This window comes from Clostridioides sp. ES-S-0005-03 (assembly GCF_020658455.1).
In the GTDB taxonomy this organism is placed as follows: domain Bacteria; phylum Bacillota; class Clostridia; order Peptostreptococcales; family Peptostreptococcaceae; genus Clostridioides.
In genome coordinates, this window is record NZ_JACVWI010000001.1 from 1,614,800 (window position 1) to 1,730,142 (window position 115,343).

The 115,343-nt window shown below is 28.3% G+C and carries 96 protein-coding genes, 1 pseudogene and 1 riboswitch (2 of these 98 running past the window's edge); of the genes and pseudogenes, 18 read left to right on the forward strand and 79 right to left on the reverse strand.

The window, feature by feature from the left end; all coding sequences use genetic code 11:
* Nucleotides 1-254 carry the 3' portion of an alpha-hydroxy-acid oxidizing protein gene (locus tag IC218_RS07460; RefSeq protein WP_227824148.1) on the forward strand. 763 nt of this gene lie to the left of the window's left edge, so the window shows 254 of its 1,017 coding nt (coding positions 764-1,017); its start codon lies off the left edge, out of view; the stop codon is at nucleotides 252-254.
* 187 nt (nucleotides 255-441) lie between these two features.
* On the opposite strand, the gene IC218_RS07465 is transcribed toward IC218_RS07460, so the two are convergent.
* From IC218_RS07465 to IC218_RS07475, 3 genes are read right to left on the reverse strand one after another with little or no spacing between them, the layout of a single operon-like run.
* Entirely contained in the window at nucleotides 442-1,047 is a 606-nt protein-coding gene (locus tag IC218_RS07465; protein ID WP_227824149.1) for a peptidoglycan-binding domain-containing protein, read from the reverse strand.
* 53 nt (nucleotides 1,048-1,100) lie between these two features.
* Nucleotides 1,101-2,141 (reverse strand): M56 family metallopeptidase, encoded by a 1,041-nt coding sequence (locus IC218_RS07470; protein WP_227824150.1) that lies wholly within the window; start codon nucleotides 2,139-2,141, stop codon nucleotides 1,101-1,103.
* The gene (locus IC218_RS07475; RefSeq protein ID WP_255612849.1) at nucleotides 2,134-2,508 is read right to left on the reverse strand and encodes a BlaI/MecI/CopY family transcriptional regulator; all 375 of its coding nucleotides are present in this window, start codon (nucleotides 2,506-2,508) and stop codon (nucleotides 2,134-2,136) included. The genes IC218_RS07470 and IC218_RS07475 overlap by 8 nt, the downstream gene beginning before the upstream one ends.
* A 716-nt stretch (nucleotides 2,509-3,224) precedes the next feature.
* Nucleotides 3,225-3,321, forward strand: a riboswitch (cyclic di-GMP riboswitch).
* A 48-nt stretch (nucleotides 3,322-3,369) separates the two neighbouring features.
* Here IC218_RS07475 and IC218_RS07480 point away from each other — a divergent pair.
* On the forward strand, nucleotides 3,370-3,546 hold the full coding sequence (locus IC218_RS07480; protein ID WP_227824151.1) for a hypothetical protein: 177 nt from the start codon (nucleotides 3,370-3,372) through the stop codon (nucleotides 3,544-3,546).
* Between the two features lie 418 nt (nucleotides 3,547-3,964).
* Here IC218_RS07480 and IC218_RS07485 read toward each other — a convergent pair whose 3' ends face one another.
* Entirely contained in the window at nucleotides 3,965-4,189 is a 225-nt protein-coding gene (locus IC218_RS07485) for a hypothetical protein (protein WP_227824152.1), read from the reverse strand.
* A 440-nt stretch (nucleotides 4,190-4,629) separates the two neighbouring features.
* Here IC218_RS07485 and IC218_RS07490 point away from each other — a divergent pair, with 440 nt between their 5' ends.
* The 5 genes and pseudogenes from IC218_RS07490 to IC218_RS07505 all read left to right on the forward strand — a co-directional run bounded on the left by IC218_RS07490 (nucleotide 4,630) and on the right by IC218_RS07505 (nucleotide 7,292).
* Nucleotides 4,630-5,952 (forward strand): sensor histidine kinase, encoded by a 1,323-nt coding sequence (locus tag IC218_RS07490; RefSeq protein ID WP_227824153.1) that lies wholly within the window; start codon nucleotides 4,630-4,632, stop codon nucleotides 5,950-5,952.
* 42 nt (nucleotides 5,953-5,994) lie between these two features.
* Nucleotides 5,995-6,582, forward strand: a complete 588-nt coding sequence (locus IC218_RS07495; protein ID WP_227824154.1) for an accessory gene regulator ArgB-like protein — start codon at nucleotides 5,995-5,997, stop codon at nucleotides 6,580-6,582.
* Between the two features lie 12 nt (nucleotides 6,583-6,594).
* The gene (locus IC218_RS07500; RefSeq protein ID WP_227824155.1) at nucleotides 6,595-6,738 is read left to right on the forward strand and encodes a cyclic lactone autoinducer peptide; all 144 of its coding nucleotides are present in this window, start codon (nucleotides 6,595-6,597) and stop codon (nucleotides 6,736-6,738) included.
* A gap of 83 nt (nucleotides 6,739-6,821) precedes the next feature.
* Nucleotides 6,822-7,022, forward strand: a pseudogene (locus IC218_RS22180) (IS3 family transposase); the annotation flags it as partial.
* A gap of 36 nt (nucleotides 7,023-7,058) precedes the next feature.
* Nucleotides 7,059-7,292, forward strand: a complete 234-nt coding sequence (locus IC218_RS07505) for an IS3 family transposase (protein ID WP_255613168.1) — start codon at nucleotides 7,059-7,061, stop codon at nucleotides 7,290-7,292.
* A 112-nt stretch (nucleotides 7,293-7,404) separates the two neighbouring features.
* On the opposite strand, the gene IC218_RS07510 is transcribed toward IC218_RS07505, so the two are convergent.
* Nucleotides 7,405-7,800 (reverse strand): hypothetical protein, encoded by a 396-nt coding sequence (locus tag IC218_RS07510; RefSeq protein ID WP_227824157.1) that lies wholly within the window; start codon nucleotides 7,798-7,800, stop codon nucleotides 7,405-7,407.
* Between the two features lie 775 nt (nucleotides 7,801-8,575).
* Nucleotides 8,576-9,949 carry a cell wall-binding repeat-containing protein gene (locus tag IC218_RS07515; RefSeq protein WP_227824158.1) on the reverse strand — a complete coding sequence of 458 codons (1,374 nt, stop codon included), beginning with the start codon at nucleotides 9,947-9,949 and terminating at the stop codon, nucleotides 8,576-8,578.
* Nucleotides 9,950-10,171: 222 nt separating this feature from the next.
* On the opposite strand from IC218_RS07515, the gene IC218_RS07520 reads away from it, so the two are divergent.
* Nucleotides 10,172-10,948 (forward strand): tyrosine-type recombinase/integrase, encoded by a 777-nt coding sequence (locus IC218_RS07520; protein ID WP_227824159.1) that lies wholly within the window; start codon nucleotides 10,172-10,174, stop codon nucleotides 10,946-10,948.
* A 104-nt stretch (nucleotides 10,949-11,052) separates the two neighbouring features.
* On the opposite strand, the gene IC218_RS07525 is transcribed toward IC218_RS07520, so the two are convergent.
* The 6 genes from IC218_RS07525 to IC218_RS07550 form a co-directional block, all read right to left on the reverse strand.
* Entirely contained in the window at nucleotides 11,053-12,063 is a 1,011-nt protein-coding gene (locus IC218_RS07525; protein WP_227432644.1) for a biosynthetic peptidoglycan transglycosylase, read from the reverse strand.
* 127 nt (nucleotides 12,064-12,190) lie between these two features.
* Nucleotides 12,191-12,697: a PolC-type DNA polymerase III gene (locus tag IC218_RS07530; RefSeq protein WP_227432643.1), complete on the reverse strand. Its 507-nt coding sequence runs from the start codon at nucleotides 12,695-12,697 to the stop codon at nucleotides 12,191-12,193.
* A 158-nt stretch (nucleotides 12,698-12,855) separates the two neighbouring features.
* Entirely contained in the window at nucleotides 12,856-13,527 is a 672-nt protein-coding gene (locus IC218_RS07535; protein ID WP_227824160.1) for an MORN repeat-containing protein, read from the reverse strand.
* A 304-nt stretch (nucleotides 13,528-13,831) separates the two neighbouring features.
* Entirely contained in the window at nucleotides 13,832-14,338 is a 507-nt protein-coding gene (locus IC218_RS07540) for a flavin reductase (RefSeq protein ID WP_227824161.1), read from the reverse strand.
* Nucleotides 14,339-14,711: 373 nt separating this feature from the next.
* Nucleotides 14,712-15,749 (reverse strand): 3'-5' exonuclease, encoded by a 1,038-nt coding sequence (locus IC218_RS07545; protein ID WP_227824162.1) that lies wholly within the window; start codon nucleotides 15,747-15,749, stop codon nucleotides 14,712-14,714.
* A 37-nt stretch (nucleotides 15,750-15,786) separates the two neighbouring features.
* Nucleotides 15,787-16,647 carry a tRNA 2-thiocytidine biosynthesis TtcA family protein gene (locus IC218_RS07550; protein WP_227432639.1) on the reverse strand — a complete coding sequence of 287 codons (861 nt, stop codon included), beginning with the start codon at nucleotides 16,645-16,647 and terminating at the stop codon, nucleotides 15,787-15,789.
* Between the two features lie 267 nt (nucleotides 16,648-16,914).
* On the opposite strand from IC218_RS07550, the gene IC218_RS07555 reads away from it, so the two are divergent.
* Genes IC218_RS07555 through IC218_RS07565 form a run of 3 tightly spaced genes read left to right on the forward strand, consistent with a single transcriptional unit; the run spans nucleotide 16,915 to nucleotide 17,991 of the window.
* Nucleotides 16,915-17,124, forward strand: coding sequence for a spore coat associated protein CotJA (locus IC218_RS07555; protein WP_227432638.1), 210 nt, complete (start codon nucleotides 16,915-16,917; stop codon nucleotides 17,122-17,124).
* Nucleotides 17,124-17,390 (forward strand): spore coat protein CotJB, encoded by a 267-nt coding sequence (locus tag IC218_RS07560; protein WP_021385274.1) that lies wholly within the window; start codon nucleotides 17,124-17,126, stop codon nucleotides 17,388-17,390. Before IC218_RS07555 ends, IC218_RS07560 begins: the two co-directional genes overlap by 1 nt.
* Before the next feature lie 28 nt (nucleotides 17,391-17,418).
* On the forward strand, nucleotides 17,419-17,991 hold the full coding sequence (locus IC218_RS07565; RefSeq protein WP_227432637.1) for a manganese catalase family protein: 573 nt from the start codon (nucleotides 17,419-17,421) through the stop codon (nucleotides 17,989-17,991).
* A 264-nt stretch (nucleotides 17,992-18,255) separates the two neighbouring features.
* Here IC218_RS07565 and IC218_RS07570 read toward each other — a convergent pair whose 3' ends face one another.
* Both IC218_RS07570 and dut read right to left on the reverse strand, forming a co-directional pair.
* The gene (locus IC218_RS07570) at nucleotides 18,256-19,446 is read right to left on the reverse strand and encodes a C40 family peptidase (protein ID WP_227824163.1); all 1,191 of its coding nucleotides are present in this window, start codon (nucleotides 19,444-19,446) and stop codon (nucleotides 18,256-18,258) included.
* Between the two features lie 260 nt (nucleotides 19,447-19,706).
* Entirely contained in the window at nucleotides 19,707-20,138 is a 432-nt protein-coding gene (dut, locus tag IC218_RS07575) for a dUTP diphosphatase (protein ID WP_227432635.1), read from the reverse strand.
* 112 nt (nucleotides 20,139-20,250) lie between these two features.
* Between dut and IC218_RS07580 the strand changes: the two genes are divergently transcribed.
* A complete protein-coding gene (locus IC218_RS07580) occupies nucleotides 20,251-22,491 on the forward strand; it encodes a type IA DNA topoisomerase (RefSeq protein ID WP_227824164.1) in 2,241 nt (746 codons plus the stop codon).
* 114 nt (nucleotides 22,492-22,605) lie between these two features.
* On the opposite strand, the gene IC218_RS07585 is transcribed toward IC218_RS07580, so the two are convergent.
* Entirely contained in the window at nucleotides 22,606-23,091 is a 486-nt protein-coding gene (locus IC218_RS07585) for a MarR family winged helix-turn-helix transcriptional regulator (protein WP_227432633.1), read from the reverse strand.
* A gap of 250 nt (nucleotides 23,092-23,341) precedes the next feature.
* Here IC218_RS07585 and IC218_RS07590 point away from each other — a divergent pair, with 250 nt between their 5' ends.
* Genes IC218_RS07590 through IC218_RS07600 form a run of 3 tightly spaced genes read left to right on the forward strand, consistent with a single transcriptional unit; the run spans nucleotide 23,342 to nucleotide 29,040 of the window.
* On the forward strand, nucleotides 23,342-24,565 hold the full coding sequence (locus IC218_RS07590) for an efflux RND transporter periplasmic adaptor subunit (RefSeq protein ID WP_227432632.1): 1,224 nt from the start codon (nucleotides 23,342-23,344) through the stop codon (nucleotides 24,563-24,565).
* A 4-nt stretch (nucleotides 24,566-24,569) separates the two neighbouring features.
* Nucleotides 24,570-27,701 (forward strand): efflux RND transporter permease subunit, encoded by a 3,132-nt coding sequence (locus tag IC218_RS07595; RefSeq protein ID WP_227432631.1) that lies wholly within the window; start codon nucleotides 24,570-24,572, stop codon nucleotides 27,699-27,701.
* A gap of 22 nt (nucleotides 27,702-27,723) precedes the next feature.
* Nucleotides 27,724-29,040 (forward strand): TolC family protein, encoded by a 1,317-nt coding sequence (locus IC218_RS07600; RefSeq protein WP_227824165.1) that lies wholly within the window; start codon nucleotides 27,724-27,726, stop codon nucleotides 29,038-29,040.
* 165 nt (nucleotides 29,041-29,205) lie between these two features.
* On the opposite strand, the gene IC218_RS07605 is transcribed toward IC218_RS07600, so the two are convergent.
* The 26 genes from IC218_RS07605 to IC218_RS07730 all read right to left on the reverse strand — a co-directional run bounded on the left by IC218_RS07605 (nucleotide 29,206) and on the right by IC218_RS07730 (nucleotide 57,583).
* The gene (locus tag IC218_RS07605; protein ID WP_227432629.1) at nucleotides 29,206-29,451 is read right to left on the reverse strand and encodes a hypothetical protein; all 246 of its coding nucleotides are present in this window, start codon (nucleotides 29,449-29,451) and stop codon (nucleotides 29,206-29,208) included.
* 228 nt (nucleotides 29,452-29,679) lie between these two features.
* A complete protein-coding gene (gene ppdK / locus IC218_RS07610; RefSeq protein ID WP_227824166.1) occupies nucleotides 29,680-32,307 on the reverse strand; it encodes a pyruvate, phosphate dikinase in 2,628 nt (875 codons plus the stop codon).
* A gap of 63 nt (nucleotides 32,308-32,370) precedes the next feature.
* Entirely contained in the window at nucleotides 32,371-33,213 is an 843-nt protein-coding gene (locus IC218_RS07615; RefSeq protein WP_227432627.1) for a pyruvate, water dikinase regulatory protein, read from the reverse strand.
* A gap of 6 nt (nucleotides 33,214-33,219) precedes the next feature.
* Complete coding sequence (locus IC218_RS07620; RefSeq protein ID WP_227432626.1) at nucleotides 33,220-33,858, reverse strand: helix-turn-helix transcriptional regulator; 639 nt, start codon at nucleotides 33,856-33,858, stop codon at nucleotides 33,220-33,222.
* Between the two features lie 456 nt (nucleotides 33,859-34,314).
* A complete protein-coding gene (locus IC218_RS07625) occupies nucleotides 34,315-35,607 on the reverse strand; it encodes an NAD(P)H-dependent oxidoreductase (protein ID WP_227432625.1) in 1,293 nt (430 codons plus the stop codon).
* Nucleotides 35,608-35,644: 37 nt separating this feature from the next.
* Nucleotides 35,645-36,001, reverse strand: a complete 357-nt coding sequence (locus IC218_RS07630; RefSeq protein ID WP_227432624.1) for a PTS glucitol/sorbitol transporter subunit IIA — start codon at nucleotides 35,999-36,001, stop codon at nucleotides 35,645-35,647.
* Between the two features lie 28 nt (nucleotides 36,002-36,029).
* Nucleotides 36,030-36,389, reverse strand: a complete 360-nt coding sequence (locus IC218_RS07635) for a transcriptional regulator GutM (protein WP_227432623.1) — start codon at nucleotides 36,387-36,389, stop codon at nucleotides 36,030-36,032.
* Between the two features lie 50 nt (nucleotides 36,390-36,439).
* Nucleotides 36,440-38,413: a BglG family transcription antiterminator gene (locus IC218_RS07640; protein WP_227482827.1), complete on the reverse strand. Its 1,974-nt coding sequence runs from the start codon at nucleotides 38,411-38,413 to the stop codon at nucleotides 36,440-36,442.
* A gap of 220 nt (nucleotides 38,414-38,633) precedes the next feature.
* A complete protein-coding gene (locus IC218_RS07645; RefSeq protein ID WP_227482828.1) occupies nucleotides 38,634-39,647 on the reverse strand; it encodes a PTS glucitol/sorbitol transporter subunit IIB in 1,014 nt (337 codons plus the stop codon).
* Nucleotides 39,648-39,659: 12 nt separating this feature from the next.
* The gene (locus tag IC218_RS07650; RefSeq protein WP_227432620.1) at nucleotides 39,660-40,205 is read right to left on the reverse strand and encodes a PTS glucitol/sorbitol transporter subunit IIC; all 546 of its coding nucleotides are present in this window, start codon (nucleotides 40,203-40,205) and stop codon (nucleotides 39,660-39,662) included.
* Nucleotides 40,206-40,584: 379 nt separating this feature from the next.
* The gene (locus IC218_RS07655) at nucleotides 40,585-41,454 is read right to left on the reverse strand and encodes an AraC family transcriptional regulator (RefSeq protein ID WP_227824167.1); all 870 of its coding nucleotides are present in this window, start codon (nucleotides 41,452-41,454) and stop codon (nucleotides 40,585-40,587) included.
* 157 nt (nucleotides 41,455-41,611) lie between these two features.
* The gene (locus IC218_RS07660) at nucleotides 41,612-42,730 is read right to left on the reverse strand and encodes a C45 family autoproteolytic acyltransferase/hydolase (RefSeq protein WP_227824168.1); all 1,119 of its coding nucleotides are present in this window, start codon (nucleotides 42,728-42,730) and stop codon (nucleotides 41,612-41,614) included.
* A 229-nt stretch (nucleotides 42,731-42,959) separates the two neighbouring features.
* Nucleotides 42,960-43,514: a flavin reductase family protein gene (locus tag IC218_RS07665; RefSeq protein WP_227824169.1), complete on the reverse strand. Its 555-nt coding sequence runs from the start codon at nucleotides 43,512-43,514 to the stop codon at nucleotides 42,960-42,962.
* Nucleotides 43,515-43,579: 65 nt separating this feature from the next.
* The gene (locus tag IC218_RS07670) at nucleotides 43,580-43,987 is read right to left on the reverse strand and encodes a MerR family transcriptional regulator (protein WP_227824170.1); all 408 of its coding nucleotides are present in this window, start codon (nucleotides 43,985-43,987) and stop codon (nucleotides 43,580-43,582) included.
* Nucleotides 43,988-44,234: 247 nt separating this feature from the next.
* Nucleotides 44,235-45,653 (reverse strand): YfcC family protein, encoded by a 1,419-nt coding sequence (locus IC218_RS07675; RefSeq protein ID WP_227824171.1) that lies wholly within the window; start codon nucleotides 45,651-45,653, stop codon nucleotides 44,235-44,237.
* 23 nt (nucleotides 45,654-45,676) lie between these two features.
* Complete coding sequence (locus IC218_RS07680) at nucleotides 45,677-46,816, reverse strand: M20 family metallopeptidase (protein WP_227824172.1); 1,140 nt, start codon at nucleotides 46,814-46,816, stop codon at nucleotides 45,677-45,679.
* A gap of 371 nt (nucleotides 46,817-47,187) precedes the next feature.
* Complete coding sequence (locus tag IC218_RS07685; RefSeq protein ID WP_227432613.1) at nucleotides 47,188-48,651, reverse strand: alanine/glycine:cation symporter family protein; 1,464 nt, start codon at nucleotides 48,649-48,651, stop codon at nucleotides 47,188-47,190.
* Nucleotides 48,652-49,292: 641 nt separating this feature from the next.
* On the reverse strand, nucleotides 49,293-50,555 hold the full coding sequence (locus IC218_RS07690; RefSeq protein ID WP_227432612.1) for an MFS transporter: 1,263 nt from the start codon (nucleotides 50,553-50,555) through the stop codon (nucleotides 49,293-49,295).
* A 23-nt stretch (nucleotides 50,556-50,578) separates the two neighbouring features.
* A complete protein-coding gene (locus IC218_RS07695) occupies nucleotides 50,579-51,787 on the reverse strand; it encodes a PLP-dependent aminotransferase family protein (protein ID WP_227432611.1) in 1,209 nt (402 codons plus the stop codon).
* A 28-nt stretch (nucleotides 51,788-51,815) separates the two neighbouring features.
* Entirely contained in the window at nucleotides 51,816-52,709 is an 894-nt protein-coding gene (locus tag IC218_RS07700) for a bifunctional enoyl-CoA hydratase/phosphate acetyltransferase (protein WP_227432610.1), read from the reverse strand.
* A 17-nt stretch (nucleotides 52,710-52,726) separates the two neighbouring features.
* Entirely contained in the window at nucleotides 52,727-53,785 is a 1,059-nt protein-coding gene (gene buk, locus IC218_RS07705) for a butyrate kinase (protein WP_227482834.1), read from the reverse strand.
* Nucleotides 53,786-53,944: 159 nt separating this feature from the next.
* Nucleotides 53,945-54,484, reverse strand: coding sequence for a 2-oxoacid:acceptor oxidoreductase family protein (locus IC218_RS07710; protein WP_227432608.1), 540 nt, complete (start codon nucleotides 54,482-54,484; stop codon nucleotides 53,945-53,947).
* 12 nt (nucleotides 54,485-54,496) lie between these two features.
* Nucleotides 54,497-55,216, reverse strand: coding sequence for a thiamine pyrophosphate-dependent enzyme (locus IC218_RS07715; RefSeq protein WP_227432607.1), 720 nt, complete (start codon nucleotides 55,214-55,216; stop codon nucleotides 54,497-54,499).
* Nucleotides 55,217-55,218: 2 nt separating this feature from the next.
* Complete coding sequence (gene vorB / locus IC218_RS07720; RefSeq protein ID WP_227432606.1) at nucleotides 55,219-56,295, reverse strand: 3-methyl-2-oxobutanoate dehydrogenase subunit VorB; 1,077 nt, start codon at nucleotides 56,293-56,295, stop codon at nucleotides 55,219-55,221.
* A 29-nt stretch (nucleotides 56,296-56,324) separates the two neighbouring features.
* The gene (locus IC218_RS07725) at nucleotides 56,325-56,522 is read right to left on the reverse strand and encodes a 4Fe-4S dicluster domain-containing protein (protein ID WP_227432605.1); all 198 of its coding nucleotides are present in this window, start codon (nucleotides 56,520-56,522) and stop codon (nucleotides 56,325-56,327) included.
* 293 nt (nucleotides 56,523-56,815) lie between these two features.
* Nucleotides 56,816-57,583, reverse strand: coding sequence for an IclR family transcriptional regulator (locus IC218_RS07730; RefSeq protein WP_227432604.1), 768 nt, complete (start codon nucleotides 57,581-57,583; stop codon nucleotides 56,816-56,818).
* 277 nt (nucleotides 57,584-57,860) lie between these two features.
* Here IC218_RS07730 and IC218_RS07735 point away from each other — a divergent pair, with 277 nt between their 5' ends.
* Nucleotides 57,861-59,408, forward strand: coding sequence for a nitrite/sulfite reductase (locus IC218_RS07735; protein WP_227432603.1), 1,548 nt, complete (start codon nucleotides 57,861-57,863; stop codon nucleotides 59,406-59,408).
* A 74-nt stretch (nucleotides 59,409-59,482) separates the two neighbouring features.
* On the opposite strand, the gene glyS is transcribed toward IC218_RS07735, so the two are convergent.
* The 21 genes from glyS to prmA all read right to left on the reverse strand — a co-directional run bounded on the left by glyS (nucleotide 59,483) and on the right by prmA (nucleotide 76,718).
* Nucleotides 59,483-61,549, reverse strand: coding sequence for a glycine--tRNA ligase subunit beta (glyS, locus tag IC218_RS07740; RefSeq protein WP_227824173.1), 2,067 nt, complete (start codon nucleotides 61,547-61,549; stop codon nucleotides 59,483-59,485).
* Entirely contained in the window at nucleotides 61,549-62,427 is an 879-nt protein-coding gene (gene glyQ, locus IC218_RS07745; protein ID WP_227432601.1) for a glycine--tRNA ligase subunit alpha, read from the reverse strand. The genes glyS and glyQ overlap by 1 nt, the downstream gene beginning before the upstream one ends.
* Before the next feature lie 159 nt (nucleotides 62,428-62,586).
* Nucleotides 62,587-63,186, reverse strand: a complete 600-nt coding sequence (locus tag IC218_RS07750; RefSeq protein WP_227432600.1) for a DUF4342 domain-containing protein — start codon at nucleotides 63,184-63,186, stop codon at nucleotides 62,587-62,589.
* The gene (recO, locus tag IC218_RS07755; protein ID WP_227432599.1) at nucleotides 63,179-63,952 is read right to left on the reverse strand and encodes a DNA repair protein RecO; all 774 of its coding nucleotides are present in this window, start codon (nucleotides 63,950-63,952) and stop codon (nucleotides 63,179-63,181) included. Before recO ends, IC218_RS07750 begins: the two co-directional genes overlap by 8 nt.
* Nucleotides 63,918-64,073 carry a YqzL family protein gene (locus IC218_RS07760; protein WP_227432598.1) on the reverse strand — a complete coding sequence of 52 codons (156 nt, stop codon included), beginning with the start codon at nucleotides 64,071-64,073 and terminating at the stop codon, nucleotides 63,918-63,920. The genes recO and IC218_RS07760 overlap by 35 nt, the downstream gene beginning before the upstream one ends.
* 72 nt (nucleotides 64,074-64,145) lie before the next feature.
* Nucleotides 64,146-65,525, reverse strand: a complete 1,380-nt coding sequence (mgtE, locus tag IC218_RS07765) for a magnesium transporter (protein ID WP_227432597.1) — start codon at nucleotides 65,523-65,525, stop codon at nucleotides 64,146-64,148.
* Nucleotides 65,526-65,536: 11 nt separating this feature from the next.
* Nucleotides 65,537-66,430, reverse strand: coding sequence for a GTPase Era (gene era, locus IC218_RS07770; protein ID WP_227432596.1), 894 nt, complete (start codon nucleotides 66,428-66,430; stop codon nucleotides 65,537-65,539).
* A gap of 64 nt (nucleotides 66,431-66,494) precedes the next feature.
* Nucleotides 66,495-66,896: a cytidine deaminase gene (locus tag IC218_RS07775; protein WP_227432595.1), complete on the reverse strand. Its 402-nt coding sequence runs from the start codon at nucleotides 66,894-66,896 to the stop codon at nucleotides 66,495-66,497.
* A 119-nt stretch (nucleotides 66,897-67,015) separates the two neighbouring features.
* Nucleotides 67,016-67,735, reverse strand: coding sequence for a diacylglycerol kinase (locus IC218_RS07780; protein ID WP_227432594.1), 720 nt, complete (start codon nucleotides 67,733-67,735; stop codon nucleotides 67,016-67,018).
* Between the two features lie 5 nt (nucleotides 67,736-67,740).
* Nucleotides 67,741-68,202: an rRNA maturation RNase YbeY gene (ybeY, locus tag IC218_RS07785; protein WP_227432593.1), complete on the reverse strand. Its 462-nt coding sequence runs from the start codon at nucleotides 68,200-68,202 to the stop codon at nucleotides 67,741-67,743.
* A gap of 56 nt (nucleotides 68,203-68,258) precedes the next feature.
* Nucleotides 68,259-69,275 carry a PhoH family protein gene (locus tag IC218_RS07790; RefSeq protein ID WP_227482837.1) on the reverse strand — a complete coding sequence of 339 codons (1,017 nt, stop codon included), beginning with the start codon at nucleotides 69,273-69,275 and terminating at the stop codon, nucleotides 68,259-68,261.
* A 37-nt stretch (nucleotides 69,276-69,312) separates the two neighbouring features.
* Nucleotides 69,313-70,656 carry a sporulation protein YqfD gene (gene yqfD, locus IC218_RS07795; protein ID WP_227432591.1) on the reverse strand — a complete coding sequence of 448 codons (1,344 nt, stop codon included), beginning with the start codon at nucleotides 70,654-70,656 and terminating at the stop codon, nucleotides 69,313-69,315.
* A gap of 12 nt (nucleotides 70,657-70,668) precedes the next feature.
* Nucleotides 70,669-70,905, reverse strand: a complete 237-nt coding sequence (locus IC218_RS07800; RefSeq protein WP_227432590.1) for a YabP/YqfC family sporulation protein — start codon at nucleotides 70,903-70,905, stop codon at nucleotides 70,669-70,671.
* 215 nt (nucleotides 70,906-71,120) lie between these two features.
* Entirely contained in the window at nucleotides 71,121-71,684 is a 564-nt protein-coding gene (gene hpf, locus IC218_RS07805; RefSeq protein WP_227432589.1) for a ribosome hibernation-promoting factor, HPF/YfiA family, read from the reverse strand.
* Between the two features lie 192 nt (nucleotides 71,685-71,876).
* A complete protein-coding gene (locus tag IC218_RS07810) occupies nucleotides 71,877-72,374 on the reverse strand; it encodes a TspO/MBR family protein (RefSeq protein ID WP_227432588.1) in 498 nt (165 codons plus the stop codon).
* 110 nt (nucleotides 72,375-72,484) lie between these two features.
* Complete coding sequence (locus tag IC218_RS07815; protein WP_227432587.1) at nucleotides 72,485-72,928, reverse strand: GatB/YqeY domain-containing protein; 444 nt, start codon at nucleotides 72,926-72,928, stop codon at nucleotides 72,485-72,487.
* Between the two features lie 29 nt (nucleotides 72,929-72,957).
* Entirely contained in the window at nucleotides 72,958-73,137 is a 180-nt protein-coding gene (gene rpsU, locus IC218_RS07820) for a 30S ribosomal protein S21 (RefSeq protein WP_003416618.1), read from the reverse strand.
* 162 nt (nucleotides 73,138-73,299) lie between these two features.
* Entirely contained in the window at nucleotides 73,300-73,650 is a 351-nt protein-coding gene (locus IC218_RS07825) for a histidine triad nucleotide-binding protein (RefSeq protein ID WP_227432586.1), read from the reverse strand.
* A 43-nt stretch (nucleotides 73,651-73,693) separates the two neighbouring features.
* A complete protein-coding gene (gene mtaB, locus IC218_RS07830; protein ID WP_227824174.1) occupies nucleotides 73,694-74,992 on the reverse strand; it encodes a tRNA (N(6)-L-threonylcarbamoyladenosine(37)-C(2))-methylthiotransferase MtaB in 1,299 nt (432 codons plus the stop codon).
* Nucleotides 74,993-74,996: 4 nt separating this feature from the next.
* On the reverse strand, nucleotides 74,997-75,752 hold the full coding sequence (locus IC218_RS07835; RefSeq protein ID WP_227824175.1) for an RsmE family RNA methyltransferase: 756 nt from the start codon (nucleotides 75,750-75,752) through the stop codon (nucleotides 74,997-74,999).
* Nucleotides 75,753-75,770: 18 nt separating this feature from the next.
* Nucleotides 75,771-76,718, reverse strand: coding sequence for a 50S ribosomal protein L11 methyltransferase (prmA, locus tag IC218_RS07840; RefSeq protein WP_227432583.1), 948 nt, complete (start codon nucleotides 76,716-76,718; stop codon nucleotides 75,771-75,773).
* A 338-nt stretch (nucleotides 76,719-77,056) separates the two neighbouring features.
* Between prmA and IC218_RS07845 the strand changes: the two genes are divergently transcribed.
* Both IC218_RS07845 and IC218_RS07850 read left to right on the forward strand, forming a co-directional pair.
* Nucleotides 77,057-78,166: an ABC transporter ATP-binding protein gene (locus tag IC218_RS07845; protein WP_227824176.1), complete on the forward strand. Its 1,110-nt coding sequence runs from the start codon at nucleotides 77,057-77,059 to the stop codon at nucleotides 78,164-78,166.
* Nucleotides 78,167-78,195: 29 nt separating this feature from the next.
* Nucleotides 78,196-78,963 (forward strand): PucR family transcriptional regulator, encoded by a 768-nt coding sequence (locus tag IC218_RS07850; protein ID WP_227824177.1) that lies wholly within the window; start codon nucleotides 78,196-78,198, stop codon nucleotides 78,961-78,963.
* A 182-nt stretch (nucleotides 78,964-79,145) separates the two neighbouring features.
* On the opposite strand, the gene IC218_RS07855 is transcribed toward IC218_RS07850, so the two are convergent.
* The 17 genes from IC218_RS07855 to gpr form a co-directional block, all read right to left on the reverse strand.
* Nucleotides 79,146-80,519 (reverse strand): MFS transporter, encoded by a 1,374-nt coding sequence (locus IC218_RS07855; RefSeq protein WP_227482842.1) that lies wholly within the window; start codon nucleotides 80,517-80,519, stop codon nucleotides 79,146-79,148.
* 34 nt (nucleotides 80,520-80,553) lie between these two features.
* A complete protein-coding gene (locus IC218_RS07860; RefSeq protein ID WP_227824178.1) occupies nucleotides 80,554-81,489 on the reverse strand; it encodes an ROK family protein in 936 nt (311 codons plus the stop codon).
* 909 nt (nucleotides 81,490-82,398) lie between these two features.
* A complete protein-coding gene (locus IC218_RS07865; protein WP_227824179.1) occupies nucleotides 82,399-84,252 on the reverse strand; it encodes a hypothetical protein in 1,854 nt (617 codons plus the stop codon).
* A 21-nt stretch (nucleotides 84,253-84,273) separates the two neighbouring features.
* Nucleotides 84,274-85,851: a cysteine desulfurase family protein gene (locus IC218_RS07870; protein ID WP_227824180.1), complete on the reverse strand. Its 1,578-nt coding sequence runs from the start codon at nucleotides 85,849-85,851 to the stop codon at nucleotides 84,274-84,276.
* Nucleotides 85,852-85,920: 69 nt separating this feature from the next.
* Entirely contained in the window at nucleotides 85,921-94,215 is an 8,295-nt protein-coding gene (locus IC218_RS07875) for a neuraminidase-like domain-containing protein (protein ID WP_227824181.1), read from the reverse strand.
* A gap of 24 nt (nucleotides 94,216-94,239) precedes the next feature.
* Nucleotides 94,240-101,673: a SpvB/TcaC N-terminal domain-containing protein gene (locus IC218_RS07880; RefSeq protein WP_227824182.1), complete on the reverse strand. Its 7,434-nt coding sequence runs from the start codon at nucleotides 101,671-101,673 to the stop codon at nucleotides 94,240-94,242.
* Nucleotides 101,674-102,072: 399 nt separating this feature from the next.
* A complete protein-coding gene (dnaJ, locus tag IC218_RS07885; RefSeq protein WP_227824183.1) occupies nucleotides 102,073-103,227 on the reverse strand; it encodes a molecular chaperone DnaJ in 1,155 nt (384 codons plus the stop codon).
* 208 nt (nucleotides 103,228-103,435) lie between these two features.
* Nucleotides 103,436-105,283 carry a molecular chaperone DnaK gene (gene dnaK / locus IC218_RS07890; RefSeq protein WP_227432573.1) on the reverse strand — a complete coding sequence of 616 codons (1,848 nt, stop codon included), beginning with the start codon at nucleotides 105,281-105,283 and terminating at the stop codon, nucleotides 103,436-103,438.
* 93 nt (nucleotides 105,284-105,376) lie between these two features.
* Nucleotides 105,377-105,997, reverse strand: a complete 621-nt coding sequence (grpE, locus tag IC218_RS07895; protein WP_227432572.1) for a nucleotide exchange factor GrpE — start codon at nucleotides 105,995-105,997, stop codon at nucleotides 105,377-105,379.
* A 29-nt stretch (nucleotides 105,998-106,026) separates the two neighbouring features.
* A complete protein-coding gene (gene hrcA, locus IC218_RS07900; protein WP_227432571.1) occupies nucleotides 106,027-107,046 on the reverse strand; it encodes a heat-inducible transcriptional repressor HrcA in 1,020 nt (339 codons plus the stop codon).
* Nucleotides 107,047-107,148: 102 nt separating this feature from the next.
* On the reverse strand, nucleotides 107,149-108,324 hold the full coding sequence (hemW, locus tag IC218_RS07905; protein ID WP_227482846.1) for a radical SAM family heme chaperone HemW: 1,176 nt from the start codon (nucleotides 108,322-108,324) through the stop codon (nucleotides 107,149-107,151).
* Nucleotides 108,325-108,497: 173 nt separating this feature from the next.
* Nucleotides 108,498-109,811: an APC family permease gene (locus tag IC218_RS07910; RefSeq protein ID WP_227482847.1), complete on the reverse strand. Its 1,314-nt coding sequence runs from the start codon at nucleotides 109,809-109,811 to the stop codon at nucleotides 108,498-108,500.
* A gap of 237 nt (nucleotides 109,812-110,048) precedes the next feature.
* A complete protein-coding gene (locus tag IC218_RS07915; protein WP_227824184.1) occupies nucleotides 110,049-111,386 on the reverse strand; it encodes a CCA tRNA nucleotidyltransferase in 1,338 nt (445 codons plus the stop codon).
* Between the two features lie 160 nt (nucleotides 111,387-111,546).
* Nucleotides 111,547-113,352, reverse strand: coding sequence for a translation elongation factor 4 (lepA, locus tag IC218_RS07920; RefSeq protein ID WP_227482848.1), 1,806 nt, complete (start codon nucleotides 113,350-113,352; stop codon nucleotides 111,547-111,549).
* Between the two features lie 282 nt (nucleotides 113,353-113,634).
* Nucleotides 113,635-113,883 (reverse strand): hypothetical protein, encoded by a 249-nt coding sequence (locus IC218_RS07925; protein WP_227432566.1) that lies wholly within the window; start codon nucleotides 113,881-113,883, stop codon nucleotides 113,635-113,637.
* A 29-nt stretch (nucleotides 113,884-113,912) separates the two neighbouring features.
* Nucleotides 113,913-114,920: a stage II sporulation protein P gene (gene spoIIP / locus IC218_RS07930; protein ID WP_227432565.1), complete on the reverse strand. Its 1,008-nt coding sequence runs from the start codon at nucleotides 114,918-114,920 to the stop codon at nucleotides 113,913-113,915.
* Between the two features lie 17 nt (nucleotides 114,921-114,937).
* Nucleotides 114,938-115,343: the 3' end of a GPR endopeptidase gene (gpr, locus tag IC218_RS07935; RefSeq protein ID WP_227432564.1), read on the reverse strand. The gene runs 545 nt beyond the window's last position; 406 of the gene's 951 nt are visible here — the last part of the coding sequence; its start codon lies off the right edge, out of view — the gene reads right to left on this strand; it ends in the stop codon at nucleotides 114,938-114,940.

Genomic DNA, 115,343 nt, shown 5'->3' on the forward strand with positions numbered 1-115,343 from the left:
CTAAGGCTGTAAAAGGAAAGATAACTATACTTGCTGATGGTGGTGTTAGAACTGGTGTTGATGTGGTTAAGATGCTAGGTTTGGGTGCTGATGCTGTTTTGATGGGAAGACCTTTTGTTACTGCTTCTTTTGGTGGAGGTCTTGATGGTGTTGAGTTTTTTATAGATAAGGTTAGGAATGAGTTATGTGAAACTATGATTTTGACTGGTTGTCAAGAGGTTAAGGATATTGATGGTATAGTTATATGGAAGTGATTGTAACATACACAAAACAACTTATAAATAAGACCTTAATTTATACTTGTTTTCTATCCAAAAACTTAAAAATAGTTTTTAGGTAGAATATATAATATTGTGTCTATATAAAAGAGAGTATTTCTTATTGCATGATTTCTAGAAAATCATCTTAGAACACTCTCTTTTATGTAGAAATTATTTCTTATTAAAGAGCATACCCTGCTGCTTCCCAAGTACTTTTTCCAACAATACCATCTTTTGTTACACCTAGTCTGCCTTGCAATGATTTTACAGCATTATATGTATTAGTACCAAATTGTCCATCAGCCTTGATGCCAGCACCATTGATTTGATTACATAAAATCTGTGCTAGATGGACTGGATTACCTGATGTAGTATGATTATATCCTACAATAGATGATGAAGCTGCTATATCTACTCTATAACTTCTACTTCCTGTAACCAAGAAGTATGTTTTTTTAAATTCAATAAAAAATGACTCTCTTGTAGCACCACTATATTCATCCAAATTATACATATTTATAACCTTATCTGGAATAAATATTTTGTGATTTTTATCTGGTACTATATTTAATTCCTTACAACTTTTTTCATATTCATCTTTTGCAAATTCTGGTGCATTCTCATAAGTAAATTCATAGCCTGTTATAGTAAATGAACTTATAGTCTCTTCTCCATCAGATACAGACATAGTAGATTTTTCCATTGCATTTACATCTGCAAATACAATACTAGTAGGTACTAAAATTAAACAACTTACAAGTAATATAACTTTTTTAATTTTTTTCAATGCAAAACTCCTCCTCAAATAATTATATTTATTTTTATCACATATAGTCATCTTTACTCTACATAAAGATTATTTGAAACTACACCCTCATCCTTAAGATCTGCTCCTGTTTTTTCTAAAATCCCTATATTCCTTAAAGAATTTGAATTATCAAAACTAATACTTTCAAAATCAAAATATGTAACTGAAAATAATATAAACAAAATTAATGATATCATTATACCGCTTTTGCCTTTCTTTCTAACAATACTCTCAAGTCTCTTTTCTAAATTTGTCTTATTAAATTCTGTAGTTAAAATCCCACTTTGATAATTTTTACTTAACTTAATTGACTTTATAAGTGCTAATGCATATTCTTTCTTATCTTTTAAAGAACAATCATTCAAGACACTTTCATCACAACACAATTCACAATCGATATTTACTCTATTGCTCATGATATAAACAAGTGGATTAAACCAATATATTATTTTCACAAATAATACTGCAAACTTTATTAAAAGATCTTTGTTTTTAAAGTGCATCAATTCATGTCTTAAAATCCAATTTAACTCATCCTTACTATAAGGATAATCTGGTAAAAATATGTACGATTTGAACAATCCCATACCTGCTGGACTTATCAGTTCATCGGAACCTCTTAATTCAATTTTCTTTCTTATTTTTAACTCTTTCAGTAAATCCTTATACATACAGTTAACATCATCATCTTCTATCTCATAAGATACATCGACAACAAGATTTTTAAATTTTGTATATTTTACAAAAGTATATACTGCAATAACTATAGCTACAAATATCCATAAATAAGCTAAATACAACATAAAATTATTATCTGTAGGAACAGTGATTTCTGTAATATTATTTCCTACTACATTATTACTTTTTGATTCTTTTACTTCATACACTATTGTATAATTAAAAAGAAAAAGCAACATTCTAAAGACTATTACTAACCAAATATAATAATTGAACTTTTTACTAAAATTCTTAAATAAATATCTTTTCAAAAATAATAATAGACAAATACCAAGACTACATACAATAGTTGTCTGTATAAGATTTTCAAAAACTTGTATCATATAACTATTCATCCTTTAAATTATCAAAGTAATTTTCTAGAAAATCCAGCTTATTTTTATCTATAGCTTCATCCTCATGTAAAGCTGAAATTAAACTTACCAAAGAATCATTATGTATATTACTTAGGAAATCCTTTGTCTCAAAGTTTAAGTATTCCTGTTGCTTAACCACTATTGTGTAATGTGTATATCTATCTATTTTTTGAGCATATAAGAATTCTTTTTTTACTAGTCTTGATAAAAGTGTCAGTGTTGTGGTTTGTTTCCATCCATATTCTTGCTCCATTGCTTCAATAACATCTTTTGATGTCACTGTAGCATCTACTCTCCAAATAAATTTCATTACTTTTAGTTCTGCTTGTGGTATTTTTTTTATCATGATTTACACCTCCCCCAAAACTCTTTCTAACATAATTCTACAACAAGAGAATTTTTTAGTCAAATACTTTATGAAAAAATTGTGAATTTTTACATTTTATGTTAATTTTCTAATCTTTTTTAAAATATTATAAGTTAGATTTAATAATACAATTCATTAAATTTTTTATTATATTATTAATAACGACAATATATTAATATTTTTTATCTTGAGTAGTACCTAATTATGAATATTCTTTTTTACATGCAAAGAACATTATAATACTTTTTGGGGAAATAAACTAGACTAATCTTTAAATCACTTTTGATATTAAATTTTTATGTATATTTTTTAAAAAGCTTTTGTTTCAAAGCTAAAATACTTTCTTTGTTTTATTACCACACTATAGTGTAAGTCAATTTATGCATAAATAAATTCTATCTCAATAGAGTCTTATATGCAAGAGAATTAAAGCAAACCTTTTCATCCAATTTTTACCATATAAGCTTTTTAAAATTCTTCTTTTTTCATATCCTATCATTTCCTAAAGCTTTTTCTAGCCTAAATTAATAATAGGCACTTTTTAACACACAACCATATAGAAGTATTTCCATATAATTTATCCATTCATTTTATTTTTTTGAGCAAAATTTATTTCACAATTTAAAATATTTTTTATTTTCTCATAATAATATTGAATAATGGATTATATTCTAGTATTATATAGGTGTAGAATAAAACTAAATCGGCAAAACTAGAGAAATTTAGTGACGCAAAGCTATAGGGACTAAGACTTATAAAGTATCTTATGAGTTATGTCAGCCAGTTGCCAAAAAGATATTTTCTTTTTGTTTTTATGAAAGTTTTTTAGGGGGATGTAAAATGTTTATGGAGAAAATAGATACGTGTACACATGTATTAGCTGCTTATATTAGTAGTTCACATGATTATTGTAATTTTATAGATACACAGTTAGATGATTTTATGCTAGAGTACGGAGAAAATGTAGTAGAATCATATTTATACCAAGTGATGTTCTTAATAAATAAGTACAATTAGATAGATTTTATTTTCTAGAAAATCCTTTTTAGTTTTATCTACTTTTAAATAGTCTTACAATAAATGATACAAATTTAATTCAAATATATTTATTTTTTATAAAATTCGATATAATGAAGATGTAAAATAACATCAAAAACAAAAAAAGAAACTACAATCTATTGCTCTAGAGTGAAGTTTCATAACCAATCATAGTAAGTTATTTTTTTTATAACACTCAATTTTTATATCAAGCTAAAAATCGCTCTTTCACTAAGAATGACTTTTTACTTTTTGAGAAATAATATATATTTCTTAAGAAAAAATAGATGTATATAAATCTAGCTGTTAAAATAACACTCTAAATAAAAATTTCCTCATTTCTCCAACTAATTTCTTATTAATAGATTGACTGTAGAATATAAAACTATAAATATTTTCAAGAATATATAAAATAATTTGCCACCAAATTACAACTTATAGTAGCAATATGGTGACAAATCAAACTTTTGTTATATTCTATATTTTTAGCTTTCAATAACTCTTCCTTTATAAAATTCGCATCTAAACCACATAAATCTGAATATTCAGATTTAAAGTATGGTATAGAATTTATTAAATCACTTGGCTCTAAATTCAACTCAATTTCTTCTTTTAACAACATCAGCTTTATCCCCTGAATTTTTTATAAATTCTAAATATTCAAAACATTAATTTTTAATATAAAAACACTTCTCTAAACTTATTTTATCATAAAGTCTTATTCATAATATATTCATACGACAAAAATCATTCGACAAAGTAAAAAAATATACACTAAAAGCACTCATATAAAAAGAGTACTTTTAGTGTATGTTAATGTATATATCTAATACAATTATAACTTGTCTTATGTTTTAGTATGATAATTTTTGTTCGTTTTAATATTACAATATGTATTATAGTTTTACTCATTTAGATTAATAATCACATATATATATAATATTTAGCGACTTTATCCAATGATAATTTATTTTATGATATAATTATTATAAAATTTCAAATCATTTTCGTATTGTTAAATGAAATTTATTCAAAATTACTTAAGTTATGGAGAGTTTTATTATGTTAGATATGTTTATAACAATTATTTCTTCTGTTATAGAAATTTGGGTGTGCAAAAAAGTGTTTGATTACACAAGTAAAGTAAAAACTAGTTTAATAAATTTATATTTTTTAATTTCAACCTTTATTATTATTTCTACTTTCTATACTAATGTTGGTGCTGATAATAGAATATTAATATGCATTTTTGTAATGTTTATTTTTTATAAATTAAATTATGAGGTTAATATATCCAAATGTTTAATAGTTTTGTTTTCTTACTGGGCAATATTGGTGTGCATAAATGCATTAAGTATGATAGTGATAGTTTCAATAAATAATTTGAGTTCTATGAATATTTTATTAAATGATAATTTTTATAGATATGAAACTATAGTTTTAGGAAATATAGTTCTTATTGCTCTATTGTACATTTATAAATTCATATCTAACGATTTGCAAGTGACTAAAAGAGAAATTTATATGTGCATACCAATAGTAGCAAATATGATATCATTTTTTATATTTTATAAATATATCTTAAAACTTCTAGATATTTCTTCTACTACCAGATTAGATATCTTAATTATGGTACTATTATTAACATTTTCTAATATAGCATTGATTTCTAGCCTAGTTAAAATATTAAAAAGTAATAAAAAATATATTGAATTAACTAAACTACAGGAAAAAATAAATGCTGAAAATAAATATTATAGTAATATAAAAAAATATTACATTAAAACAAAAGAACTAAACCATGATATGAAAAATCATCTTATTTGTATTAAGGAAATGAATAAAAAGAATATTGATACTAGTAATTACATAAATAACATAGAAAAAAAGCTTGATGAATATAGTACTGTATTTGATACAGGAAATATTACTTTAAACATTATATTATCAGAAAAAAAAGAACTTTGTATAGAAAAAGGAATTGATTTTAGAATTAATATAAACTTTAGTGATTGTAATTTTATTAAAGAAGAAGATATATGTTCTATATTTGCAAATGCATTAGATAACGCAATCGAAGCTTGTGAAAAGATTAAAAATGGTGATAAAAAAATCAAATTGCAGGGAATGATAGTAAATAGATTCTTTGTAATAAAAATTACTAATACAAAATCAAATGATATTTTATTGAAAAAGAATACTTTTTTAACTACAAAAGAAGATAAAGAATTTCATGGATTAGGAATAAAAAGTATAAAAAATTCTTTAGAAAAATATGGTGGTGCAATTTCTATAAATTTCTCTGAAAATTTATTTTATTTAAATATGATGATACCAATTGGAAAATCACAAAAAGATTCAAATATTGCATATGAGAATAGTTGATATCCATAATTTATTAATAAAATTATTTAAGGAGAAAGTTAAATGATAAAATCTTGTGCTGATAAAATAGCTTTTTTGTTTGTTTTAAATCAAGTAATAGAAAAAGATGATTTAGAAATCTGTTCATATGGGTTAGAGATTTTACTATCTTCTATAATAAATACTTTAGCTTCATTAATGATAGGTTTGGTATTAGGTAAATTGATTTATTCTATAGTATTCTTAATATCTTTTTGCATAATAAGACAATTTTCAGGTGGCTATCATGCAAATAGCAATAAAAACTGTATCCTAATTTTCAATAGTATTTTTTTTATCTCTATGGTTTTGGGAATAATTTTAAACAATTCTAATCCTATTCCATTATTTTTAGTGATATTGTCTAGTTTTAACTTTATAGGCATTTTTATTTTTGCTCCAGTATGCCATGCTAACAATCCACTGAATGAAATAAAATATAAAAAAAATAAGTTAATGTCAAGAATTATATCTATAACTTTATTCTTGACTATTCTTCTAGGATGCAGATACTTATCTATTTACAATTATGTTGTATACACTTTTTTAGCTCTATTTTGGATAAATTTATTGCTAATTATTCAAATCGTTATAAATAAAAAAATAATATAAGGAGATGTTAACATGAAAAAAATTCTATATCATTTTATGAAAGTATGTGGTGTATTAGCTATGTTTGTAGCATTTTTATCTGCAAACACAACTTCTCTGTGGCATGTATATCAACCAAAAACACCAGAAAAACTAAAAAATTCTAAAAATCACTAAAAAGAAGGTAGCAGCTATCTTGAACAGCACCCTATTTAGTAGACACAGTAAACAATATACTGTAAAATTCTACTAAATGGGTCACAGATATAACATATTTGTACTATGGAAAATCTCTTCAGAGAATTTATTTATCTGCTATAAAAGATTTATACAATAATGAACTCATTTCATATGAAATGAGTTCTACTTTAGATGTTAAATTTATACTAGATACAGTTACTAAGGCTATAAATAACCTTTCTGATTCAGATAAGAAGTCACTATTAATTCATAGTGATTAAGGGTTTCACTACACTTGCTGGGATTATAAAAATATCTTGAAAATAAATAATATTACTCAAAGTATGTCTAGAAGAGGAAATTGTTATGATAATGCCTATATGGAAAATTTCTTTGGTCATCTTAAAAGTGAAGAGATCTACTTAAATTCGTATACTTCAAGAGATGATCTAGAAACTGCTGTTCATAGCTATATACGTTGGTATAACTATGATAGATTACAATCTAAATTAAATAGCAACACACCTATAGAATATAAGCGTGCTGCTTAAAAATAACTATCTTATTAAAAACTGTCTACTAAGTAGGGTTCAGTTCAACTACTCTTCTATCCACTTAGTTAATATGAAGCATATTAATATTATTTTTTTAGAATACATTAAATCAACAAAATGACTTTAATATATTTATTAGATATTTTTCGCTCTCAATGCTTAAAGCTTTCAAATATACACAATAAGAGTTTTCATTCGTAAAAATTTCGATAATATTATCTTGTTTATTTACACTTACTATATCTTTAAATTTGATATGATTTTTAGTATTTTTACTTCTAAAAATATATTTATCATCAATCAAAATATCATCATCTGTAATTGAAATATAAAGTTTATTTTTATACTTTATTAAAAACTTATATGTTTGTTCAATATAAAAACCTGCAAGAAATAAGAATAGAAAAGTTACTTTGAATGCACATATTATTGAAAATATTATTACAAGAATACTTATAATATATATTTGTTTAAAATAACCTCTATCAAGATAATTTATCAGCATTGAAAACCACTCCTATTATTATCTTATTTACATTTCACTTAGTTAATGTAAAAGCTCAAAATAAATTCAAAAAATATTACTTATAACTTAGTATTTACAATCCTTACAGTATTTATTTTCAAAATATCAGTCACTGCACATTTATATATTTATTATATCATAGTTTCTATAATCAGAATTTTAGTTCGCTGATTAAATTACTCATAGAAAACAAATTTTTTAACATTATTAATAATTTATTTTTAAATTTTAATTGTAGGAAACATAGTAGTTTAAACTACTATGCTATCTACTTAGTTAATATAAAACGCAGGATGATTGTCGTATTTTTATAACAATAAATACAAATTTACATACCACATAGTTAATATAAAACCCCAAAATAGATTGAGCACTTTCAAAACTTTAAGTCACATAATCCTTTTAAAATTGCAGTGAGCGAGTAATAGTGTTTTTTGACACTTCACAAAAAACCTATATAGTACAGTAAATTCAACGACTGCGAACAAACCATCAAAAAAAACGAACACTGCAAAATCTCTATATATTTATTGTACCATAAAAGAAGTTCTATTAAATACAAGAATTACATAATAAATTAGATTAAATATATTCAAACAAAAAGAACTTGTGCGAACAATCTTTTTGTTTGAATTCTTGAATTAAATTGTAACAAGTTAATTTATTCCATCTACGCCATTATAAAAAGTCCTCTTCTATGATGGCACAAATAATATTGACATCCTCAACATCTATTAATTTGTATACCAAATAGTTATTTATATTCAAAATAATCTTCTCCATCTTGGTTATAAAATAATATTCTACTTGCCAATCCTTGTTCATATTTATAGTTTTCTTTATCACCTACATAAGAAAACGTCAATGACATACTTCTTGATGGGTCTAATGAAATTATATCTAAATAAATAGTACATTTTTCTCCTGGTTTTAATATACTAAAACTATTAAAATCCATTTTTATTTTAGCATATTGCTCCATATATAATGTTGAATTAGCTTCTCCATAAACCTTTAATTTTGTTATATCTAAATTTTGTGTACTTGTATTTTCTACATTTATAGGAACAGTTGGGTCTTTATATTCTTCAGTATAATATTCAAGGTTTTCATCGTAACATTCAAGATAGCTTCCTTTATCTTTCCAAATTATGTGATTCGAATCAAAATCAATCTTTAATCCACATATTATATTCTTATTTGAGGCTGGAAGGCTAATGTTATTAATTGTATTTTCACACTCTAACATAATTTTATCACTTAGATTTCCTATCCCTGTTACTTTTGTAGCGTTTTTAAGCATATCTTTATTACTTCCAATATCAACTAACGCTATTGGAGTATTTTGAGCTATTGTAGAACCAACAAGCGCATACACTAAATCGGTTCCACTTGCTATGTAAAATTCTTTTGTCCCATTATAGAACTTATTTACTATCTTCTTATTAGTATCATATCTATCTACTCCACCCAATCTAGTTGAATTAGTATCATTTACTAAGTTATCATTCATTGATGAAGTACCACCTATCGCATAACTTTCTATTCCAGTAGTATTAAATGGTACACTTTTCCCATCAGTCAATACTATGGGTGCTTTATCTCTAACAGCCGCAGAAGCAATACTCATAGCATCTGGTTCACCTTTGAAAGCATTAGTTAATATTACCTCACTTACTTTATTAATAGAATTTATTTCTTTTGCTACATTGTAACTTGTCTTAATCCTATTGCTTCCTTGAAGTCTTTTAGTCTCTATTCCTTTATCTTTTAGAAAGGTTTCTGTTGCCTTATCAATAGAACTTTCTCCACCAATTATATACACCTTGTTAGCTTTCTCTACTCTCTTAAGAGTTGCATTTGGTATGTTATTCTTTTTAGTTAAAAGAATTGGCGCATTTGTAGCTCCTGCAAGTCCACTTGCACTTAGACCATCAGCCATAGTACTATCTGCATTTACAAGTATTGCAGTAGTATAACTTTGTTTATCTGCAATAATCCCAGCAGTTTCATATTTATCTGCTCCTTGAATTTTATCAATTTTATCAAGTGCATTTGCAGATACAGGACAACCAGCAACAAACATTGACATAGCTAACCCTAATGATAATAATTTCTTTGATTTCAAAATATCTCCCCCTTTTTTCATGTCTCTCAATCAAATTGTATAACAAACATATATTATATGTTGTCGAAAGTACAAACTATTTCTACTCAATTAACCACATTAAATAACATTAGAATAAATTATTTTCTTATAATCTTATTCTTTATAATATATATAATTATTATAATATAATTGAAGTATTTTACTTTAACCATATTATTTAATTTTGAGAGGAAAAACTTTATGAAAGGTGGCGTAAGAAAACGTGGTAATAAATGGTATTGTTACTTTAAATTAGCCATTGTAGAAGGAAAAAGAAAGAAAATAGAACGTGTAGGTGGAGATACTAAAAAAGAGGCTCAGCCAGCTCTTAGAATAGCTTTAAATGAATATGAAGATTGTGGAAATGTTTTTGACGAGAATAATATTAGCGTATCCGATTTTTTAGATTTTTGGTACAAAGAATATGTAATGCTTAATTGTAAATTTCAGACTCAAAATAATTATAAACGTGCAATAGAAAATCATATAAAACCAAATTTAGGAAAGTACCGATTAAAACTTATAGCACCCATGATTATTCAAAAATTTTTGAACGATAAATCTAAAGAAAATTATTCTAGTGGCACTATAAGAGTAATCAAGGGTGTTTTAAATAATTCTTTTAAGATGGCTGTCCATCCATACAGATTTATAAAGGAAAATCCTATGCTTTATGTCAAAATTCCTAGGTACTTTGATTCAGATTGGGTTTGTACCAAAAAAAATGGTTCTCAAATAACATTACATAACTTAAAAAACATGTCACGAACTATAAATAGAGAATTAGGAATAGATTTTAATTTTCATAGTTTAAGACATACCCATGCCACTATGCTTCTTGAAGCAGGAGCAAATATAAAAGATATACAAAAAAGACTAGGTCATAATAAAATTTCCACTACTATGGACACTTATTCTCATGTAACTGATAAAATGAAGACTGAAACAGTGAATATTTTTGAAGGAATTATAAAGTAATTTGCCACCGGATTGTAATTACGGTGGCAAATGGGTGGCAAATCACCTATTTTGTTACATTTTTAGTTATTCAAGACCTTGAAAACGCTACATTCTTTATATTTTTAATCAATTTCTGACTTAAATGGAGTGTCATCAGCTTTTGCTATTCTGTATTCTTTATCAGTTATATAACCAAGTTCATGCATTTTATACAACACAGTCAACTGTCTCTTCTTAGCCTCTCCATGGTCAATATACCTAGCAGGATTATTGGTCATCCCCGCAAGCATAGCACACTCAGCTAGGTTTAACTCTCCAACTTTTTTACCAAAATACACTTCAGCTCCTTTTGCAGCTCCATATGCATTTTTTCCTAGGTACATATTATTTAGATACGCTTCAAGGATTTCATCTTTACTCATAATCTTATTCATCTGCTTTGCATTATACATATCCCTTATTTTTCTCTTCATAGTTTTATCATCACTTGTAAGCAGATTTTTTGAAACTTGCATATCTATAGTACTTCCACCTTGTGTTGTGTCTGTAAACACATTATTAAGTACTGACCTAGCTAAGGAAATAACATCTACTCCTTTATGCTTATAAAATCTCTCATCTTCTATTGAAACTATAGCCTGTTTTAAGTCCTTTGGCATTTGTTTTATACTGACAACCTCACTACTTATATATTTAGACTTAATTAATTTTTTAGTGACTTCAGGTGAACCTTTTATAGCTGAAACTGTAAAAATTGCACCTGCCACTGAAAATATAATAAGTGCCACTAACATAACAGATAATAATGCTCTAGCTATTTTAATTCTCTTTTGCTTTCTTCTTTTTTTGCTTTTTAATTTTCTATCTCTTTGCTTGTACTCAACTCTTCGTCTATCTCTCTGACTATAATCTGTATTTAAAGGTCTTACATTATCTCTTGTAAAACTATCTCTTTTTATAATATTTTGTGAATCTACCTTTTCACTCATTCTTTTACTAGAGGCTGTCTGAGAATTTTTATTTTTTTTACTTGTTGAAGTATAAGAATGTTTAGATTTTTTATTACTATCTTTATTATTACTAACTTTTTTACGTCTTATTTTATTATTATCATCATCATTGTAATAACCCATTTTAGTCTCCCTTCTTTATATAAGGTACATTATACATTGTTCCACAAAATAAATCAAAGAACAAAATTGTAAGTTTAAGGGTCAATTTTATAAAGGATATTTTCACTAATTTTCTCTATATTTGCGATTAATATTCATCTTTTATTTTTAAAAATAGCTTTGCAGTTGCTAAAGTGTCACTATCAGCTCTATGAGCATTTATATTCTCTATATTGTAATAAGCACAAGCTGTTTCAAGCTTCTTATTTTTTCCTTTATAACTTTTACATTTTTTTAATAATTCTAGTGTACATATATAATTATTTATTGGCTCTAAATCCAACTTTCTAAGATAGTAATTTAAAAACTTTAAATCAAATTTTGCATTATGTGCAATTATAGTTCTATCACCTATGTATTTTCTAAATCTAGGTAAAACCAACTCTAAAGACTCCTCTTTTTCTACCATTTCATTACTTATGTGTGTCAATTCCGTTATAAATGAAGAAATTATACCCTTAGGTTTTATTAACCTTGAATAGTTTTTTACAATTTCGTCATTTTTTATTTCTGTTACACCTATCTCTATTATTTCACAACCTTTATATGGATCTAATCCTGTAGTTTCTAAATCTACAACTACATATTCTCTCATATCTCTTCTCCTTATTATCAAATGGATATATTTATATTCTATATTTATGCAATATACTAATCAATACTTAATTTTATATGATATATGAAATTTTTACAAATTTTACTAAATATACAGCAGATATTCCATTATAAATAAAGATTATTTTACTATAATAATTAAACTTTTATCTTATTATCATTTAATCTATTTTGATAAACATTATTATTTAATTCTTTATTGCTTAATTCTTTAAAATCTAAACTTTTACATTGTTCATCATTTTCCCATATTCCTGCCTGCTTATTTCCATCACTTTTATATAATACACCTTTGCCATTTTTCTTATTATCTAAGAAATAACCTTTATATATATCATTATTTGGATAAGTTAATTTTCCTAGACCATTTTTAAAACCATCTTTAAATTCCCCTGTATATATTGAACCATCTTTATAAGTATATTTACCTATTCCATGCATCTTATCATCTTTCCATAACCCTTCATACCTTTCCTTACTTGAAAAAATATATGTTCCAAATCCATTTTTCTTCCCATCAATAAATTCACCTTTATATAAGTCTCCATTATCATATTTGAATACTTTTTCTCCCTTTAATTTCTTATCAATATTCTTATTTTTATCGCTATTTCTATCTTGTGTATATGTTTTTTCTCTCCTTGTCTCAATTAAATCTCTATCATAACGAAAACCTTTTTTTGACTTATTTTTTATACTAGTTTTTTTCTTATTAATAAAAACTCTAGCTAATTGAATAAATATAAATGCAGATGATAAACATATAAACACACATACTATTGTTCTAAAATAACTAGTTATATTTTCCATAAAAATCACCCTTTTACTATAAAAATTTATTTAAAATACCTAATATAATATATATTTTTATTAGTTGGCATTTATACTTTTAGGACTATATATTAAGTAAATCTCATTTTAAAAGAATCTCTCTTAAAATAAACTAAGTACAATAAACACAGATAATTAATAGATACGTATGAAATATCCTTGAATACTTCATATAAATATTTCTATACAAAGAAATAAAAAAGATGAACCCCAGAAAACAGAGTTCATCTTTTAATAAAAAAATATCTATTTACTATTAAAAATATTTTTTAATTTATTTTATCTATTCTTTTATAAGAACTTTTACAACTTCTGATATATACATAGTATGATAATCTTTCTTTGGATACCACTTTTCATCATTTTCTTTAGCATCAAAGTTTTCTGGTGGCATTGTATCATGATATAATTTTTTACAAACCATAATCATATTAGCTTCTTCAAAGGCTACTGTATCATCTATAAAATATGGTGTAAGTCCTGCTTTTTCTACTTTATTTGTATCTCTACCAGAAATAGTACCACAAATATTTAAAGCTTCTCTGTATTTTTCATCAAAAAATGCAATTGTAAATGTGTCATTATTATCTACAAACTCTTTTGTATATCTCTGTGGTCTTATGTAAGTTGTTACAACATTTTTACTCCAATACACTCCAACACCACCCCAGCTTGCAGTCATTGTGTTAAATTTATCTGAGTTCCCTGCTGTTATAAGTAACCACTCTTTACCAATTTTAGTGAATGGATTAAACTGTAGTTCTTCAATTTTTACTTCTTTAAATCCCATAACATCATCCTACCCTTCATCTTTTAATAAATAAGTCATTTGTTAAAAATTTAAATATATGCACTTTTATAATACAGCTTTCAAGATTATTTTCCATATTCATGTAAATTATAATACAACAAATCAATTACTTTCGCAAGAAGTAGTTTTTATATTTTTTAATCATAAAATGTCAATAAAATATATTAATTATAAAATATATAATACATTTATTAAATTTAGAATACTATAATATTAAAAAGGTAGAAAGTATATACACTTTCTACACTTATTACTATTTTATATATTTTTATAGTAGTTTAGTTCCATTTAAATATAGTTTTGTTCAAAAACTATCATAATCACCAAATTTTGTTCTATTAATTGTAAATTTTTATACTTTATTAATAACATTTAAGTTATTATTCTTATCAATATATATTTTCTCACTATCTAAATCTTCATCAAACATCTTTATTATATTTTCTATTTCGTTTTTGTATTCATCTTCATGTACTCTATAAAGCATTAAATCTTCTAATAAATCTTTTATATCAAAATACACATCTTCCAATAAATAAAAATATCCATCTTCTATATTCTTTAATTTATCTATAGTATCCAATTTTTTATCTATATCTTTTATAACTTCTATGTTTTGTATGTTTATATTTATAATTGTCAATAAGTACATTCTCACAGTTTTTATTATCTCAATAGAAAAATCTACAATATCATAATTTCCTTCTTTTTTATAAAGTGATTCTTTAAATTTATCAAAACAATCATTTAAATCTGGATTTATGTTATTAAATGGAGGTCTTATTATATCTAGCATTATTAAAATATTTTGTATATCTACATTATTTGTAATGGCCTCATCCAAAACAAATAAATTATATGCATCATTTAATGGGTCATGTGCATCTCCACTAAACTCTAAGTTGGCAAATTCAAGTAAATTTTTTAGTGATATATAGTTCATACATTTTATACCACACTCTATATATTTCTCTTTTATATCCACAAATAACTCTCTAATGTTGTTTACGAACCTTGGATGATTGTTTTTTTTAGAACTTCTCATATCAGTGTTATTGAAACATGTTAAATCTAAATTACCAAAAGTATATATTCCTTCAATCTCAGAAAATATGCCTAACCACTTTTTAAACTTTCTCATGACCTCTTCATAGCTTGGTGCATACTTTAATTCTTCTGAAGATATATGAGTCAACTCTTGTATATGAGGATACAACTGGGCATTACTTACTGGCTTTATTAAAGATTTAAACTTATCAATATTTTTTGTCTTTTCATCATACATAACTGCTCCAATTGCAATTATATCTGAATTTAATATATCTCTCTTTGATTTAGAATTTGGCATATTCATCTCAAAATCTATATATACTCTCTTCAATATAAACACCCTTTCCAATTGTTTATAGTGATTCTTTTAATTACTTTTATTCATAATTTTCTAAGAAAGAATGTTTCTCCCCATCTTTTTGCCACCCTAGTACCGAATCAAGATTTACGTTTTCTGCTGCTTTAAATATGGATTTTTCTACATTTTTAAAATTTGGCTCTAAACTTTTTATTAAATCTTTTATTTCATATCTTTTATTTCCAGTTTTTTTAGCAGCAACCATGCACGCACAATTTAAAGGCCATATACCACTATTTTGGATAAATCTTATAATGTGTTCTTCTCTTATATAGTAAAGTGGTCTTATAATTTTTATTCCTTCAAAATTAGTGGAATTAAGCTTAGGAAGCATAGTTTTAAAATTTCCTGCACACAACAAATTAAGCATAGTTGTTTCTATTACATCATCATAATGATGACCTAATGCAAGTTTATTACACCCTAATTCTTCTGCCTTTGAATATAATGCTCCTCTTCTCATTCTTGCACACATATAACATGGATAATCTTTTGCAATTTCATCAGCTATTTCAAATATTCTTGAATCAAATAAATGTATTGGAATATTTAAATACTCACAATTATCTATAAGTAATTGCCTTATATTTGCATGATATCCAGGGTCCATAGCAATAAATTCAACATCAAAATTAACTTGTCCATGTCTCTTTAATTCTTGAAACATTTTAGCCATAAGAATACTATCTTTTCCTCCAGATATTGCTACAGCTATTTTATCCCCTTCTTCAACTAGTTTATAATCTCTTATTGCCTTTATAAACTTAGACCATAAATGTTTTCTATATTTTTTTATAATACTTTTTTCTATATCCCTTAGTGAAAGTCTTTCCTCAAAAGGAACTATAATTTCACAGCCTTTTCCTGATAGCTCACTCATTTAATCACCTCGTATATTTATGTTAATAATATTTTACAAAAAAGTCTACCTACTTCTATAAAATACTATAGTTTTACTTTAATTTTAATAAATACTTTATAGTTTACAATAACACATAAACTTATAATAACATAAATAAAGCCTTTCTTTTATTATCTTTTTTATTTTTCTCATTTAATATTTTATTATGAGTAACGATTTTTAAATGTATGAATATTATACACTAGATAGACTTACCTATCTATTTACAACAAGGAGGTTTTCATCTTGGAAAATAAAACTAGAGATATTAAAAAAAATTGTGGTTCATCTTTGGCTAGACCATATATTAATAATCAAATTTTCACAGAAATGTACTGCCTTTCTGATGCATTAAAATTTGGAACTATATTTCCAGAACTAAATTTATTAGAATCTGAAATGTACAACAAAGAATTATATGCTAAGCCAAAAAAATTAAGAGGAGGTAGAAGATAATGAAAGATTCATCTAGAGCTGAACTTATGAGAAAAATTCAGGAAACATCTTTTGCATGTGTTGATATGAACTTATATTTAGACACTCATCCTGATGATAAAAATGCTATCAACACTTACAATTCATTATGTAACCAATTTGCACAGGCTAGATACGCTTACGAAAATAAATATGGTCCTTTAACTAACTTTGGGTATGCTCCAAGTAGATGCCCTTGGCAATGGGCTGAGCAACCTTGGCCTTGGGACAGAGAATTTAATTATTAGACATCAAGTATTGGAGGATTGAAAATTCATGTGGATATATCAAAAAACTTTACAACACCCAGTTAATATAAAAACTTGTGACCCAAGAATGGCTAAGTTTCTTATAACTCAATTTGGCGGACCAAATGGAGAGCTTGCTGCATCTTTAAGATATTTAAGTCAAAGATATACAATGCCTACTGGTAATATGCGTGCACTTTTAACAGATATTGGTACAGAAGAACTAGCTCACGTTGAGCTTATATGTACTATGGTTTATCAGTTAACTTCTGATGTAAGCCCAGAAGAATTAAAAGCTGCTGGTCTTGGCTCAAACTATGCACAAAATGGATATGGAATTTATCCAACAGATTCAAATGGGGTTCCATTTGATGTAAGACCTATCGCAGTTATGTCAAATCCTGTAACTGATTTACATGAAGATATGGCTGCTGAACAAAAAGCACTTGCAACATATTATCAACTTATAAACTTAACAGATGATGTTGATGTTATAAACGTACTAAAATTCTTAGGTCAAAGAGAAATAATTCACTATCAAAGATTTGGTGAAGCTTTAATGGATGCTTATGAATTAGAGGAATGTCAAAAAATATTCTAAAATTCTTCTTTATATATAAAACTACAATTATTTACTAATTTACTAACTTACTTTTTCGCTTAAATTAGCTTAAAAATATAAAAAACTATAAAGAACTGTCCATTTTCTATACGCAGATAGAATAAATAAACAACAAAAAGCAGGTACTGAATCAACAGTAATAATAGATAGTAATCTACAATACTATTGACACCATACCTGCTTTTATTTTATAAGCAATAAAGAAATATCTATTTATAAAGTTTTATCATTAAATTTAAATGATTATAAAACTCTTCTTGCATTTACATATCTACTTGAATAGTAACTACTATTTATATTAGATATTGTTACCTTTTTTGATGAACCTGAAGATGCGTGTATCATCTCTCCATTTCCCATATATATTCCAACATGACTTACAGAGCCATTATTTGAACCTTGTGTATCAAAGAATATTAAATCTCCGCTTCTAAGGTCTCCTCTATTTACATATGTTCCATACTTACTTTGGTCTCTAGATACTCTTGGTATACTAACCCCAGCAGATTTTTTCATAACGTATTGTGTGAATCCAGAACAGTCAAAACTATTTGGACCTTCTGCTCCCCATACATATGGTTTTCCAAGTAGTGTCTTTGCAAAGCCTATTACACTATCAGCTCCCTGACTTGGAGAATTAGTTGAATCGGATGGAGTTGAAGTATCAACAGAACCTTTTTCTGCAAGATATTGACTTGATACATATCCTGTTTGGTCATCATGATTTACTTTTGTCCATCCACCATCTTCTGAGATACTTCCAACTTCAGTACCATAACTTAACGTAGCCACTTTAGAGTGTCCTGTTCCTGGTCCTGTTCTAAGGTTTAATGATTTTGCTGTTACAACTTTTGTATCCTTTACAATATCACTTGAACTGCTTCCATCATTTCCATTTGCAGAATCACTTAAGTTAGTTCCTAAGTATTTACTTGAAACATAACCGACTCTACCATTAGAACTTATTTTTGACCATCCATTTGACTCAGATATGTATCCAACTTCAGTACCATATCCCAAAGTAGATATTTTAGAACTTCCTGTACTTGGACCTGTTCTAAAATTTAATCCCTTTGCTGTAACAACTTTTGTTGATTTTACTGAAGCATCATTACTTTCATTACTATTTCCTAGGCTATTTATTGATAAATATTTTTCATGCACATAACCTGTATTCCCATTATATTTAACTTTTACCCAAGAACCATCTTTTCCTATGTACTCAACTTTATCACCTTTGTAGAACTTTCCTATAGATGCATTATTTGTACCTGGTCCTTTTCTAAAATTTACTGCATTCCCTGTTATTGTTCTACTTTCTACAGTTGAACTTTCTATTTCAGACTCATTAGCATATGCTAAATTCCCCATTGTAGGCATTATTATCGCTGTGGCCATTATACTGGCTGCTACTCTCTTTTGATTAAAATTCATAACTTTCCACTCATCTCCTCTTTTCTAGTAGATTTATTTTTTATTTCTAACATAAAAGAAATAATTGACACTATTTTTAAATATCAATTATTTCTTTTATATTAATATTATTACAAATTTGTAACTATTTGTCTATAGTAATAATTCTATACCATAAATTACCATAAATATTTTTTAATCGTAGAGAGGTTAAAACTCAGTTATATAGCCAAACTATATCTTATTAAACAATTTTATATTTTTTAACTTTTTTGTAACTTTTATAACCCTGTTGAACCAAATCCACCTTTTCCTCTTTCAGAATCACTTAATTCTTTAACTTCTTCTATATTAATCTCATATATAGGTTTTACTACCATTTGAGCAATCTTCATATGTTTTTCAACTTTAAAATCATTTTTTCCATGATTTATTAATATGATTTTAAGCTCTCCTCTATATCCCTCATCAATAGTTCCTGGTGTATTTAACACAGTAATTGAATGTTTTAAAGCAAGTCCACTTCTAGGTCTTACTTGCGCTTCTGTCATAACAGGAAGTTCTATACATATTCCAGTTTTAATAAGTTTAGTCTCTCCAGAAGGTATTACAACCTCCTCTATAGAATACAAATCCATACCAGCATCACCTTTGTGAGCAAAATTAGGTATTATAGCGTCGTCATTTAATTTTTTTACTTTTAAATTGTACATTTTATATCTCCTTTCAATTTCCTATAAATATTATAACTTAAATTTCAGCCTCTTGAAGTTTTTTATTTTTTTGTGGTAATATAATTATTAGTGTTTTAAAGGAGGATTTTTTATGAAACTTGTACTTGCTGAGAAACCATCTGTTGCAAAAACTATAGCATCGTTTTTAGGTGCAAAGACTAGACAAGATGGTTACTTTGAAGGAAATGACTATATAATTACTTATGCAGTTGGACACTTAGTATCATTATATGATATGAAAGATTATGATAAAGATAAGTATTCTGGCTCTTGGAAAATGAATAACTTTCCATTTGTGCCTGAAAATAAGTTTAAATTCAAAATTGATAGTTCTAAAACCAAACAATTCAATACTGTAAAAAAACTTTTAAACAGAAAAGATGTGGAATATGTAATAAATGCCACTGATAATGACAGAGAGGGAGAACTTATAGCATTTTTAATATTTTTACTTGCAAAAAATAAGAAACCAGTAAAAAGAATTTTGGTAAATGAATGGACTCCAGAAGACATTACGAGAGGTATAAAAAACTTAAAAGATGAAGATGAAATGAGAAATCTTCAAGCTGCTGGATATACAAGACTTATTACTGATTGGTTAATTGGAATAAACTTCACTTCCGTTGCTACATTAAAATATGGAAATGGAAAATTATTAAATATAGGTAGAGTAATTCTTCCAACAGTCAAATTAGTCTATGATAGGGATATGGAAATACTGAATTTTGTTCCCAAAACTTATTATGAAGTAGAAGGTCATTTTAAAGCTGAAAATGGTGAATATAAAGGTAAATATATTAAAGGTAAAGAAAGTAAATTTGACACACTTGAAGATGCAAATAAAATCATAGCTTCAATTACATCTCAAACTGGTAAAATACTAGATAAAAAAGTTACTATGTCAAAAGAGTATGCACCAAAACTTTTTAGTTTAACATCACTTCAAGGATATATAACTTCTAAGTACTCTAATTTTACCTCTGATAAAGTTTTAAATGTATGTCAATCTCTTTATGAGGGTAATGGTAAAGGTGGGTATATAACTTATCCAAGAACCGATTCTATTTTTTTAGAAGAAAGTTTAGCTTCAAAGGCTTCTCAAACTTTAGAAAAATTAAAAGTCGGTCTTGAATATGAAAATAAAATTAAATTCTCCAAAACAAAAAGGGTCTTTGATTCATCTAAAGTAGATTCACATAGTGCTATAATTCCTACTTACATAATACCCAAAAATTTATCTAAAGATGAACAATTGGTTTATGATGCTATAAAAGATAGATTTGTAGCAAATTTTATGCCTCCTGCTGAATATGAGAATACAGAAATTAAAACTAAAGTAGATGATTGCACTTTTTTAACAAAAGGAAAAGTACTTAAATCAAAGGGATACCTTGAGGTGTATAATAAGGAAGAAAAAAACGATTTACTTCCATTTGTAAACAAGGATGATATTGTTGATGTCTTAGAGATAAAGCCATTAACCAAACAAACAACACCGCCTAAATCGTATACTGAAGATACACTTTTAAAAGCTATGAAAAATTGTGGTAAAAATGTACCTGAAGAAGATACAACTGTACTTTCAGGGTATTCAATAGGAACATCAGCCACACGTGCTGATGTACTAAAAAAAATAAGTCAAGTGGGCTATGTAAAGAAAAAAGGCAAATCTTACTTTATAACAGACCTTGGAAAAAATTTAGTTGAAATTTTTCCTGTTAAGGACTTATTTGATGTAGATTACACTGGTAAACTTGAAAAAAGTTTAAGTGATATTCAAAAAGGTAAATACACTAGAAAAGAATATCTTACTCATATTATTAGTTTTATATATCAAAATGTCAATATTATAAAACAGGATGCTTCAAAAAATATAAATACAGAGGCTTATACTTTTGATTCAAAAACTAAAAAATTTACTAAAGTAAAAGCAAAGGATTCAAAAAATAGTTCAAAAAAAAGTTTAACTGATTCTGAAAAGGAAATTGCTGTATCAAAAGATACAGATATTAAAAAAGAAAATAAAACCAATAATGAAAATACGTCTCTTGGTAAATGTCCTATTTGTCAAGGTGATGTCCTTGAGTTTGATAAAGGATTTGCTTGTAAAAATCATAAAGAGTGTAAGTTCGTTATTTGGAAAAATGACAAATACTTAAGCCTCTACAAAAAGAAAGTTAATAAAACTATGGTCAAAAATATTTTAAAAAAAGGTGAGACAAAAGTAAAATCTTTAACTTCTAAAAATGGAAACAAGTTTGATGCTACATTAAAATATAATAAAAATCCAGATACTGGCTACTTCAACTGGAAAATAGAATTTGAGAATTAAATAATATTCATAAAAGCAGAAATAGCAGTAGTATAATATTAAATATATTATACTACTGCTATTTCTGCTTTGTGTAAAAATTTAACTTTATATAATAACTTCTCATATGTACATTTAAACTAATTTTTTTACTATTTCTGATAGTTTAAGTGTATGTTCATCTAATAAAGTTAGTTCCTCATCAGAAAGATTTGATAGTTTCTTTACTATAGACTCTTTAAGAATAGATTGTACAATATCAAATAATTCAAATGCTTTATCTGTCAATTCAACTCTAAGAACTCTTCTGTCTTTTGGGTCAGGAAATTTATTTACTAAATTATGCTCTACCAATCTATCAATAATTGGTGTCATATTTGATTTTAGTATTCCTAAATTAGAAGCTATTTGAGAAATTGATGATGAGTTTGATGTCATAAGATAAAGAATTACCTTTGCATGTGATGGAGCCATTGGACACTCTCCAAAATACTCTTTCATCATATCTGAGTTGTTTTGAAATTTTTTTAACAAATCGTTTTCTTTGAATATATTATTTTGAAGTACAAATAAAAAGTCTAAAAAAGAGTCTGCTATTTTAAGTATATTATCGTTATCCATATTTGTAACATCCCTTCAATAAATACTGTAATAAAATATTCATTACTTATTATAGTATAAATTATAAACTATTAATAAATTTAAAACAAGAAAAAGTTATTGACTCATAATAATTATAAATTTATAATCAAATTAGAGAATTATAAAATGCCAAAAAAGGGAAGTTTTTTAATTAGCCTAAAACTAAACTTAAATTATAAGACACTTTAAATTCTACAACAAGCTAGTGTAAAATATAATAGGAGGAGATATGAAAAGATATTTAGTAGTTTTTTTAATGTGTAGTTCACTGTTCTTAGTTGGATGTGGAAAAACAGATGAACCTGAACCAGAAAAACCTATAGCAGTCTCTGTTCAAAAGGCAGTAGGTGGAGAAATAGAAAATACAAATGCTTTCTCAGGAACTACAAAAGTTAAAGATGAGACATCAGTTACTGCTCAAACTGCTGGCACAGTTCAAGAAGTTTATGTGAAACTTGGCCAAAATGTAAGAAAAGGTGATGATTTATTGAGTATAACTAGTGAAGATTTAGAAAACAGTGTAAAACAGTCTAAAGCATCACTAGATTTAGCAAAAGCAAGTTATGCAAGTGCTACTGGGGGTGCATTAGAAGCTCAAGTGAATCAAGCAAAAACAGCTCTTGATAGCGCAAAACTTCAATATGATGAATCCCAAAGAAATTATGACAATAACAAGGTTCTTTATGAGCAGGAAGTAATTAGTTTAGACCAATTTAAAAAAATAGAAGTTGCTTTAGAACAATCAAAACAACAACTAGATTCTGCACAAAGAGCATACAATACAGCAACTTCAAAAAGTATACCTCAAGCTAAATCACTTGCTAAAAAACAACTTGACCAAGCTCAAGTATCATATAACTTAGCAATGAGTAACTTAGATAAGCTGACATTAAAAGCTCCAGTGGATGGAACAATCACAGCCAAAAACTTTGACTCAAAAGAGATGATAACACAATCACAACCAGCTTTTGTTATTTCTAATCCTAATATATTAGAAGTAGGCTTAAATGTAGCAGAAGCAGATATAGCTAAATTTAAAAAGGATGGTAATGTAGATGTTGTTATTGAAGACCAAAGAGTTTTAGGAAAGATAGATTATGTTCCTTCAGTAGTTGACCCTCAGACATCTTTATATCCTGTTAAAATACTTGTTACTAATACTAACAACAAATTTAAAGCAGGAATGTCTGCACAAGTAAACTTAAGCGTTGAAAAAGAAAATGGAGCTGTTACAGTACCTAAAAAAGCAATATTTGAAGAAAATGGAAAAAAATATGTATACATAGCAACTAAAGATAACATAGCAAAGAAAACATTAGTTCAAACTGGAATTGTAACAGAGGATAAAATAGCAATCAAAAGTGGTGTAAGTGAAAAAGATACAGTGGTTATTGGGGGGATAAGTCTTATTTCTGATGGAACTAAGATATTTCCTGTAGAAAAGGAGAAATAGTATTATGAATTTAACACATACTTCCGTTAAGCGTCCTCTCACAATCATAATGGTCTTCTTAGTATTAATAGTTTTTGGTGGTATTGGATATAAAAAAATGTCAATAAATCTAATGCCTGATATAGAAATACCTGTTGTAATGGTTATGACTACTTGGACAGGTGCAGGTCCTCAAGACGTTGACGAACAAGTTAGCCAAAAAGTTGATGAAAGTTTATCATCTGTTTCAAATGTAAGCTCAACTATATCAAGTTCACAAGAAAGTGTTTCTATGGTCGTAGCTCAATTTGAATTTGGAACCAACCTAGATGAAATAATGAACGATGTTAGATCTAAAGTAGATGCATTACAAACTAGTTTACCAGATGATGCAGCTAAGCCAACAGTACTAAAATTAGATATGAATGCACAAGCTATAGGTCAGCTTGTTATATCTGGTGGAAATAATAATGCACAAGCACTAAGAAAATACGCTGAAGATGTAATTCAGCCTAAAATAGAATCTATAGATGGTACTACATCAGCAGACATTAAAGGTGGAGAAAAAGCTCAAGTTAATGTAATAGCTGACCCATCAGTTCTTTCAAATTATGGAGTTAGTTTATCAACTATAAAAGGTATTTTATCATCTAGTAATAAAACATTCCCTTATGGTTCAATTACTCAAGGTGAAGATAAGATAGTCTTAAGATCAATTGATAAATTAGAATCTTTGGATGATATAAAACAGATTCAAATTCCTGTAAAAGGAGGAAACACTGTTAACTTAGATACTCTTTGTAGTGTAGATTATGGATTTGCAGACAAAGATAGTATTTATAGATACAATGGAAAAAGCAGTTTAGTAATAGATATTTCTAAGCAACAAGATGCAAATACTGTAAAAGTTATGCAAGATGCATATAAATATGTAGATGAATTGAATAAAGAAAATCCACAATTTAAAATTAAAATTGCCAATGATACAAGTGCTTACATAAGCGAATCAATAAACAGCGTAATGAGCAATTTACTTATAAGTGCAGTTATTGCATTTGTAGTAATATTTGCTTTCTTAAAAAGTGTAAGAGCTTCATTAGTTGTTGCAGTGGCAATACCAATTTCTATAATAGGAGCAATAGCTGTTCTCTATTTTACAGGCGAAAGTTTAAACCTTATCACTGCAAGTTCATTGGTAATTTCAGTTGGTATGGTCGTTGATAATGCTACAGTTGTAATTGAAAACATATTTAAATACAGGAAAAGTGGTCGTTTGAGCATTGATGATTGTGCTATTGAAGGTACAAGAACTGTCACCAATGCAATACTAGCATCAACATTGACTACTATAGCTATATTCTTACCTATTATGTTTACAGAAGGTATAGCCAAAATAACATTTGGGGCTTTAGGTAAAACACTTATAGCTTCTCTAGCCTTCTCTTTTATAGGTGCAATTACTCTTGTTCCTAGTGTATTTGCAAAACTAAGTAGAGGTAAAAGTAGTGAAAAAATGAAGGAAAAAGATAGCCCTATATTTGATAAGGTAAGTGAAGGATATAAAAGATTACTAAGTGTATGCTTAAGACATCAGAAATTAGTAGTAATATCAAGTTTACTTATATTTGTAGCTTCTCTATTCGGAATGAGCTTTATAGGTATGGACTTTATGCCTGCAGCAGATAAAGGAGAATTGGCTATTTCTATAGAACTTCCAAAGGGTCTTAGCTTAGAAGCTAATGATTATTATGTTTCTATGACAGAGAAAAAAGTTTCAGATATTCCAGAAATCAAGACATTGATAACAAGTTTGACATCAGACTCAAATAATAATAGTGCAAGTATAGCAATTGAATTGGAATCTCAAAAAAATAGAAAAAGAACTACCGATGAAATAGAAAAAGAAATAATTGATAGAGTTGCTACTGTTCCAGATTGTAAAATAAATGTAAGTCAAAATAGTAGTGTTATGGGTGGAACTTCAGGAGCAGACTTCACATTAGAGATGAAGGGGCCTGATTTGGATGTATTAAAGATATTAGGAAAAGAAGTTGAAAAAGAATTCAGTTCTATAAAAGGATTTAGAAATGTAGAGACTTCCCTTACAGATACAACACAAGAAGCTCAATTTACAATAGACAAACATAGAGCGCAAGAATACGGTGTAAATACAGCAGAAATTGCAGGATTATTGCGTACTGCAATAAATGGTGATTCAGTTACTACTGCTACTATTGATGACTACAAAGTCGATGTAAATCTAAAGTTTAAAGCAGATAGTATTGATAATCTAGAAGATATAAAACAGTTAAAAGTAAATTCTACAACTGGAAATGAAGTACCTCTTGGAGCTTTCTCGGATATAAAAATGGTAGATGGTTTACAGTCCATATCAAGAACTGATGGTGATTTTTCTGTAAATATAACTGCAACACTTGATAATTTAGATGCTGGTACAGCTACAAAATTAGCATTAGAAAAAACTAATAAGATGCTAATCCCTAAAGACTACTCTATTGGTGTTGGTGGAGAAACAGAAATGATGAATGAATCTATGGCCAGTCTTGGATTCTCAATGGTTATAGCCATAGCACTTGTTTATATGGTAATGGTAGCTCAATTTGAATCATTTAGTAAACCATTTATAATAATGTTCTGTGTGCCATTTGCATTTGTTGGAGTTGTACTTTCTCTTTTGGTAACTGGTCAAAGTTTAAGTACTGTAGGTATGTTAGGGATAATCTTACTTATCGGTATCGTTGTTAACAACGGTATAGTTCTTATTGACTACATAGAACAACTTAGAAAAGCAAATAGTAGTAATGATTTAATTGGATTGGTTTCAATTGGTTGTGCTGCGAGACTAAGACCCGTTTTAATGACAACTGCAACAACAATTCTAGGTATGTTACCAACAGCATTATCTCTTGGTGAAGGTGGAGAAACAATGCAACCACTAGCCGTAGTTATAATGGGTGGTCTTACTGTATCTACACTAATAACACTAGTACTTATCCCTACTATATATTTAATATTTGATAAGTGGGAAAATAAGTTTTCAGATAGGATGCCTAAAATATTTGGTAAAATAACAGATAAAATAGGAGATATAAAAGGAAAAATATTTAAGAAACCAAAATTAAAAGCTAAAATTTAAATATAAATGGAGGGCGATTGTATTGAAGAAAAAAGTTAGTAAAATAATTGCAATTGGATGTGGTGTTGGTATAATAACAGCTAATTTAATGCCAGCCTATGCAAATGATAATACTTCTTCTATAAATGAAGTTGATAATGCTACCTTAAGTGACTCGACTAAAAGAACAGCTGAAAAAGAATTTTTAACTGCTAGAGATGCTGTCAGTGCAGCAATTAAAAATAGTGAAAAATTAAAAATGAAATCAGAAGAAATAAAAATGTTAAAAGAAAAACTAGAAGTACAGGATGAATTTGATAGATATTCTGAAGGTAATAATTCATTTCCATACGACCAAATTGGACTTCTTAAAAATCAAAGCGAACAGGCCAAATATTTTATGGAAGACCAAATAGCAAATGATATTACTAATAAGTATAATGATTTAGTATCAAGAGAAAATGAGTTAGATAAAATAAAAAATAATCTTGAGATAAAAACTAAAGAAATTAAAGATATGAAACTAAAAAAGGATTTAGGTCTAGTGACATCATTAGAAACTGAGTCAGCTGAGCTTGAACTTCAGACGCTACAAAATACTCAAAAATCTAAACTTCAAGAACTAAAAAACAATCAAGATTATTTTAAGTTGTTGACTAATATAAATTTAGACAACTATCAATTAGATAAAGAATACCGTTTTGAGTCTTTTAGAGTAGGTGGTTCAGTTGATTCATACATGGAAGGTAAGGTTAATGAATACTTAAAGTATGACCAATTGATTTTAGAACGTACAGAAGAAAGTTTTAATGATGACGATGAAAATAAGGCAGATTTACCAGATAGACCTAATCTTACAAGACCAGTTGCTCCTACAAAACCAGAACAAGGTAGTTTAACTGATGACCAATATAAAGTTCTTCTAGATAAGTACAAGAAAGATTATGAACAATACAAAAATGCAGTTGAAGCATACAATCTTGAAAGACAGACTTATGCATCTGGACTTACTACATATGCAAATTATCTTCAACAAAAATATAATACTGAAAATGGCTTAGTTACACTAGAGGATAGTAAAAAAGCTCTAAAAAAAGGCTTGATTGATAGCTATGCACAATTACTTGCTTTAGAAGATACAATTGGAACAACTAAAAAACAGCTTGAATTATCGGAAAAACAATTAAAAAATACTAAGCTAAGATATGACTTAGGATTGATTACTCTAACTGACTATAAAAAACAAGTAGTAAGCAATGAAGATGCTAAAAATAGCTATGATACACTTATTGTAAACTATAATTCATTAAAAAATGGTATAGAAAAGCCATGGATACTTAGCGATGGAGGCAAAAAATAATACTGTTGTATAAAAGCATTTATTTACTAAAATAAATTTGCTCAATAAAATAGAAAAAGAGTTGGCTTATTATTAGTTCAACTCTTTTTCTATTTACTAAAATATTATTGATTCTAAGAACACATATATTCTTCACTACAAAATAAAGTCTAAAGCTTAATTTAATTACTTCTTATCAAATGTTTCATCTATTTTACATCTGACCATATTAACAAATTCTGAAATATTATATCCTTTCAGCTTACATCCACATTTAGGACAATAGTCCAACTTCCTAGATACTAATGCTCTACAGCTAGGTTCTGGGCATCTCATTTTAAGACTCTCTTCTACTACTTTAAATCCACATCGTGGGCATATACTACCTGGACGTGATGATACTTCTTTTCCACATTTAGGACACTTTGTCAACTTTATCCCCTCCAGTAAACTCAATTTAATTATTGGTTGAAATTTCTCTCTTACAATAATGTATGCAACATAATTAAATACGTTTCACCTACTATAATATAAATTAGTTTTTTTATAATAATATAAAATAAAAATCCCCTATACTCAATTTACAAATACTCTATTTGATACATTGATGTATAGGAGATATAATATTTTAGTTTAATTATATATATTTATAATATATTATTATCTAGGGTTTTTTATAGATGCTTGAGCTGCTGCAAGTCTAGCAATTGGCACTCTAAATGGTGAACAAGATACATAGTTAAGTCCTACATTATAACAGAACTCTACTGAAGATGGTTCTCCACCATGTTCTCCACATATTCCTAGTTTTAATTCTGGTTTAACTTCTCTACCTAATTTAACTCCCATCTTAACTAACTTACCAACACCATTTTGGTCTAGTACTTGGAATGGGTCTTTTTCTAATATTTCTTCATCTACATATTGACCTAAGAATTTACCAGCATCATCTCTTGAATATCCAAATGCCATTTGAGTTAAGTCATTAGTACCAAAACTAAAGAAGTCTGCTTCTTGTGCTATTTCATCAGCTGTTAAACAAGCTCTAGGTATTTCTATCATAGTACCTACAGTATAAGGAACTTCTACTCCTTCTTCTTTGATTATAGCATCAACAGTTTCTACTATCATTTTTCTTATTATCTTTAACTCATTTACTTCTCCAATTAATGGAACCATTATTTCTGGAGAAACTTTAACACCTGCTCTTATTGCTTCTATAGCACCTTGTATTATTGCCTTAGATTGCATTACACATATTTCAGGATAAGTTATTGCAAGTCTACATCCTCTGTGCCCAAGCATTGGGTTAAATTCATCTAAATCAACTATTCTCTTCTTAATATCACTTACTTTTATTCCCATAGTTTTTGAAAGTTCTTCTATAGTTTCATCATCATGAGGTAAGAATTCATGTAGTGGTGGATCTAGTAATCTTATATTAACTGGCTTTCCATCCATAACTTTGAATAACTCTACAAAATCTTCTCTTTGCATTGGTAATATTTTTTCAAGAGCTTTTTCTCTTTGCTCTACTGTATTAGACAATATCATTTCTCTAACTGCTGGTAATCTGTCTTCATCAAAGAACATATGCTCAGTTCTACATAGACCTATACCTTCAGCACCAAATTCTATAGCTGCACGAGCATCTCTAGGATTATCTGCGTTAGTTCTAACCATCATACATTTATGCTTATCTACCCATTGCATTAATTTTTCAAAGTTTCCAGTTAAAGAAACTTCTGTTTTCTTAACATCTCCTAAGTAAACATTTCCTGTAGAACCATCTATAGAAATGTACTCTCCTTCTTTTATAACTATATCATCAAGAGCTCTTACTTCTTTATTAAACTCATCAACTTTTATTTCTCCACATCCAGCAACACAACATTTACCCATACCTCTAGCAACAACTGCTGCATGTGATGTCATTCCACCTCTAGCTGTAAGAATTCCTTCAGCCTTAACCATACCTTCTATATCTTCTGGAGATGTTTCTAGTCTAACTAAAACTACTTTTTCTCCCTTTTCATTTGCTTTTACTACATCATCAGCATTGAAGTAAACTCTACCACTTGCTGCACCTGGTGATGCTGGTAAACCTTTTGCTATAACTTTAGCTTCTTTTAAAGCTTTATCTTCAAATTTTGGATGTAATAACTGGTCTAATTGATTAGGCTCAATTCTCATTATAGCTTCTTTTTCATCTATTATTCCAGCTTCAACTAAATCAACTACTACATTTATTGCTGCTGCTGCTGTTCTTTTACCATTTCTAGTTTGTAATATATATAATCTTTCATTTTCTATAGTAAACTCTATATCTTGCATATCTTTATAGTGACCTTCAAGTATATGAGTAATTTTTACGAATTCATCAAATACAGCTGGCATTACTTCAGCAAGAGTTGATATATTTTGAGGAGTTCTTATACCTGCAACAACATCTTCACCTTGAGCATTCATTAAGAATTCACCAAATAATTTATTTTCTCCTGTAGCTGGATTTCTAGTAAATGCAACACCTGTACCACTAGTTTCTCCCATATTACCAAATACCATTGATTGAATATTTACTGCTGTTCCTAAATTATGAGCTATATCATTTAATCTACGGTATACGATTGCACGAGGGTTATTCCATGATCTAAACACTGCCTCTATAGCAAGCATTAATTGCTCTTTTGGGTCTTGTGGAAAATCACTTTTTATTTCTTTTTTGTATATTGCTTTAAATTCTTTTACTATTTCTTTTAAGTCATCAGTTGTAAGTTCTGTATCAACTGTGTATCCTTTTGCTTCTTTTACTCTATCTAGTACATTTTCAAATTTGTATTTTGGCACTTCCATAGCAACATCAGAAAACATTTGTATGAATCTTCTGTAACTATCATATGCAAATCTTTCATTTTGTGTAGCTTCTGCTAGACCAATAACACTATTGTCATTAAGACCTAAGTTAAGTATTGTATCCATCATTCCTGGCATAGAGAATACTGCACCAGAACGAACTGATACTAGTAGTGGATTTTTATTGCATCCTAATGTTTTGTTTAAATCTTTTTCTAAAGTAGATAGATGTGCTTCTATTTCTTTTATTATTTCTGCTCTTATACTTTCATTATTAACATAGTAGTCATTACATGCCTCTGTTGTTATAGTGAATCCAGGAGGGACAGGTAAGCCTATCTTAGTCATTTCTGCTAAATTGGCACCTTTACCTCCTAGTAAAGATTTCATGTCTTTGCTTCCTTCACCAAAACTATAAACATACTTAGTTTCCATTGTTAAATCCCCCATTAATCTTTTTTATTTTAATTTATATCATTTTTATTATTAAACATTTTATTAAATTTCTATTTCTTTATATATTTTTAGACCATTTTCCTTCATTATGTCTAAAATTATACCTGCAGTTTCTTCAATTGCTTTATTTGAAACATTTATTACTGGGCATCCAATTTTCTTCATTATTTCTTCTGAATAGTCTAATTCTTGAAGTATTCTTTCTAAGTTAGCATAATTAGCTTTACTAGATAGCCCTAAAGCTTTTAATCTTTGAGTTCTTATTTCATTCAACTTTTCAGGTGAATTAGTAAGACCTATTATCTTCTTAGTTTCTATTTCAAATACTTCTTTAGGAATTGGTATTTCTGGAACTAATGGTACATTAGCTACTTTTATATTTTTATTAGCTAAATACATACTTAAAGGAGTTTTAGATGTTCTTGATATTCCCACTAAAATTATGTCTGCTTGAAGAACTCCTCTAGGGTCCTTTCCATCATCATATTTTACTGCAAATTCTATAGCCTCAACTCTCTTAAAGTAAGATTCATCCAATTTTCTGATTATACCAGCTTCTCTTTTTGGTTTTCTTCCAGTTCTTTTACTTATTTCCCTTAATATATCTGTCATCAAATCTATACAACTAAGACCTTCTCTTTCGCAATATCTTTCAACAATACTGCATAGCTCTTCATCAACTAATGTATATACAATCAAAGCGTTTTCAGCTTTTGCATTTTCTAGTGTTTCAAGTAATACTCCCTTATTAATCATATATGGAAATCTTTTTATTTCATAAGTTTCATTTACATAAAATTGTGACATACATGCTTTTGCAACTTGTTGTGCAGTCTCTCCTACTGAGTCTGATACTGCATATATAATTAGGTTTTTCACCAGCATACCTCCTTAATTGTCAACTATTTCTAAAAATAGCTTAGTTATGTTGGTTTTTGATATTCTCCCAACAACTCTCATATGGTTTTTGTCTTCTTCTTTATATTCAACAATTGGAATCGAATCTACCTCATGTTCTATTATTTTTTTTGAAGCCAATAAAACACTTGCTCCCTTAGTCAAAGTAACTACATTTGGAGTTCTTGTCATTATCATACCTATTGGCATCTTATTTATATCAGAACCTCCTATAGTTGCTTTTAATAAGTCCTTTCTAGAAACAACTCCACATAATTCTTCATTTTCATCTATAATAACTATACTCCCTACATCAGATAAAAACATAGTGACTATTACATCATATATACTTTCGTCTTTCTTAGCTAGTACAGGCATGCTCATTATATCTTCTACTGTTTTTTCTTTTATACTTTTACCAATTAAATTAATTTCACTAACTCCTGAATAAAAATATCCAACTTTTGGTCTTGCGTCTAGTATTCCTGTCATTGTTAATATAGCTAAATCAGATCTAAGTGTAGCACGAGTCACATTCAAGCTGGAGGCAATACTTTCACTCGTTATTGGTTCATTTTCCTTAACTATATCTATTATTTTTAGTTGTCTTTCATTAAGCTGAATAATAATCACCTTCTTTCATTGTGCTATACTTTTTATCTTTTCGTATCTTATATAGTATATTATATAACTATATATACCATTCTGTAAACAGATTTTTTATTGAATACGATATATTTTTTACCAAGTTCTTTTGCTTAAAGATATTTATTGTATATTAATGGGGGATATTTCTTTAATTAATAGAACTATATTAGTATTACAGTTAATATTATAATACATAATTGGCTATTTTAATTCATTTTATATTAAAATTTTTAATTATATTATCTTAAATATGAATATAAAATTGCAGAATTAATTTAAATTAAACCTACTAGTAAGATTTTTAACTGTAAACAAACTATAAAATAAGATTTATCAAAACACTCTCTCAAAAAATATAAAAAAATTTAAAAGGGCTGATTTTAAAATAACCATCAACCCTCTTTTAAATAACATCTATATTATATTATTATACAATAAATTTTATCCAAATATTTTTTCTTGTAATTGTCTTAAATGATATAAAGTAGTATCTTTTTCTATCTCTACCATATCATATGTTATAACTTCACCCTTTTTAATATCTTTAATAACTTTAGTCTTTTTACTGATTAAACCAATAGGTACAGCATTCATTTCTTTTGCAACATCATATTTTTCTATAGTGCCATAGCATGTATATGCACCATATCCATCCATATACTCACCTTTTTTCAAGTCTTTCTTAGCTATAGTCATAACTTCTGCAACTAATCCAGCTTTAGGCACTATTGTAGCCTTATGCTCTAAAACTGCCATTGCTGCTGATAAAGGAGTTTCTAAACTGCATAAATGATATGGTCTATATAATATGTAATTAGGTCCATCACCCATACTTAAGTATTTTAATTCATCATTAACTGCTTTTAATTTATGAGCAACTACAACGAAAACACCAGGTGCTATACCATTTACAAAATCAACTACACCATAATTATCTAATACTCCACCTTCGCTTTTTAATGCATATTTCTTAGGTACTTCATTAACTGTAGCTTCAATACCATGCCCACCTCTTACATCAGGTACAAATCCAGTTGCATTACACATTAAAGCCATTTCTACCATTGTTTTAGTACCTTCTTTAAAAGAAGCTATCATATGAGGTGAAGCTCCTTTTCTTTCTGCTTCTTCTTTTACAGTATCAGGATTACAGTCTAAATCTAGTTTATTGTTTTTACCTTTACCTACTACTCTAACTTCAAATCCCATTGCATCTGCAAAATCAAATAGACCCATTACTGCCCCTGGTTCATCTCCTGCAGAACCTGTAAATATTACTCCTGCGTCATCTGCTAATTTTTTAAGTATTGGACCAACAACACAATCAGTTTCAGCGTTTAACATTACTATATGTTTTTTATTTAAAATAGCATTTAGTGCTATTTCTGCACCAATTGCAATACCTCCTGTTGCATCTATAACTACATCTATTGACTTTGTTTTGCAAGCCACAAGAAAGTCATTACATGTTAATACTTTTCCTTCTTGTAATTTTAATTCTGCATCTGTTTCATTTGTTACATTATCTATGATTTCTTCTTCTATACCTGCATCAGTAAATGCTTTACGAGCTAATTCTAGATTTATATCTACAACAATAGATGCTTCCATTCCTTTCATATTTGCCATTTGACTTACCATTCCATTACCCATATGACCAGCACCTATAAGAGCTACTTTTATTTTTTTACCTTCTTCTTCTAGCTTTGCAAGTTTTCTGTTTAAATCTAACATATCAATTCCTCCTGTTATAATAATTTTATTTTTCAAATTAATAAATAGTTATTAAATCTCCAATCTTTATATCTGGTTTTCCAATTTCTACATGTATTTCTCCAGGTAAATTTACTTTATCTTCTCCATCAAATTTAATTGTACAGTGACCAATTTCTCTAAGAGTATTTTGAGCAATATCACCAACTGAAACTATACAATAATCTCGATTTCCTATTGTAAGTGTATCCCCTATTTCAACATTACTTTTTAATGTTGATATTGAATGAATTACAGATATATCTTTCAAATCTTCATCATTAATAGTTTCATCGTATATAATAAGACAGTTGCTTTCATTTATTAATTCTTCAACTAAACTGCCTATCCCACTTATCTTAACTTCATACTTCATGATATCCCTCCTGATAATTTATATTAGATTAATTAAAAGAAACATTTATTTTTTCTTTTATAAATTTTATAGCTTGTACAATACTTTCTTCATCTTTAAATTTTTGCTCTGCACTATATATGTCCAATCCTTTTATATCTTCAATCTCTTTAAACTTAGCCATCACTGTGCGACCTTTTAAAATTTCTCCACACTTTATAAATCCCTCTGAATCTGAAGATATAATAGCTATACTTCCTTTAGAAAAATAACTTTTCTTTTTTCCTGTAGACACTATATCGCCCATTTTTTTAGCTTTATTTAAGGCTTTGAAATATAGTTTATTCTGATTCATTACAAACAAAGTATTTAAAACATAAACAACAAATAAAATTATAAGTAGTTTCATATTTACACACCTTTCATAAATTAATTTGTTTTTTTAGTCCTATACAAAACTTATATAATATTCTCAATCAATACTTTTTTAAATTCTACAAAGCTTCTACATTTACTTATCTTATTTGTTAATTTTACATTTTGTCCTATCTTTAAAACTTCTTCATAAATCTTTACCAATAAATCTGAATCCACCTTATCCTCACATGGAAACATTGTCATAAGTATTATTTTTATACTTCTATTTGCATAAAATATTGGCTCTTCTAAAACCCCAACTGCCATTAAAAATTTATCTGACTTTTCATTTACAGCATGAGGAAATAATAAACCTTTATCAAAAACTGTAGGAGATTTTTCTTCTCTTTTGATTATATTTTTTCTAAAATTATCATCAATACATCCCAAATCCATAAGATTGTCCATCATTTTTTCTAATGAATCAAGTATCGTTTTTTCATTTAATATCATAAATTTATTTTCATTTAACAAATTATTTATTAGTAAATTTGGAGAATCAGTAGTATCTATGTTGCCTTCTCTTAAACATAATACGGTCTTTAATTGTTCCCTCAATTTATTTTCATCAAATATTGTATTGATTTTTAATACTATTGTATTTATATTTGATGTATCTAAATCAATAGTTGTAAAAACTATATCGTATTCATCTAAATTAATGTTTCTCAAATTAAAACTTGAAAGAGTATCAATTTTAGGATTATTTCCTATCAATTTTTCAACTCTTATTTTTAATAGTTTTGCTGTTCCAAGACCTGTCCCACATATAATTGCTATTTTCTTAATTGAATAAAATCTACTACTATTTCTTTCTAAGTATCCACTAAAATGAATTGCTATATAACCAATTTCATCCTCAGAAACTTCTAGATTATATTTTTTCTCTATTACTTTTCCTGCTATTTGTGCCAGCTTAAATGGAAGTATATAGTTTTGTTTGATTTCTTCTAACAATACATTTTTTAATTTTATATTAAATAATAGCCTGTTCAGTGTAAAACTAAGATGATATCCAAGTCCTACCCTTAACTCATCCTCATTTATAAAAATACCCATATCAACATATATCTGATTGAATATGCTTTCCATTAAATCATCAATATTTTTATTTATTCTACTACTATTTAAAGCACATTCTGATGCTGGTGCATTTCCACTTACTAATGGTATAGTTAAATAAATAATTTCTTCATCATTTAAAATATATTCAAATTTTTCTGATAAAATATTCTTTATTTCCCCAGCAATAAGATACTCATCATATGACTTAAGTAAATCAAATTTTACATCATACTCTTTTACTATCTTCTGTTCTTTTACTCTATACATCAAAACTACTATGTAATTAAAAACTTCTCTGAGCATTTCATCTGTAACATAAAAATTATTATTTTTAAATAAAGTCAATAATTCTTCTTCTAAACTTGCAATTTCTTCTTTTTTGATACATTTAAAGTACTTAGAATTATTTAAATCTTTTCTTGAATCTTTATACAACTGATTTAATATAAGTAACCTAATATCAAGTTCACTACCATGTAATTTCATTCCTGTATTTTGCTTTTTTACTAAATTCAAATTATAAGAATTTAATACCTTTTCTACATATTGAAAGTCATTTACTAGTGTAGTTCTTCCTATACACATCTCATCTGCTAGACTATCCAGTGTAATAAATCCATCTAGTTCTATCAAATAATTTAGTATAAACTCTGCCCTCTCTTCCTTTGAATTTAATGAAAATACACTTTTTTTATTCACATCAATAATCTTATTGAGTATTTGCTTATCTTTTATCTCTAGTTTATAGCCTTGACCTTTTATATATTTTATTATTGCTATGTTACTTCCTAAATCTTTATTCAATTGCTTTATATATGTTCTGACACTTCTGGTTGTAACATTCAATTCGTCTGCTATTGAATCAATACTTACAAACTCTTTTTTACTACACATAATCAATATCTTGAATATTTTACGGTCAATAGAAGGAATTTTCTCAGTTACATTCATTTTGCATCTCCTCCTTGATTTCATTCTAGTACAAACTTGAAACCAAATTAATACATAAAATTTCACTTTGCTAGAGGAAAATTTAGTATTAATCCAAATCAATAATCACTCCTAATTAATACTACAAAAGCTAGTCTTTCATTAACTAAAATTTTGACTAGCTTAAGTTTACATTTACAATTTTATTAATTAAGTTTAAATCTCATAACAACATAAAATACTATCTTAATGCAAATATTGCAACGCCATACGCAATAATTACAGATATTGGCCCAGTTATTAAACGAGAGTAAAATAATGCTGGTACTCCATATTCCACGGTTTCTGGTTCTGCTTCTCCTAAACTTAATCCTACTGGGACAAAGTCACAGCCAGCTTGCCCATTTATTGCAAATAAAGCAGGAAGTGCTAAATATGCTGGTATTGCACCAAGACCAATTTGTGTTCCTACAAGAGTACCTACTACCTGTGCTATAACTGCTCCAGGACCTAATATAGGTGATAAAAATGGAAGTGTACAAATTATTGATATAACTAACAAACCACCAATGTTTCCTGCAAGTGGTGATATTACCTTTGCAATCCAATCACCTAACCCAGATGCCAAAATAATTCCCATAAGCATACTTACAAATGCCATAAATGGTATTACATTATTCATTATCATTTGGATAGTATCTCTACCCGCATCATAAAACTTTGATACTACTTGTCCTGCTCCTTGCCCAATAGAAAGTATTATGTTTTTCTTCGCATATTCTTCTTGAGCTTTTGATTTTACTTCATTATAATTATCAGGCTTTCTAATAGAACTTTGACTTTCATTTTTATTTTCTTGAGATTTTTTTTGTGTTTCTTCACCATCTAAAATACTTATGCAATTAATATTAACATCTGATACATAGTATTCTTCAGTTATAAATTTTGCTAAAGGCCCTGTTTTTCCCACTGGATTTACATTAATTGTAGGTATTTTCTTCTTTGGATAAACCCCACACCTTGCTGTTCCACCACAATCAATAATAACTACTGCCACCTCTTCATCAGGAATCCCAGTTTTAAATCCATCTATAACCTCACAATCCAATAATTCTTTTATTTTTAATGTCACTTCATGAATACCACCAGCAGTCATTGACAATATTTTATTTCTAGTTGCTTCTTTTTTTATGTATAAAGGTCCTCCCCAACCAGAAGTTCCCTTTTCTATCTTTAATACTCTATTTGCATCCATTTTAAACCCCTCCTAAGCCTTATTTGTTGCTTTATTTTTTCTTGTTAAAAATGCGTACATTTTTTCTGTTACTACACCTCTTATAAAAATCACAATTAGACCAACTATAAAATACCATAATGCTAATGTAGTTGTTTCCTTACCTAATGTAGTTAAACCTGCTGAAATACCTAGCCATACAAAAAGTTCTCCTGCATTTGCATGTGGGAAAAGTCCTGTAATTGGATGTACAAATGAAACAGCTGCATCATAAAATCCTGCTTTATGTTCCTCTTTTAGAAATCTACCAAATGTATAACACATAGGATTTCCTAAGAAAAATACTGACACTAATGGAAGCAAAGTATATCTTGTAAAAGCATTTCTTCCAAGTTTAGAAGCCCATTTATTTACTCTTTCTTCACCAACTATTTTAATCAATGAGTTAATAGCTACCATTAAAACGATTAATGTTGGAAGAGTTCCTGATATAAGACCTACAAATTGTTCTCCTCCCTTTTGAAATAAACCAATAAACCACTCTGCACCTTTACTTAGACCTGTAATAACGTTTTCCATAAGATTATAACCTCCCTATAATTTCTTTAAATTTTTAATTTTATTGACTAGCTTTAATTCTACAAATTGCATCCTTTTTCTGTAAGATATACTATTATTATAAATGTTTTTCTTTGATTAATATCATTTTAATATAATATTTTTGATAAATTAATACATCTTTTTTCAACTTTGCAAAGGAAAAAGTTGTACTAATTAGAATTTTCAGAAATATACAAATTTTATTGTGACTATATTTTAAATTTTTCTTAGAAATTTAAGAACTTGTTTTTATTTATTTTATTATCGAAATTGTCGATAGCTACTATAAATAAAAAAATAGATGCTCTTTTCTGAGCATCTATTTTCTATTTCAACTTATTTTTAGTTTTATCTACAGTTATTTTATAGGTATACAAATATCAATCTGTGAATCTACATTATCAGGTCCTAAAAATCTTTCATCATATATCTCGAAATCATCTCTTATATCAATTTTTTCCTTTGTGCTTAAGAACCAAGTTCCCCATATATATTCATAAGTTTTATCTAGCTTGTCCAAGCTACCAGTATGAGTGAATACAGCGTATTTTCCTCCATCAATATTTTTTGAAACAAATAAACTTGGTATATTTTCATAGCTACTAACTTCAAGCCCTATTATTTCGTTAAATTCCATAGTTTCACTAAGTAGATGTATTTGTGGAGTTGCTTCACAAATTCCAAATGCTCTGTTTGATGGCAAAGTGTTTGGCACCATATTGTATATTTCTCTAAATTTTTCCCACAAACTAGGTAATGACTCATCTTCTAGTGTTACTTTTTCTTTTATACCAATTACTTTTATTGAATCTATCTCTTTTATAACTGGTTTGATTGTTACATTTTCAACTAAATGTTTCATAAAATCTAATTCTAGTTTTTTCTTCTTTCCAACAAATACATCTATTCTATTTTTTCTATATTCTATGGGACTGACCTTGTATATAGATTTAAATGCTCTACTAAATGCTTCTGAAGATTCAAAACCACTATCAATTGCTATATCTAGTACCTTTTTATCACTGTATAAAAGTTCTTTAGAACTATTAACTAATCTTCTTTTTTTTATATAACTTCCTACACTCTCACCAAACATAGATTTAAATAAACGTGTTAAATGATAATAAGAATATCCAGATTCTTTTGCTACATCATTTACACTTATATCTTCTTTTAAGTTATTTTCAATATATATTATAGCTTTTTCAAAATACTTTAAGTAATCCAAGGTTATACCCCTATTCTCTTTAATATTCTCAAGTATTATAATATTTTAAGTAACACTATTTTGTTTACTATACTAAAATATCATAAACAATGCAACATTATGTAGCACTTTCATTTTATTTTGTATATATAACTACATAGGATAATCAGAGTATTTCTTATTCAATTAATTTAAAAAAATCTGATGGTGATTTCTCTATATTTATATTTACAAGTTGTGTTGTATACTTAAAGTTATCATTTAAATAGTAACTATTCCAACCATTGTCTTCCAATCCACCCCATAAAATATTAAATTTTCCCATAGTTAGGTCCATAACTATACTTTTTAAAGTTCCAAAAAAATCATTATAATAATTACAAGATAGACCTTGTGGATATTTTGAAGTCAATAAATTAATTAAATCTTTCTCTCCAATCTTTTTAGAACTTTCTATATACTCTTTAATTAATTTATATCTATGAATAGAATTGCTCATTGATTGTGGTTCTAGTTTATGAAGTTCCTCAATATGGACATGATTTGTAGAATGCAAAAATGATTCCCTTTCACTTTCTGCCTTATTTATTCTATTTATGTCTTTTCTTCCATCTAAAGTTTCTACAAGTGCAATATTTCCAGACTTATCTGCAATCAATAAATTAATATTATATGCTATTGGCATGTCTTCTATATATACCAATGCTTCCTCTACATCCTTACAGTTTTCCAACAAATATCTAATAACAGCCCAAAATTGTAAACCTACAACAGCTGGCTTTCTCAGTCCCTCTGAATTACCTACAGGTAAACCACAAGATGACTGACTCACACCTAAACCACATTCATTCATTCCCTCAGTTCTACCAAACTGCATTACTGTAGTCCCAATATGTGCGTATTTACCAGCTACCTTAGTTTTGCATAATACAAAATCCTCCATCTTGTGTGAAAAGTCAAAATTACGTGCAAATAGTACATGACCATTTTCAGTTAATTCTGGTGCTAATGCAACTTGACTACAACCTGGTCTAAGATATGTCATAGTATAGTATAAAATTTGATTCTGATTTACATGAATAGCATCAGCAAAACCTTGTAATTCTTCATTAAGCCCTGGACAATATTTATCAAATAACTCCACCATATGATTTTCTTCTTCTTTAGTTAAAACATTAGATTTATTAATTTGTTCACCTATCAACTCTGGTATATTTACAATTGATTTTCCTAACTCATACCCTATTTCATAATTTGTACCACATAATTCGAAAGTTCTTACTTTTAAAGTCTCCATATTGTTTCCTCCTACATATATCTTGTATTTAATTTTATCATCAGAGCTATAACCTTTCATGATATTTTTTGCTATGATAAGTTAACAAATCTAAAAGGTCTAATAAGTACCAGATTTATATAGGATTATTTAAGTTTCTATATCATTTAAATCATATGATGTTTTTTTAATACTAGGCATAATACCTTTTTGTATTTCTTGTTGGGCTTGTTTTACTAGTGCATTATAATCATTCCCCTTCATTCTTTCTAAGTGTCATACATTTAGCAAATGTATTTCCTGTTTTTAAATATGTATATCCAGGCATTTCAAATAAAATTGGTTTTAATTTATCATAATCGATTTTGCTTTTTTCATTTAAAATTTCTTCAGCTGCATATGTATGACTTATTTTTAAGATAAAATTTTCAAATCCATTTGTTTCATAAATATCATCCACATAACATTCCATGTTTAGTTTTGATTCTTTTATTAGTGGTGCACCTTCGTCACCTATTTCGTATTCAAATACTTTTGATTTATCAATTTTACTTCCACTTACACAACCAACATAATCTGCTTTTGACAACATATACTCATCTACAATATTTACAGAAAGCACTTTGCTTTCTTTAATTCCTTTATTCGTATAATGTGATTTTGCTAAACTTACCATAATATGGTCATGTCCAATAATACCTAAATGTCCTACTAACATCCAGTTAGGTCTTTCATTAATTACTACTCCAACTACTACTAATGGTGTAGGATATAATCCTATTACAGAACCTAAATCTTTTTTCATATATAATTACCTCTTTTATTTTATTTTTTATATTGTATTCCCTTAACTCAACTTAAGGTCAAGCATTATTTTTTATATTCATGCTTTTCTTTCCACTCCTTAACCATTTTTTGTGTTACAGGGTCACACAGGTTATAGTAATTTTCAATTTTATACTCAACAACATCTAAACATTCTTGAAGTTTACTAATCTGTGTAGTCAAATCTTCCTTTACTTCCACCAATATTTCTCTACGTACTTCCTTTGTATTATCATCAGAGCATGCAAGTCGTACATATTCAATAATAGCTTCTAAAGAAGCACCTGCTTTTTTAAACTTCATCACAAACTCAATCCAATGAATAGCGCGTTCATCATAATCACGAATTCCAGATTTATTTTTAGGAATAGGTGGAATCAAACCAATCCTTTCATAATAACGCAAATTATCGACTGATATTCCAGTACGTTTTGAGGCTTCTTTAATTGTCATAAGCATCACACTCCTTATAATTATCTTTTTTTAATATACAACCTTAAGTTAACTTCAGGTCAAGTCTTTTTAAAAACTTTTTTTGTAAATTAAAAAAGTAAATCAAAAAGGTGAACTATATAAAGTTCACCTTTTATTTTAGAGACTATACTTAAATGTAATTTATTATATTATAAATTTTATAATTTAATATGTTCAATCCCAATATATTTTATTTTAAAATTATATAAATGTATTTTTTAACACTTTAAAAAGGACCTAAATTAATCTGTACTGCAATCATCAAAAATATAAATCCTAAAGCTAATTCCATAAGTATTATCTTTGATGCAAATTTAAACCATCTTGTATAAGGGATATGAGCAATAGATATTCCAGCCATAAGAACGCCTAGCGTTGGTACTATTCCATTTGCAAATCCATCACCCATTTGGTAAGCTAAAACTGCAACTTGTCTAGGTATTCCAATAACATCTGCAAGTGGAGCCATAAGTGGCATAGTTACCATAGCTTGACCTGTACCTGAAGGTATAAAGAAATTGATTACAGATTGCATAATCATCATTGCTCCTCCACTAAAAATCCTAGGAACATAATTTAACACTAATGACAATCCATGAACTATTGAATCTAAAATTACTCCTTGTTCTAATATAACTACTATACTAGATGCAAATCCTATCAAAATAGCTGGATATACCATCTCTTGCATCCCTTTTACAAATCCAGAGGCAATTTTATTTGGATTCATACCATAGACTATTCCACATAAAATTCCTAGAGCAAAGAAATAAGCTGATAAATCCGACATTCCTAAAGAAAATTTTACAATCAGTATCATCAGAACCAGTATTCCTCCAAAGAATGTAACTAATACTCTAATATTTCCAGAAGATAACTTATCCCCGACAGAAAACTCATCAATTTGCCAGTGACTATAATCAATGTCTGACACCAAACTTTTACTTGGGTCTTTTTTTATCTTTTTACAATAAAAAATTATATATGTAGAAAGTAAAATCATTGTACAAATCCAAAATATCCATCTAAACCACATACCTGAAAAAAGTGGTAAACCTGAAATACCTTGTGCTAATCCTACTGTAAAAGGATTAATAGTAGCTGAACCATAACCTGATGCAAGCCCTAACAATAAAATTCCTGAAGCAACTAATGCATCATATCCCAAAGCAATACATAAGGTCATCAATATAGGTAAGAATGCAATACATTCTTCATACATTCCTACAACTCCACCAGCTAGTCCAAAAGTCAATACTAGACATGTAATTATAATCTCACCTTTTTTACTTCCTTTACTTTTGGAGATAACTCTACCAATTAGGGCATCTAGTGAGCCAGTAGAATTTACTACACCAAATGCACCTCCAATAATAAGTACAAAAAAAACTGTTACAGAATTTTTTCCAAGCCCGCTTGGTATAGCTCTGAATACATCCATTATACTGACAGGATGTTGTTCTCCATATGTAAAACTTCCAGCTTGCACAATCATATTTCCAGTATTTAAATCTTCAACTCTATTATATGTTCCAGAAGGAACAATGTAGGTCATTATGGCTGCAAATATAATTAAACCTATCATCAAAACATATGCATCCGGGAATGCTAATTTTTTCTTTTTGATTTTACTCTTATTAGTCATAGCCTAATCCCCTTTGTTAGAATTTACTCTTCTTTCATTTTTTTTAGTAATTCTGGTTCTTCAAATAAACGTAATCCTGTCAAAGCTAATACTTTTATTCCATCAATTACTCTATCTTTTGCATATGGCTTTATAGCTGCTTCTAAAAATTCTTTTGTATGTAGTTCTTCACCATTTTCAGAGAATTTTATCAAAGGATGTATACATGGCATAATTTGACTAAGATTTCCCATATCTGTCGAACCTAATAATACCTGCTCATCGTCATCATATATACCAAATTCCTCCATAATGTTTGTAAAGATACCTGTTAAAACCTTGTTTGCATTTAAGCCTTGGCAAGTTGGCTCAAAATGGTAAAATTCAAGTTCACAGCCAGTAGCTATTGCAGCTCCTCTAGCACAATTTTTTACTTTTTCAACCACCTCGTCAAAGTAGTCTTGCTCTTTTGCTCGTATTTCTAGTCTTACTTTCCCCATGTCAGGTATTACATTTGCAGCAGTTCCTGCTTCTAGTATGATACCATGTATTCTAGTTCCATCTACCAATTGTTGTCTCAATGCATTTACATTATTATATAATAACACTACTGCATCCAAAGCATTTATTCCATTATATGGTTTAGCTCCTGCGTGGGATGCTTTCCCAGTAAATATAAAATCTAATCCTCCTATTGCTATAATTTCTGGAGTTACACAAGTTTTTGAGTTTGGGTGTATCATCATTGCAGCATCATAACCATCAAATACGCCATGTTCTATCAAGTAAGGTTTTCCATCCCCAGTTTCTTCAGCTGGTGTCCCAATTATACTTACCTCTCCTTTGTAAGTATCTAGTATACTTGCAAGAGTTATTCCAGCTCCAACTCCCATGGAAGCTATCAAATGATGGCCACATGCATGACCATTACCTGGAAGAGCATCGTATTCTGCTATAAATGCTATTCTTGGACCATCGCCATTTTTCTTTGTTGCTTTAAAAGCTGTTGCCATACCTGCCAAATTTTCCTCAACCTCAAAACCTTCTTCTCTTAGAAATTTTGATATTTTTTTAGCAGATTTATACTCTTGTAGGGCAATTTCTGGTTCATCATACAAAGATTGACATAGCTCCAAAATTTTTTCTTTCTTTAAATCCGCAACTTGTATTATTTTTTCTTTCATATCAATCTTACCTCCCATTAAAATTAATTTATATATTTATTCATATAAGATAAAACAAACTTATATTTATTACATTAAAACTATTTCTACACTTATAGTAAAACCTAGTGACTTATTCAACAGTACAAATTTTTCTATCCATTATTTTATCTATTAAAATAAATAATCTTACTATATATACTAACCTTTAAAATAACAGTTTTGAATATAAATATGTATTTCTACATGTATAAACCAAATAACTAATAAGTAAAAATATAAACATATGCATTAAAAATTTATAATTTATTATATTGAGTTTACATAACTTTAATATCTATTTTGAAAGTCCAATTAAAACGTCTATATAAAATACTATAAAAATCATTAATTCAATTTAACTTCTGCTCGTTCTCTTTTAAGCATCTATTTTCCCAAAATTCAGCATTTTTTATATCCAATTCAACAGGATTAAAATTTCTATCAGCTCTTTTTATTCCTAATTTTTTCTGTCTTAGGTAATCATAATATGCTTTTATAGCTGGCCTTTGAAGTGTAAAGATAGCAATTAAGTTTATATATGTTAAAACGCCTATACATATATCACCTAATGCCCAACTTGTAAGTGGTTCTATAAAACAACACATTGCTGCACATATTATAAGCATAAATCTACAGACATTTATTATATGCTTTTCATGTTTTTGTGCTTTAATTCTAGTTACCAAATAAGATACATTGGTCTCCATCATATATGAGAATGCTAATAATGTTGTGAAGGTAAATAATAATAAAACTATTGCTATAAAAATATCACCTAGTTGAGGATGTAATGTATTTATTGCACTCTGCACATATTGTGGACCTGGCTCTACACCTGGTAATACAGTTAAAACTCCTGTAACATTGTATTTTCCTGTTATTATAATCATAATACCTGTAGCCATACATATTAATAATGTATCCACATAAACAGAGAAAGCTTGAACTAATCCTTGTTTAGCTGGATGACTTACTTCTGCTGCTGCTGCACCATAAGTTCCAGAACCTTCACCTGCTTCATTTGAATATATACCTCTTTTAACTCCCCAAGATATTGCTGCACCTAACATTCCTCCAAACATTGAACCAAATCCGAATGCAGATTTAAACATAGTTATAATAGCTCCTGGAACTAAATTTATATTTACTATGATTATCACTATTGTCATGATAAGATATGCTCCACCCATTATAGGTACTACCTTTTCAGCAAATAAACCAATTCTTTTAATTCCTCCAAAAATTATTATTCCTAATGCAATAGAAGATGTAACTGCAATTGTCATTCTTGAAAATCCAAATGCTTGATTCATTGCTAAGTATAGAGTATTTGATTGCGTCCCAGGCATGAAAAATGTATAACTTATGATTGCAACTACTGAAAATAAAATTGAACATCTTTTCCATCCAAGACCTTTTTCAAAGTAATACGGAGGACCACCTCTGTACTGACCATCATGTTCATCTTTGTATATTTGAGCTAGAGTAGATTCTACAAATGCAGTCGCCGAGCCTAAGGTAGCCATTATACACATCCATACTAATGCTCCTGGCCCTCCCATTGCTATTGCTACAGCCACACCAGCTATATTACCAGTTCCAATTCTTCCAGCCATTGATGTAGCAAATCCTTGAAATGATGATATACCAACCTGAGAACTATCTCCTTCAAGTAAAAGGGTAAACATTTCTTTTATGTCTTTTATTTGGAAAAATTTTAATTTCAATGAAAAATACAATCCTATGCATAAGCACATTGCAACTAATACAGGTGACCAAACAATTCCATTAATGGTGTTAACTAAATCGGTCACTCAACTCACCACCATTCATTTTAATTTATAGACAATAATTTAAACAGCTATGTACTAATATTTTGTATAAACTTTATTTAACTCAACATATCTTATAGACTCATTTTTTATTTTATTTACCTTATTTCTATCTTTTAATATGTAAACTCCAACAATTATTACCAAAATTAAGAATATCAATTGATACATGAACATAAGTGTATAAATTTTTTAACGATATGTGCTTGACAGACAATCAAACAATATAAATTGAAATACATATAAGGAAAAGCCCAATACTACTACATAAATAGTACACTATTAATATGTAGCTAGATAATATATAGTTAGATTTCATAATTTTCTTATTTATCATTAGATATAAAATTGAGTGCAAATATCATCTATTACTAAAATCCATGTAAAATTTATATTAAACAAACTTATGTAAATATACAAATAGGTGATAATTGCTACTCAATCTTATACTTTTAGGGGTAACTTTATGCTAAAACTATACTAAAAACACTTGATAACATTTTAATTTTTTCACACTTTATTCATCAAATATAACTATAAGTTTTAATTTAGTATTACTTTTTATACAGTATTTATGTCAGTAGATTATACTGAAAAAAATACTCTCTTATTAAATGAAACTTTTAAGCTTTTAACTTCTCTAATCTTTTCTTTTTAACTTTTAATATATATAAACAAGATAATATTCCTATTACTAAAATAGCTATTTGGAATATAAATGTATATGTGTACCCTTTATTACCATAAGTATCTATCCAATGCCCTATTAATGCAAATTGGAATACATCTGGTGAAAAACCTAAAGCTGCTGCTATACCTATAGTAGTAGCTGAATATTTAACTGGCACATTTACTTCCTCTTGAACTGCATAGTATATACCTTTTCCCATATAACCTAATATACCTACTACAAATGTTAATGCTATAAATAAAGTCATTGGCGTTGATGAAGGCAATACTAAGAATAAAACTATTACTACTATACCAAGTACATATATTGGTAAAAGCACTTTAGTAGGTGATTTTACTTTGTCTGCACAGTACCCTCCAAATGGAGCACCAAATAATTTTAATCCATGTTGTCTTATTATAGCCAATGCTCCAGATAGTGCAACTGAACCTCCAAGTACTGATGTTATATAAGGTGTAAAGTAAGACATTGTAACTGTAAATGAATATACACAGAATATACTTATACCTACTAACCAAGTATTTGGTGATTTTAAAACTACCATAAAGTCACTAGCAGCCATTTTTTCACTTTTACCTTCTTCTTTTTCTTCACTAATATCTACATCTTTAATTACAAACCATAATACTGGACACATTACTATAGATAATATTCCTAAAGATATCATTACCCATCTCATACCTAAAACAGGAGTTGAAAATAATGTATAAATATATAAGAATATAGCTCCCATTACTACTCCAGAAACTCCAACCATAGCTTCATTAAATCCATAAACTTTACCTTGATTTTCTTTTCCTATAACTCTAAGTATCTTTACCATAGAAGGGTAGTTCATAACTAATGATGTAATTGCACAACCTACCCAAGTTATGACAGCAAATGTATAGTTCATGTTAAATGCAAATAAAAATGATACTATTCCATTAAGAAATACAGAGCCTAAAATTATCTTTCTATAATCAAATCTATCTGCTAACCATCCTCCTATAGGAGCTCCAAATATATTACCTAATCCATAAATTGTAAGTAGAAAACCTAGTTGAGTATTTGAACACTGTAATGCTTTTAAAATTGGATCATACAATGTGTATTGGATAAATGGTATAATATAAACTAATTCCCAACATATAGCTATAATAACAAGTTGAATCATTAACTTTCCAAACTTTATCCCGTTCCCTTTTTCTCCCATAATTAAGCCCTCACTTTTAATATTTATTCACAAGCATAATTGAGTTCTTTTTTTATAACTTCTGCAAGTATTTTAATCCCTTCAACTATTTGCTCTTCTGACATTGTTGTATAATTAAGTCTCATAGTATTTTTTGGACCATTATTTGCAAAGAATGATTCTCCAGAAACATAGGCAACTCCAGCATCAATAGCTTTATCTAGTAAATTATCTACATTTATACTTTCAGGAAGTTCAACCCATATAAACATACCTCCATCTGGTTCTGTATATTTTGCTTCTTCTGGAAAATATTTTTTCATAGTTTCTAACATCAAGAAACATCTTTTTTTATACTCAGCTCTTATTTTTTCTACATGTTCATTTAAATTATACTTCTTTAAGTATTCTATTACCTGTACTTGAGAAAATTGATTTGATTGTAAATCGATACCTTGCTTTAAAAGTTCTGCTTTATCTATAATATCTATATTCCCACACATCCAAGCAACTCTAAATCCTGGACATAACACTTTTGAAAATGACCCTAGATATAGTACTTTATCTTTAGTATCAAGTGATTTAAGTGTAGGTAGTGGTTCTTGTGTAAATCTTATTTCTCCATAAGGATTATCTTCTATTACTATGACATCATACTTGTTTACAACTTCCATAAAATCTTTTCTTCTTTGTAAAGACCATGTTTTTCCTGTAGGATTTTGGAATGTTGGTATTACATATATAACCTTTATGTTTGAATTTTCAGATAATAATTTATCTAAATCTTCTGTTACCATTCCTTCTTCATCTGTATCTACTCCTAAAAAATCACATTCATAAGGTCTAAATGCATTTATTGCACCTAAGTAACTTGGATTTTCTGTAACTACTATATCTCCTTTTTCTAATAAAATCATAGCACTAAGAGCTATACCTTGTTGTGAACCAGTAGTTATTATAATATTTTCTGGTTTTGTTTCAATATTTTCTTCTTCTTTCATTCTCTTAGCTATTATTTCTAACAACTCATCTTCACCTTTAGTAGGTCCATAAGCTAAAGCAAATTTTCCTCTTTCATCAAGTACTTGCTTAGTTACTTCACTTATTTCTTTTATTGGAAATAAGTTTGGGTCAGGAAGTCCTGCTGCAAAAGATATAACAGTTCCACCACTTGCCACTTTTTGAGCTATCTTCTTTTGAGAGTCTCTTATAGCTGAAGCCTTTACCATATCCATTCTTTTTGCATATTTCATAATAATTCATCCCCTTTTAAATAATTTCTTATTGTGATGCTAAGCAGGCTAGTGCTATTGAATTTATTTTAATTTCGGCTGTATCAGAGCGTGAACCTAAAATTATTGGATTTGTTGCCCCCAAAACAATCCCTGCCCACTTAGCTTTATTGAATCTAAGCCATGACTTTCCTAATATGTTTCCTGCCTCTATATTTGGAAATACAAGTAAGTCAACATCGCCAGCAATATTACTTTCGATACCTTTATGCTTTGCTGCATATGCATCAAATGCAACATCAAAGGCTATTGGACCTTCTACTATACAATTTGGTATTTCTCCTAATTTTACCATCTCTACAAGTGAATTAGCATCTACTGTAGATTGTATTTTGGGGTCTACCATTTCATTTGCAGTAAGTATCGCAGTTTTAGGATTTTCCATACCTATACTCTTCATAGTAAGAAGTGAATTTATCAATATATCTTTTTTTTGATTTAAATTTGGAGATACATTTATACCACTATCTGTACAATAAAGAAGTTTGTGGTATTGAGGCAATTCATATACTGCAAGTAAACTTAAAAGTCTTCCTGTTCTAAGACCAAACTCTTTATTTAATATAGCTCTCATATAAACACTTGTATTTACTAACCCCTTCATAAGAACTTTAGCATCCTTATTTTTAACTACTTCTACAGCTTTTTTAACTGATTCATCAGGATTTTGACACCCTATTATTTCATATCCCTTTAGTCCAATCTCTTTTGATATATTTTCTATTTTATCTTTATTGCCTACGAGAATTGGTTTTATAAGATTTAAATCTGTTGCTGATTTTACAGCTTTTAACACTTCTTCATCTTCTGCAACAGCAACACTTACAATAACAGGTTTAAGCTTTTTAGCTTCTTCTAATAAATTATTAAAATCTTTTAACATATTTTTTCTCCTAAATATTAATAAGTTTTTGCCATTTCTTCTCCATTAAGTACTCTAAGAGCTCCAAGAGCAAGTGCTTCCATTTCCATCTCACCTGCCACTATCTCTACTGGTGCTAAATATGAAACTTTTTCCATTATTCCTTTAATCACCATTTCCGAATGCGATATTCCCCCTGTTAAAATAATTCTATCTATATCTCCAGAAAGTGATGCTCCATACATAGAAATTTCTTTAGCTGTTTGATAGATGAATGCATCCATTATAAGTTTAGCTTTTTCATCACCATCTTTAATTCTATTTTCAATTTCTATCATATCTTTTGTTCCTAAATAATCGTACATACCCCCAATTGAGCTTACTTTTGCAACCATTTCATCGTGAGTATATTTTCCTGAGTAGCATAATTCTATAAGAGGGTATGCAAGTAATCCTCCACTTCTTTCTGGCGAAAATGGACCATCAGACCTTCCACCACTTCCATCTATCATTTTTCCTTTTTTATGCGCTACAATTGATATTCCAGAACCTAGATGAGCTACAATAAAGTTATAATCTTCATATTTTCCACCTAGTTTTTGTGCTATTTTTCTTGATACAGCCTTATGATTTAGTGCATGCAGCCAGCTAGCTTTTTCTATATCTGATATACCTGTAATCCTTGATACATCATCAAATTCATCTACAGAAACTGGGTCTACTACAAATGATTGAACTCCTATTTCATCTGCTATAGTCTTAGCTAACAAGGCACCTAAGTTTGATGCATGTTCTCCATTTATTTCATTTCTCATGTCCTCAATCATTTCTTTACTTACAATATAGGTACCACCTTTTATAGCCTTCATAAGTCCACCACGACCCACTACTGCGTCAAAAGAATTTATATCATGATTTTCACTACTTAAAACATCCACTATTAATTGCTTTCTATAATCATATTCATCAAATACCTTGGAAAATTTTTTTAAATCTTCTCTTGTATGAGTTATATTTTTTTTCAAAACTTCATCTTTATCTTGAAATACAGAAATCTTTGTAGATGTACCACCAGGATTAATTACTAAAATTTTCACTTCAACGCCTCCTCGGTTTCATACTGTAGAACGTCGTTCTGTTAATTTCTTAAAAATTTTTGTCGTCCTATTACTCAGAACGACGTTCTATATTTTATTAATTAAATACTAACACATAAAAATGAGTATTTCAATAATAATTTTAAATATTTAAAATATTCACTCATAGTCATATCCAGCTTCAAATGCTTCTACATTTTTGGCATTAAACTTTCCTTTACCTTGATTTTCAAAGTATTCACACATACCACTTTCAAATTCTTCTTTTGTGAATAAATCTAAATTCTTCACCATAGCACCTAACATACAAATATTAGCAGATTTTTCATTACCTAAATTTTGAGCTATTTCAGTAACAGGTACTTTTATAACATTAATATCTTCTCTATATTTTCTATCCTTATTTACTAGTGATTCATTGACAAACATATAACCATTTGCTTTCATTAAACTCTCATACTTATCTACTGATACACTATTCATTCCCAATAAGATATCTGGATTTTTTACACAAGGATTTGCAATTTTTTCATCACTTACAACAACATTACAATTTGCACTTCCTCCTCTCATCTCATTTCCATAAGATGGGAACCATGTAATCTTCTTTTCTGCCTTATATGCAACATACATTATAATTTTTCCTGCTGTAAGAACTCCCTGTCCTCCAAAACCAGCACATATAATTTCATTTAACATATTATTTCCTCCCTAATCAATAAATTCTCCAAGTGGATACTTTGGAACAAGTTCGTTTTCTATTCTCTTCATAGCATCTACTGGCTTTAATCCCCAGTTTGTTGGACATGGTACAAGTATTTCTATTAAGCAAAAGCCCTTTTTATCTTTTTGTTTTTCAAGTGCTTTTTTGATATATCTTTTTGTTGTATTTATTTCTTTAGGGTTAGTTATTGTTCCTCTTGCCAAATATGCTATATCTAAATTTCCCATAACTTTTACAACATCAAATGTTGAGCCATGGTCTTCATATGTTCTACCTGCTGGAGTAGAAGCTGTATGTTGACCTTGTACAGTAGTTGGAGCCATTTGCCCACCTGTCATTGCAAACATATTATTATTCATAACTAAAAATATTACATTATCATTTCTAGTAGCAGCTGACATAGTTTCTCCAAGCCCTATTGCATAAGCTCCACCATCTCCAGCTATTGTAAATATATATTTATCTGGTCTAACTCTTTTCATAGCTGCCATAGCTGCACCCATTTTACCATGAGGAGGAACAACAACATCTACATTCATACTAAATTGAAACATATGATTACATCCTATATCTGAGCATATAATCGTATCTTGACATATATTCATTTCTGTTAATACTTCTCCAATAATTCTATCGACTATAGAGTGTCCACAGCCTCCACAGAACATATTTTCACACATCATTATTGCTGGTGCTTTTTTAGCCATAATTAAAATACCTCCTCTTGCTTAGCTTTTCCATCTATAATCTCTTGAGCAAAATCTATTAATTGATTTACTTCTGCCATATATTGAGCTGTTGCTACTGAATATACTGGGAATCTATTATTACATGCTATAATTACATCTTCCTTCATTTGTGCCATCATATTCATTTCAACTGTTACAAGCCCTTTTAATGAATCTTTTAATTTTTTAAAAGCTTTTCTTGGGTAAGGCCACAATGTTTTTGGTCTTATTAATCCAAGTTTTATACCTCTTGCTCTTGCATCTCTAACTGCGCCTTCTGCTATTCTTGAAGAAATTCCATATGCAACAAATACCACATCTGCATCTTCTATCTCTATTTCTTCCCATCTTTGTTCATTTTCTTGAACTTTTCTCATTTTTTCTATATAACCTTTTTGCCATGTATCTTGGTCCTCAAAATATGTTATATCAGTTATTACTTTATTTTTTTCTCCGACAGGAGTTCCTTTTGCTGCCCATGGAGCTTTATCCTTATCATATTCTTTCATTGGTGGTGCTATACAAGGTTCTACCATTTGACCTATTGTAGCATCAGAAAGTATAAGTACTGGATGCATATATTTTTCAGCTAATTCAAAAGACTCATATGCCATATCCATATTTTCTTGAACACTATTAGGTGCTAATACAATTAAATGATAATCTCCATTTCCTCCACCTTTTACAGCTTGCCAGTAATTATCTTGACCAGCTCCTATAAATCCATCTCCTATACCATATCTCTGTACACATGCTACAACTGCTGGTAAACCAGCTGATACCCAATATGCAATTCCTTCTTGTTTTAATGAAAATCCAGGTCCAGATGAAGATGTCATAGCTCTTGCTCCAAGTGCACTTGCCCCCATAACCATATTTACGCTGGCTATTTCAGATTCACCTTGAATAAATACTCCTCCAACCTCTTTTTGTCTCCAAGCCATCATTTCTAATATTTCTGATTGTGGTGTTATTGGATAACCTGCATAAAATCTACATCCACCACGTATAGCTCCTTCTGCTAAGGCTTCATTTCCCTTAATTAATAAACTTTGCATACGTTTTCTCCCTTCCAATAAAAAGTTATTTATAATATCTCAAATACTAAATCAGGACACATTGTATAACAAGCGCCACATTGAACACACTTTTCTTCATCGACTTTGACTGTTACAAAGCCTTTTTTATTTGTGTAATCAGAAAGACTTATTGCTTCTTTTTTGCAAGCTTCAATACAAAGATAACACCCCTTACATCTTTCAACACTCAACTTGACTTTTTCCATTTTTCAAATCTCCCCTCTTATGTAGTAATTTTTTTACCTAATTTTAAATATATAATATTCATGTGGGTTTATTATATATATATTTTATTATTGTTCTATTCTTTAGAACACTGTTCTGTTTTGTATTGCTTAATTAAAAGATATCACATTCGCTTATATATTTCAATAATTTTTTCAATTTTAAAAATATTTAATTTTTATATTCAATAAAAAAGAGACCATATCTAAACTGGTATTTACAAATAACAATTTAAATTTAGTCTCTTTTTATTATTCAAATTTATTTCTTAAAATTATCTAAAAAGTTCAGATATGCTCTTTGCAGTTTCTATAACCCTTTTAATTTTATATTCAAAGTCTCCTTCTCGCATCCTTATAGTAGGACCTGATAGACTTATTGCTGCTATAGCTTTATTGTTTTTATCCAAAATAGGTGCTCCAATACAAGTTAAACCATGTTCTAGTTCTTGGTCATCTAGAGCATATCCTTGCTCTTTTATTTTTGCCAAAAAAATCATCATATCATCCCAATTATCAATTGTATGTTCTGTATATTTGTGTATTGGAGTTTTTCTGTATTTTTCAAAATCTATAGAATCATTAAATGCCATAAGACATTTCCCAACCGCTGAACAATAACATTCGCTACTAGAACCAACTGACGGATTTACTGAGAGTAATTGATTTGAACCATATTCTTTATGTATTATGATACTTCTTGGAGAATCTTGAGCTCTTTCTTCTAGTATAGACACATTCACCACTTCGTTAAATTCTTGATTTAATTTTTTCGTATATGGTTTTACTATTTCAGTCAATGACATCTGTTCTCCCACAACCATACCTATTGCATATAAATTTATTCCCAACCAATACTTACCATTCTCAGTGTTTTGTATAACAAAACCTTTGTTTTCAAGAGTTACTAAAGTTCTATGTATAGTACTCTTATATACTCCCATAATCTTACTTATTTCAGTTATTCCCATTTCTCTCTTTTCATGATATAATAGCAAAATTATGTCTAGGGCTCTATCTAATGCATTTATTATTTCTCCCATATACAAGTACTCCTCCTGCGAATATTAAGCGTTTATTCAACACTATACTAAATATTATATATTAAAATTACAAAATTATCTATTTATCTTAATTATATTTTATAAAACAAAAATATTATACTTATTTAACAAAATAAAGAGTCATACTAAGTATATGTTCCTTATTTTGACTTTTAATAGTACTCTACTGTTATATTTTTACCAACTCTAGATAATAATATATATATAATTATACAGCATATTTATTTTTATACAAGTCTAATAATGAGGTGAAATAATGGATAATTTAAAAGAGACATTGTTAAATGAACTAGATAATTTTAAAGAATATTCTTTAAAATTATTAAATGGAGAAATAAATAAAATGCAATACAAAGGATTTTCTGGTGGATATGGAGTTTATGCTCAAAGAGACAAAAAATCATTTATGATAAGACTTCGAGTATCTGCTGGGGTATTGTCGAAATCTCAACTTAAAAAAATTTACCAAATGGCTACCAAACATAAGCTAGATAAGATACACTTAACAACTAGACAAGCTATACAATTACATGACTTGTCTATAGACTCTATAGTTGATATTATGGAAGAGGGAATAAAAAATGATATCTTCACTAGAGGCGGTGGTGGTAACTATCCTAGAAATGTAGGCTTATCTCCATTATCAGGAGTTGACCCTGACGAAGCTTTTGATGTTACCCCTTATGCAGTTGCTACTGATAAATATTTTATCAAAAATGCTACTACATATCACTTACCTAGGAAACTAAAAGTTTCCTATTCTAGTTGTTACACAGATTCTGCCCATTGTAGTATACAAGACTTAGGATTTGTAGCTACTCTAAAAAATGGCAAACCATATTTTAGAGTTTTCTTAGGTGGAGGTTTAGGTAAACAACCTAAAGTTGCTTTAGAACTTGATGAAGTTATAAAACCTAAAGATGCATTATATTGTGTAGAAGGAATGATTAAATTCTTTATGGCTTATGGTAATTATGAAAATAAAAACAAAGCTAGGGTTAGATATATGGTTGAAACGCTTGGAGAAAATATGTTTTTAGAAAAATTTAAAGAATACTATAAATTAGAAAAAGAAAAAGGTAATCTTGAACTTAATGTTGAACAAATTGACTATTCTAAACCTGGAATTAAGATAGATTTACATGACTCTAGATTAATCCATCAAAAACAATCTGGCTTATATACTGTATATATACATCCAATTGGAGGTCTATTATCTACTAAAGATTTAAAATTTTTACTTCAAGAGTTAGATAATATTAAAAATCCTATGATTAGATTAGGTATGACAGAAGGCTTGTACATTCTAAATTTAGATGGAAATGAGGCAAAAAGGATATTAGAAATAAGCAAGACTATTAGTTGTAACTCTCAATTAGAACAGAGTATCTCCTGCATAGGTGTTCCTATTTGTCAGATGGGTATACAAAATAGCCAAAAAATATTACATGAGATAATAGATTATTTTAGATTACAAAACAATGAAGAAGTTTTAAGTAAAGCTCCTAAACTGTATATTTCAGGATGTCTAAATTCATGTGGTGTTCACCAAATTGGTAGCATAGGATTATGTGGTAAAAAGAAAAATGTCAATGGAGTATCTACTGATGCATTTGAATTATTTGTTGGAGGTAGTTTTGAAATAGGTAAGACTAGACTAGGAAAATCTCTAGGAGATTTTAAGGCTAGTGACATTCCTAAAATGCTTTATGAAATAGCTGAGGTTTCATCAGAAAATTTTTATGAATGGATAGATTCAAATGATGATTTATTAAATAAAATAATTGATAAGTATAAAATATGACTTAACATAAATGATTATAAAAAATGAGATAGCTTATAACTATCTCATTTTTTACAATCGTTTATGTTTTTATACTATTTATAAACTATTTTAGATAAATCACAAATTTCTAACATAGTATCATATATTTGTTTAAGTAGACCAAGTCTGTTATTTTTAATTGCTTCATCATTATCCATAACCATAACTGAATCAAATAGGTTATCAACTACAGGTCTTAAAGATGCAAACTCATCTAAAGCAGTACCGTATTTCTTATCTTTTAATAATTCTTTTACTCTTACTTTTACTTGCTTAAATTCATTATAAAGCTTAATTTCAGCATCTTCTTTTAATAGACTTTCATCAACCTTATCACATTCTGCTTTCTGAGCCAAAGTAGAAACTCTATTAAATGCAGTAAGCATTTCCACTAATTCATCTTTTTCTAGCCAATTATTAAGCTCTAAAGCTCTCATATGCATATCAGAAATATCATTTATATCAGAACTTAAAACAGCATCAACAACATCATATCTTATACCTAAATCTTTAAATAGATTTTTTACTCTTTCATTAAAGAAGTTCATTATTTGTTCAACAACATCTTCTTTATTAAAATCTAAGTTAGAATAATTATCTAAAGCATGTTCAATAAGTACTTTTAAGTCTACAGCTACTTTTCTATCCATAAGTATACTAAGTATACCTAAAGCTTGTCTTCTTAAAGCATATGGGTCTTGAGAACCTGTTGGTTGTATTCCTATAGCAAAAAATCCTGCTATTGAATCTAATTTATCAGCTATTGATAAAGCTACCCCTGCATTAGTTTTAGGAAGAATATCTCCTGCAAATCTTGGTAAATAATGTTCAAAAATAGCTTCACTTACAACATCATTTTCTCCTCCAACCTTCGCATATTCTTTTCCCATAAAACCTTGTAATTCATCAAATTCTCCTACCATTCCAGTAACTAAATCTGCTTTAGATAATTTAGCAGCTCTCATAGTGTCTGCCTTTTCATCTGCTAATCCTAAACTATCAAGTATATCAGCACTTAGTTTTTCAAGTCTTAAAGTTTTGTCATAAATAGTACCCAATTTTACTTGGAAAACAACAGTTTTTAATTTTTCTATGTAGCTTTCTAAGTTTCTCTTAGTATCTTCTCTATAGAAAAATAAAGCATCAGCAAGTCTTGCTTCTAAAACTTTTTCATTTCCAGCTTTAACATTATCTATTCTGTAAGAATCTCCATTTCTAACAGCTATAAAGTTAGGTAACAGTTTTCCTTCTTTAAGAACTGGGAAATATCTTTGATGTTGTTTCATAGGAGTTATGACAACTTCTTTTGGTAGTTTTATATAATCTGTATCAAATTCGCCATAAAAAGCAGTTGGATATTCAACTAAGTAAGTTACTTCTTCAAGTAAATCTTCATCAAACTCAACTTCGCCACCTAAAGAATTGGCTACTTCTATACATTGTTTTCTTATAATTTCTTTTCTCTTATTTTGGTCTAAAACTATATAATTTTTCTCTAATTTTTCAAAATATTCTTCTATAGAATTAACTTCTATTGTACTTTCTCCTAAGAATCTATGCCCTTTTGTTACATTAGAAGATATTATTCCTTCTAAATCAAATTCTAATACCTTATCATTTAACAATGTAACTATCCATCTTATAGGTCTTGCAAATTTTAGGTTTTTTCCTCCCCAACGCATAGCTTTTGGAAATACTACAGATTTTATAGTTTCTGGTAATATCTCTTTTAACACTTCTGAAGTGTCTTTCCCAGCTTGCTTTATAGTAGCAAAAATATATTCATCTTTTCCAACTTGTTTAAAATATATATCAGATTCGCTTAATCCTTTACTTTTTATAAATCCTAAAGCTGGTTTTGTGAAATTATTGTCTTCATCAACAGCAATCTTCTTAGCTGGACCTTTTATTTCTTCTTCTAAATCACTTTGCTTATCACTTAAACCTTCAACTACTAAAGTCAATCTTCTTGGTGTTCCATAGGCATCTATTTTATTAAAAGATATTCTATTTTCCTCAAATAATTTATTAAGATTGTTTTTTAATTGTTCTAGTGTACTACCCATAAATCTTGATGGCATTTCTTCAACACCGATTTCAAATAAAAGATAATTTTTCATTATTTGTCACCGTCCTTTAAAAGAGGGAATCCCATTTCTTCTCTTTGTTTTACAAAAGTTTCTGCAACAGTTTTTGCCATATTTCTAACTCTACCTATAAATGAAGCTCTTTGACTAACACCTATTGCTCCTCTTGCATCCAATGTATTAAATGCATGAGAACATTTTAATACATAATCATATGAAGGTATTACAAGACCACTTTCCATAAGTCTTAATGCTTCTTTTTCATATATATCAAACAGATTAAACAACATATCTGCATCACATAATTCAAACGCATACACTGAATTTTCATACTCAGCTTTATTAAACACTTCGCCATAAGTTATTTTATCATTCCATTTTAAATCATAAACACTATCAACTTCTTGAATGTACATAGCTAATCTTTCTAACCCATATGTAATTTCTCCTGTCTCAAGCTCACATTCAATATTACCTACTTGTTGGAAGTATGTAAATTGAGTTATTTCCATACCATCTAACCAAACTTCCCATCCAAGTCCCCAAGCACCAACTGTGGCAGCTTCCCAGTTGTCTTCAACAAATCTTATGTCATGTTCACTTGGGTCAATTCCAATTTCTTTTAAGCTCTCTAAATACAATTCTTGTATATTATCTGGAGATGGCTTTAGTATAACTTGGAATTGATGATGTTGATATAATCTGTTTGGGTTTTCACCATATCTTCCATCTGCTGGTCTTCTTGAAGGCTCTACATAGCATACTTGCCAAGGCTCAGGTCCTAATGATCTTAAAAAAGTATTAGGATTCATAGTTCCAGCACCTTTTTCAACATCGTAAGGTTGCATCATGATACAACCTTGCTTTGACCAGTATTTTTGCAATGCCAGTATCATTTCTTGAAAATTCATAAAAATCCCTCCTATAACAATAAAGCCTCTCGTCTACACGAAAGGCTATTTTAATAGTTCTTCTACAACTTTTAGAATATCAAATTCTATAAAATTTGTCAATGTTAGTGATAATTCTTATAATTATCTTCTTTTCATTTTTTAAAAGTCACTTTATATCTATTTATTTTCGTCTTCGTTTTCATTATTCTTTTCAGATTCTTCTTTCATTAGATCAGCAGTTACATCTTTATCATCTTCTTTTTTATCAACTACTACATCTTTTACATCTTTGGCTGCATTAGTTATCATATTCTTCAAAACATGAAGTTTTTCTTCATTTAATTCACCTAAGTCTACAACTTCACCATCTTCTTCATTTTGAACTTTTATACGATATTTACTTATAACAGCAGCTGATAAACCAACTAGAGTAGCTAATGGTACAAAAGCTAATCCAACAACTCCTACTGTTAAAGGAATATTCATCATAGTTTTTCCATCTTTTTCAACTATTACTCTTACAACACTACTTTTTTTAAGAAGTTCTTTTAATTGATATTTTATATTTTCTCCATCTTTACCAAATACTTCTTCCATAGTTTCTTTAGCAGATTTAGCTTTACAATTACAAGTATTCTTTTTATTTTCTAAATATATTACTGCCTCAATTACATCTCCATTACATTCCACTAATGCTTCTTTTGCTTCTGCATAAGTTGCTCCTGGAACTCTTTCAAAGACTGAATCAACCATTTCAATAGTTATATTACTACTCATTATTATCCACTCCCTTATTGTTTTTTACACTTTGCAATACGTGTAATGATTTTAGATTAATATTATCAACATAAACTTTCAAATATTTTTCTAGTATATTTTCGAGTTCATGTGTTATATATTTTGATACTTTAGCTTTGCTACATGTTAAAATATCATTCCTTAATACATATTCCATGAGACTAACAGTTGTTAAATCCAGTTTTATATTATTATCAAAAAGTGTATTACACTTACTACATAGTATACCACCTTCATAAACATTAAACATAGAATTTTGCAAAATTTTACTTCCGCAATTAATACATTTATTTACTATTGGTTTAAATCCTATATAGTCCAAGAACTTTAACTCAAATGCAGCTGTTACAAATCTATTATCTGTATTTTCTTGTGTATATAAATACAGCGTCTGTGCAAGTAATATAAATAACCTATTATTAGTCTGATTTTCAAGTATAGAATTTTCAACTAATTTTGTAATATATGTAGCATAAGAAAATGCCTCTATATCGTAGGATATATTATAAAAACTCTTTATGATTTCACTTTGAGTAACCTTGTACATATTTCCTTGTTTTTTTAAAGTAAAATTGCTATAAGAAAATAACTGTGATGATGAAAGTAAAGAGCTCTTATTTTTTTTAGCTCCTTTTGCTATTGCAGATACTTTTCCAAGCTTTCTCGTAAACAGAGTAAGTATTATATCACTTTCCTTGTACCTTATAGCTTTAAGTACTATCCCCTGGGTGTTCAGGATTATCATCGTCTTCTTTTTTCTCCCTTACTTCTTCGACTTCTTCACTTAGGTTTTTGCAATCACAGAAGTATAGATATGCATCTATACTGCCTGTTTTTTTAAAAACTTCCCAACTGATATTGTTCATTTTTAAAAAACCCCCTTCTTACATTTATACTTATATTTTTAGTAAGAAGAGGATAAATCATACATAAAGTTATTAAACAATTTTTGACAATAACGCTGTCGTTATTATAAAATAAACTGCTATACCAGTTATATCAAGAGCTGTAGATATAATTGGTGATGAAACTGTAGATGGATCTGCATCCATCTTTTTTAATAAAACAGGCATAAATGCACCTATTGTTGCACCCAAAACCATATTTATAAATAATGATATTGAAACAATTAATACAATGTCTAATTTTTTCATAACAAAGTAAATTACAATACCTGTTATTATACTACACAAAAGACCTGTAATAATTCCTACAATACCTTCTCTTACCACATTGCTAAAATTCAAATCTTTATTAGACAGTGTTATTACTGTAACAGAAGATGATTGTGTTCCAATATTACCACCCATACCTATTACTACAGGTATAAAAAATACCAGTGGAGCATATATAGGGTTCATTATATAATCTAAATTAGAAAGTATTAGAGAAGCCAATAGACCTCCAATTAATGTAATAATTAACCATGGCAGTCTACCTCTAAGAGCTGATATTGTCTGCTCTTTCAATGTAGGATTTTCCTTTTCAGCAACTTCTCTTTCATGCTCTGAACTTCCTGCAAATTTATACATATCTTCAGTTGCTTCTTCTTCCATAACATCTATTATATCATCTACTGTTATTATCCCTTTTAACTTTTCTTGTCTATCTACTACTGGAATTGCTATTAAATTGTATTTCGATACTAACCTAACCGCTTCTTCTCTATCTTCATCTACATAAACAGAAATTATATTTTCACTCATTAAATCTTCTACTATATTTGCATCTCTCGCTATTATTAGCTCTCTTAAAGATAATACTCCAACTAGCTTTTCTTCATCATCAACTACATATATATAATAAATAGTCTCAGCTTCATCAGCTTCTTCTCTCATATGTTCTATTGCCTCAAGAGCTGTCATATCTTTATTTATAGAAATATATCCAGTGGTCATTGTTCCACCTGCAGAGTCTTCATCATAGAATAATAATTCTTTTACATAGTCAGCGTTTTCTTGATTTAAAAGATTTATTATATGTTCTCTTTCTTCTTCTTCAAGTTCACTAAGTTTATCTGCCATGTCTCCAAGAGACATAAGTTCAAGTATGTTTTTTGCATGTTCTACATCTAACTTAGATAAAATACTAATAAAAAACTCTACACTACCTTCTTCTAATATAGAAGATGCCATATCTAGAGGAAGTACTTCAAACAGTTGAATTTTCATGTCTTCCTCTAAATTTTCCATTATATCGAATATATCAATTATATGATATTCCTCTATTAATTCTCTTAACTCCAATACTTTATTATTATCAATTAATGATTTTACTTCATATAATAAATCTTGGGAAGCATCCAGTTTCCTATCCATATAACCCACCTTTATTTATCATTATATCCAAAATTATTTATATAATTTTGTAAATTTCTCCAATTTTCTTTAACCTTAACCCATAACTGGAGATTTATTTGTGAACCTAAAAGTAATTCTATATCTTGTCTTGCTGATTTACCTATTCCTTTTAGTTTCCTACCATTCTTTCCTATTATTATTCCCTTATGTGAATCTCTTTCACAATATATTACAGCAGATACATCTACTATTTCTTTATCATTTCTTGCTTTCATTTTTTCAATTTCAACAGCTACACCATGAGGTATTTCATCATTAAGATAATGAAGAACTTTTTCTCTTATAAGTTCTGCTATTAATACTCTCTCTGGTTGATCTGTAATCATATAATCTGGAAAATACTTTGGTCCTTCTTCTAAGTAATTTTGTATAACTTTTATTAGAGTATCTGTATTTTTTCCTTTTAACGCTGATATTGGTACTATCTCTTTGAAAATACCTTCTCTATCATACATTTTTATTATATCAAATAATTCATCTTTTTGACCTAGTTGGTCTATTTTATTTACAACTAGAATTATTGGTGTCTTAACAGATTTTAAATCCTCTATTATTTTTCTGTCTCCAGGACCTATTTTTTTAGAATCATCAACTACAAATAATATTAAATCTACATTTTTAAAAGCTTCTGTTGCTGCCTTTACCATGAATTCACCTAATTTATTTTTAGGTTTGTGAATACCTGGTGTATCTAAAAATACTATTTGAGTTTCTTCATCTGTATAGACTGCTTGTATTGTATTTCTTGTAGTCTGAGGTTTATCACTCATTATAGCTATCTTTTCCCCTACTACATTATTCATTAAAGTAGATTTCCCTACATTTGGTCTACCTACTATACTGACAAATCCTGATTTGAACATTAACTGTCTCCTAACTTTTATCTTCTTGTATTTAATTGCTTTAAATTTATTTTAGTTTTTTAATTTATTTTAAATCATTTCCAGAGAAATAGTTTGGTAGCAAATCTTTTATATCATGCTCAAACACCTCTCCTTTAGTATATCCTGTTATTATTTTTATATCAGAACCAAACTCTATAATTACTTGTCTACATATTCCACAAGGATATGTTTGTTCATTATTTTCTGAGTTATCACTTGCTATTGCTATTTTATATATATCCTTATCACCTTCTGATATAGCTTTAAAAATAGCTGTTCTTTCTGCGCAATTTGTTCCACCTAATGATGCACATTCTATATTACATCCAGTATAAACTTTTCCACTCTTAGTCAAAAGAGCTGCACCCACTCTAAAACTTGAGTAAGGAGCATAAGAATGTTGTCTAGCATCTTCTGCCAACTTTAACAATTCTATGTTGTCCACAACATCTCCTCCTGTATACACTTATTAGAATTTATTTTTATTTAATACTCTACATTATATCATAAAAATTTAATTGTAACAGATTTGTTTCATTGTTAAATATTTTATGTACATTCATTTTAATTATAAAACATTCCAAGCTGAAATACTAATACTGCTATTAACACGCCTAACAAAGCTCCTGCTATGGTTTCCCAGAATGTATGTATTTTTCCCTCAATCCTACTTTGAGCAACCAATACAGCCATTATATATGCAAGAGTAGATGCAACTACTCTTTCTGTCATAAGTGTAATTGCAGTTGCTATAGCAAATGCTAAAGCAGCATGACCACTTGGCATACCTCCTTTTAAAGGTGTCCCTGTTGAAGTCAATGCTTTTACTACTACTACAGCTATAAGAACCAATAATATGCATATCAAGGTTATATGTAATTCTGATTCTCTTATCTTGTAAATTAACATTCCAGATATATCTGTCAATTTATCATAAAATAAAATATATCCAACTACTACTGAGTTTAATGCTGCTACTAGTACACCACCTGCTGCAACATCTTTTGCTATTTTTGCAAGTACATGATATTCATCAGTTACCAGGTCTACTGCTTTTTCTATAGCTGTATTAAACATCTCAGCAACTACAACTAAACATATAGACATCAGTAACATTATCATTTCCAATTTTGAAAAGTTAAAAAATAAACTTATTATAAGCACAGCAACTGAGCCTAAGTAATGTATTTTCATATTCCTTTCAAATTTAAATGTATATAATATTCCTTCTATAGCTGCATTAAAAGCTTTAATTATACCTTGACGAGTTTTTCCTGTTTTCATAAGAATTACTCCCTTGTTATGTTTAACTTATTTAATATGTATTCTTCTTTTTCTCTCATTTCTTTTGTATTTTCATCTGTATCATGGTCATACCCTAAAAGATGAAACATACTATGACATATTAAAAAACATACTTCTCTTTCAAAGCTATGATTATATTCTATGCTTTGCTCTAAAGCTCTTTCAAGAGATACTACTATATCTCCTAAAGATTCTTCTTCCAATTCAACATCTTCAAAATCATCACTTAAAAGAGGAAATGATAAAACATCAGTTGGTCTATCAACTCCTCTATATTCTCTATTTAATTCATGAATCTCTTTATTATCTACAAAAGAAAGACTCACTTCATAATTATCATCATATCCTTCATAATCCAAACACTCTAAAATTATATCTTTTATTTTTTCTATTAGTTCTTCATTTACTTCTAATTTATCTTGTCTATCATCTAATATCAAATCCATTAATTACACCTACTTTTTATTCATTAATAATGCTATACATCTATATTACTACACTTTTACTTTCTTTTGAAAGTCTTTTCCTGTATTTTCATTTTTTTGCGCTCTTCTTTTTTAAATTCTTCTTTTTTATCATGCTTCTCATAAGCTCTTATTATTCTCTGTACTAACTCATGTCTTACAACGTCTCTGTCTGTTAACATTATAGAGCCTATCCCTTGAACGCCCTTAAGAATCTCTGTAGCTTGTATAAGACCACTTTTTTTATTTTGTGGCAAATCTGTTTGTGTTATATCACCTGTAACTACAGCCTTAGAACCAAATCCTAATCTAGTTAAAAACATTTTCATTTGCTCAGAAGTTGTATTTTGAGCTTCATCTAATATTATAAAAGAATTATCAAGAGTTCTACCTCTCATAAATGCAAGTGGTGCAACTTCTATAGTACCTCTTTCTAAATATTTATTAAACTTATCAGCACCCAACATTTCAAATAACGCATCATATAATGGTCTTAAATATGGGTCTACTTTATCTTTTAAATCTCCTGGTAAAAATCCTAAACTTTCTCCAGCTTCCACTGCTGGTCTTGTAAGTATAATTCTACTAACTTCATCTCTTTTAAAAGCTTTCACTGCCATAGCCACAGCAAGATAAGTCTTTCCTGTTCCAGCAGGACCAACACCAAAAGTTATATCATTATTTTCTATAAGCTTTATATACTCTTTTTGCCCTAAAGTTTTAGGTTGAACAGCTTTACCTCTTTGAGTTATAACAATTGTACCTTCAAGTTCTTTTATCTTTTGCTCACTACCTTCAAGTAAAAGAGATAATGAATAAGAAATGCTTTGTTTATCTAAATGCTTACCATTTGATACAGTTTGATGCAATTCATTCATAAGTTTTAATGCAGAATCTACATTTTTTTCTTCTCCTATTAAAATTATATTGCCTTCTCTAAGTATTACATCTATATTTAAAGTTTTCTCTATCAATTTTACATTTTCATCAAAGTTGCCAAATAACTCTCTTTCAAAATTGCCATCTGCTATTGTAAATTTTTTTTGTATTATCAATTGAATTAATCCTCCTCAAGTTTTAGGTTAAATTTTATTAATTGTTGTTACTATTATTATTTTGACTATTGTTACTATTTTGATTACTATTATTTCCATCAGAATTATTTTGGTCGTTATTATCTTTATTATCCTCATTAAACTCATTTCTTATATCATTTATTGGTCTTTTTTGTGGATTAGAAGGAACTTCCTCTTCTCCCTCTTTTGGTTTACTATCTTCCTTTATAAATCTTTCTGCCTCTGCTTTACTAAGAGGATAAATTTTAGCGATATTTTCACTAGTTTGAACTGTTATTAAATATTCTAACATATTTTTATTAACCTTATAGCTATGTTTTACATCTATTATTCTAGCCGAAGCTGGTATTATGTATTCTAATTCTTTTAAAGCTTTTTCAGATAATTCTTTTTTCAACTCTTCTTTGTTCTTTTTCACTTCAACTTTTTTGGTTTCATAAAAAGTACTCGTCTTTATTTTTATAGGGAAAGTATAATCTCCCATTGAAAGTCTTTTTTCTTTATTTTCAACAACATAATTTTTATATTTTATATTTTTTCTAATTGTAAATTCTTTATCATAAAAACTTATTGTGTGTACCTTTTTCTTTTCTCCAGTTTTTTTATTTACAGTATCTACATAGCTTGCCTTTTTAGTAGATTCATAAAAAGTACTTGCCCATACTTCGGGTATTGATTTTGTATTAGCACCATTTAGTAAAACAGCGCCCTTTTGGACTATATCTCCAGATTTAACAACAGACTTACCACTTCTAGGGATTACCTTTTCTATTATACCATTTTTTAAAGCAATTACATTACAATAATTTGATTGGTCTGTAGATTTTAAGGATTCAGCCTTTTTTGTAACAGTAACAAATATATTGGTTCCTTTTACATTAATAGATAAATATGCGACATCATTAAATTTTGACATCATATGGTCCCTAACTTCTTTTCTGTCAATACTCTTTTTGTATACTCCTGGTCTTACTCCAACTTTATAAAGTTCACTTCTAAGAGTTTCTTTTTTTATACCTTCTGGAGATTGTATATATACATCTGTTACAAATTGTGATGTTGACATCAATAAAAGTAAAGAAACAATAGCACAAATCCACATACCTTTGTGCTTATAAATTCTTTTAATAATAAAAGGAACTCCTGTTTTTTGTTTTACCTTAATATCAAACTTACTTCCTCTATAAATATTCTTAAATTCTTTTATATCTTGTCTATTTATATTAAACTCGATTTTAGTATTTTTTATTCTAGTTACATTGTAAACATTTATTCCATTTCTTATAAGATGATTTAAAAATTGTTCAAGCCCTACTCCTTCCACAACTATAACATAGTATCCCCTTATAAAACTTATCAAGTGTATCTCCTCCTAATCAACATACTCCACATTGTATATAATTCCCTTTATACCTATCTCACTGTCAGTAATATACTTAAGCGAAAGTTTATCCCCAGATATTTTAATTGTTTTTACCTTAGTCTTTATTTTTATTAAATCAACTTCATATTCTAGTATTGATAGATAATTTTCTATACTCATAAAAGTATTACTTGTAACAGTAACAACTGGTTGATTTACTTGTAAATCAGTGGATATTTCTAACATAAGCATTACCCCCTTAATTAATTTTATGCTTAAAATAGGTATTTATGCACTTTATTGATACTATCATGGAGTAGTTTTAAATTTTTTTAGACAGTAAATACCTAATATTTAATATATTATTTAAACAAGAAAAAGGTAATCATATTGATAAAAATCAACATGATTACCTTTTTACTTTTTTGTATATAAAATATAAAAAGTATACAATTTTTTTATTAGTCTTGCTCTATTAAACCATATCCACCTGCTTTACGCTTATATACTATATTTATTTCAAAGTTATCTTGATTTCTAAACATATAGAAGTTGTGTCCTACCAACTCCATTTGAAGAATTGCCTCTTCTGAACTCATAGGTTTTACATTAAATTTCTTTCTTCTCTCTATAACTATATTTTCATCTTCCTCATCATCATAGTCATAATCATTAAATTCGCTACTATTATCTATAAAGTCAATATTTTCAAATCTTATGCTCTTATTATTTTGAACTTTGTCTTTAACCTTAGTCTTATACTTTACAACTTGTCTACTTAATTTGTCACAAACAATGTCAATTGCTGCATATAAATCTTCTTCTACGTCTTCTGCCCTTATTATTTGACCATTAATAGGAATTATTGTAACCTCCACTTTCTGTCTATCCTTTTTCGCACTTACTGTTACTTTCACTTCTGATTCAGGATCAAGGTATTTTTCTAACCTACTTAATTTTCCATCTACGTATCCTTTTATTCCGTCAGTTAATTTCATTTGTCTTCCAGATACTATTATTTGCATAAAAACCTCTCCCTTCGAGCCTTTCCAATTCTAATACTTTAATATGTTAATCTTTAAATATATTTTTGATACATTTATTATATTTAAATTAATATAATTGTATATGAAAATGATTATTTTTAATAGTCTATTCATTTTTTATTTGATATGATATTATTAAAAGTACGGGGTAATTTACAAAACCTTTACATTCTATTTATTAATAAACCATATAAAATAATTCAAAAATCCAGCATAAACCAGCCATATCAAATAAACCAAATTTATATATCCAGCTCTCTTATCTATTTTAGAAAATTTTAAAATAACTATTATAGAAACCATAATCATTATTATTATGTCTATTAAAGCTGTAAATCTAAGTCCAAATCCAAAAAATAGTATACTCCAGACAAAATTTAATGCAAGTTGTAATCCATAATAAAACACTGCATCTCTTACTTTAGGCAAGTTGTAACCTTTTTTTAATATTAGGTATGAAGATATACCCATCAATATGTACAATATAGTCCAAACAATAGGGAAGATAAAAGCTGGTGGTGCAAAGCTTGGTTTTGTAAGTTGTAGATAGTACGTTGAAATATCTGTTCCACTAATCAACATGGTCAAAATACTACTTAAATAACCTATTATTAATGGTATTGATATGTTTATCAAAAAATTTCTAATTTCCTTTACCGATATAATCAAATTTTTCCCCTTCTTTCAAAATTTTCTTTGATTATAGATATGCTCAGATATGACTTGTTATTCTCAAAAATTATAAAAAGCCTAGAGATTTCTCTCTAGGCTATATCAATCTATTGTAAGTTTTGTTTTACCAACTTATTTATAAGTTTTCCGTCAGCTCTACCCTTAACTTTTGGTTGAATAACTGACATTATTTTTCCCATATCCTTCATAGATGTTGCCCCTACTTCAGATATAGTACATTTTACAATTTCTTCTAACTCTTCTTCGCTTAATTGTTGAGGTAGGTACTCTTTTAAAACTTCAATTTCAGCTTCTGTTTCTTTTACTAAGTCTTCTCTTCCAGCTTTTTCAAATTCAACTAATGCATCTCTACGTTGCTTTAATTGTTTTGCTATTACATCGATAATTCCATCTTCATCAAGTTCAGTTCTATTATCAACTTCATACTGCTTTATGGAAGCTCTTATTAAAGTTACTACAGATTTTCTCACTGTATCTTTGTTTTTCATCGAAGATTTCAAATCCTCTTGTAACTTTTGCTTAAGGGACATCCCCTTCACCTCTTTATTCTTATTTACTACTATTTTTTAGCGTTTTTTCTTCTTGCTGCTTCAGCTTTTTTCTTACGCTTAACGCTTGGCTTATCATAGTGCTCTCTTTTTCTTACTTCTGACATGATGCCAGACATTGCACATTGACGCTTAAATCTTCTTAAAGCGCTGTCTAATGTTTCATTTTCTCTAACTCTTACTTCTGACATTTCTTTTTCCCTCCCTCCAATAGCGCAATTATGCTGGGACTGTAACTATGTTCTTTTTGCATAATATGCATTACAACCTAACACTTTGTTTATTATAAACTAAATTTTTACTTTTATCAAGTATTTTTATCAAGAAGGAACTCAATTTTTCAATAATTTAGTTTAGTTTTGTTCTGCTTCGTAATTAGGAAGCTTTTTACCTGCTAAAATATGATAGTGCAAATGCTTAACTTCTTGCCCTCCATCGCTTCCACAATTATTTATGATTCTGAATCCAGTTTGGTCAAAACCTTTCTCTTTAGCTATTTTATTAATAACAACATGAATATGTGACACAATATCCATTTCTATATCAGGAATATCAATTACACTATCATAATGTTTTTTAGGTACAACTAATATGTGATATGGAGCAACTGGGTTCAAATCATTAAATGCCAATACTCTTTCATCTTCATAAACTTTAGTTGAAGGTATTTCTCCGTTCGCTATTTTACAAAATATACAATCCATTTCCTTCCACCTCCTATCTTATAAATATTATAATTTCTACATGTTATAGCAAAATTCCTTCTACATATTCATTTTTTACATCATTTATTTTTACTTTTAATATCTGACCTTGTATGTTTTTGTCACTTTCAACAACAACTCTTATATAATTTGAAGTCAGTCCTTCAAACTTATTGCCCTCTATATTTTGTTCAAATAAGACTTCTAATTCACTACCAATAAATTTAGTTGCAAATTTACTAAAGTTTTCTTTACTTAAATTTAAAAGTTGTTCACTTCTAAAGTGTTTCATTTGAGGGTCAATTTGATTTTCCATAGTTGCAGCTGGAGTTCCTTTTCTTGGCGAATATTTAAAAATATGCATTTGTGAAAGCTCTATATCTTTTAAGAAATTGTATGTTTGTTTAAATTCCTCATTAGTTTCTCCTGGAAAACCTACTATTACATCTGTAGTTATTGCTACATTTGGTATTTTATCTCTTAATCTATCCACAATAGTCTTATACTCTTCAGTTGTATATCTTCTATTCATTCTTTTTAGAGTTTCATCACATCCACTTTGAAGAGATAGATGATAATGAGGACAAACCTTCTCCATCTTTAAAACTTCATTCACAAATTCATCAGTAAACAAAATCGGTTCAACAGAGCTAAGTCTAATTCTTTCTATTGCATCTATTTCATTTATTTGTTTTATTACATCAAGAAGTTTAATATCCTTATCTTTTAAATCTTTTCCATAAGAGGCTACATGTATTCCTGTTAATACCACCTCTTTATAGCCATTTTTAGCCAATTTTTTCACTTCATCAACTATACTATCAATATCCCTACTTCTAACACGTCCTCGGGCATAAGGAATGATACAGTAGGTACAAAATCTGTCGCATCCATCTTGAATTTTCATAAATGCTCTAGTCTTTCCATTAGTTTGACTAATTTCTATTTCTTCAAATGCTTTTACCTTCATTATATCATCAACTGTGCTAACTTTTTTACTTGCATCTATCCTTCTAATCTCTTCAACAATCTTCCTTCTATCATTTGTACCCATGACTAGGTTTACTTCTTCTATATCCAAAATTTCTTCTGGCGATACTTGTGAATAACATCCCACAACGGCTATTATTGCATCTGGATTTTTCTTTTTAACTCGTCTTATATATTGACGAGATTTTCTATCACTCATATGAGTTACGGTACATGTATTTATAACATAAACGTCTGCATATTCTTCACTATTAACTTGTTCATATCCATCTTTTTCAAATAGTTCTAGCATAGCTTCAGTTTCGTATTGATTGACTTTACACCCAAGTGTATAAAAAGCTACTTTTTTCAATTTATTATTCTCCTCCTAAATCACTTAGCTCATACAAAGCTATTGTTGATGCTACAACAGAAGCTGTCTCAGTTCTCAATATTCTAGGTCCTAATGATACAGTACTGCAATTATCTTTTTGAACTTGCTCTATTTCTTTCTCAGCAAAACCACCCTCTGGACCTACAAAAATTCCAACTCTATCTATATTAGAATCACAATTTTTAAGTGCCTGTTTTATTGAGACAGTTCTTTCGTTCTCATAAGGACAAATATTTACATCATTTTTTTTCATATCTTCTAAAGCTTCTTTAAAACTTAAAACACCTCTTAAATTTGGAATTTTACCTCTTTTACTTTGCTTTGCGGCTTCATAAATTATTCTTTCCCAACGTTCAAATTTTTTATCTTCTTTTTTATCATCAACTTTAGCAACACTTCTCTTAGTTTGAACTAATATTATTTCATCTACACCAACTTCAGTTAGTTTTTGAAGTATCATCTCCATCTTTGGAGCTTTTGGAAGACCTTGATATAATTTTATCTTAAGTTTAGATTCTCTATTTATATCAACTTCTTCTAAAATTTTTAAATTAACCATATTTTTTTCTATATTTGTTATCTCGCAAATATACTCATTATTATCTTTATCACATATCTCAAGTTTTTCTCCTAGTTTACACCTTAAAACTTTTGAAATATGTTTTACATCTTCACCTTCTATAATGCAGGCTTTGTCTTGTAAATTTATATTATTTTTTTCAACAAAGAATCTATCCATTATATTCCACCCAGCCTTTTACTTTTTAAGTTTAGAAACTATCGCTGACCATTCACCTAGTTTTTGAACCTCAACTATTTCAAATCCATTTTCGATTAAGCTTTCTTTAACTTCCTCTACTTTGTCCAAAATTATACCTGAAGATATAAATATAGCATCTTCTTTCATAAAATTTTGTACATCTTTTGCAAGTATTTTTATTATATCAGCGATTATATTTGCAACTACAACATCAGCTTTATCTTTTATTACATCTGTTAAATTCCCATGCATTACAGATACATTCTCTTCAACTTTATTTTCAAGCACATTTTCTTTTGCAACTTTCACTGCAACTTCGTCTAAATCTACAGCTACAACCTCTTTTGCCCCTAATTTAGCTGCTGCTATTGCAAGAATTCCGCTACCACAACCAATATCAAATACTTTAGAATCTTTATTTACATATTTCTCTAATTCTCTAATACACATACTAGTAGTCTCATGTGTTCCTGTACCAAAAGCCATACCAGGGTCAAGCTCTATTATCAAATCCCCTTCTTGCATATCGTAATCTTCCCATGTAGGTTTTACTACTACCTTTTGACCTACTTTTGTTGGTTTATAGTATGCTTTCCATGCATTTGCCCAATCAGCTTCATTTACTTGGTCTAATGACACACTTCCTTCACCTATATCTATACCAAAATCTCTTAGTCCTAAAACTTTTTGCTTTATTATTTCGACAAATTCCATCACATTTTTTTCTTCTGACACATAAGTCTTTATCAGTACACCATCTTCTTCATTCTTTTTAAATACTTCTTCTTCTACATAATCCCAATCTAATTCATTTTTCTTTTGAAATAAGAAATCTTTTGGGTCTTCTATTACAGCCCCTCCAGCACCTTGTTCATATAGTATATTTGTTATTGGCTCAACTGCCTCTGTTGTTGTTTTTATAGTTACTTCTATCCAATTATTCATAAGTTTACCTCTCTTTTCTATATTAATTTTCCTATTTTTCCATAACTTTTATTATATCACAAATATCATACTTTTTTGTTTTATAAATTTTTTATTAGTTTATATCTACATTATAGTTAATTTACTTAATTTATAATAAATTGTCTAACTTATTTTTAGCACTTTATTTGATTATGCTTTTCCCTTAATACATTTTAAATAGTTCACATTATATTTATTATATACAAATTAGCAAGATATACATTTTAAACAAAAATTTTTGGTTATTTTATATGTTTCCTACAATAAAATCATCTGATATTATATAATTAAATTTTAAATTATTAAGGAGAATTACAATGTCAGAAGTAATATTAAAAGATATATCAAAACTTTATTCTAATGGATTTAATGCAGTAAAAAATATAAATATAGATATTAAAGATAAGGAATTTATAGTTTTAGTGGGACCATCTGGTTGTGGTAAATCGACAACGCTTAGAATGATTGCTGGTCTTGAAGAAATATCTTCTGGAGAATTATATATAGGAGATAAACTTGTCAATGATATAGAACCAAAAGATAGAGACATAGCAATGGTTTTTCAAAATTATGCTTTATATCCTCACTTATCTGTTTATGAAAACATGGCATTTGCACTTAAACTTAGAAAAATGCCAAAAGATGAAATAGATAAAAAAGTTAAAGAAGCCGCTAAAATATTGGATTTAGTCCCTCTTTTAGATAAAAAACCTAAAACACTATCTGGTGGACAAAGACAAAGAGTTGCTCTAGGACGTGCAATAGTTAGAAATCCTAAGGTATTCTTAATGGATGAACCTTTATCTAACTTGGACGCAAAACTTAGAACTGCCATGAGAACAGAAATAACTAAGTTACATCAACAGCTTGGAACTACATTCATCTATGTAACACATGACCAAGTTGAAGCTATGACTATGGCTGACAGAATAGTAGTAATGAAAGACGGAGTGGTACAACAGATTGCAACTCCACAAGATGTATACGACTATCCAGCTAATGTGTTTGTTGCAGGATTTATTGGAGCTCCACAGATGAACTTTATTAATGTTACATTAATAGAAGAGAATGAAGAAATATATGCTAAAAACGAATACATTAAGATAAAATTAAATAGAGAAAAACACTATGATTTAATAAAAGACAACTATATTAAAAAAGAAGTTATTATGGGTATTAGACCAGAAGATATACATATAGAAGATACTTTTGTTAAATCTAATCAAGATACTTGCTTTAAATCAACAGTTGAAATAAAAGAGCTTATGGGGGCAGAGACCTATGCTCATTTAAAATTAGATGTAAATACAATAACAATTCGATTTGACAGCAAAAATAGAGTTGATGTTGGTGATAATTTAACTCTTTCAGTTGATAATAATAGAGTACACTTATTTGACAAAGAAACTGACTTAGCTATAAGATAAGAGTATAATCTTATTTCTAAGGAGACTCTATGGAAAACTTGAAAAGTTTTTTTGAAAAACAACTCAATAAAAAAATAAATATTTACCCTTATAAAAATCAACGTTTAGATGCCAATAGTCATTTAGTTACTTTTAATGATACTGTTTATGTTATTGATTTTTTAGATGAAAATAACTTAGATAATCTAAATGGACACTTTTATTTAATTTATCAGCCACATATAGATTTTGAATATCTAAAAGGTATTTTTTATAACTTATATGATGATATAAATACAATTCAACATAGTAGTTTTTTTGTAGTAAACTCTAAGTATAACTTAGACATTAATGTAACTACACAAAATATAATTGAAACTGAAACTTATCAAAGTACTTATATTTTCTATCTTGGTGAGTTAGATAACAAATCTGATTTTAATTTTAGATTGCAGTTATGCTCTGATTTACTATCTTATATTGTAAAAGATAATGCTAAGGATAAATTTTTAAATTTATTTGACCTTATTAGGTATAAAACTTTAGACTTAATTAACAAAGACGATGTACTTAATAGACTGATAGACTTTAACAAGATAAAATCCATTGATGAAGAACTTCTATCTACAGGAATAAAATTTATAAATAATGACTTAAACATCTCTAAAACATCTAGTGATATGTTTTTACATAGAAATACACTGGTATATAGGTTGGAAAAAATTAATGAAATACTCAACCTTGATTTAAAAAACTTTGAAAATGCAATGATTTTTTATCTAAGTGTAAAATCTTATTTTCTATATAAAAAAAATTAACTGCTAAATCAAGCAGAAATGCTAATTCACATTTCTGCTTGATTTTAAGTTAAAATACTATATACTTTATCAAATGTTATTTATCAAATATTCTCTCCTTTAAACTTGTAAATATTTGATAAGATATCCTTTTTTATAAATAATATCTTTAATCTTATTGAATCTATTATTTCTTTAATACATTATTTCGCTTGCTTTAATTGTTTTGTAAAAACAAAGTTTAGCAAAAAACTTATTGTGCCTAAAATCACCATAACATATCCTAAAATTTTAAATTGACTTGATGTTATAGTTGCTTCAAACACCATTCCAAGTAGTACAGTAGCAAAAATTGAACCTAAATAACGACTAGTTTGAAATAGACCAGAGGCTGTACCTATGCTCTCAGGAGGACTTTCTTTAAACATTGAAGATTGTAATGCTACATTACCAACTCCATAACTAACACCTGCTAATGATAAAATTATCCCCTTACCTATTACTGGTATTTGAATAAAGATTAATGAAAGAAGTATTGCACTAATCAACATAAAAATTGATGACACTATAAGAGGTACTCTAGTTCCAGATTTGTCTATCCATTTTCCAGTCAATGGAGATATGAAAATTCCTATACCAGACATGAACAACATAAATAGACCAGTTGACCTAGCACTGTAATGTAGTGCATCTTGAAAATAACTTGGAAGACCAAAAAATAAGATATAATTGAAGAAGTTTAATATAATAAACTGTAAATATACCTTTGATAACTTAGGATTACTCATAAAAAGTTTAATATCTATAAAGGGTAATCTCGTTCTCAGTTCATGCCAAATAAAAATGCACATCAAAATTAATCCTAATACAAATTGCTCTAAATTAAAAGACTCCTTAACTGATAATAAGAATAGTAATATAAAAATCATTGCAATTGAAAATAAAACTATACCAACAACATCTAATCTTGATAAAACATTCTTAAAAGTCTCTTTTATACTTTTTTTCTTTTTTATTTCTTTTGGAAATAAAAAATATCCTAGACAAATGGCAACCATAACAATTGGTATATTTACAAGAAATATAGCATGCCATCCACCTAAATCAAGCAATACTCCGCCTAAAGTTGGACCTAATCCTGCTGTAGTTGAAGCAAAAATAGTTAAAACTGCTAATGCAGAAGATTGTCTTTCCTTTATATTATTTTGTATAAGAGCAACTCCAGATGGATACAATGTACTTGTTCCAATAGCTTGAATTACTCTTATAAAAATCAATATAAAGAATGATTGAGTAAATGGTACCATAAATGCTGAAAAACTTACGAGTATTAAACCACTTAAAAATAAAACTTTTCTACCTATTAAATCTCCAATCTTTCCTGAAACTGGCTGTGCAATAGCACTAGCTAAATAAAAGGCTGAAACCATCCAAGACACAGTTGTAAAACTAATATTAAAATCGTTTTGTATACTATGTAATGCAAGTGAAATCATAGATGAATTAAGAGGATTCAGCATAGTTCCTGAGCCTATAGCCACTAAAAAAAGAGTTCTTTTAGCATTTATCTTACTCATATATCATGCCCCCAATATTTTTGATTCATTTATCTTATAAAAAAGCTGCTCCTATAATTCCTGCATCTGAACCTAGGGTTGCACATACAATTTTTGCTATATCTTCTTTTTTGTATAAAACAAACTTTCTTACCAATTCTTTAATCCCATCAAGTATTATATCACTTGCTTTAGAAACTCCTCCACCAATTGATATCACTTCTGGGTCTAATGTATTTATTGTATTTGCAAATGTTTTTGCTAAATAAGTTTTAAATCTAGTTATTACTTCAATTGCAACTGTGTCATTTTCTCTATATGCATCAAACACCATCTTTGCATTTATTTTTTTTAAATCTCCTTCTGCTAAATCTAAAATCATACTTTTTCTACCTTCTTGTATAAGTTTTTGAGAATATTTTATAATGGCAGTTGCTGAACAAAAAGTTTCCACACAACCATTATTTCCACAATTGCAATCAAAATAGTTTTCTCCTATTACTTGATGCCCTATTTCTGAGCCTAATCCATGGGCTCCAGAAAAAACTTTTTGATTAATTACTATTCCTCCACCTACTCCAGTTCCTAAAGTATATAAAACTCCAACATCTGCACCTTTCATACTTCCAAACTTTGATTCTCCAAGTGCTGCTACTGTTGCATCATTTTCTCCATGAATTTCAACATTTGGAAACCTTCTTTTTAGTTCATTCTCAAAACTTTCTCCATCCCATTTTAAGTTTACACAAGTTACTAAACCTTTTTTATTTATAAACCCAGGTACTCCAAATCCAATAGACTTTATCTCTTTCATCTTTAGATTGTTTTCTTCTAACAATTTATCAATCATTATTTTTATATCATCTAGTATTCCTTCAAATCCCTTTTCAACCACAGTTTTACATTCTGTTCTAAAAAGTATCTTTCCTTGATTATCAACCACACCTGCTTGTATGCCTGTTCCTCCAATGTCTACACCTATATAATACATCTTTCTCACCTTTCTCTTTTAAATTTTATTAATATATATATATTATCATGTCTATATTATATTAAAATGTAAAACCATGCAAATCTTTAATAATATCTTTAATACAAAACAAAAACACCTTCCCATAGTATATTTTCACTATGAGAAGATGTCTATTTTTATAAATTATTTCAATTTATTAGATGTCAAAACAAACTATATTTAAATCAATTATTTTAAACTTTTATCTCGACTTATTTTTTCGTACTAAACAATATCTTTGCAACTATATATCAACCAAATCTTAAATATATTTTTTACAAACATAAATTAGTTTTCCATAACATAATAAGTTGCTTTTATTATTCACCAATCTATACTAAAAATCTTATACACATAATATATATATTTCTTTACATATACATATATTTGACTAAATACATATTTCTTTACATACATATCTAGCCTATTACCTAACCATACATACATATTTCTTTACATATGCACATATCGAAAGCACTTTTTCACGTAAATTTTTCTAACTAAATTATAAGCAAATATGCAATTTGCAAAAGTTTTAATTCTTACAAATAACTTTAAAACTTAGATGCTTTGGCTATACAATATGACTATTTTACTACCAAAATTTTAAGTCTAGGCAATTCCAATAATTATCCCAGCTTTTGAGTTTTTCCAGTACTTAATATAGCACTAAAAACATCTAACTTTATTTCATAGATTATAATTGAGTTTTCTTCATCATTTGGCTGTGCCACATCCGTTCCCACTGGAATCACCCCTTTCTCTTATTTGATTATATTATAGCATATTAGATATGTAGGGACAAGCATTTTTTCAGAAAATTATTTATATTCAGTTTTATTTTTTGTCTATCTTATAGCATGTTAATGTAATTAATATTTATACAATTTACTCTTTACATATATAAACAATAGAAGAATATTTTGAATCTAAGTCAGTCTTATATATAGATTTTAGATTTTTAACACTTATAGTATACTCTTTTCCAGATTCAAATTTAGCCTTTATATTCACTATAAAATCTCTTTTAGAATCTACTATAATATCTTCTACTTGAACTACTGGGTCTATCAAGTAGTTCAATTCATCTTCTGCTAATACCTTATCAAGTGTCATATTAAAAGTAAGAGAAATTCCATCATTATTATTATCAACTGCTTCAAGTTTTAATTTTGGCTTTTCTACACCACCTGCACAAACTGGTAAACTTCCTCCTTGTATACCAGAAGCCATTGCGCTCAATCTACATTTTATAGATGGTTCTTCACAAACATTATATTCATTTCCTGTAGCATTTTCATCTGATATTAATCTACATAAATCTCCCAATTGCTCATATCCTCTAAGAGTTAAAGTCATCCATTGGTCACCAAACCATATTTTTCTACTTACAACACCAAACGAATAATAATCTGATGGTCCTGTCCCTGACATTTTGTCACTATTTTGTGGTACTCCTCCATAGAAACGACCTATCCCATGACCAATTGCCATAGCAAGACCCTCAACATCTAAGTTTTCCATTCTAACTAATCCACCAGATACTAGGACAGTCTTTACTCCATATTCTTCAAATGCATATACATTTGGTTCTATTCTATCCCATTCTAAATGTATATTTATATCTGGATAAAATCCTTTAAATAGTTTTATTAAATATTGGATTGCATTTAAGCCCAATGTCATATGTATTGGAAATTGTGTGCCATTTTGGAATATATCATTTGCTTGTTCTCTTGTAAATAGGGTATGTGCAGATGTTATAGTTCCTTTATATCCAAATTTATATGGTGAGAATTTTTTATTAATGGCCACCTCTGTGTTGTCCTCTTTATGGAAAAGTAACACACCTCTTTCTTTCACAAGATGTTTACATGCTTTCATATGTTCTTCACTTCCTATAATAGGTAATTCATTGTAGTTTTCCACTTTTAGATTATCCTCTAAATCTTCAAAGTGAAGTTGAAGTGTATAATCCCCACAAACTACTCCACCTGCAATAACTAAATGTTTGTCAGCACTTCCCTCAAAATTAATATCAGTTGTTATATGATGAACTCCACCAGTATAATGACCTAAACTTGCAGTTAAAACAGGTACTTCATTTCCACCTTTGTCAATTAACATGTCTCCAGGTTTCAATTTACCTGCCACAGTAAATTTTCCATTAGCAAGTAAAAATACGTGGTCTGCAGTTACGATTAATTCGCTCTTACCATTTTTTATTTTCTTTTCTAACTCATCTGAACTTTCTTCATCTAAAGAACGATATACAATGTATACCATTGATGGTTGTTCTCCACTTTCTGTCCCTGTACTAAATTGTACTTTTACAGGCTCCCATGCAAGATTTATTTTTTCTCCAGCCTTTTTTATAGAACCTCCCAATACCTCATCACCATTTTTAATATTTTGTACTTCTACTTCTCCATCTGGTATTGCAATGAAAGTACCATCTGCAAAGCATGAACAGCAGCAACAACAATCTTCTAAATTCCAGTCTTTATTCTCCATACGTTTAGCTATACAGTCATCAATTAAATGTTCTGTAGAAGATGGAAGTGTTTCTCCTGTCTTACTATTCCTACACATTACCACATGTACTGCTTGATATATTCCTTGGTCTCCACATGAATCATGATATGCCTTTGAAGTAGAAAAATCCATACAATGCATTTCTAAACAAGCCTTTAACTTTTTTTGCTCCAAACGTCTTTTACATTCATTATAATCATAGCCCATAGTAAAACACTCCTCATTATTTTAATTTTCTAATAATATTTCTCTTGCCACTTCTTCGTTGTTCGATTTTAATATATAAATAATTTGTTTAAGATATTTAAATAGATACTCTAAGTCTTCTTTACTTGTATTAAGACCAAAACTAAAACGTATTGAAGCATAGTGTTTTGTGGTTGCTCCTATTGCTTCAAGTACATGAGAAGTTTTTATCCTTTTTGAACTGCATGCAGACCCAGGAGAAACACTTATACCTATATTATTTAAACTTCTTATAATCGCATGACTATCAAGAAGCGGAAAGCCTATATTTAAATTATTTGGAAGTCGATTTTCAAGAGACCCATTCACAATATAATCTGGTTCAATTTTTTCAATCTCTTCTAAGAAAAACTTTCGTAATTCTAAAAGTCTATTTGATTCATCATTCATTTCATTGTAAGCAAGTTTAGTTGCCATTCCTAAAGCCATTATATAACCTACATTTTCTGTACCAGCTCTAAGTCCATATTCTTGTCCTCCACCATGTATTATTGGAACTAAGCTTAATCCATTTTCTACATATATTCCACCAATGCCTTTTGGAGCATATATTTTATGTCCTGAAAATGTAAGAAGTGAAATTCCCCACTCCTTAGGTTTTAAAGGTATTTTACCAAAAGCTTGTATTGCATCCACCATGAAAGGTATATTATAACCTCTACATATATCTCCTATCTCCTTAATAGGATTTATTGTACCTATTTCATTATTTGCAGCCATTACTGATACAAGTATTGTATTTTCCTTTATAGAATTTTTTATATCTTCTGGTGATATCCTTCCCAATTTATCTACATCTATATAGGTTACCAAAAATCCAAGTGTTTCAAGATATTCCATAGTTCTAAGTACTGATGGATGCTCAATCTTAGTGGTTATAATATGACCTTTTTTATCCAAATACTTAAACGCTATCCCTTTTATGGCCAAATTATTTGATTCAGAACCTGAGCCTGTAAGATATATTTCCTCTGTATCAACCATTAAACAGTCTGCTATTGTCTTTCTGGAACTATTTATAATATCGAAAGTATAATGTCCTTGTACTGTTGAACTACTTGGATTAGCATAGCCATAAACCCCATCATAATAATCTTTAAGTAATTTAACTATCTCATCACGAATATAAGTTGTTCCATTTGAATCTAAGTACACTTCTCTAAAATCATTTGCTTTAATTTCAGCACATGGTTTACATGATTTAGCTTCAGGATTTTTTTTCTTTTCTTCCTCTATATAAGAACCATACTTATCTTCATAATCTTTTTTATTATCTTCATATACAAAACTTATTTTAGATTCTTTAATTATGTTATCAAGTTTAGAAAATAATGTGCTATCTAAAAATTCTTTTTCAACTTCTTCATCTGTATAATCTAAAGCTGGATTCTTTATAAGATGTTCAAGAAAACTTTGAACATTTCTACATGTATGCAGATTATGTGCATATGTACTATCTTTTGCAATACTTAATAAAACCTGACTTGATATATTATCTTTTAACCCAAATAAATTTCTAAATTCTACACAATAGCTTTGTATATTTTTAATAATATCCATTTGTATTTGCCTTCTTTCTAATATGATTTAAAAAACATAATACTGACTAGATTTACCAATTTAATCAACTTAAAAAATTTTACTTTCATAGTCCAAAACCATTTCTATTCCATATAATTTCTTACCATCAATATGATTATTTTCTTTAAGAAGCTTCTTTAAATCCTTATCTTTTTTCATTTTTTCTAAATCTATCTTTATACTCCATTTGCCTTTAATATCATTCATATTTAAATTGATATTATTTACCATTCCAATATCTTTATTTAAATTGATTACAGTCTCTTTCATACCTAAATTTTCAATTGTTATGAAGTCTGATTTTATTGGTAAAACAATATCTTTTAATATATCTAACTTCATATATATAGCTTTAACATTAACTTCTCTAAAGAAACTAAGTTGGGATAATGAAATGTCAAAATTAAAACTCTGTAGTTCTTGATTATCACATTCATTTATAAACATATTCCATTCTGTAGAAAATATCTGTTGTAAAGGAAAATAAAGTCCGCCTACATATGGATAACTTTTAGATAACAATTCTATAACCTTTTCTTTTAAATTTGAATCCTCAAGAGCTGTATATTTTACATTGATTATTACATCTGATATACTATCAAAATTAAACCTATTCGTTTCTTTTAACATCTCAAGTTCCCAGCTAGAAACAACTCCTGTACCTTCAAATGGTAAGTATCTCTCATCATTAAAATTAAGCAAGAACATTCCACTATCATCAATACCTTTTGATATGGCAATTTTTTGATTAGGCAACCAATTTTCTCTAATACCTTCTTTTGGTTTATTTCCAATTTTATTACCCAACAGGTAAGTTACAACTTCCAATAAAGGTTTTGTAACAACACTATTGTTTTTCTGAACTAATGTAGCTTTAATATTTTGAAATGGACCAACCACTGCTGGCACAGATATAGATATACTCTTAATTTTTCGTAAATAATGTCCAGGGAAATCATAATCAAACATTTTTTCAGTCAATTCAAAACTACATTTTCCAAATGATTTGAGATTTAATAATGCTTCAGGACTAATCATTGCCAAAGATATAGTTTTTTCTACTTCTAGACCCCTCTTATTTTTATTATAATAGGATGCCTCCATCTGACTTAATGCTAATTGAAGTCCTTCACCTGCCAAGAGTCCCTTTCTCATACTATCCCAATTGTTAAAATTTATAAATTTATCATCGCAACCAAATTCAAGTTGATAAGCTTTCTCAGCTACATGAGCCATATTTAATCCTATTTGGTACATTTGCCAATATATTAAACTTATTCTACCTACCATCCAAGAATATAAATCTACATTATTAAATTTATTTTTTAGAATATTATAAACTTCATTACCCTGTAAAATTGTTTTCTTATGTATTTCAAGCTCTTGTTTTGCGCTTTGGACTTTTATTTTAAGAGTCTCAATCTGTTTCTTAATATTCTCAATTTCATAATTAGCTAATTCTTTGTTAAGTGTCCAATCTTCTTCTCTTCTATTATATCCAGCCATTGTTAAAGAGCGTTGTGCTTCATAATTTGAGATAGATGCCCCTATTTCTGCTGCACCTGCCATTCCTTCTAATACAGCTCCTAACTGCTGTCCTCCATACGTCATGGCAAAAGGAGAACCTACTTGTGGAACTGCATATCCAATGCTTGAAGATGTTTTAAATATATTTGCATAAACTTGGAAAAATAAAGCTACTCCCATTGCATCTAAATTTGTTTGTTCTTCTTCTGAAAGACCATCTTTTATTGAATTCTCATAATATGTTTTCTTATGTTCTGCACTCTTAAGGGATTGATCCATTGACTTAATAGTTTCATTTATCTCTTCTATTTGCTTCTCTTTTGTTACTGTAACCATATTTAAAATATTGTTTTCTTGTATTGAATGAAGCACTGCCATACTTTCTGCATCGTTTTTTTCAATTGTATTTAATAAACTTGTTCCAAGTTGACATATATGCCCTGCAAATTCCTTTGCTTTTTCAATTAGAAATGAAAAACGATAATTAGAAAGTTCTATATCTAGTGATTCTGCTAATGAATTTACATTATTGATTGAACTTGCAACCCTAGAAAGTAATTCTGGTGAAATTGGTGGTTGATATAACTCCAATAATCTCTTTTCACCTTTAATATTCATTGAATGTCTAATCTTATTTAATCTATCATCCACTATATCCCAAAGTTTTATAAGTTCCTCATTTTCTGGTATTCCAAAATAAACATCTATATTATTAAACCCTAAATCAACTTGTATATCTGAATTTATATTAGATATATGATTTTCAAGGTCTATCAGAAATTGAGGTATACCACCTGGACAATCTTTATATTTTGTCTGTATAGACTTAAATGTTTCTACATTTTTTTTGTCATGTCTACCTAAATTAACTGGTCTTTCTCCCAATAAGCTTGATGCTAATATATAAAGCATCGTTGCAGAAGTTATAGATTCCCATGTATCTTGCATAAATTGTTTATCAGCCCACTCTATTATATTTTCTATATATTGAATCACAGTGTACTTTTCATATGCTCCCATTCTTAGTCTAGCAATAGCATGTGGGTTAAATGGGTCATTATTATAAACTTTCATTGCAGGATTACTGTCATCTAAAGTATCTATAAATTCATCTAAAACATGAGTACGAAATAGTTGGAAATTCCAATAACAACTTGATGGTGTAGCTAAAAGCTTATTCATCAATATATTTCTTACCATGATTATCATTTCATTATTTAAACTGCATTCTGTTAAAAAACTAAGTTCTGTATTTAATTTAAGTTCTGGGTTTACTCTTCCATTAGCATCAATAATAGGATATGCTGGATTACCTATTTTTTTAGTATTTAAAACTGACAGTACATCTTCAGACATTTTATCAGTTATTATATGCTCAGTTTCTTTTGAAAAAGTATCTTTAACTATTTTTGTTTCTGGATTTGTTGGATTAAATACATATTGATACCATCTTTGCGCTTGAGCATAATTTTGATTATTTCTCAGATTATGAGCTAATAACATCGGTGCATGATAAAAAAGTTCCCAATAGTATTCACCATAAAGCCCATCAAAATCTACCTGTACACCATCAATTGCACTTGGATAGTTTATATAATCTTTGTTTGGTTCAAATCTATCAAAAGGTAAAACAGGAACAACTGGTATATTTTGAGAATTAGTACTAAGAAGCATATCAATTCCACCTATAAATATACGTTTTTGTAATATTTTTGTTGCACTTGTTGACAGTCTAGTTATATTAAATTTATATTTAGATAGGTCTGACATATTCTTATCTTCATATAAATTTTCATATTTAAGTGTTACTGGTACAGGTGAATGAACTAGTTTTTCATAAATATCATAAATCTGATTTACCTTAATAATACCTTTCTCTATTTGATTTTTTAGAATCAACTTAACATCTGGATATGTTAAATTATTTCCATCTGCTCTACCATGTGAATCTATAATTTTATAATACTCAAAAGTATTGTAAATAGTTTCTGATACACTCTTACTAATATCCTTATTTACAAAACTATATTTATTTACTATTGGAAAATTCATCAACATCCTATAGATAGATTTTTTTGTTGTGTCATCCAACTGAGCATTACTCAATATTATTTCTATTATGTTGTAATCTATATTCGAAACTTTAACTATATTATTTTCATCCAATAACCCATAATTTTTCAAAAGTTTTATACATTTTATTGATTTATCATAGTTAAGACCAAGTGATAAAAAAGAACTTACACTTGCTGGTGGTCTTGTAATTATTAGCCCATCTGATAACATGCTAAACCTTGGAACTGAAATTTTATCCTCTGGAGAAATCATAAATGTTTCATCTACATTGTCAAACACAAAAGAACCAACTTGGTTATATATAGGCATAACAGAAATATCCTTTTGATTTATATTATTAAATATATTTAAACCACCAACATGGCTAAACAATACTTTTTGTATATCTAAAAGTTGATTAGGACTAATTTCTTTTGATACAATCCTATTTATAAGCACTATTTCCAAATCTAATGTACTGAGATTTGATTTTAATATCTTACCATTATCATCAATTATCTTACTTGTTTTTAAATCATTAAAAATCTTACTTGATAAACTAAATTCAATTGTATCTGATGTAAAAGAATCTGACTCAACAAAGCTTTCCTCTATTTGATGCGATAAGTCTTTCATATCGGATAGATAATTATCATAAATTACACTTTGAGAATAAACAATCCCAAGCTTATTATTAAATTTATCTATAATAGGTTTATAAGGTATTTGATATTTATTTTGTGAGTATCTATCAACCAATAAAAATTCATTTTTTAATAATAGTGGTTCATTGTTCATATTCATATTAAATGAATATTGATGTTGAATAGGTAAGTAACCCGTATTATTTGCTAAAACCAATCTATTAAAACTTTCCCCTATTTCACTTAACTTGGATTCAAAACAATACTTATTTGTACCATCATCATTGATTTGCTTTATTTCAATTACCTTTCCAGATTGATTTGCAAATGGTCCATAAAGTATATTTATACGCTCAAAATCCTTTGATTTTTTATCAAACGCTTTAAAATTAGATGCATTAACGGAAAATGCATTTACTTTAAGCCAAGAAATACTATCCATTTCAAAAATATTTTTAAAAGGCAGTTGATTTTTTATTGAATCCTTGTCAGAGTAATCAGTATAATATACCAAATCTTCTGATAATATATTTTGAGGATTTACCCACTTCTGTTGAATATTTAAAAACGAATAGTACATATCCATTTTAAATGTTTTGCTATTATTAGATTTACTTACTGAGCCCACCACATCTATGGATGTACTTTGATTTTCTTTTAATTCCACCCAGAATATGAATAGTTTGTTAAATGCAAATACTGGAGTTATATAGTGTGAATTTATAGCTAAATCTATTTTTTTCCATTCAGTCCAAGGCATCCCCTCTTCTTGATAACAATAATAATATATATATGGTTGTTGACTTGTTCGTCCAAATAAAAATAAGGTACAAACATCTCCACGCATTGAATCTTTATATGTACAACGATATGAACTTGCTATAGTCAATTTTGATATATTTGAAAATTCTTCTATATAATCATTATAAATTGTCTCTATATATGCATCTGTTATTTCAGATTGAGATAATGCACTTTCTAACTTATTAAATATTTCTGACTTTGTATGTCTTATTGATGGTAATAAATAATTTTCTGGATACACAAAAATTTTTCTATTCGCTTCCCACATTCTATAATTCATAATCCAGGACCACCAAGATTCAGGTATATTTAGTGACTCTACTCCTTTTTCCATTTTTAATCTACATCTTTGAAGATAAAGTTGAGTAGCATTTAATGCTTCTACTATATAAGAAATCTGCGTAGAATCATCCATTTCTACATCAATTAATAAATACTTATAGACATCATTTGATGTTTTAATATCTACAAACTTTTTATTGAGAGTATACAAAGTGATACTAAGCAAAATATCTCGTTTAGAACCTTCTATAATTGCTTGTAATTTTGTATTTATCGATTTCCATTCTTCTATACTGTATGTCCCTTTTACTTTTTGTACTGCCATATTCGAAATGTCAACATATTTAGTCCAATTTTTTTCTTCATCCAAACCTGATAATGTAAGAATATTGTCTATAAATGCATTATCAGACTTTAATTTATTAACTATGTCAAAACAGCTTTTTAGTTTTTTTATCAAAATCACTAAATTTTGTTCTTTTGAAAATTGCTTCGATATTAACTCATCTATTTGAGATTTATTCCAATTAGTTGCTATTGACAGATATTTTGTACTATTTGTTTCTTTTTTTGCGCTTGATTCAATAAAATTAAGCATGTCATAATCTACATCATCAAAAGTATATAAATACTCATTAATCAAATAAAAATTCATAATATTATCTATAGAATACAACTTAAAATCATTTTGGAAACCATAATAGTTCGGATACTTAATAATACTTTCAACAAGCTTATAATCTGGTGCTATTTTAGTTACTAAGTTAATCCATCTTGAACAACATCTTAATACCTCTATAACATAAAACTTATATTTCTCAGGGTTAGAATAGTTTATAAATGCTTCTGTCCAATATTTTATACCCTCAGGTAAAACAATTGACTTTTTAAACACAATCACTAAATATTTTAATAACTCTTTTTCTGTACCTAGATAATCAGACATCATTTCTATAATTTCATTTTCTATATCTAAACTTGAATCTTTTTTTATGCTCATACATAATGACTTTAACCAATTATCAATACTATCTTCTTTGAATATTTGCTTTACATACTGACTTTCTTCTCCATTTATAAAATAGTTAAAGTTGTATACGTTGATTTTAGAATTTTCTATAAAACTTACAACATTTTTAATGCAATAAATATCATCAATAGAAAAAACCTTTTTAGTATCTAAGTGGCATAGCTTAAGCAATATTATATAGGTTTCAATTTTCATTTTAAATTTTCTTGCAAGTAATGAGTGTCTATATAAAGCTGATAAATTATCTACAGTTAATTCTATATCTGCATTTAAATCTATGTTTGCATTTTCTTTAAAAATTGTGATAGCTAAAAAATTTAAATCTTCAATTGACATAATTAAGCTACTGGAAAGCCATCTTGAAATTTTAATATTATTTTCATCAATTTTAGCAGGATTCCAAAGTTTTAAATTGTCTATATATAGAGGGTTTAGTTTATTGTTTTTAGGATGATATGTAGACTCAGTTTTTTTAGTTTTACAATTATTATATATGACATCAAAAGGTACTTTTGACTTTAATAAGTCATTGCCTTCTCCATATGTTTTTATTGGAGCAATAAGTGCACATAAATCTATTACATCAAGTTCCATATCGCTCGATAATTTTAATAAACGGGATATATCTGTAATAGTTTTTTTTGATATTTCTATATTTTTATCATAATAATGAATTGAGTTTATCATCCAGTCTAAATCCATAAAATTTAAAGAAGTTACTTTACTTAGTCTTATAAATCTATTTAATCTATCGAGAACATCATTATTGATGTTTTTAATTGAATTTGATAGATTATTATTTTTATTTTCCTTATTGTCATCAATATACAAATATTTTTTGTCTAAAAGACCTTGATTTATATAAAAATTATGTGCTATATTATTATCTTTTTCGTTCTGTGAAACATTTTGCATTAGTAATTCTTCAAGTTGATTATATTTTAATTGTGTTACTTTTAGTAATGTTTGTGTATTATTTAATTCTGCTAATTTAGCTTTATCACTCATACCATAATAGTTTGCTAATTGATTATCATCTTTAAAACTCTGTGTTAAAATATTATACTGTTTTAATGAAATACCTAACCTTTCTCTCTCAACTTCGTTTTGTTCTATATCCCAAGTTTCATATATGTCACTCAAATTTAAATTTTCTTGATTTAGATATACTCTTATCTGCTCCAAGTTTAAATTAAATGGGAGATTAAATGGATACACAGTTTTTGTAGCAAGAACCTCAAATATACTTGTGTCTTTTGTATTAAATAAAGTTTTAATACAATCATACAAACGTTCATTTACTATTTTTAGATATGGAACAAGATTATTTGCATTTTCACATGTAAGAGGTATCTCTTGTAAATCAGGCCTTCTATAATTTAAACTCAGGTCTTTATCAATAGTATGCTCATTTGGTTTAGTTATATATTTATCTATTATTCTCATTAAATCTACGAAATACGCAGCAGGTCCAAATATTGATTTACAATCTTCACAATCACAAAAATCTAAATTTCCGAACATCTCTTGGTAACTAGGTAATTTTTCAAAATATCTAATTGTATCATCACCTATTGTATTTACTTTGAGATTTCTAAAATATGGAGATGCAACTGTTGTTTTTATATTTACTAAGAGATTCATTACTTTATTCTGTATTGATATTGCATTTTTATAAATTTTCCTAGCAGTTTCTTTGCTTATTTCTAGTTTAGTTGAATATGTATTAACAAAATACTCTTCTTCCATACTTGCAATTTGTTGAGCTGATATTAAATCATTTTCAATCAACTTTGAATGTATACCTTCTGACGCATGCAATTGATGTAATCTTTTTTGTATCATAAGGTTTTTTAAAAACACTTCTTTATTAACTCCATCTAAATTTAATTTATCTAAAGTTTCTTTTTTATGTAACTCAATATCCGATAATTCAAAATCTGGATTATTACCATAAAAAACATTGAGTTGCTCTTTTTGTGTCAGCTTGTCCTTATCCATAGTATTCTCCTTTCTAAATTTATATTATACACTTAAAACTTTTTTTAACTTATAACCAACCTTACTAGCAACAAAGTTAAGAAATAATGGAGCTAATATTACAGAGGCAACATATCCTACTTTTTCAAGTGTACTTAAAATCTTTCCATACCCTTTAACAGTTTTACTTTCATACCAAGTGTTCCACCACTTACTATTACTTATCCATGGAGCTTCAACTTCTCTACCTTCTTTATAAAATTTTATGTTTTGCATAAAATTTGCATCATTACGTCGTTTATATATAAATCTAAGCTCTCTTTCTGTATAGCTTCTTTTTTCATGAGTATTGTAGCATATACTTCTTATATTCAATCCATCTAACACAAACCTTATAGTTTTTCCTGATGCAACAGTAAACAACATTCCTGCTTTACACCCAGATATGATTCTTCTTTTTATTGAAGAAGGGCTACTATCTCTAGGTAATTTACTTCCTAAAAAATTATGCTCTAGAAAAGCCATAAATCTAGATACAATAGGAGTTCTTATAGTCATCCCATTAATTGCTACTTTACCTTGACCATAAGTCTCACCTCTTTGCACTCCCAAAAACAAGTTATTCATATTGTCCACTACTATGGGTCCTACACCTAAACGGCTACGTCCATTAGCTGCTCTAACTTCATTCATATAAATATCTTTAGACCTTGATTCATGCAATCCGTAAAGTAAATCATCTCTTTCAAAGGTAAAATTATCACCTATATCCATTCCAAAATCATCACTATATCTAATAGGATTATTTATAGTAAATGTGTATAAATTTAAGCCATTCACTTTACCAGCAGGGTCAGCTGAAACCCATCTCCCAATATGAGACGCATAATACCTTTCCCCATAATAATATAGTCCTGTCGATAAATCTCTCTCTTTTGCTGAATACCTGTATTCCTTTAGATTAACTTCTCTATCATCTTCTCCTAAAATCAGAGCTGTTCCACCATATGGATAGTATTCCTCATAAGTTATTAGTTCTGCATTTTCATTTATCTCTACACAATATGAGCCATTACTATTATCTAACTGATATTTAAAAAAGTACTTATTAGTATTTTTAGTCTCTCGTTGTCTTTCATCAATATTCCAGAAATAGATCATTGATATACATTTCTTATCATCCATTACCTTTATAGATTTTCTACTTAAAATTATAGTTTCATTTTTATTATTTATCCTCTTTATCTTTTTAATTTCAAAATTACCAATATAAAATTTTTCTTCTATCTCAAAAATATTTGTATTTATCTTTCTTTCACTAACTTTTCTTACACGTTGACCATTTGCATCATATATATAATAATCACTATCACATATTTCATCTTCTCTAGTTAAAGTATCTACATGAGATATATTATTTTTGTAATTCCAGCAAATTTGAGAAATAGTTTCTAAGTTTCTCATATTACCATTTTCATCAAAATTAGTTTCATAATATAATTCATCTTTATTTCCATACTTGATGCCACGAGAATGATTTGATTTTTTATCAATATCAATAGATTTAATCCATGTTAAACTATCTGATATATGCTTTATAGATACTAAATTTTCTGAATCATCATATCCGTACATCTCTCTATAATTTTCAATTTTTTCACTATCATTTATATGTAATGTTCCTAGTTTAATGTATTTTGAATTTCCAAAGCCACAACCTGATTTATCTGCAATAACACCTGAATGTTTCCTCCCAGTTGCATTAATTAATTGATACATAGCATCGTATGTGTACTCCATTACAGGACTTATTTGTTTTTTGCTTTTTAATATTGCTTCCAAAGAACTATCTATTATAGTCATAACATTTCCACATGGGTCAAATATATATTTTAACTCTTGAAATGTGCTCATCTCATTACCTTTATCTGCCTCATTTTTATTTATTGTCCTTATAGACTTAATTCCTCTCAACCTATAATCTATATCATCGTAAGTATACTGAGTAATTAAACCATTATTCATATAAATCTTAGTTCTTTGCTTATTTGCATTGTACTCTATATCTTTTATAAAATTGTATTCTTTGTTTTCTTCAGATAAAAATACATCTACACCATTTAATAGACCTAATTGATTATACTTGGCTTTATATATACTTAAATCTGGTGTAATTTCTATTTTTAATCTTTCAAGTGCATCATACTTATATTTAGTATGAAATACATCTTCTTCAAGCTGAACACTACTTATTTTATCCCAATTAATTTCATTCTTATAATCGGAAGCAAACTGTCTACTAACACTAATAGCCTTACCATTCAAATCATAAATATCTGAGATAGCTATACCTGCACTATCATAATGTTTATAAATTTTGCCTATTAGGTTCCTACTTTTCACCTTTTTAATATCTTGATTATAAAATTCTCCATAAACATACTTTTCTACAGTTTGATTTATGTTTAGACCACTTTCACATCTTCCATCAACATAAATTTCTTTAATTCTTTGTAGATTATCATAATATATTTTTTTATGAAAACCTCTTAAGTCCCATAAATGTGTAGGCTTATTATACATATTTAATAGGTTTAACTTTATACCTGCATCTGCACTTTCTACATAAATTTCATTACCTTTCATATCATAAAAATACTTAAAATTACAAAAATCTGTTTTTTCACTAATGTTTGAATAATACAATCTTGCATCTACACTACGCTTAATCTTACCAGTTACATCTATATCATTAAACGTTGTTAGACAACTCTTTTTCATAAAATCTATTAACTCATTACTGCAACTTTCATATTTCTCATCTATCTCTAATTTAAAATTACTACTATATGGTTGAAATTTTTCAGATACCCATCCACTTAAAATTTTGTTTTCTTGAATCTTGCTTGGTTTTATATATTCCTTACCCAAAAGCTCATTCCATATATCATCTACACTTATACCTCTTTTACAAGCTATCTCTTTAAATGAATCCTTATAAACTTCACCTAGGTTATCCCTTATAAATAGATATTGATTTCCCATATTATCAAATACTTTTTTTTCAGGGGTATTATAAAATTTACTAGCTTTTAAAAGTGCTTTTTTCTCATATTCTTGTTCTACAGTAGGATTTTCAGGATAATTATTTATATATTCATTGAAATAATCTGAATCTACTAATGTGTCATTTTCATCATAGTGAATTTCCTCCCATGGAGAATACTTAACTTTAGTAAATACATTCTTTACTATAGAACATTTTGATGGTATACCTTTAGCTTTTTCAATCTTCACAACCCTAAGAATTGAATCATAATAAATAACTTCTGATGCAGTTAATATATTATCTAGATATTTTTGTTGTTCATATTCAGAAGTTGATGAAAAATATGGCTTAAACTGCTTTATAGGTTTTCCCTTATTGTTGTACACTACTCTTCCGGACACTTGCCAACGTTCATCCACATACCCAGTTGATACTTCTCCTAACTTGTTATATATAAGATTTCCTTTGTTATATAAGATTGCTTTTCCTGAATCAACTTTAGTTTTTTGTTCTATATTTCTACCAAAACCATCTGAAAAACCTATATTAATTTGAACCTTATCTTCTTCCTTAGTTTGAATCTCACTTAAATAATTCTCTCTTACAAGTTGAATAAAGCAAGCTGGTTTTTTATTATCACTCCATTCCCACAAATCATAAAAGAAAAATTCAGATGCCATTTGTAAATATTTTTGATTATTTTTTATAACCTCTTTAAACGTAGCATTCTCTAAATATTTATATATATCTAAATCTCCGTTTCCCTGAAAACTTTCGTCAACAATACCATAGTTAGATTTTGCAATTACCATTGCTAATGGATCAAAAATAACTTGATATATATTACCATTTATATCTTTCAATTGTTTTGGTAAAGTAGTTATATAGTCAATTATAAACTCTGATTCATTTGATATTTGCTCAGACAAATATTCTCCTATTTTAATTGGAAATAATCTATATTCATCATACTCAATATATTTTTTACAATATAATTTTGAATCTTTTTCTATAAATAAATTTTCATTTGATATAGGCATAAAAAATCCATTTTCTTCTCTAGTAAAATAACTTTGAACAAGCCCTCTATTCCACCAATAATTTTCTTTTTTGATATAACCACAATCTTGAACTAATATATTATCATTTATCCTATCCGCAAATATATCATTTACTAAAGTTTCTGGCATAACAGCAAATTCCTGATGATGAAGTAACGCTTTATCAGTTATCTTTCCTAAATCCAGTAAATTATCCTGATGCTCATTCCAAAAATATTTTCTATCACAAGAAATACATCTAGCTTGTACTCTTCCTTTTTTGAAACTTTCATTGTAATTTACTACATTACAAAAAGATTCATTTGTTATTGTTTTGATTTCATCATATGAAAAATAGATTTTTCCATTTAATGATACTTCTCCTATCTCAAATAAACTATGTTCATATGCAATTCCAATTAAATTAAAATCTTCAGTTTCATTTATAAATTTTGTACATTCTGCTGTTATATTAAGGTTGTATTGTTTACTATAAACACTATTTTGGTTTATTATTTTAAACCTTCTTGGGTAATATACTTCACAAGATTTTTCTATATTACCAAACTTATCTACATCTAATATAAATTTGTGTGCTATACGTGGGTCTTTTACTAATCTTTCATAATTGTATGTTATACACTCAGTTGGATGAGAATAAAACACACCAAAATTATTTTCTATTTTATCTTGAAGCTTTACTATCTTAAAGTTAGTTTCAGACACAGTATATGGTATATCTGAAATTTCTATATCACTATCTAATCCATAAGTTTCTTCACGCAAAATTTTTCCAGCTAAAGAGATATATGCCTCTCTCAGTTCTTCTGAATCTTTTTTGTTAATAGAACTATCTAATATAATATCTGGTAGTACATAGGCATCCAAATCTTCAGAAAAAAAGTCTTCTTCATTAAGTTTAGATATATTTTCTAATTGATCACAACACCCTGTATGATACCATTTTTTTATATAAGTAGTAGGTACTATGAGTGGATTTTCTAGACTTGAATTAATCTTTTCTGAGTTCCAATTTTCAACAAACCCAAATCCTCTAAACTTTCGTTCCACATAATCATAATAACCAGAATGATATTTGTAATATTCTGTAAATTTAGATTCTGAAATCTCATCAATAAACTCTATCTTTTCCACTACATGTAGTGGAAATGGTAACTTTGTCTGCCATTCTTTACCTAAAGCCCTATCTTCAAGATAAAACTTTACAGAACTAGAATAAGTTATATTTGTCAACATACCTAAAGAATTATCTATATTAGTTAATAAATATGGCTTTGAGTTATTTGTAAAATCATAAACATAGTGCTTTATTATTTCTCCTACCTTTGTAAATATCATACAAGAAGCTCCATTTCCATTTACATCTTCAAAGTTTATTTGGTCAAACTTTGAGTAATTCTCTGGTAATGGTATTGATATTGCATCACTAAATCTATTGCCACTTAAATTTAGATATATATCTACTCTATCTAAATATACATAACACATATCCATAGTTCCCGAACCATCAATATCTGCAAAATGAATTCTTGATATATCCAAATCTTCATCAAACTTTGGTGCATTTCTCAACAATATTTTTTCTCCAAAATTACCATGACCACAATTTGGCCAACATTCAAAACATCCATTTCGGACTCTAATTCTATGATAAAGACCGTCTCCAAGTACATTACCAAATCCAATAAATTCATTTATGTTTTCACTATTCTTATATGGAAATTCTCCTGAACTTATTCTATTTCCAAAATCAATTCTATTTGCTCTACTAAAACCACTTTTTTTAATAGATGAATACACATTTAGGTAATCATCTCCAAATATAGCAATATCTATTAGTCCTCTTCCATTTATATCAACCATTTCTTTTCTACTGCTTCTTGTAAATTCCATAGGAAAATATTCAAAATCCATATATTGTTTCCAATCTCCATTACTTTCACACTCATAAAATCCTGCTCTTTCTGTTTTTGAAACAATAAAGTTCAATTTGCCATTACCTTCAAGACTCATTAAAAAATAATTAGAGGAAGTTAAATCTTTTTCAATAGGAAACTTAATTGGTTTTTCTAAAAATCCATATTTTCCATCTCCTTCTGCTCTCCAAAAAAATGTAGACTCTTCATTGCTCATTAAAATTCCTGGTAAACCATCACCATAAATATCTATAAAATTAAACTCAGTTTTTTGTAAATATCCTTGTAAATTAGAATCATCTTTTGTTTTTAATAAATTGAATTTTTTATTATTTGGATTAAAACTAGAATATCCTAACTTTATTGGAGGCATAGATTTTAAAAAATAACTATTATCTTTATTCCTTCTGTATCCTTTCAGTTGAACTTCTGATAGCATAGACATTTGCAGTGTTTCTTCATATTTTAAGTTAGTTACATTTACAAGGCATGGTATCTCTCCAAGTTCATTTTCAAATTTATGAAACATTAATATATTTCTACAAAGCCTACAAATTCTTATTTCAAATCCACTTCTATATGACGAAAAAGAATCTTTTCTCACTTTCCACATATTTGTATATACATATGGATTCGACTGACTCGTTTTTAATAAAGTATCTTCTAATTCATATTCACCATAATCAAAGACCACTTCAAAGGCCCATTTTTCTTTTTTTTGTTTATCAAAATAGTTCCCATATCTTATTTTATGTATATATTTATATGAATCAAATCTTCTATCTACATAATTAGATTTATCTATTATATTTTCATTATTTTCTTGTTTATAAATATACTCAATTTTATTTCCTTTTGAATCAAAACTTTCTTCAATAAGCCACATAAATATTTGACTGTCATTGTTTGGATTTGCAACTTTTGAATTTAAAGACTTGCCATAGATTGATGTAATGTTATCTTTTGTAGTAATTTTCCAATAAGAACTCTCTTTACTCTTCCAATATTCTATTCTTGAAAAGTCTCCTTCTACTCTAGGTAAATATGAAGTCACTTCCCATGAGGAATTTAAATTTTTTGATTTCTTCATTTGTTTTCTATTATCACATGTTTTTACAAGTTCTGATGAATTAGATAATATAAACTTATCCAAAATATCCTCATATGTAGGCACACCCTTCTCCGTATTTCTAGATATATAAGGCAATGAAATAGAAAATCCTAATCCAAATGGACCATTCCCAGCACCAGAGTTATAATTTAAAGAAATATCTGGTTCAAAACCTCGACCTTTTGAAGTTTTTATTGGTATAGAAAAATTTCCAACTCCTGTAAATGGATTTGAACTAAAAGTCTCACCCATACCTTTTATTGCGCCACCACCTTTAGGCATAGATACTTCACCTATAGAAATTGTTCCATTGTTAAACACACCTTTATTATTACTTTCCATATGATTAACACCGCCTATAATTTCATTAGATTTTCTTTTTATATCCTTTTTTCTAAATTTTCTGATAAATTATATTATAAAGTATATAGATATTTAAAAGAATATTCAACAATTTATGCGTAACTGGTCGTCTAAAATGTACATTTGGTCAAAACAATTATTTTATAAAAAAAAGTTATATAGTTAATACCTGCCACAAAGCTCACGTTAAAAAACATAAGTATTTTTGTCATCAACTACATTATAATGGTGAGTATTATAAAGAAATTATTTATACATATTTTACATACTCAAAATTAAAAATAGCCAATATAAAAATCATATTATATTAATTCAAAATCTTATAACTAAATAATTTAGATTCTAAAGAATATGATTACATTATATTGGCTATTTTAACTACTTTTTCTTAAACATATCTTCTATTTTCTGTCCGAATGTTTTTTTCTTTTCGTGGACGTTCGACCCGCACTCCTTCGCAAATTCTCTTAACAGATCTTTTTGCTTATCATTTAATTTTTTAGGAATCTCGACTACAACTTTGACATATTGGTCTCCTCTTGAATTACCTCTAATTCTAGGAATTCCTTTTTCTTTAAGTCTAAATACAGTTCCAGTTTGTGTTCCTTCTGGCACACTATACTTAACTTTTCCATCCAAAGTAGGTACTTCTATTTCATCACCTAAAGTTGCTTGAACAAATGTAATTGGCATCTCAAAGTAAATATCATTTCCATCTCTAGTAAACAATGGATGAGATTTTACATTAACTACAATGTATAAGTCTCCTCTTGGAGCACCTTTTTCTCCCACTTCACCTTGACCAGCAAGTTTTATCATTTGACCATCATCTATACCTGCAGGTATATCTACTTCTATAGTCTTAACTTTTCTTGTGTTTCCAGTTCCATTACATTTGCTACAAGGAGATTCAATTACTTCTCCAGTTCCATTACAAGTACTACAAGGTCTTGAGCTTGCTATATTTCCAAATGGAGTTCTTTGAACAGTTCTAACTTGACCAGTTCCATTACAAGTTGAACAAGTTTTCTTTGATGTTCCTGGTTTTGCTCCAGTTCCATCACACTCATCACATTCTTCACTTCTATTTAGCTTTATAGACATTTTTTTACCAAATGCAGCTTCTTCAAAAGATATAGTAACATTTTGTCTTATATCTGCACCACGTTGTGGACCTCTTCTTCTTTGTCTTCCACCTCCGAAGCCCCCTCCAAACATGTCACCAAATATATCTCCAAACATATCTTCAAATCCACCAAAGCCTTGGCCATTAAATCCACCTTGGCCTCCAAAGCCTCCTTGACCATTTAGCCCATCATGTCCAAATTGGTCATAAGTCTTTCTCTTTGTATCATCTGAAAGTACTTCATAAGCTTCATTTATTTCTTTAAACTTTTCTTCAGCCTCTTCATCACCAGGGTTTCTATCTGGATGGTACTTCATTGCTAACTTTCTGTAAGCTTTTTTTATCTCTTGAGCTTCTGCACCTTTACTGATACCTAAGACTTCATAATAATCCCTTTTTGTACTCAAAAATTGACACCACCTTCATTTTACAAAACGATAGCTTGTAGAATAATAAACTACAAGCTATCATTAATTCTTATATTCTACTTTAAGTTATATAATCTATGATATATTATATTCTTTATGATGTATATTGTCCATATATCTTTAATATCTATATGATTTTCATAAATAATCTATTCTTCAATTATCATTTGATGTTATATTATATAGCTTATTTATCTTCATCTACTTCTTTAAAGTCAGCATCTACTACATTGTCATCTTTAGGTCCATTATCTTGAGCTTGCTCTGCACCTTGTGCTGCTTGTTGTTCTTGAGCTGCCTTTTGGTACATTTCTTGAGATACTTTTTGGAACTTAGTCATTACTTCTTCTGTAGCTTTCTTAAGTTCTTCTGCTGTAGCATCTTGATTATCTTTTACAACTTTTAAGTCTGCTATTGCTTTTTCTATATCTTCTTTATCACTTGCACTTATTTTATCTCCAAGTTCATTTAAAGTTTTTTCAGTTTGATATATAGTAGATTCAGCTTGGTTAAATGCTTCTATTTTCTCTTTTTTCTGTTTGTCAGCTTCAGCATTCATCTCAGCTTCTTTTATTTTTTGTTCTATATCTGCTTCTGATAAATTAGTATTTGATGTTATAGTTATTTTTTGTTCTTTTCCTGTACCTAAATCTTTAGCTGAAACATTAACTATACCATTTGCATCTATATCAAATGTAACTTCTATTTGAGGTATTCCCCTTTGTGCTGGTGGTATATCAGTTAATTGGAATCTTCCTAAAGTTGTATTGTCATAAGCCATACTTCTTTCACCTTGAAGTACATGTATATCAACAGCTGTTTGGTTATCAGCAGCAGTTGAGAATACTTGAGATTTCTTAGTTGGTATTGTAGTGTTTCTTTCTATTATCTTAGTCATTACATTACCCATAGTTTCTATACCAAGAGATAATGGAGTAACGTCTAGTAATAATAAGTCTTTAACATCTCCTGCTAAAACTCCTGCTTGTATAGAAGCTCCTGCTGCAACACATTCATCTGGGTTTATACCTTTATGAGGATCTTTTCCTATAAATTTCTTAACAGCATCTTGAACTGCTGGTATTCTTGTAGAACCACCAACTAGTAATACATCATCTATTTCACTTGTAGAAAGTCCTGCATCTTGTAAAGCTCTCTTAGTTGGTTCCATAGTTTTTTCAACTAAACCTCTAGTTAATTCTTCAAATTTAGCTCTTGATAAATCTATATTTAAATGCTTTGGACCTTCTGCTGTAGCAGTTATGAAAGGTAAGTTTATGTTTGAATTCATTGTTGATGATAATTCTTTCTTAGCCTTTTCTGCTGCTTCTTTCAATCTTTGAAGAGCCATTTTATCATTTCTTAAATCTACACCTTCAGCTTTTTTGAATTCATCTGCTAAATAGTCTATTACTATTTGGTCGAAGTCATCTCCACCTAATCTATTGTTACCAGCTGTAGCTAAAACTTCAAAAGTACCATCACCTATTTCAAGTATAGATACGTCAAAAGTTCCTCCACCTAAGTCAAATACTAATATTTTCTTTTCTTGGTCTAATTTATCCATACCATAAGCAAGAGCTGCTGCTGTTGGCTCGTTTATTATTCTCTTAACATCTAGCCCTGCTATTCTACCAGCATCTTTAGTAGCTTGTCTTTGAGCATCTGTAAAGTACGCTGGAACAGTTATAACTGCTTCTGTTACTGTTTGTCCTAAGTAACTTTCTGCATCTGATTTTAATTTTTGTAATATTATTGCTGATATTTCTTGTGGAGTATATGATTTTCCATCTATATTCACTTTGTAATCAGTTCCCATGTGAGTTTTTATTGAAGTTATTGTTTTATCTGCATTTGTAACTGCTTGTCTTTTTGCAGGTTCTCCAACTATTCTTTCACCATCTTTTGTAAATGCCACTACTGATGGAGTAGTTCTCATACCTTCATTATTTGCTATTATTTGTGCTTCTCCACCTTCTAATACTGCAACACATGAATTTGTTGTTCCTAAATCTATTCCTATTATTTTTCCCATGACTAAAAATCCTCCTTGAGTAATTGTATAATTAAATTTTACTTATTTGTGTATTTTATATTAGGCTAAATATTTTAACCTTAATTTATATACTTAGCAAGAAACTTTAACCATTGAAGGTCTTATAACTTTAGTTCCTAGCTTATATCCTTTTTGAAGTACCATCACTATTTGATTTGCTTCTACTCCATCTACACTCTCTTGCATAACTGCTAGATGTAAGTTTGGGTCAAATTCCTTAGATTCTGCTTCTATTTCTTCTACTCCAAATTTTACTAGAGTATCTATTAATTGTTTATGTACAAGGCTTATACCCTTATACATAGTATCTTCCTTATCTTCACATGCATCTAAGGCTCTTTCCATACTATCTATAACTGGTATTAACTCAGTTATTATTTTCTCATTTGCAAACACACCAATTGTTTCTTTTTCTTGTTGAGTTCTTCTTCTATAGTTTGCATATTCGGCTTGAAGTCTTTGATATTTGTCATTTAATTCATCTACTTCATCTTTTAATTTTTTTTCTGCTAATTTAGAATTTATATCTGTTACATTTTCATCATCAGCTTTTTCTTCATCAGTTTTTTCGCTTGACTCTTCACATTCTTCATTAACAACTTCATCTTCTAACTCTACTTGAGTTTCAGATTCTTGGTTAATAGAAGTATCATTTTCTTCTTTTACTTCTTGTTGCTCATTTTTTTTATCCAAGACTTTACACCCCTCAATTTAAAATTTCTTTACTTTCTATTAATTAATAAACTCATATAATTTATTATAGAGTAAATTCTAGCGTAATCCATTCTTGTAGGTCCTATGAAGCTTATTCGCCCAACTAAGTCTCTGTCTACATTATAAGTTGCTGTAACTATACTACAATCCTGTGCCAATTTACAATCATTATCACTACCAATTATTATATTTAGATTTTCTTTTTGTATTCCCTTTGATTTAATTATGTCAGCTATTGTTTCCTTTCTTTCTAACATATTTAAAAATGACTTTGCTTTTAACACATCATTGAATTCTGGATAACTAAATATATTAGTGGCTCCATTTAATGATAGAGAAAAATCTTCTTCTTCCATATTTGAGTTTAGGGCATTTAAAAGTTCATCTATAAACCCTGAGTACTCACTTATTTCATATTTAATAAAAGCAATCAGATTATCATCTAAATCTGTTATACTTTTTCCTAAGAGCTTCTTTGTAAGATTATCAGAAATCAAATTTAACTTAGATTGATCTAAATATACATTAGTTGTAAGGTTAGCTTTTTTTAAGTCCCCTTTATCTGTTACAACTATAAGTAAAATATTATTGTCATGCATAGCAACTAACTGTATATGCTTTATGACGCTTTGATTTATTAAACTCTTAGTAACTGCTACAGTTGTGTAGTTAGTTAATTGAGATAATAGCTTAGACGTTTCATGAATTAATTCTTTTATATGATTTATGTTATGATTCATACATTGTTCAATAAGAATCTTATCATTATCATCTAATTCACTTTTACTCATAAGAGAGTTTACATATAACTTATAGCCTTTTTCAGATGGAACTCTACCCGCAGAAGTATGTGGCTGAATTAAATATCCTAATTCTTCAAGGTCAGCCATTTCATTTCTTATGGTGGCAGCACTAACACCTAAATCATGCCTTTTAGATATTGTTCTAGAACCTATAGCTTCAGCTGTTTCTATATAATCTTTAACTATAGCTTTGAGGATATTTAATTTTCTTTCATTTAATTCCATATTATTATACCTCCTAGCTGTTAGCACTCACTAAGTTCGAGTGCTAAAAAGATTATATATATTATATACCATTATAAATTTATTTTGTCAATACCCTAAAAATCATTCCATAAATTCTATAAATATACTATTAGATATTTCTCTTCCCTTTTGAGTTAATTGTATTCCCTCAAAGCTTTGGTTTATAAGGTCTCTAGCTAGTAACATTTCTATCTGCTTACTGTATTTTTTTCTAAAATCTATTCCAAAATTTTTTTCAAAATCTTTAAATTTTATTCCCTTATTCATTCTAAGACCCATAAATATCTTTTCTTCTATCATATCTTTTATAGAAAGATTTTCACTATCTTGTATTGGCTTCTCTCCTTTAATCAGACTTAAATGATAATCCTCTAAAGATTCTAAATTATTATATCTATTATTATCAATATAACCAGAAGCTCCTGCTCCAAGACCTATATAGTGTTCACATTCCCAATATAAAATATTATGTTTACAATTATAGCCTTCTTGTGAGTAATTTGATATTTCATATTGATTGTATCCTTTTGATTTTAAATAGTTTATTGTATACTCATACATTTCTATATCTATATTTTCATCTATAAGGTCAAATTGATTATTTTCATACATATTATACAGTTCAGTACCTTCTTCTAATATAAGAGAATATGCTGATATATGTGTTGGATTTAAATCTGTAACTTTTTCAAGAGTTTCCTTCCAATCACATAGTGTTTGATTGGGAAGACTATACATTAAGTCTATATTAATATTTTTAAATCCTACACTCAGTGCGTCCATATAGTTTTTCTCAAATTCTTTATAACTATGTATTCTTCCTATAAAGTTCAAATGCTTTTCTTGGACAGCTTGTAACCCTATGCTAAGTCTATTGATACCAACTTCTTTCATAGTTTCTAATTTTTCTAGTGTCAGTGTGCCAGGATTGCATTCTATGGTTATTTCTGCGTTTTTGTCTATATTGAATTTTTCTTTTACACTTACAACTACTTCTCTTATTTCTTCAGATGTTAAAATACTAGGTGTTCCTCCACCTATAAATATACTTGTTATTATATCGTTTTTGTCTAAATTGAAATCTTCTTTATTTTTGTATTTATCATCTCTATTTAATTTATTACTGTATAACTCCATTTCTATTTTCAAATCTTCTATATATCTTTTTTTTGAATCTAGGTCCATTTTATAAGAATTAAAATCACAATACTTACATTTTTTCACACAAAATGGGATATGTATATAAAGTCCTAACATTTTATATTCCTCATTTCTTAAAATTATCTTAAAGCATCAGTTATTAAATTATAAATCAAACAAAATAACTCATCAAATAACATATAAAGCATCTTCACTATGTAATATCATAAAAAATTTGGATAAAAGTAGATTTTTACTTTTATCCAAATTTTTCAACTTAAAATAAATGACTATTTTTTCTTCATATAATAATAAACTGGTAATCCAAGTAGGGTTATAAATATACCACCTAAAGATACTGCTGTTGAAGTCAGTATTTGATTTATTATTACAAATAATCCACCTAATATAGCTATAATTGGTATTATTGGATATAAAGGAACTTTATACGGTCTGTGTAAATTTGGTTGTTCTCTTCTAAGCCTTATAACTCCAACAAAAGTCAATACGTAAAATACCCATATTGAAAATATAGTTAAATCTGTCAAAAGATTAAATTGACCAGATAAAGCATATATACATGCTAATACAGTTATGAGCAGTATTGAATTTACAGGAGACCCACCAGAATTTACTTTTAATAAAACCTTAGAAGCAGGCAAAGTTCCTTTTTCAGCTAATGTATATGGTATTCTTGACCCTGTTAATAAATATCCATTTAATGTACCAAACACTGATATTAATATACCCACAGTTATTACTTTTCCACCTAAATTTCCAAATAATTTTTTTGCAACTAATGTTGCTGGTGAAGTAACAGTTGCTAATTCACTTGCTGGCACAACCCAAAGATATGCTACATTTATTATAATATATATTGCCATAACTAATGATAGCCCACCAACTATGGCTCTTGGTAAATCTTTTTCTGGAGATTTCATCTCTCCTGAGATAGCACCGACATTTATCCATCCATCATATGCAAACAACGTTGCTATTAATACTTGTCCAAGTGCGCTTGATACATTAACTCCATCACCTACAAATGGATTTAATATCTCACTACTTTGGCCTTTAATAAATCCAAATATTATTATTAGAGCTAATGGTATCATTTTTCCAATAGTAGCTACTGTCTGAACTTTTCCTCCCAATGATGAACCTATTATATTAAGTAATGATAAAAACAGTATTACTCCAATTGCTATTGGAAGCACAACTGACATATTGTTTGGACTCATATTTAAAAGTTCAGATGCTTGTTGAGCAAATATTACCCCTAATGCTGCTGACGTACCTGGAAAAAATAATACAGTTTGCATCCATCCAGTTAAAAATCCTAATTTTTCTCCATATATTTCTTCAATATAAATCATCATACCACCAGTTTTTGGGATAGCAGCTGATATTTCTGTAGCTGTAAGTCCAGCTGTTATTGTTATAAATCCACCTAAAAGCCATGCTATAATACCTAGTCCTGGAGCTCCATTAGTTGTGGTATATATTGCCTGTGGCTTAAAAAAAACTCCTGAACCTATAACCATACCTACAACAGTAGAAAGAGCTGCTGAAAGACCAATAGTCTTTTGTAGTTGAGTACGCATGATGTCCCTCCTTACTGTTTTATAAGTGCATAAAATATTAATTTTATAAATTTATGGTTTTAGTATTCCCAAAGTTTTTTTTTATATTAACTTACTAACTTTATATTAATTTGCTATACATTTAAAATTATAGAATACCAACCTTCATAATTTCAACCTTATAAAGACTGTCTATTTTTTTAATGTAAATTATATTTACTATCTTAAATTAATTAAATTAAAGTTTAATCTTTTAACTTAAAATGTATATATATCTAATACTTTTCCTTTTAAAATTTCTTTTTCATTTAGTTCTGGATTATTAATAACAATTTCAAGCATCTTATTTAATAGATACCCTATATCTTTACCTGGTTTAACACCTATAGACATTAAATCGTTTCCATTAATAGCTAAGTCTTTAATATGAAAGCATTCATTTTGACTTATTATATGTTTAAATTCCTTTTCACTCTCAATAAGGTTTAATATTTTCTGTTTTGCATGTTTTGGGTTTTTAGCAAGTGTGTCAGCCCAATTAACCTTTATTAAATCTTCAAATAGTTCAACGTCTCCAAGTTTATTTAATAACTTTTTAATAATTTTTCTTTTTGGTTCTATTCTATAATCATGATATTGTATTAATATTAAAACTTTATTAATAGTATAATTATCATACTTAAGTCTCTTCAAAATTTGCTTTGCTATTTTGACAGACTCCCTACTGTGACTATAAAAATGGTCAATTCCATTTTTATCTGTCGTTTTAGTAATTTTTTTACCCAAATCATGAAATAACATTGTAAGCTTTAGATATAATTCATCTTCAATTACTTCAGTAGCTATCAATGTATGTTTTCCAACATTATAAATATGATATGGATTATTTTGAATAACATCTTCTAAGTCACATACTTCAGGAATTATAAATTTTAATAATCCTGTTGAAATTAATAAATTTAACTTAGATGAATCAGATATTAGCATTTTATTGAATTCTACTTGAATTCTTTCCATAGACACACATTTTATTAAATCTGCGTTTCTGTAGATACTTTGTTTAGTATCTTCAGCTATTTTAAAATTAAGCTGTGCAGAAAATCTAATCGCTCTAAGCATTCTAAGTGCATCTTCTTCAAATCTATCTACTGGATTTCCAACGCAACGAATACACTTATTTTGTATATCCTCACAACCATTAAATGGGTCAACTAATCCAGTCTTTGAATTGTATGCAATTGCATTAACAGTAAAATCTCTTCTTGACAAATCCTTAACTATATCATTTGTAAATTCTATTGAATCTGGATGTCTACCATCACTATAACTTCCATCTATTCTATATGTTGTCACTTCAAATGGCTCATGTTCAATCATGACTGTTACAGTACCATGTTGTATACCAGTTGGAATAGTCCTTTCAAATATCTCTACCACTTTTTCAGGTCTTGCACTAGTTGTTATATCCCAGTCATTTGGAATTTTTTCTAATAAACAATCCCTCACACATCCTCCAACTACATATGCCTCATAACCATTCTTTTCTAATTCTTTAATTATATAATCCACTTTTTTAGGAATTTCTATATTAGTCATAAATATCACCTTTTTTATTTTTTCTTTAATATACTCTTACTTATATTCTCTATGTGTTTAATTAAAATATACCACAAAAAAACTAGATTAATTTAGAAATAATTCTAAAATCACTCTAGCTTTTAAGTATATTTATCTAAATTTATAAAAATTTAATAAATTATTCATCCAACTTAAGTACAGACATAAATGCTTTTTGAGGAACTTCAACAGAGCCAATTTGTCTCATACGCTTCTTACCTTCTTTTTGTTTTTCAAGAAGTTTCTTCTTACGAGATATATCTCCACCATAACATTTAGCAAGTACATCTTTTCTTAAAGCACTTATTGTCTCTCTTGCAATAACCTTATTACCAACAGCAGCTTGTATAGGTATAGCAAATTGATGTCTTGGAATTTCTCCTTTTAATTTCTCACACATTGCCTTTCCTCTAGGGAAAGCACGAGTTTCATGTACAATAAAACTAAGTGCATCAACTTGCTCTTTATTAATTAAAACATCAAGTTTTACAAGAGTAGATGCAACATATCCCTTAATCTCATAATCAAGAGAACCATATCCTCTAGTTCTTGATTTTAAGGCATCAAAGAAATCATAAACAACTTCATTAAGAGGAAGGTCGTAATGAAGCATTACTCTTCTCTCATCTATATATTCCATGTTTAACATATTTCCACGTCTTTCCTGGCAAAGTTCCATAACAACACCTACATAATCTTTAGGAACTATTATATCTCCTTTTACTATAGGTTCTTCTATCATTCTTATCTCAGCTACTTCTGGCAAATTTGCAGGATTTTGTATCATTACAACTTCTCCGTCAGTTTTTGTAACTCTGTATATAACAGATGGTGCTGTAGTTATTATATCAAGATTAAATTCTCTCTCAAGTCTTTCTTGCATTATTTCCATATGTAAAAGACCTAAAAATCCACATCTAAACCCAAACCCTAGTGCTGCTGAAGTTTCAGCCTCATATTCAAGGGCAGCATCATTTACTTGTAATTTTTCAAGAGCATCTCTTACATTTTCATATTTTTCACCTTCTCCTGGATATATACCACAATATACCATTGGAGTAGCTTTTTTATATCCTGGTAAAGGTTCTTCTGTAGGATTATTTGAATCTGTTATTGTATCCCCTACACGACAGCTTCTTATGTCTTTTATACTAGCAGCAATATAACCAACATCACCTGCTGATAATTCACTAAGTTCAGTTTGCCCTGGAGCCATAACACCAACTTCAGTTACTTCAAACTTTTTCTTAGTATTCATCATTTTTATTGTCATACCTTTTTTAACAGTTCCTTCAAACACTCTAACATAGGCTACAACACCTTTATAAGCATCGTAATAAGAGTCAAATATTAACGCCTTTAATGGTGCTTCATTATCTCCTTTAGGTGCAGGGACATTTTTTACAATATCTTCTAAAACATCTTCTATATTTAAACCTGTTTTAGCTGAAATAAGAGGTGCTTCACTTGCATCAAGCCCTATTATATCTTCAATTTCATGTTTTACTTCATCTGGTCTTGCACTTGGTAAATCTATTTTATTTATTATTGGTAATATTTCTAAATCTTGGTCTATTGCAAGATACACATTAGCTAAAGTCTGTGCCTCAACACCTTGTGCTGCATCGACTACCAATAATGCTCCCTCACATGCTACTAAACTTCTTGATACCTCGTAATTGAAGTCTACATGTCCTGGTGTATCTATAAGATTTAAATAATATTCATTTCCATCCTTCGCCTTATACATTAATCTTATATTTTGAAGCTTTATAGTGATTCCTCTTTCTCTTTCAAGATCCATGTTATCAAGTAATTGACTCTTCATGTCTCTTTCACTGACAAGCCCCGTTTGTTGTATTAATCTATCAGCTAAGGTAGACTTTCCATGGTCTATATGTGCAATTATACTAAAATTTCTAGTTCTACTTTGTTTATTGTCCACCTTAAATTCCCTCCTCTTGATTATTCTTATAGTTATCATTTTATATTATATAAAAACTTTTTATATATCAAATTTTAAATTTTTGAATATAAACTAATTGGCATTAAACAAAATTATCCACATTATATGTGGATTATCAAGTCTAACACTAAATATTATATAATATCATAAACTTAAAGTAAATCCTATAAAATATAGTTAATGTGTTTTTATTTTATACAATTAAAAATACATAACTAAAATAAGGCTTATTTTAATCAATAAACCTTATTCACTTATTTCCTACTTATTAAATTTTTCAACGATTTTGTGTATATCAAAATCTGGTATATCAAACTTTGTAATATCAAATTTAATACTTGAGAAATAATTATGTTGTTTTATTCCCAACATACTTTTAGCATTACTATCAACTATAAATACACAAATGGATGTACCTATAATCATAATAACTAAAAATATAATTCTCATAATATACTTATATTTTCTTTGTTTACTTTTACCTTCTATATTTCTTTCTAATCGGCTCATTCAACATGCTCCTAATTACACTAAACAATCTAATTTTTTTGTTTAAAATATTCATCTAAAATTTCAGCAAGATACTTTGTAGTAGCCTTAGATTCTTCTATACTCGTTGCATTATTTCCAATTTCTATTAACATGTGATTTTTAACTGCAAATTGATTAAATCTAGCATAGTCTTTTTCTACTATTGGAGACACCAAGCCTGGATATTTCTTTTCAGCAAAAGCAGTTATATCATCTGCTAAAGCTCTAAGTTGTGCTTTATTTTCATTTTTTCCTCCTACAACAAAGAAGAATTTAGATACTCTCTCTCCATTTATCATAGTTGTATATTTCAAATGGTCTTTTTCTTTAGTGGCTGGATTAGTTAAATCCCTAGCATCCCTATGTAAATCTATTGCTATGTCCACTGTATTATATTTAGGGAGTATACTTTTTATTGTTTTTAAACTACTTGCATAAGAGTTATTATAAGATGGATAGTCATGGTATTTAGTAGTATGGACTACACCCCATCCCTTACTGTCTAAAGCACTAGTTAATGCATTTCCTACTTCCATTACTGAATTTTTCTTATCTCTTGAATGATAATTTCCATCAGGTGAGTTTGAATAAGTTTCACACCCATGAGTATGATATATCAAAATTCTTGGATTTTCTTTAGTCACTCTTAAGTCATCTTTATACTCTGCACTAGATGCAGTACTAGTTTCAGTTGTATCTGAGTTTTTTGACTCAATATCTGGAACATTTTCTTTACCAACATAAAGTTTTATATATTCTTTTTCGCTTTCTTTCTTATTGTCGGATTTACTTACATCCTCAGATTTTTTATTTTCATCTTTACTTTCTTTACTTGCTTCTTTATTTTTATCACTCTTTTTATTTTCTGTATTATTTCCTTCGACTTTAGCTTCTGGATAAGATGAATTTACTAAAAACTTTAAAAAGTCATCTTGATTTAAAGCCAATGATTTTCCTGGTAAAATGCATGCTAATATAAAAGTCAAGGTTACTACTTTAATGCATTTTTTAAACATATTTGCTCCTCCTTATTTTACAATCTACCTGGATGTAAAGACCTATTCAGACCTTCACTTATTATTATAGATAGATTTTCAATTGTATCATCTATATCTTTTGGTGTTACGATTAAGTTCTTATCATATGGATCTAACGAATCTTTTATTAGATGATATTTTTCTTCCTCTTTAAGTTTTTTCAACATATTATAAAAACTTTCTGTTTCTTCTGATTGAGATATTAAATTATCTATTGCCATATCCAAAACATCTATAGTAAGAGTTGCTGCGTCAACCACAGTTGGAACTCCTATTGCAATAACATCCACTCCTAAGGTTTCTTTAGTGAGAGATTTTCTTGTATTACCAACACCTCCACCAGGTGATATTCCTGCTGTTGATATTTGTATAGTAGAGTTTACTCTTTCCATTTTTCTTGAT

Excerpts from the sequence above, each read along its gene's own strand:
- glyQ (WP_227432601.1), bottom strand. The coding sequence starts at position 62,427 with ATGAATTTTCAAGAAATGATACTGGCATTGCAAAAATACTGGTCAAAG.
- IC218_RS07825 (WP_227432586.1), bottom strand. The coding sequence starts at position 73,650 with ATGGATTGTATATTTTGTAAAATAGCGAACGGAGAAATACCTTCAACT.
- IC218_RS07730 (WP_227432604.1), bottom strand. The coding sequence starts at position 57,583 with ATGGGAGAAATAATAAATGCATTAGATAGAGCCCTAGACATAATTTTG.
- IC218_RS07585 (WP_227432633.1), bottom strand. The coding sequence starts at position 23,091 with ATGGATAACGATAATATACTTAAAATAGCAGACTCTTTTTTAGACTTT.
- IC218_RS07800 (WP_227432590.1), bottom strand. The coding sequence starts at position 70,905 with ATGTTAGAAATATCCACTGATTTACAAGTAAATCAACCAGTTGTTACT.
- IC218_RS07845 (WP_227824176.1), top strand. The coding sequence starts at position 77,057 with ATGTCAGAAGTAATATTAAAAGATATATCAAAACTTTATTCTAATGGA.
- IC218_RS07670 (WP_227824170.1), bottom strand. The coding sequence starts at position 43,987 with ATGACAATTAAAGAAGCCTCAAAACGTACTGGAATATCAGTCGATAAT.
- IC218_RS07645 (WP_227482828.1), bottom strand. The coding sequence starts at position 39,647 with ATGGATGCAAATAGAGTATTAAAGATAGAAAAGGGAACTTCTGGTTGG.
- IC218_RS07735 (WP_227432603.1), top strand. The coding sequence starts at position 57,861 with ATGGATAATTTAAAAGAGACATTGTTAAATGAACTAGATAATTTTAAA.
- hrcA (WP_227432571.1), bottom strand. The coding sequence starts at position 107,046 with ATGGAATTAAATGAAAGAAAATTAAATATCCTCAAAGCTATAGTTAAA.
- IC218_RS07865 (WP_227824179.1), bottom strand. The coding sequence starts at position 84,252 with ATGGGCTATGATTATAATGAATGTAAAAGACGTTTGGAGCAAAAAAAG.
- IC218_RS07485 (WP_227824152.1), bottom strand. The coding sequence starts at position 4,189 with ATGTTGTTAAAAGAAGAAATTGAGTTGAATTTAGAGCCAAGTGATTTA.
- IC218_RS07615 (WP_227432627.1), bottom strand. The coding sequence starts at position 33,213 with ATGCTGGTGAAAAACCTAATTATATATGCAGTATCAGACTCAGTAGGA.
- IC218_RS07590 (WP_227432632.1), top strand. The coding sequence starts at position 23,342 with ATGAAAAGATATTTAGTAGTTTTTTTAATGTGTAGTTCACTGTTCTTA.
- IC218_RS07650 (WP_227432620.1), bottom strand. The coding sequence starts at position 40,205 with ATGGAAAACGTTATTACAGGTCTAAGTAAAGGTGCAGAGTGGTTTATT.
- IC218_RS07565 (WP_227432637.1), top strand. The coding sequence starts at position 17,419 with ATGTGGATATATCAAAAAACTTTACAACACCCAGTTAATATAAAAACT.
- IC218_RS07550 (WP_227432639.1), bottom strand. The coding sequence starts at position 16,647 with ATGAGTGAGCTATCAGGAAAAGGCTGTGAAATTATAGTTCCTTTTGAG.
- IC218_RS07525 (WP_227432644.1), bottom strand. The coding sequence starts at position 12,063 with ATGGGTTATTACAATGATGATGATAATAATAAAATAAGACGTAAAAAA.
- glyS (WP_227824173.1), bottom strand. The coding sequence starts at position 61,549 with ATGAAAAATTATCTTTTATTTGAAATCGGTGTTGAAGAAATGCCATCA.
- dut (WP_227432635.1), bottom strand. The coding sequence starts at position 20,138 with ATGTACAATTTAAAAGTAAAAAAATTAAATGACGACGCTATAATACCT.
- IC218_RS07870 (WP_227824180.1), bottom strand. The coding sequence starts at position 85,851 with ATGGATATTATTAAAAATATACAAAGCTATTGTGTAGAATTTAGAAAT.
- IC218_RS07815 (WP_227432587.1), bottom strand. The coding sequence starts at position 72,928 with ATGTCCCTTAAGCAAAAGTTACAAGAGGATTTGAAATCTTCGATGAAA.
- IC218_RS07535 (WP_227824160.1), bottom strand. The coding sequence starts at position 13,527 with ATGGAAAATATAACTAGTTATTTTAGAACAATAGTATGTGTGTTTATA.
- spoIIP (WP_227432565.1), bottom strand. The coding sequence starts at position 114,920 with ATGTTTAAAAAATGCATTAAAGTAGTAACCTTGACTTTTATATTAGCA.
- IC218_RS07520 (WP_227824159.1), top strand. The coding sequence starts at position 10,172 with ATGAAAGGTGGCGTAAGAAAACGTGGTAATAAATGGTATTGTTACTTT.
- IC218_RS07470 (WP_227824150.1), bottom strand. The coding sequence starts at position 2,141 with ATGAATAGTTATATGATACAAGTTTTTGAAAATCTTATACAGACAACT.
- ybeY (WP_227432593.1), bottom strand. The coding sequence starts at position 68,202 with ATGGATTTGATATTAGATGATAGACAAGATAAATTAGAAGTAAATGAA.
- IC218_RS07850 (WP_227824177.1), top strand. The coding sequence starts at position 78,196 with ATGGAAAACTTGAAAAGTTTTTTTGAAAAACAACTCAATAAAAAAATA.
- IC218_RS07700 (WP_227432610.1), bottom strand. The coding sequence starts at position 52,709 with ATGTTAAAAGATTTTAATAATTTATTAGAAGAAGCTAAAAAGCTTAAA.
- mgtE (WP_227432597.1), bottom strand. The coding sequence starts at position 65,525 with ATGGATAGGAAACTGGATGCTTCCCAAGATTTATTATATGAAGTAAAA.
- IC218_RS07925 (WP_227432566.1), bottom strand. The coding sequence starts at position 113,883 with ATGAGCCGATTAGAAAGAAATATAGAAGGTAAAAGTAAACAAAGAAAA.
- IC218_RS07855 (WP_227482842.1), bottom strand. The coding sequence starts at position 80,519 with ATGAGTAAGATAAATGCTAAAAGAACTCTTTTTTTAGTGGCTATAGGC.
- hpf (WP_227432589.1), bottom strand. The coding sequence starts at position 71,684 with ATGCAAATAATAGTATCTGGAAGACAAATGAAATTAACTGACGGAATA.
- IC218_RS07570 (WP_227824163.1), bottom strand. The coding sequence starts at position 19,446 with ATGAATTTTAATCAAAAGAGAGTAGCAGCCAGTATAATGGCCACAGCG.
- IC218_RS07715 (WP_227432607.1), bottom strand. The coding sequence starts at position 55,216 with ATGGCTAAAAAAGCACCAGCAATAATGATGTGTGAAAATATGTTCTGT.
- IC218_RS07510 (WP_227824157.1), bottom strand. The coding sequence starts at position 7,800 with ATGCTGATAAATTATCTTGATAGAGGTTATTTTAAACAAATATATATT.
- IC218_RS07495 (WP_227824154.1), top strand. The coding sequence starts at position 5,995 with ATGATAAAATCTTGTGCTGATAAAATAGCTTTTTTGTTTGTTTTAAAT.
- IC218_RS07665 (WP_227824169.1), bottom strand. The coding sequence starts at position 43,514 with ATGAAAAAAGATTTAGGTTCTGTAATAGGATTATATCCTACACCATTA.
- IC218_RS07875 (WP_227824181.1), bottom strand. The coding sequence starts at position 94,215 with ATGGATAAGGACAAGCTGACACAAAAAGAGCAACTCAATGTTTTTTAT.
- IC218_RS07710 (WP_227432608.1), bottom strand. The coding sequence starts at position 54,484 with ATGTTAAATGAAATTATATGTGCTGGTTTTGGAGGACAGGGAGTTCTT.
- IC218_RS07475 (WP_255612849.1), bottom strand. The coding sequence starts at position 2,508 with ATGATAAAAAAAATACCACAAGCAGAACTAAAAGTAATGAAATTTATT.
- hemW (WP_227482846.1), bottom strand. The coding sequence starts at position 108,324 with ATGTTAGGACTTTATATACATATCCCATTTTGTGTGAAAAAATGTAAG.
- IC218_RS07690 (WP_227432612.1), bottom strand. The coding sequence starts at position 50,555 with ATGGGAGAAAAAGGGAACGGGATAAAGTTTGGAAAGTTAATGATTCAA.
- IC218_RS07660 (WP_227824168.1), bottom strand. The coding sequence starts at position 42,730 with ATGGAGACTTTAAAAGTAAGAACTTTCGAATTATGTGGTACAAATTAT.
- IC218_RS07500 (WP_227824155.1), top strand. The coding sequence starts at position 6,595 with ATGAAAAAAATTCTATATCATTTTATGAAAGTATGTGGTGTATTAGCT.
- IC218_RS07725 (WP_227432605.1), bottom strand. The coding sequence starts at position 56,522 with ATGGAAAAAGTCAAGTTGAGTGTTGAAAGATGTAAGGGGTGTTATCTT.
- IC218_RS07695 (WP_227432611.1), bottom strand. The coding sequence starts at position 51,787 with ATGAAATATGCAAAAAGAATGGATATGGTAAAGGCTTCAGCTATAAGA.
- IC218_RS07780 (WP_227432594.1), bottom strand. The coding sequence starts at position 67,735 with ATGAAAACAGGAAAAACTCGTCAAGGTATAATTAAAGCTTTTAATGCA.
- IC218_RS07880 (WP_227824182.1), bottom strand. The coding sequence starts at position 101,673 with ATGGAAAGTAATAATAAAGGTGTGTTTAACAATGGAACAATTTCTATA.
- IC218_RS07640 (WP_227482827.1), bottom strand. The coding sequence starts at position 38,413 with ATGAATGTAACTGAGAAAATTCCTTCTATTGACCGTAAAATATTCAAG.
- IC218_RS07530 (WP_227432643.1), bottom strand. The coding sequence starts at position 12,697 with ATGAGAGAATATGTAGTTGTAGATTTAGAAACTACAGGATTAGATCCA.
- prmA (WP_227432583.1), bottom strand. The coding sequence starts at position 76,718 with ATGAATAATTGGATAGAAGTAACTATAAAAACAACAACAGAGGCAGTT.
- IC218_RS07835 (WP_227824175.1), bottom strand. The coding sequence starts at position 75,752 with ATGGATAGATTCTTTGTTGAAAAAAATAATATAAATTTACAAGACAAA.
- recO (WP_227432599.1), bottom strand. The coding sequence starts at position 63,952 with ATGATAATCCTGAACACCCAGGGGATAGTACTTAAAGCTATAAGGTAC.
- IC218_RS07680 (WP_227824172.1), bottom strand. The coding sequence starts at position 46,816 with ATGAAAGAAAAAATAATACAAGTTGCGGATTTAAAGAAAGAAAAAATT.
- IC218_RS07635 (WP_227432623.1), bottom strand. The coding sequence starts at position 36,389 with ATGAAACTACTTATAATTTTATTTGTTGTTTATGTTTTAAATACTTTG.
- IC218_RS07915 (WP_227824184.1), bottom strand. The coding sequence starts at position 111,386 with ATGACTAATATAGAAATTCCTAAAAAAGTGGATTATATAATTAAAGAA.
- IC218_RS07750 (WP_227432600.1), bottom strand. The coding sequence starts at position 63,186 with ATGAGTAGTAATATAACTATTGAAATGGTTGATTCAGTCTTTGAAAGA.
- IC218_RS07760 (WP_227432598.1), bottom strand. The coding sequence starts at position 64,073 with ATGAACAATATCAGTTGGGAAGTTTTTAAAAAAACAGGCAGTATAGAT.
- IC218_RS07675 (WP_227824171.1), bottom strand. The coding sequence starts at position 45,653 with ATGACTAATAAGAGTAAAATCAAAAAGAAAAAATTAGCATTCCCGGAT.
- IC218_RS07630 (WP_227432624.1), bottom strand. The coding sequence starts at position 36,001 with ATGAAGTATGAAGTTAAGATAAGTGGGATAGGCAGTTTAGTTGAAGAA.
- IC218_RS07910 (WP_227482847.1), bottom strand. The coding sequence starts at position 109,811 with ATGCGTACTCAACTACAAAAGACTATTGGTCTTTCAGCAGCTCTTTCT.
- dnaK (WP_227432573.1), bottom strand. The coding sequence starts at position 105,283 with ATGGGAAAAATAATAGGAATAGATTTAGGAACAACAAATTCATGTGTT.
- IC218_RS07560 (WP_021385274.1), top strand. The coding sequence starts at position 17,124 with ATGAAAGATTCATCTAGAGCTGAACTTATGAGAAAAATTCAGGAAACA.
- IC218_RS07860 (WP_227824178.1), bottom strand. The coding sequence starts at position 81,489 with ATGTATTATATAGGTGTAGACATTGGAGGAACAGGCATACAAGCAGGT.
- IC218_RS07540 (WP_227824161.1), bottom strand. The coding sequence starts at position 14,338 with ATGGGATTTAAAGAAGTAAAAATTGAAGAACTACAGTTTAATCCATTC.
- era (WP_227432596.1), bottom strand. The coding sequence starts at position 66,430 with ATGTTCAAATCAGGATTTGTCAGTATAGTAGGTAGACCAAATGTAGGG.
- vorB (WP_227432606.1), bottom strand. The coding sequence starts at position 56,295 with ATGCAAAGTTTATTAATTAAGGGAAATGAAGCCTTAGCAGAAGGAGCT.
- IC218_RS07580 (WP_227824164.1), top strand. The coding sequence starts at position 20,251 with ATGAAACTTGTACTTGCTGAGAAACCATCTGTTGCAAAAACTATAGCA.
- IC218_RS07490 (WP_227824153.1), top strand. The coding sequence starts at position 4,630 with ATGTTAGATATGTTTATAACAATTATTTCTTCTGTTATAGAAATTTGG.
- rpsU (WP_003416618.1), bottom strand. The coding sequence starts at position 73,137 with ATGTCAGAAGTAAGAGTTAGAGAAAATGAAACATTAGACAGCGCTTTA.
- IC218_RS07625 (WP_227432625.1), bottom strand. The coding sequence starts at position 35,607 with ATGTTAGATTTAAACAGAAAACTTGCAAAGCTAGAAGAAGAAGGTAAA.
- ppdK (WP_227824166.1), bottom strand. The coding sequence starts at position 32,307 with ATGGAAACTAAGTATGTTTATAGTTTTGGTGAAGGAAGCAAAGACATG.
- IC218_RS07595 (WP_227432631.1), top strand. The coding sequence starts at position 24,570 with ATGAATTTAACACATACTTCCGTTAAGCGTCCTCTCACAATCATAATG.
- IC218_RS07480 (WP_227824151.1), top strand. The coding sequence starts at position 3,370 with ATGTTTATGGAGAAAATAGATACGTGTACACATGTATTAGCTGCTTAT.